Origin of the sequence: Novipirellula galeiformis, assembly GCF_007860095.1 — a bacterium.
Taxonomy (GTDB): domain Bacteria; phylum Planctomycetota; class Planctomycetia; order Pirellulales; family Pirellulaceae; genus Novipirellula; species Novipirellula galeiformis.
The window spans coordinates 373,226-488,568 of the sequence record NZ_SJPT01000001.1; the positions used below are offsets into that span (position 1 = coordinate 373,226).

Here is a 115,343-nt window from a genome sequence, read left to right on the forward strand (position 1 = left end):
TACCGTAGCCATCCAATCGCTTTGGTTCCAGTGACCCTGTTTTGCGCTGTCGTGAATACGATGTTCGTAGGTCGAGCGTGGCTTTTTATCGTTTCACTTGCCGGTTCGTTGCGGGTGGCGTTGTCGAGACGCCCCGTGATGAGCAACGTGGTCGGCATCGAGTAGTCGACCGCTTGATCAGTATCGTTGCGATCAATCGACAACTCCCCTGCCCTGCCCCGCACCAATCATGTGCTTGGTTTGACGTCCTGTAACTGCGTTTCAAGCAGTCGCATGCTACGCGACAGCAGCACGCGGATAGCAACGTCGGTTTTGCCAAGCTTGGCCGCAATTTCTTTGGTTGGTAATCCTTCGACGTAACGCATCCGGATCGACTGTTTTTGCTCGTCCGAAAGTTCCTCGATCGCCTCCTGCATGCGAACCATGCGAATGTCGCGGCTCAGTGCGGCGCTGGGCGATGTCATGCTGGCGACCAACATTTGTTCCAACCCGAAAGCCGCCGTGCCGGCTGGGTTTGCCGCATGAATCGACCGTTGGCGGCCTGCGTCACGACGTTTCGCACCAAAGTGAAAGCGATGCGCGTCGACGACTCGTCGGCGAGCGATTTGTTGCAGCCATTGCATCGGCTCGTACTGGTCGAATGGTGCCGAATCGAGGCTCGATAACGCCGCAGTGGAAACTTCTTGAATTAAATCATCCAGTTCGACTACGGCCAACAAATGTTCTCCGGTGATCGATTTTAGAAAGCCAGCCAATTGGCCGCGGTGGAGGTCGATGTAACTCGCCAGCGCCTCGGCATCGTGCTTTTTGATCCGTAACACGAGTTCGGGTTGATCGAATTTATCCATGTTCAGACCTGTCGGTGAGGTAGCTTGATTCCCCCAATCAACATACAGTAACGGCGTCGTTTTACGAAACCGTTGAGGGGCGTCGAACTCAATTTCGTGGAGAAAGTTTTGCTAGAGATTCTGCAATGAAAACTCAGATCGACTCCCACGATTGCCGTGATGACGATATCGACGCCGTTATCGAAGCATGTCTTGAAAAGCTCGTTCAACGCGCGTCGGTTCAGCAGCCTGCGGAATTGCGGAACTTGTTGCCCAACGTTGATTCTGACCTGCGTCACTTCGTGTTGGTCGAATTGATCAAATTGGACATGGCAATGGCGGCCGACGCAGGGACACTGCATTGCATTGAACACTATGTTGATGCGATGCCCGACCTGCTTTCGATGGAAACGGTTCCACTGGATCTACTGATGGAAGAAATCCAGCTGCGAAAGGATTTCGGCGAAACTCCGTCGCATGACGAGTACCTGCTGAGGTTTCCTCAGTATGAAGCATTGCTGGATCAAATGTTGACTCGGATCGAGGCAACGCGTTCGGTCGCCAAGTGCGGTCTTCCTCCCGAGATTTCGGTCGGCAGGCAAGTTGATGACTTTTTGGTTCTCGCCAAGCTCGGTCAAGGCGCGATCGCCCACGTTTATCTGGCTCGCCAAATTTCGATGCACCGCTTGGTCGCACTCAAGGTTTCGCATGGCAGCGGTGATGAGTCACAGGCCCTCGCTCAATTTGACCATCCCAATATCGTTCGTGTTTTTGACCAACGGACAGTTGCCGAACAAGCATTGCATTTGTTGTACATGCAATATCATCCGGGCGGCACGTTGGCCGATGTCGTGCAAATGGTTCGGCAATGTGACAGTTCGGATCGATGCAGTCGGTTGCTTCTCGATTCAGTCGACCAGAACTTGCTGCGTGCGGCGCAAGTGGTTCCCGATCGTTCGGCCGTGCGACAGTGGATCGAAACGGCTCCCTGGTCGACCGTGGTTGCATGGATGGGAGTGCAATTGGCTAAGGCGCTTGACGAAGCCCATGCTTGCGGTGTGTTGCATCGCGATGTGAAGCCAGCGAACGTGTTGTTATCAGCCGAGTGTATTCCACAGCTCGCCGATTTTAACGTCAGCTTCGCGGGGGCCGCGGGGCGTGCCGGTGCGGCGGCCTCGTTCGGTGGCTCGATCGCCTACATGGCTCCCGAGCATCTGCGCGCGATTAGTTCAAAGCTGCTCGATGAACCTGAAAAAGTTCAAGAGCCTGCCGATCTGTATTCGCTCGCCGTCACGCTGTGGGAACTGTGGCAAGGCGAACGCCCGTTTGCGTGCGACGCCATTGCGGGGTCTTGGAGCGACGCGGTGTCCATTCAGTTAGCCGCTCGGGCACAACCACTCAAAGAACCGCAGCGATCGGAAACCGCATCCGAACGCGTTCTCGAAAAGGTGCTTCGCAAGGCGTTGTCGTTGGATCCCGAGGATCGTTTCGTCGACGGTGCCGAGATGGCCGGTCGGTTGCGTTTGTCGCTTCATCCCGAAACCGCGACGCTGTTTGATCCTCCCGAAAAATCAGTGGCGATGACCCTTTCGAAATGGTCGCCTTGGATCGTCACCTGTGTCATTTTGTTGTTGCCAAATATGATTGGCGGCTGTTTGAATTTTCAATACAACTATCATCATGTGATGACGACGCCCGAGACAAAAGAAGGATTGGGAGTCGTTTCATGGATTGTCAATTTGACGTTCTTTCCCTTTGCCGCAGGGGTTGCGATTTGGTATGCGCGGCGGATTGTTCGCGCCGTCGATTCGGTCCGGCGTGGGGCTCGTGTCGATCCATCGGATCTCAGTGAGACGCTCGAACTCGGGCACCGCGCGGCATTGATCGGAGGCACATTGTGGTTGATTGCCGGCGTGTTGTTTCCGCTCGTTTTGTCAGGCATCTTTCCCGACTTTAGTATGACGCAAGCGGTTCATCTTTTTATGTCGTCACTGATCTGTGGCGGCGTGGCGATGATCTATCCGTACTTTGGCATGGCGCTGATGGCCACGCTTGTGTTCTATCCCCGCTGTTTGAGCGGGACGATGCAGGATCCGCAATTCGATCAGCGAGCGGACCAGATCCTACACCGTAGCGAGTGGTATTTGTTGATCGCCGCCATCATTCCGCTGCTCGGTGCCGCGCTCTTGATCTCGACCGAAGGAGCGTCGCAATTGTTCGCGTTGGCCGCGCTGGCCGCAGGCATTGTTGGGCTGCTTGCTTCATTCTTCGCTTATCGGTTTATCGTCAACACGTGGAAGCAAATGGATGCCGTGTTGTCAAAGCGAACATCGATGGTTCCCGGTGAGCTGACCGCGGCTTCGTGATCTCTCCCATGTTCTAAAACGGCGTGCGGGACGATTGTGTCCTCATTCCCCCAAGGACTTCTAAGGCAATCGTCCGCACGATTTGGACTCGGGCATTCAACTTAAATACCGCTCGCCGCAGCAACGTCGCCCATGGCGTTGCTTGTGTCGAGCATCTTGATGGCCGAGCGGAGTGAGTCGACATCGGGTTGGCTATTGGGCGATTCGTTTTGCCCGTTTGGTAACGAGTCGATTTGTGGCACTTCCGACTGGGGAACCAGGTTCTCTGCGAGGGGCTGCACGTTCTGGACGCTATCGGATTGGATCGTGGAAACCGATTCGGATTCCACCGTCGTGCTCACCGACACGGAAACGACGGGGATCGATGCGGCGTCGAACGCTTTCAAGTTATTCGCTTCGTCGCTCTCCATCAGTTCGTCAAAACTATCGATGGCGACGACGAGCCGTTGAAAGCCAATGACTTGTCCGTTGCGGTTGCCCATTGCCAGCGCTTCGATTGGCAACGTCACCAACACTTCGAGTGATTCGCCCGCTTCGATTTTGTCCGTCTTCACCGTGACGTTGGGCGACGTTGGACAGATGTGTCCAAAGACCGCAACGGCGGAAACATGGAAACCACAAACACGGCGAGTGCTTTGGTTTTGAATCACGATGGCGAACGTCGGCCCACACGCCGAATCGAGAGGTTCGTGTTGGTGGACCTCGACGATTTGTAAATCGCCGATTTCACCGCTGGGGATCAGCACGTGCCCAAACGGCGACGAATGGAATGTCGAGCCACGATGGAACGTGTTGTTGACGCCGTGCTGCGAAATCAAGTCGATGACGTGACCGCAATAGGAATGGTTTCCGAAAAGATGCGAGGCGTTGATTTGCTGTGCATCGGATTTCATCGTCATGCAGACGATGAAACTAGTGGTCATCAAGACCTTGGTCAATGTTTGGCGGTTCATGGGTTTGCTCTGTTAGGAAAAGTGAATTGGGTTTCGATACAAGAAAAGCCCGGCAACCGCGAAACAATCGGGGCGTCGGGCTTAGTGGTGTTTGTTGAATCAGCAGAGTGGACGACTACCAGCAACCCCAGTAGCTGGTGTAACAAGGGGTGTAGAATGAGTAAGTCGGGGTGTAGCTGTAGTGGGATGTGTACACTGGGGTGTAGTAGTTGTGGCTGTGGTGCACAGGACGGTACCAGTTGCTGTAGCTGCGGTAGTGGTGGTGGCGGTGACCGTAACCAATTCGGCGGAAGCAGGCCGCGATGGCCTCTTCGCCACTTTGTTTCTCGCCGTCGTTCAACAGGGACTCCACATCGGCAAGTCCAAGATCGTCGCTGTCATCGACCTGAGCGATCGAGTCGTTTTGGTCTAGGTTGGCGATCGTCGAGAGCATGCTGTCCTCAGCCATAACCGAGCTAGCAACCAAGATCATCGGGGCAACTGCGAAAAAGAATCGGTTTAACATCTTACTGTTCTCCAAATATGGCAGTGAATTGAAGGAAGCGATCGTGAGTCTGCCGTGTCGCGTCGCTGCGTTGTTTGCTTGACTAACATGCCAAGCGATGGCCCCGCCGATGTGTTACGCGAAAATTCAAAAATGTTTTCGAAGAGGTTTTCGCTGGCCGTTTCGACGATCTTTTCGCACACGGGTTTGCGGTAACCCCCAACGCTGTGAAGCATTTTCTGGTAGCTGGCCTTCGCCAGAAGGTGGTGATTCGCATTTGCGCGCCAACAATCCACGCTCTGGCGAGCGTAGCTGCGAAACGCCAATCCTTTAATCTGCCGCCTCTAAATGCTTCACAGCGTTTTGTAACAACGCTCGCATTTTTACGCTGGGATAGAGAGTCACGCGATTGAAATGAGTCATCGCGACGCCTTACCTCTTATGCACCCCCGAGTATTACGATGCGTTACCTATTCTCTTTTGCAGTGCTTGCTGCTTTGTTTTGTGGCAATGCACAGGTCCACGCGGATGACAATTTGTTTTCCGAAGTCGCGATGGAGTCCGTCTTTGAGAAACAGGTTGCGACAGTAAAAGACGTTGCCACGATCACTGACGGAGAAACAACGCAGCGGATTGTGGGCGTTTCCTCGCTGATCCAGGTTTTGAAGGCCGCCGGATTTGAGCCCCGCGAAGAACAGGGATCGGCGACGTTCAAACTCAATCACGCCCAATGGATTTTTCCCGTTTCGATGACGGTGTTTGTCGACGAAGATCGCATCGCTTGCGAAATGTCGCTCGTCAAAATGGAAGACGATGCGTCGTTTGACAAAGAAACACTGCTGAAATTGCTGGTCTCCAACACCGCAACCCAGGGCGGCTATTTCGCGTTTGATCAAGAAAACAAGCGAATCCAGTTGCGAGTCTCGCTCAGCAACCGAGCTGTTACGGCGCGTCAATTGAAGGCGGATCTGACCCAGTTGGCGATTTTGGCAGAGCGAAAGTCCGATATCTGGTCCAAAAGCAATTCCAAACCGTCGACCTCAGTCGCCCCGGCAATACCAACCCACGGCGCGAGTTCAGCCAAGCCCCGCTTGTCGTTAGCAGGAACATGGTCGGCATCGCTGAACAGCGGCGAAGCGTTCGCACTTCGATTAAACAGTGAAGGCACGTTCCAATTGGTCCACATGAAATCGGGAAAATCGACCTCCTCGAAAGGCAAAGTGACCCGCGTCGACGACAAGCTGACTTTGATCGGAGACGACAAAATCACGCTAAATTGCACGGTCAATCAGACCGTGGCTGACAAATTCCAGCTGGCCGTCAACGACGCCAAGGGCAACGTGGCAATCAAGCTCGATTTCACCAACGCCAAGTAAGCACGGCGCGTGTGCTCTTTAGCGGGTTGTCAGGCATGACAATACGGGTTGGCGGTAGTGGATCTTGCCAAAGATCCTTATGCAGCAGGATCTTTAGCAAGATCCACTACTCTAAAAATCATCTGTAACACCCTCGCTCGCTCTCCGCTTGGTAAGTAGAGCCAAGCCGATTTTTCCCCCGCGACTGACGCGGTCGCGACAGCAACCTCGAGGTGATTCAATGACCCTTCTCCGACCCCACGGCGTCCTTTCGCCAATCTGTTACGCCTTGTTCGCATCGTTGACGTTTGTCACATCGATGACGCAAACCGCACGAGCCGACGCGGACAAGTACAGCAAAACCCTGCAATCAACCGTCTGGATTATCACCAGCGACGCGGAAAACGAAACCTCCACCGGAACCGGAGTCTTCGTCGACGTGGACAAGCGACTCGTGCTCACCAACGCTCATGTGGTTGGCGACAGCCGCTCGGCAGTGATCTTTTTTGCCGATGTCCGAAACGGGCTGCCCGAGGTCAAACGAAAGCATTACCTCGACAACGTGCTGAAACTCGCTCAGCCCGGTAAGGTCGTCGCGGTCGACCGCAAACGCGATTTGGCCCTCATTCAACTGCCCAAAGTGCCCGATCGTGCCAAGGTGATCGAGTTGGCGGACGCCAGCACTAAGCCCGGATCGGCGGTTGATGTGATCGGAAACCCCGGCGGCAGCGACGTTTTGTGGGTCAACACCTCGGGAACCGTTCGCTCGGTGTACGATAAAAAATTCAAATCCAACCACGGCGAACATGATTTCAAAGTGGTCGAGATCCAAAGCCCGATCAAACCTGGCGACAGCGGCGGACCCGTCGTCGACAACGAAGGCAAATTGGTCGCAATCGCCCAATCGTTTTCGCCGGAAAGCCCATTGATTAGCTACTGTGTCGATGTGACTGAAATCAAAGCGTTCATGGACGGATCGTGGAAAGAAGCCCCGCTGCCGACCAAAGATCTGTTGGACGCCGCAAACATCACGCACACCAAGCATTCGACCGGTCACTACCAAGTCGAGCAGGAGATTTCCAAAGGCAAGAAACAAGCCGTTTTTGTGGCCAAAGAGACGGAGTACTTCAAACGAGCCGATGTGCGGAAGATCTGGTCACTCGTTTCGGTGTCCAAAGACGCTCCGACCAGCGAGTTGATGATGCGGCTGCTTCGTCAAAGTTCGGCAACAAAAATGGGCTCGTGGGCAGTGGAAAAGAACTCGTCCGGTGAACACATGATCCTCTTTGTTGCCAAGCTCGATGCCACCGCACCGTCGGAAGCCGTTCAAGGAACGATCGAGTATGTCGCCCGCATTGCCGGGGCGATGCACAAGGAACTGAATCCAAGCAAAGACGAGAAAACAGCGAAAGAAACGTTGGCATCGTGGCTCGCCAAATAAGGTCGCTCAGGTTCGCTCAGGACCGTCGGAATAACTACTGACGTAGTGGATCTTGCTAAAGATCCCATGCAGACGGGATCTTTAGCAAGATCCACTACGCAACTTCCGCACTTAATATTTCGAAGATCCCTGCCTACCTGCTACGAAAAAATCGGTAAGAAATCGTGTAACGCTTTTCCAAGACGCTCGCTTGGTTATTTATCAGGCGGATGACAAAAAACCAAGTCATCCACCTGATTCTCACTCACACTCAGTCCACGTCAGCTCAGGAATCGGAAATCATGAAACGCTCATTCAAAACACTCGCCGTCGCCGTTACCACCATCGCTCTGACCACCGCCAACGGTTCGCTCGTGTCAGCTTGTGGAGGACGATCCGGTGGCGGTTCATCCGCTCGTGCTAGTTTCGGAGGCCACTCGAGCTTCGGAGGTCACTCGAGCTATTCAAGTCACCGCAATTATGGCGGTCACTATGTCGGCAGCAGCACGTATGCATCGTCTTGTCCTACGTCGCGATATGCGTCGCCCGTGTACTCGCAACCCGCCCTTTCGCACGCCATTCCTTCGCAGCCTCAGCCTCAGTTCGAACAAGCCCCAGCGCCGACGGGGGCTCCGTCCAACTTGGCCGCGAACGGTTTTAGCCAAGGTCGTCCCGTGCAAACAGCGTCAACCCAGCCTGTGAATGCGGCTGCCCCGGCCCCTGCACCAACGCAATCGACTCCGCCACGCATCCAACCGGTTTCGCAACCCACTTCGCAACCGCAATCGGCCGAAGCCTCGGCTTTGCAGATGTTGGCTTCGATCAACAATGTCGAGCCGTCGCCCGCCGAGGAGACTCAACCGCAACTGCCTGAGTTCACCGCAGCATCCTCGACGACCGCTGGTGCCCATGTCGGAAATTGGAAAGTCAATTTGCCGGGCAATCAATCGGTCGAGTTGAATTTGGCCGACGATGGCAACTTCAGTTGGACAGCGACGAAAGATGGCAAGTCGAACTCGTTCAGCGGCCAGTACCGATTAGAAAACGGCCAACTCACCTTGGTACGATCCAATGACTTGCAACAGATGACGGGCCAATGGACTGGTAACGAAGGGAACTTCACCTTCAAGCTTGAAGGAGCAACCAACGGCGGTTTGAATTTCCAACGCAGCTAAGTGCCTCCACGTGCAGCATGTCACCTTTCCCAACCTCGTTTGGGAAAGGTGAATTCATTGGACTTAACGTAGCTTAGGCTTCCAATCTGGGGTCAAATGAGATCCCCAGGTTGGCAGCCTAAGCTACGTTTTGCAGCTCCGCCGCCTTGAGGTTAACTACGTTTGGGGGAGGTGGCAGAGAGACTTTTCAACCCGCCCTGCCCTGCCCTACTTGAAACGAGAGACTTCATTTTCGCCGGCTCCATCGGCGCATAAAAAAAGCGGCTCCTTTGAAATCGGAGCCGCTATGGAGCGTTCGGCGGCCGTGCATGGCCGCCGTGCTACAACTGAATATTAAGCACCGAATTCGATTCGGCGTGGTCCGAGTTGCTGTTGCAATCGGTTCACAATCGACGTGTGCATCTGGCTAACGCGAGACTCGGAAAGATCGAGGGTTGCACCGATTTCTTTCATCGTGAGTTCTTCGTAGTAATAAAGAATGATGATCAATCGTTCGTTGCGGTTGAGTCCTTTGGTGACCAATCGCATCAAGTCATTCTTTTGCACACGGATCGTTGGGTCTTCGCCCTTCTTGTCTTCAAGAACGTCGATTTCACGGACATCTTTGTAGCTGTCCGTTTCGTACCACTTCTTGTTCAACGAGACGACGCCGACCGCATTGGCGTCGGATTGCATCTTTTCGAGTTCAGCGAGAGGGATCTCCATCTTCTCGGAAAGTTCCAAGTTAGTTGGAGCCCGGCCATGTTTGGTTTCGAGTTCCTTTTTGGCCGTGGCCAGCTTGCTGGCTTTGCTGCGCACCAAGCGGGGGACCCAGTCCATGGTGCGAAGTTCGTCAAGCATGGCACCCCGAATTCGTGGCACACAATACGTTTCGAACTTAACGCCGCGTTCCATGTCGTACGCATCGATGGCGTCCATCAGGCCGAAGATGCCGGCGCTGATCAAGTCATCGAGTTCGACTCCATCAGGAAGTCGTTGCCAAATCCGTTCGCCGTTATAGCGAACCAGTGGCATGAAACGCTCGACCAACCGATTGCGTAAGTCTTCGTAGTCCGCTGCGTCCTTGGTGATTTTCTTGAAGTCTTGCCAGACTTGTAGAATCTCATCGTCGGTTGTGACTGTCGCTGCCATCCAATCCTCCGTGACCAAAAAATGTACTGACGGCATCATGCCATCGGCGTTTTGTAACCATTCACTTGACGTTGCCGCAGTTCGGCTCGGAGCCAAGTGGTAATTACTCGTGTTAAATCCAGGACGGCTTGGCGACGTTTGCATCCATGCTCACGTAAACCAAATCCGCCGTGGCGTCCAAGCTAAGAATCCTGTCGAACATCCGTGTTCAAGATTCGTTGCTGGATTTGTCTTCGCTAAGAGTTGCGTCAATGATCCCTTGGCGATACCACTCGACTCGGTGTCGGAAAGCGGTTTCCATGGAATCACGAACGACGTACTCGGTAATCCACCCTGCGACCCATCCAAACACGCTGAATATCAGCAGGGCAACCATCGCTTCCATCGCGACTTGATCGGCGATCTCGCCGAAGATTGCACCTCGCACGACGACTAAAGCCATTGCAAGAGCACCCAGGCATAATGCGAAGCTTCGTGTCAACGTTGCAGTGTCCGTTTGTGAACAAGGTTTCCTGTGTTGTAATCGGAGCAACCTGATAATTGCAAAATTGGCTCAAGCCACTTTTGCTGTGTCCGGTGTGCTACACCCTCTGTATCGGCTCTGACCCAGGTTCAACCTGAATCAATCTTTTAAAAAATTAGGCTGCGTCTAAATGTTGGCTTTGTAGTGTGTTTGGCATCAGACGCGACAGCAACGTTTCGGCGTTGGCAACTTGAATGTCGTCCGGGACTTGTTGTCCATGCGTGATGTAGCTCATCGGGATGCCCGGAAACTGATCCGATGCTGTGATCGCCGAGAGCACTCCCGCCGTGCTGGTCGCTTCATCAAGCTTGGTCAAGATCGCGGCGGTCGGTCGCGCGGGAGCAAACCCACGCAACACCGAACGGAGTGTGGCGACCGAGCTAGTCGCCGCCATCACTAAGTGCGTTTCATCGGGCTGCGCCATTTGCAACAACTCCACCAATTGGTCGATCCTGGCGTCGCTCGCTGGGCTTCGGCCCGCGGTATCAATCAGTACCAAGTCGACGTCGCCGAGCCGTTCAATGGCGGGTTGCATTTGGGCTGGCTTTTCGACCACCTCCATCGGCAAGTCCATGATCTCGGCGTAGGCCTCAAGTTGCTGGACCGCCGCGATGCGGAATGTATCGATGGTGACTAAGCCAACGCGGCGTCGTTCCTCGATGCGGAATCCCGCTGCTAACTTTGCAATCGTGGTGGTTTTGCCGACGCCCGTCGGGCCAACCAGGGCGACAATGTGTTTGGAACCGGGTTGAGTTCGAATCGGACCGGCTAGGCGAAGTTCGCGAGTGATCGAGCGTTGTAAGTGTTCCATCCACGGTGGGCCGTGAGATTCTCCCAGCCCCGCTGCAAAACTCTCCGTCGCTTGCAGCCAGCGATCCGCGGTGCTCGCCGCGACCCCGGCTTCGATCAATTGCTCACGGTACGCTTGCAGCGGTCCGGCCAACATCGACGACGAGTGCATGAACATGCTGCGCCGTGGTGATTCATGTTCGTCGCCGAGAGTGGATCCCTCGGTGCGGTCTTCGTGAAGGGAATCCGACGTCGACGTGTGAGTGGAATCGCGTAGTCCCGCAGTCACTTCGACGTAAGTACGGCCAAGCCAACCCATCCATCCATCACGGACTTGACGAGTATGCAGCACCGAGGCATCCGTGCCCATTTGCTGGCGGATCTCTTCAAGGGCATCTTGAAGGCTGGCGGCTCGGAAAGTGCGAATATGCATAGTGCGAATCACATCGCGAGGAATTTCATGGGAATCATAAGAGCGGTCGACAAGGACCGCTTTGGATTCACTGCGGATAGGGGGTTAACTTCGGCTTGGGGCTCAGTGGGTTTTAGGTATCACTCACGACTCCGTGCGATTCAATCTTCGTGTCCTGAGTCACTTCGTTGTACGACAGGATTCTTAATCGTGGCATCGACGGCGATGTGATTTGGCGAAGCCCTGGGCGGATGCGAGGACTGACCAACAAAATCGGCGGATAGCCAGCGGTAATCAGTTTCTTAACGGCTTCTTGGATTCTTTCGCAAGTGAGGTCTACCGCTTGCGGACTCATTCTCACAAAAAGTCCTCGTTCGGTATGTTCGATGCCTGCGGCAATCCGATCTTCCATCGCTGGATCGAGGGCAAGCACATGCAATTGATTGTGTTCGTCGCGATAGCGAGTGCTAATCGTCCGGGCCAAGCGGTGCCGAACGTACTCGCACAACAAAACGGGGTCTTTGGTGCGGGATGCAAAATCGCCAAGCGTTTCGAGAATGATACTGAGTTGGCGAATCGGGACATCTTCACGAAGCAGGAGGTGTAGCACCTGCTGGACTTCGCTGATCTTCATCGCCCCTGGGATCAATTCGTCGACGACTGCGGGCGAGACCTCTTTGAGTTCGTCAATTAAATGCTTCGTCGCGTCACGCGAGAGCAATTCATCGGCATGACGGCGGGCAATCTCTTGCAAATGGGTCGCCAAGACGGCGCCGGGTTCCACCGTCGTGTAGCCGTAAATCGCGGCCTGTTCGCGACGCATCGGGTCGATCCAAACCGCCGGTTCGCCGAACGTGGGGTCGCGGGTGGGCTCGCCGGTAATGGTGCCAGTGGTTTGGCCGCTGTCGATTGCCAGCAATTTGTCGGGACGTACGATCGCGCGGGCAATCGTATTGCCAGCAATGCGGATCTCGTATTCGCTTTCGTCTAAACTCATCTCGTCTCGCACGCGAACTTTCGGCAACACGATGCCAATGTCCGAGGCGATCGAGTTGCGGACTCCCGTGATCCGTTGCATTAAGTCGCCGCCACGTCCGGGGTCGGCTAAGCTCAGCAACCCAAGACCGATCGTCATCTCCATCGGGTCGATCGTTAAAAAGTCTTCGACTCGTTTTTCAGGAGGAGCCGCCGCAGCCGCTTTCTCGGCTTGGTCGCGAACTTGTTTCTCGTCCACTTCACGGGTGTTGTTGCGGTTCATCACGATCGCTAACCCGATGCACCCTGCTCCGAGCGTTGCCATTGGAATCGTCGGAAGGCTGGTCACGATCAACAGCAGCAAAAAGCAACCGGCGACCGTCAATGCCTTGGGGTTGCCAAAGAGTTGTTGCAGGAATTGGACCGGTAGGTTGACCTTTTGAGTGCTCCGCGTGACCAGCAAACCGGCCGCCAGCGAGATAAAAAGGGCCGGGACTTGGCTGACCAATCCGTCGCCAATCGTTAACTTGGTAAATAAGGCGCCCGCTTCGGTGATCGTCATACCGGCATGCATCACGCCGATATACAAGCCACCGATGACGTTGACGACCGTGATCACAATCCCCGCGATCGCGTCGCCACGGACGAACTTGCTAGCACCATCCATTGCCCCGTAGAAATCGGCCTGGGAACTCACCTCTTCACGGCGGCGCTGAGCTTCCTTTTCATCGATCAGCCCGGCGTTCAAATCGGCGTCAATCGCCATTTGGCGACCTGGCATCCCATCCAACGCAAACCGTGCCGCAACTTCACTGATCCGGGTCGAACCCTTGGTAATCACGATGAATTGAATCAAGACGATGATCAAAAAGATAATGATCCCGACTTCGATTCGATCCCCCGCGACAAATTCGCCAAAATTCTGGATCACGCCGCCGGCAGCTTCCATCTTCAGCGTGTCCGCCCCGGTTAAAATCAGTCGCGTTGTGGCGACGTTCAATACCAAACGGGCAAGCGTGGTCGCCAGCAGCAGCGAAGGGAAAATACTGAATTCGAGGGGCGTGGAGACATAAATCGTCGTCAATAGGATGATGACCCCGATGGTGATGTTGGCTGCGAGTAGCAGGTCCATCACGATTGCCGGCAGCGGCACGAGGATGACGATCAAGCAGCCGATGATCCCCACTGGCAAAACTAAATCGCGGTAACGAAGTAGAGCTGACAGCACAAGAAAATCCTTCCCATCGATAACGAAGCGACCCATTCGCTTCTCTTGAGGGAAAGTACAAAAAAAGTAGGGATCAGGTCTAGAGAAGAACAGACCACCAATCGCCCCCCTTTTTCTAGCCTTTGAGCCGCAAAGCTCAGCTCTTGGGAGGGGAGGCGTCTCTCAGCTTGGCGGCTCCCTGGTGGGGGGGCTCGATGCCCGGGCCGTCGTCTAGTTTCTGACCGGTGGCATCGGAGGGCCTTCGCGATGCCTTGCGCCCGATTCGCGTTCGCTCGTCGAAGTGCGGCCCAGGGGCTCGAAGGGGCCGCTCATCGCAGCGGTGGTATTGATTACCGCTGATTACTTCTCAAGCGACCAGTGGATTGCGTTGAGGAGCAGTTGCGGCAGCACTTCCGCTGCGAAATCGTCGCGATAGCCCAGAGAGGTGTAGAACGACTTGCCACCGTCTGCCCGCGTGAAGGTCCATGCAATCGGTTCACTCCCCTGCCCCTCTACTTTGCCGTCCATCAAAACCACCGCGCCGTCGGCTAGCGGGGCGACTTTGTAGAGTGAGCCCCTGGAGACAAATGATTCCGTTTTAATGTCGGAGAGCAATGTTGCCGGGATCGAATTGTCGTTGCGAATGGTGACGGTGGTTATGAGCGTATCTTTATAGTGCCCGCTGTAGTTGCCGCCGAACACCTCGCGGTCCCAGGCGAGCCATTGGTCGTGACCCGGGGGCGAGGCTTCATTGCGTAAGGCAAAGGCATGATTGGCGGTACGGATCCCAATCACCGGTTTGCCTTGGGCAACGTGGTCGCGGATTAATTTCAATTGAGATTTGGGTAGGGCGCGTCGCCGGACACTGACCAGCAAGACATCGGCGTCACGGATCGCTTCGCTACCCACAAGCGTGTTTCTGTCTTCCTTGTCGGCAAACACCAGCGAGGTGCGGAAGGCCTTTTGGAGATGTTGTTCGGCAAACTTGGGCAGCGTTTTCTCCGTTTCATATTCTCGTTCTGCGATCAACATCACCAGATGCGGAGGGAGCGGTTCCGCGATCGCGTGGGGAGACAAACAACAAGCAATCAGTAAGCACGCAACGGCTCGCAAGTTCATGAGTTGGGATCCTAGACGGAGGGGAGTTGAAACGTCCCCAGCATAGTCGCTTTTCGCTGGCGAAGTCGCGACAGAAATAGGGCGCCGAGAGCGGCGTGGGGAAGGGAGAAGGTGCCCGTTGGCCCCCGAGCGTTGGGGCGACATTCCCACGGGGCCCGCGTTATCGTGAAGCCTGCTGTGATTGAGGGCCCGCTTTTGCGAGAGCCCGCAGGGTGGAGCGTGCGGATGCTGCAGAGGCGGATGAGTCGCGTAAAAACGAACCGTTCGGACCTGTTAGCCGCGAAATGCCAAGGCACTTCGCGGCAGGGTCAATGGCCATTCATCCAATGGCCATTTATCGGATCGCCGGCAATCGCGGTGAGCTACGACAACCAACTGGGCAGTTCGCCCGCTTTCGGCAGATCGATCATTTTGATCTGCGTGATCGCTTCGATGCTTTCGACTTCTTCGAGTGCTTCGGCCGAGACTTCACCATCGATGTTCAGCACGCCAATTGCGGTTCCGCCGGGTGCGTTGCCTTCGCGGCCAACGGCCATTTGCGCGATGTTGATTCCATGGGTTCCGAACACGGTTCCCACGCGACCGATGATGCCGGGGACGTCTTTGTGTGCGAAGACCATCAACTTGCCATCGAGGAAGGATTCCAAGCGATATTCGTCAAGGGTGATCAAGCGTGGCATGTTTTGTCCGAGCACCGCTCCGCCCACGACAATGCTGCGACCGCTGCCGGAAACGGTCACCGTAATGCTCGAAGAGAACGCGCCCTTGTCGCGATGTTTTTCTTCGGAGAGTTCAATGCCACGTTCACGCAACAACATTTCTGAATTGACGATGTTGGCGTCATCGACGATTCGTTCGAGCAACCCGGCGCAGAACGCGTTATTGACCACGCGAGTGTCTTTGCCGGCAATTTCGCCACGATACGAGATCGACACATGATCGATGCCGCCGCCGTGCCATTGGCATGCGAGCAGGCCAAGCCGATGAGCGACATTCAAAAAGCCGCGAAGTTCGGCGAGCGTCTTGGGGTCCAGCGCGGCGACATTAACGCTGTGGCGGATTTCGCCGGTTTCTAAGTAGTTGATTAACAAGTGAATGCCTTCGACGGCCACTTGGGTTTGGGCCTCTTCGGTGCTGGCACCGAGATGCGGCGTGCAGACTACGTTGGGCATGCCAAACAGCGGGTTGTCGGTGCAAGGTTCGTCTTCGTAGACGTCTAGGGCAACGCCGCCGAGTCGGCCGCTCTTGAGCCCTTCGACCAACGCATCGATGTTGTAAATGCCACCGCGAGCCGCGTTCACGACACGCAAGCCCGGTTTGACTTTGTCGAGCTGAGCATGGCTGATCAATCCCGTGGTTTCGGGGGTCAGCGGGGTGTGGACGGTGAGGTAATCGATTTGCGGAAGCATCTCGTCGACTGTGGCGACGCGTTTGACCCCGATCGAGGCGGCTTGTTCGTCGGTCAGGAAGGGGTCAAAGGCGATCACGTTCATGTCAAACGCGATTGCGCGCGAGGCGACTTCGCGGCCGATTCGCCCCATCCCCACGACGCCGAGCGTTTTGCCGGCCATTTGGGTGCCCATGTATTTTTTACGGTCCCAGCGTCCTTCGACGAGCCCTTGGTTGGCGGCCGGAATGTTGCGGCTGAGGGCCAACATCAGTGCGAACGCGTGCTCTGCCGTGCTGACGGTATTTCCCGCCGGCGTGTTCATCACGACGATGCCGCGACGGGTCGCTGCAGCTTTGTCGATATTATCGGTCCCCACGCCCGCTCGCACCAAGGCACGCATCCGCGTGTTGCCTTCGAGCGATTCGGGAGTGATCTTCACTCCGCTACGAAGGATTGCGCCGTCAAACTCGTTCAGCGCGGTTCGTAAGTCTTCACCGGAAAGCCCCGTACGGACCTCGTACTCGACGTTCGGGTGAGCGTCGAGGAGATCGAGACCTTCTTGGGCAATGTTGTCGAGGACGAGAATACGGTGCATGGCAGAAAACAGTGGTCCGAGAGGGAGTAAAGGAGTGGAGCAGCCTAAGCAGGGGGGCAACGTGAAGCTAGCCGTTCTTTTTGGCAAAATCGGTCATGAATTTTGCCAATGTTTGGGCACCTTCGAGCGGCATCGCATTGTAAACACTGGCTCGGATGCCGCCGACGCTGCGGTGCCCTTTTAAGCTGGCCAGGTTGTGAGCGCTCGCTTCGCTAACAAACTTTTTCAGCAATTCGTCGCTGGGGAGGTTGAACGTGACGTTCATTTTCGATCGGCAGCAATCAACCGCATGCCCTTGGTAGAAATCACCGTGGGCATCGACGACATCGTAAAGCAGTTGCGATTTTTCTTGGTTTAATTTTGCCATCGCGTCGAGGCCGCCAATGTCATCGACGAGCCAGCGAGCGACTTTGCCAAGCGCGTAAATGGCGAAGGTTGGCGGGGTATTCCACTCGGAATCCGCTTCAGCGTGGTTCTTGTAATTCAAATAACCCGGTAAATCGGGTTGCCCGGCGTCGATCAAATCGCGACGCACAATCACGACGGTCACGCCAGCGGGGCCTGCGTTCTTTTGAGCACAAGCGTAAAGCATGCCGTACTTGCGGATGTCCAAGGGACGCGAGAGGAAATCGCTCGAAGCGTCACAGATCAACGGGACGCCAGCGGGGCTCTCAGGTTCTTCTTGGAACTGAACCCCTTGGATCGTTTCGTTGCTGCAGTAGTACAAATACCCGGCGTCATCGCGGACTTGGTAGTCAGCGGCCTTAGGGACATGGTTGTAATTCGACTCTTTGGCGTCGTAGATGACTTCGACATTGCCTTCCTTTTTGGCTTCGCCGACCGCCTTTTTGCCCCACGCTCCGGTGACCAAGTATTGCGCGACCTTGTCGGTACCGCGGATCAGGTTTGCGGGAATCATCGAGAATTGCAGCGTCGCACCGCCTTGCAGAAACAGCACGGCATAGTCGTCATTGATGTTCAACAGCGACCGAATGCTATTCTCGGCATCGTGCAAAATGTCGATAAATGCTTGGTCGCGATGGCTCATCTCCATCAACGAGCATCCCGCGCCCGGCAGGCAAAGCATTTCGTCTTGAAGTTGCTGGAGTACCGAAAGCGGCATCGCAGCAGGTCCAGCGGAAAAGTTGAAGACGCGCTGAGCAGTCGCGGTAGCACTCATCGTTAGCGAATTTCCATCACGTGGGTTGCTTGGCCAGACGAAAGGAAATCATAGCCAAACGCGGAATTACAAAGCGTAGCTGCGAATTCTATGCTGAGCGGATTAAGTACGAAAGGTTGCCTGGATAGATTCGTGACAGGGCAGGATGAGCTCGGTATTTGTGAATGGAAAGTCCAAAACACGCTTAATCGCCAGAATTGTGGTTCCTTGGCCCGTAAAATGCCTATAGCAGAAGCGAATGGAGGGAAACGAAGGACGATTTCCAAATTGGGGGCATCCTGCTTCGACGTTGGAAAATTTCTTCCGACCTTCCAGGGTTGACGAGACTTAGTAGCCAACAATTTAGGAGGCGTGCCAATGTCACGGGGTTCTTCACAAGACGTATCGTCGGATGCAATGCGAGCAATTTCGCTCGCAGCGGAGCTATTGAGCGAGGCGAGCAAGTTACAAACGCCGCAAGAGCGGCGTCAACAAGCCGAGCTCGATCGCATGATCGGGCACGCCGAGGACAAGGCGACACTCGTCGAAATGACCGACCAAGCCTTTCGCACCCATTCGCCCGCTCGGGTGGCGGACCAATTGACTCACCTGTTGGACGTCCAGGGGATCCCGCGGTTTTTCAGCCCCGTCGAACAAGCGATGTTGAAAGGGTTCCAGTCGTTTGGCGAGTACCTGCCCGGCGTCGCGGTGCCGTTGGTCAAAGAAAAAATGCGGCGTGAGACCGCGAATGTGATTTTGCCAGCGGAGTCGAAGCTGTTGGGCGAGCATCTTCGCAATCGCCAAACGCATGGCATGCACATGAACGTCAACTTGCTCGGCGAGGCGATCTTGGGCGAACAGGAAGCTCGTCGGCGAGTCGATCAATGTTATGAAGCGCTGCGGATGAATGATCTGAAATGTTTGTCGGTCAAAATTTCGACGCTGTACAGCCAGATCTCTCCGATCGCCCGGCGACACTCGATCGATAAAGTCGCCGATCGGCTCGAGGCACTCTACCGAATCGCGATGAACAAGGCCGACCCGATGACGAAACAAAGCAAGTTCGTCTACTTGGATATGGAAGAGTACCGTGATCTCTATTTGACCGCGGACATCTTGTGCAATGCACTCGATCGCGAATCGATGCTAAACGTATCAGCGGGAATCGCACTGCAAGCCTACGTGCCGGACTCCTACGACGTGATGATGCGGTTGATCGATTGGTCGCGTCAACGCGTCGCTCAAGGGGGCCAACCGTTGACGATCCGCTTAGTCAAAGGCGCGAATCTGGAAATGGAACGCGTTGACGCTTCGATCCAAGGTTGGCCGCAAGCTCCGTATCGATCCAAAGTGGAAACCGATGCAAATTTCAAGTCGATGCTGCGACAGTTGATCGATGGGGCTGCCGAGGGAGTCATCCGCGTTGGCGTGGCGTCACACAACTTGTTCGATGTTGCTTTGGCGCTGCTTTGGTCAGCCGATTGTAACGCGACGGAGAACATTCAATTTGAAATGCTCGAGGGAATGGCGAACCATCAACGTCGTGCGATCTCCGAGCGTGACAATAAAATGGTGCTCTACGCACCCGCCTGTTTTCAAGACAGCTTCATCAATGCGATCGCCTATTTGATCCGGCGATTGGATGAGAACACGGGGCCGGAAAACTTCTTGCGACATACTTATCGGTTGAAGCCCGATAGCGAAGAGTTTGCGATGCTGGCCCAAGGTTTCAAGGATTCGATGGCCATCATTGACACCGTGTCTCATACGTCGCGTCGGACGCAAGATCGACGTGTGCGACCGGAACAGCCGGCGGTGGCGGAGCACTGGACTCAATTTGTGAACGACCCCGATACCGATTGGTCGTTACCGCATAACGCAGAGTGGATCGAATCGGTATTGAACCAGTGGAAAGATCGCTGCGACACCCTTTCGACCGGCAGTGGTGAGATTCGCGAGTCGACCGATCCGTCACGCCCTGGTGTGGTGGTGTGTCGCTACTCGGTGCCAACATTGGCGGACGTCGAGGCCGCGGTGCAAACCGCCTCGGCGGTTCAGGCCGAATGGGGGCGAACGAGCGTCCAATATCGTCATGACTTGCTGCGTGCGGTAGCTCAGAAGTTGCGGATTCGACGTGGCGATTTGATCGCGACGATGGTCGCCGATGGCGGAAAAACAGTGCTCGAGGCCGACCCCGAAGTCAGCGAAGCAATCGATTTTTGCGAGTTCTATCCGCTGACGGTCGATCATTGGCATCGGCAATCCAGCGTCAAGCTCGAGCCACGTGGCACCGTGGCGGTCGTCACGCCCTGGAATTTCCCCTTGGCGATTCCAGCCGGTGGGATTGCCGCGGCGCTGGCTGCTGGGAATTGTGTGCTGCTGAAACCTGCCTCCGAGACCGTGCTGGTCGCGTGGCATTTATGTCAAGCGTTCTGGGATGCCGGAGTTCCCAAAGACGTGTTGCAATTCGTGCCGTGCGACGGACGAACCGCCGAAGCGGGACTCGTCAAGAATCCGCAAATTGAAACCGTGATTTTGACGGGCGGCACCTCGACCGCGAAACGCATGCTTTCGGTGCGAAACGATTTGCACCTGTTGGCGGAAACCGGTGGCAAGAACGCCACGATCGTTACCTCGATGGCCGACCGTGACTTGGCGGTAAAACATGTCGTCCAGTCTGCGTTTGGACACAGCGGCCAAAAATGCAGTGCGACGTCACTGTTGTTACTCGAAAACGACGTGTTTGAGGACAAAACGTTTCGCGAGATGTTAGCCGATGCTGTCTCGAGCATCCGTGTCGGTTCGAGTTGGGATTTGTCGACAAAGATGGGGCCGCTGATCAAACCACCGCAAGCGGAATTAAATCAGGGGCTGAAATCGCTTGAGGATGACGAGTCATGGTTGGTGATTCCCGAGCACATCGTCGACAACCCGAATTTGTATCGACCGGGAGTCAAATGGAATATTCGGCCGGGAAGTTTCACGCATCTAACCGAACTGTTCGGCCCGGTCCTTGGGGTGATGCGGTTCTCGCGGTTGGAAGAGGCGATTGAGATCGTGCGTTCGACGGGCTATGGCTTGACCAGCGGGCTGGAGAGTTTGGATGACCGCGAGATCACGTTGTGGCGAGATTCGGTTCACGCCGGCAACCTGTACATCAATCGTCCCACGACCGGAGCGATTGTGCTGCGGCAACCGTTTGGTGGCGTCGGTTTGAGTGCCTATGGACCGGGCGTCAAAGCAGGTGGGCCGCACTACGTGCTGCCGCTCATGCAGGTCACCGATGGGAAATCAACGGTTACGCTGGGATCTCGCGAGACGTTCGGATCTGACGAATTGGACCGCTTGAGTTCGTTGTTGGAATGGGCCGAAGGGGAGGCGGTGGTCGATGATGTTGCCGCAACTCGGATTCAAGCGGCGGCAGCGACGCAACGAGTCGCGGTGGAAAATGAGTTTTCCAATGATCACGACACCTTCCGTCTGATCGGGCAAGACAACATTCGCCGGTACCGGCCGACGCAGGCGATGAATCTTCGTTTTGCAGCGAGTGATTCGATTTCGGATATTTGGATTGCGTTGTCGGCCGCGATTGCGGTCAAGACACAAGTGACGTTATCGATCGATCCCGAGGTGTCGGATGCGATCCAAGACTTGCTCGAGATGATTGCCGATGAATTCCCCGGCCTGGTGAATCCGATCGAGGAGTCGTCCTCCGATTTGGTGGAGCGAATTGCGGAAGGCGACGTCGGCCGGCTACGGTTGCTTGGTTCGACGAAGACGAGTGAGATCGACGAGGCGTGTGCCGAGCATTTTGTGACCGTGATTCGCGAGCCGGTGCTCGTCGAAGGGTCGGTGGAATGTTTGCGTTATCTCGACGAACAATCGATCTCGCACGACTACCACCGCTACGGCAATCCCGGTCGCCGCGCCGGAGAAAAACGAGCCGAGGTGCTTTAGGCGGCCTCCTTTTTCAATTGACAATTGAAATTTATAAATTGTTTCAGCGCAGCGACATCCGCACCAAGGTGCCGTCGGCGGGTTTGGTGGAGACGCCTGCGCGGGCTGGATTCGCTGGGTTTTCAGCTTGGAATTGGAACGTTTTGACGAACGCGCCCACGACCAAGCCGACTTCGAGTTCGCCTAGATGTTTTCCAGGACAGACTCGGGGGCCATGACCAAAACCAAAATGCAGGATGTCCTTCGTCGCTCGCCCCGCCCCAGCTAAATGGTCCCAGCGCTGGGGGGCGAATTCGCAGGCGGGATATCCGGCGGCGACAACACCCCAGTGGTCTTCGTGTCGATTCGCGTGCCACACATCTAACAGAATGTGCGTTCCACTTGGAATAAACATTTTACGCCCATCGGCGGTGGTCACCCAGGTGTCACGCGTGGCGCGGCGAGGCAAGAAATACAGCGAGGGTGTCAGCCGGAGAGTCTCATTCAACACGTCGCGTAGGTAGGTCGCACTGGCCAACGACTCGGGCGTGTAGACATCAATGTCTTTGACCTGTTGGAACACTTTCTCTTGTGCTGCCGGGTTGCGGGCGAGGTGCGAGATCGCCCAGGTTGCATACGACGTGGTCGCTTCGAGTGCCCCAGCCAAGAAGACCTTCAGATTGCTGAGCAGCTTCGCGTCAGGTGCATCGGATTTGAACTGCTTCCACAACGCCTTGTTCTCGGCTCGCGGGGCCAGCACGCATTGCGTCAACTCATCAAACGCTGCATCGTCTCGCTTCGCCTGAGCGATTCGTTTGCTCAACCCAGGCAATTTACGCCACGGAATGCCAAGCTTGTTCTTGACGGTGTCGGACACGATATGGTCGATCACTCGTTCTAATGCGGGCACATATCGGTTACTCAGTTCGTCATAGGAAATCTCGGCACCAAAAAAATTGTTGGTCAGCATCTCCAACATCACCACTTTGACTTCGGGTTCCAAGCGGATTTCTACCGTTTCTTGGCCGCTGTTGGATAAGTGTTGCCGCAGTAGCTCGATCCGCTGCTCGACGGTGGTGCGAAATGTCTCGGCGAACTCGCAAAATTGTTCGGGTTGATACAGTGTTGTTTTACCGAATGGGCAGGCCGCAATCTTGCGTTGCTTCTTCCACTCGGCCCCGTTTGCAAACAGCAAGGTGTCCTTGCCGGTCGCTCGCGCAATTCCAACTGATGGGAGTGTGTCGCGGTCGAATTGTCCCTCGCGATCGCCGGTAGCGGTGGCGATGGCCCGAATGATTCCTGGGTCTCGCGTCACCAAGACAGGAGCAAAACCGGGAATATCTAAGTAGCGGTTATGGCGGCCTGGTCCCTGTTCGTCGTCTGCACCATGGAAATAGCTTTCGAGAATCCGGACCGGATCATGGAAATTCCAGCGATGCGGAAACGGCAACGAAGGGCGTCCCGATCCAGGATGAAACAATCGCACCCGCGTCGGCAGGCAATCGCCCTCAAACGGATTGATTGCGAACAACTGCTTTGGCAGTCGGGCCACGCGCCGGTATCCCGGCAGTGAATCGGATAGGAATCGAGTGAAGTTCGACATGATCGGGAATCCAACTGGGGGCGAACTACCCGTGTCTGTATCAGCGTAGCCCGCGGGAAGCTCGCCGTGACTCTATTCTTCGAAGCCAAACTCGCGCATCCAGTGCTCGACTTCCTCGCTTGTTACTTTGCCTTTGGGTTTGCCGGTGCGGTTGATGCTGCCGCCCTGCCCTGCCCCGTCGGAAATCTCGATCGCTAGATGAGGATGATCTTCGAGTAGATCATCCAACCACGGAGCGGCGTCAAATGGTATCGCACCTCGCCGTTTCGCGGCGTCTTGCAAACGATGATCGGACGAGACGACGGCTAATTGCTTGGGCGCCGAGTGCTCGCTGATCAGCCGCTCAATCAAATCGTCGGCTTCTGGATCGTCGACCGCAAAGCGAATGTCGATTCCAGAAACCTCATATTGGCTGACCGCATTGTCTGGCGGACAGCGGGCGTCAAACACGACACAGGTGCGTTTGCGAACGTTTTCGGGAAGATGATCGCAGAGTCGAGAGACTAGCCGGTTGCGTTCGGCTTGAAGCCACCGTGAGTTGCTTGCCGTCGAGTGAGCAGACGTGAGGTTTCCAGGTCTTCCAGGAGCGGCAACGGGCGCTATGACGTTGTATCCGTCGACTAGCAGTAAGAGTGACATGGGGCGGACTTCGGCACGAACTCGCTCTGAATCACAGAGCACGGGCCCATTGGAACAAGGGCAACGTGGTATTGTCGCAGGAACCGATCGAGGTTCAATCCCTTGGGGAATTTTCGCACGAGCGACGGTGGAAGCGGGAGAAATCTCGCGTCAATGTGGCTCCACGCGGCGGTCAAGGAAACAGCCGGTCAAGGAAACGGTCGATAGTCGACTCGTTTGAGAAATAACGCTTGAGGGGGAGCGGTGGGGCCGGCAGCATCGCGATCTTTCGCGGCGATCACCTCGTCGATGTGTTGCGGCGGATACTTGCCCCGCCCCACCTCGATCAAAGTGCCAGCAATGTTGCGGACCATGTTGTACAGGAACCCGTCGGCTTCGATTTCAATCGAAACCAATTCGCCTCGATGGTCCACCGCCGGTTCTCGAATGACTTCGCAAGCGGTGACGTTGCGAACCGTTGACTTACGTGGACTTCCGATCGCTTGGAAACTGGCGAAGTCATGTTTTCCGACAAATCGTTTCGCGGCTTCGCTGACCGCGTCGATGTTGATCGCATGGTGAACGTGCCATCGATAGCGATAGTCAATCACATCTCGCAGGCCCCCAATTTGTAATTGGTAGCGATAGCGTTTCCCGATCGCGTCACGAATGGCGTGAAAGTCATGTGGTGCGTCGACCGCGTCGATGACCACGATCGTGGGCGGTAGATTGACATTCATGGCGTTGACCAGATCCGCAGCGCTGGCCCGCCAATTTGGCGTCCGCAGGCTCGCGACTTGGGCTAATGCGTGCACGCCTGCGTCGGTCCGACCGCTGCCCGTCACATGGACTCGTTGGCGAGTCAGTTTGACGAGCGCACGTTCGAGCATGCCTTGGATGGTCGGTTTGTTCGGTTGGATTTGCCAACCGGAGAAATCGGTGCCATCGTAGGCAAGGGTCAGTTTAAACGCCCGTTCTGTATCGACGGGCACTGCATCGACCGGCGCTGCGTCGACGGACACTAGGACGTTTTCATCGCCGAGCGTTTGATCATCAATTCAGCGATCTGGACCGCATTGGTGGCGGCCCCTTTGCGAAGGTTGTCGCTGACGCACCAGAACGCGATTCCATTGCCGCCGCTGATGTCTTTGCGAATGCGGCCGATAAAGACATCGTCCTTGCCATCGCAATCACGCGGCATGGGGTACTTTCCATTGGAAAGGTCATCGACGATCGTGATTCCTTCGCCTTGGCCGAGCAATTCTTTGGCTTCTTCGATCGAAAGAGGGCGTTCGGTTTCGACCAAGATGGATTCGCTATGTCCGCTGGCAACGGGAACACGCACACAGGTCGGACAGATTTGCATCTCCTCGTCGCCCAGGATCTTGCGGGTCTCGTAGACCATCTTCATCTCTTCGCTCGTATAGCCTTCGTGCTTTTCCGAGCCAATTTGAGGAATCAGGTTGAAGCCGATCGGATGTTGAAACGTTTTCGGAGGATGCGTTTGACCGACCAGGGCGCTACGGATGCTGTCGTTAAGTTCTTCGTTGCCGGCAAGCCCCGCTCCGCTGGTCGCTTGATACGTGCTGACGACGACGCGGCGAACGCGCGCGGCACGGTGGAGCGGTGCAAGCGCGACAACCATCTGAGTGGTGCTGCAATTCGGACTGGCGATGATGCCGTGATGATGATCGACCGCGTCGGGGTTCACCTCGGGGACAACGAGTGGCACCTTGGGGTCCATCCGCCAATAGCCGCTCTCGTCGACTACGACCGATCCGGCATCGACAGCCCACGATGCGAATTCCGCAGAGACTTCGTCCGGGGTGCTGGCGATGACAAGATCGATGTCTTTGAACGCGCCCGGTTCGAGTAGTTCGACCTTAATCGTTTCGCCACGAAAATGGACTTCCTTGCCCACCGAACGCGCCGACGCCAATAGTTTCAGTCGCTTGAACGGAAGTTCACGTTGCGCGAGTTGTTCAAGGACAATGCGACCGACTGCACCGGTGGCGCCAACGAGAGCAAGGGTTTCGTACACGGAAGTGACTTCTCAAATGGTTAAATAAGAATGTGAATTGACTAAAACGACATGAGTTTAAAGCGTGGGTGGATCCGGGGCAGCTCAATGACGCGTCCTTGCCTCGCCCTCGCCTGCCTTTCCCCCCGCTGGCCTCGCCCCCGGTGGTCGCGAGAGGGAACGCGACGCGGGGGGACTGTTAATGACGATCCGGAGGGTTGGACGGCGTCTTTGCGGCGTCGATGGAGCCTGCGGTTCACGTTTCGGTGGAGTCGCAGACTGCATTGTGGTCCATCCGAGCGGATTTGTGTATGCCCACCCGCGGGCACTGTCCCATCGAGCAGCCATCCCCGATCCAGCCATTACCCGGTTCGCGATTACTTCTGGGAGGACTGAATGACGTCGTGAAGTTTTTCGTCGACCAAACCGTAGCCGCCGCGACCTTCCATCACACGTGATTCCACGTCCATAAGGACTTCTTCGGACGTAGGCTCCCAAAACTTTGTAATCGTTTCCTTATCCAGCGGTTTGTACGACCGGAACAAGCGAAAGCCGACTCCGCGAGCAGGATCGTCCGTCAACCACCAAGGGCTTTTGGGGAAGTTAGGGTCAGCGTCCTTCCATTCGATGTCGTCCGATGCCAAGCGTGCTGCGCTGCGAAGTTGGTGCGGGTCCATTTCCCAGCTGCCGCCTCGCACCACACAGGGTGACGACGTGACGGGCCATTTAACAACATCAATGGCATTGATGGGGGCCTTGTCAGCAAAGGATTTGTAGCCATCTTCGGTATGTTGGTTGACGGTCCATTCAGCGACGTTGCCGTGCATGTCGTACAGCCCGAATGCGTTGGGTTTCTTCGTTCCCACCGCCATTTGCCCGTCATCAGCGTTGTCGTAATACCACGCGTAATCATCGATGTCGTCGGCGGAATCACCCCAGCTAAATGCGGTCGCTTTGCCTCCGCGGGCAGCATATTCCCATTCCGCTTCGGTGGGCAATCGATACTGTTGTCCGGAAACACGGCTCAACCATTTGGTGAATTGTTGGGCTGCATATTGGGTCATCGTGACGGCCGGTTGTTCGGGTCGCTCGCCGTATTCGTAAGTAAAGCTTGGTTCGTACAACTGGGTCGGTGCGGTGATGGCATCCGCTTTATTGGAGTCGTCGACCGGGCGAACGCCGTTTCGCTCGAATTCCTTGAACACGTTGTAGAGCTTCATGAACTCTTTGTACTGAGCCCAATTGACCTCCGTCTTTGCCACCCACATCGGATCCACGTTGACTTTGAATTGAGGACCTTCGTCGTCAGCACGCTCCTCTTCCTGTTCGGGGCTGCCCATCATGAACGAGCCGCCAGGAACTGGGATCATTTCAATTTTGAGATCGGTCCCGGGGATCGTCATCGAATAGGGAACCATAAATCCCCCTTCGACTTCGACCGCTGGACCTGTAGCGGGCTTTTCACTGGCAATCCCCAGCACGGTTTGATCTGCTGCTGCTGCCTTCGCGGCGTCAGCCAACGTGGCAACCCAGGTTAAAGAGAGGACAAGCACGAGGCCAAGCGAGCTGGATTGGTGAAGGGACTTCAATGAATATTTCATTCGAGAGTGTATTTAGAGTGTTGAAACGATCTGTTTTTTCGGTTTACCAGTTGGCTAGGTCCATCCTAGCCCGCGGACTTAATTGTGCAATCGTGCAAGTGAAAGAGAAACGACGGTGATTTACGTATCGAGTGGGGGGATTTGCGGTGGGGATCGGCCGTGTTGATGCTCGCGGCTCATGCGGGGGGCGGTGAGGCCCCAGGTTCCACTCTTGGCCTCCGCAAGGCGTTCTTTCACAGCACGGAGTTCGCGCTTAAAAGGGCTGGAAATCGGGGCGGCTTCCCAGTCGCACGGGGATGATCTCTTTGTGGCTGTCGCGATAGATCTCCACCTTCACCACCGTATCGGCAAGCGCATTGCCAATGACTCGCATCAGGTGACCGCGGTCGCTAATCGGTTGATTATCGACACGAAGGATCAGGTCGCCTTTGCGCAAACCCGCATTCGCGGCAGGGGAATTGGTATCCGCCATGCCCGAAATCATGGCCCCACGGACGCGTGCGTCGTCGCCAATGAGTTGGCTATCGTCGACATCGGCCAACCCGACTCCCAGCCATCCTCGTTCAACGCGGCCGGTTGCCTTCAAGCGTTCGTAGATTTGCTGGGCAACATTGCTAGGGATCGAAAAGCTGACGCCCTGGTAAGTCTCCCCCACAATCGCCGTGTTGATGCCGACCAGTCTGCCGCGTGCGTCGACCAGAGGTCCGCCGCTGTTGCCAGGGTTCACCGCCACATCGCTTTGCATGAAATCTTGGTACTGAGTGCTGGCGCGGACCATGCGGTGTTTTCCGCTTAAAATCCCGAACGTAACGGTGCGGTCGAGTCCAAACGGGCTGCCGATCGCCCATACGGGCGAACCGACGCGGCAGCGGTCGCTATCGCCCCATTGGATCGGTAATAATCGGTCGGAGTTGACTTTCAATACCGCCAGATCGGTCAGCGGGTCGGCGCCAACGAGGACCGCTGCGGTGCGTCGTCCATCGCTGAGGGTTACGGTGATGTCTTGGCCATCAGCAATCACGTGACGGTTGGTCACGATGAACCCGGCCTCGTCCACGATCACTCCACTGCCCTGGTCCGAGGTCGTCAGCACTTCGCTGCGGCGGAAATGGGTGGTCGTTGCCAGCGGATCGAGAGGGCGACGTTTGACTTCGATATGCACCACGCTCGGGCCGACTGCGGCGGTGACCATTTGATAGGCATCGCTGAGTGCATCGAGTGAAACGTTCTTTAGCCCCTCGTTGCCCGTGTCGTATTCGGCACGTAATTCGCCACGGTGCCATGCGTAACGGACCTCTTCGACGATCTGGGGAACCGCGAATCGAGCGGCGGCCAACATCAAGGCCATCGTTGCCAACAGCATCAAACTTTGCAGCAATGGGTCGGGATGACGCAGCGTTTTTCGGTTGGCAATTTTGTGGTCACGCGACTCTTCGTTGCCGCGCGAGTCCTCAACGGACTCGGCTTCGCAAAGAACCGATGCCTGCTCGCCCCGTGCTTGCGGTCGCAATGGCATGGGAGGAGGGGTGAGCGTTGGGGGATGCAGCATCCGGCTGGGGTGGCCGGCGTGGCCTGTGGCGGGGGTTGGTTCCAGCGGGGGCGTTATAAGTGGCGTTGAGCAAGGCACTTTTAGTCGTACCAGGGTTACCTCGACCGGAGACGGATCGGAAACCGAGGCGTCGGGCGCGGAGCCATTCGTTTCGGAGACCCGTTTTCCGGGGGGGGATGGTTCTTGGTTCCGCATCAGATGGATTTTGGCCTCATTGTGATGGACGCCATCAAAACGCGTATGGGGCCGCCCCGGTTCGGCAACTTGACGTGAATCGGGTTGACGTGAATCGGGCACATCGCTCGCAGGGGACGATGGTGGAGGATCAGTTGGAAACATGAGTAGACGGACTCCGAACGCACCGAGAACTTGCCTTTCATCACCGTGGTATCGAAACCGTGGTGACAAACTTGCCCTGACATCAGCGATCTCATTGTAGAGTAGAGGTTGTCTGAGCGTGAAATGCTTTTTATCGCGTGAGTCGAGGAATTCGCCGATCAACTGGGGAAACGTTGTTTAAAAACCGCCGGTTTTAGCGAATACAGCGGATCTGCGGGGGCGGTGTTTTTGAGAAGAGGGTGTCGCCGGGAAGGTGGCGTTTGGGATTTTCGGTTTTCCGTCGCCGGGGGGGACGTGAAATTGCGTCCCGCCGCCTCTCGACCGTCGGTAGGTGGTGAGGCCGCGCTCGTATTTTCTCCTGCGACACTCCTTTGCAGAATGCAAAATCGTGTGCGGTGACAAGGATTTGGGCAAGACGACTCGTCCTTGAACAAGTTATGCTAGAGGCCTTCGAGAACCCACCCGTTATTACCTCTTCCCGCCGGCGCCCGAGAGTCATGTCCCATCCAGCCCGAGAGTCCATTTATCAGGCCATTGCATCGATTCGATTGATCGATCCTCACACCCATATCAATCCCCATGCACCGGCGTCGCGGACACTTGCGGATTTGCTCGGCTACCACTACTACACCGAACTAGCGCATTCCTCAGGGATGCCCAAGCGTGAAATTGAAGAGCCAGGGATTTCGCCTCACGAGTTGGTGCGGCGTTTGGTCCACAATCTTGCCCCCCTAGAGAACACGTCTCAGTACCGTTGGCTCGTCGAGATTTGTAAGAAATTTTTTGGCTTCCAAGCGGATCGCATCGACACCTCCAATTGGGAATCGCTCTACGACGCTGCCGAGCGTTCGATGGCATCGGCTCAGTGGTCCCAGTCGGTGTTGGACCAAAGCAACGTCGAAGCGGTTTTCTTGACAAATGACTTTGATGACGATCTGAGTGGATTCGACACCAACACCTACATCCCCTGCCTGCGCACCGATGACTTGGTTTTCAAGTTGCACCAACGCGACGTTCAAGAACGGTTGCAGCGTTCCAGTGGGGTTTCGCTGAACGGTTCGTTGGGCAGTCTTCGCGATGCGATTCGGCAACTGTTTTTGCACTTCACGGCAAACGGTGCGCGAGCCTGTGCGATTTCATTGCCGCCATGGTTCGAGCCCACGATGGTCAACGAAGGCCGCGCGTCCAATGCACTCAACGCGGTGCTCCGCCACGGCGAAGCGGTAGAGTCGTCGCACGTCACGGCGCTTTCACGCGCAGTGTTTTGGATGCTCGCCGAACTTTGTGACGAGTTTGGATTGCCCTTTGATTTGATGATCGGTGTTAATCGTGGCGTCTATGCCGAAGGGGTTTTTCAGGGCCAGGATCTGTACGATTCACGCGTCTCGTTGATCCAATATCGCGAGTTGTTCAATGCGTTTCCGGATGTCAAGTTTCCTGTTTCGGTGTTGGCAAGTGTCACCAATCAAGAGCTCGTCAGTTACGCATGGATCTTTCCCAACGTGATCACCAATGGACATTGGTGGTATAGCAACACGCCATCGTTCATTCATCGTGACGCGGCGGTGCGGTTGGAAGCGGTTCCGCAAACCAAACAGATCGCCTACTACAGCGACGCGTACAAGTTGGAGTTTGTGTGGCCGAAGTTCGACATGTACCGCAACATTTTGGCAAACATTCTGGCCGAACACTTCGTTGGCTTTAATGGCTGGAGCGAGGAGCAAGCGATTGAACTTGGCTACAAGGTGCTCCGAGGCAACGTCGAAGCGATTTTCCCGAGCCGAACGGGCGTCGATGCCACCGAGGCCGCTGTTGATATTGCCGAAGTGGACTCGGCGGATGCCGAAAATCTTGGCTCGATCGGTTTCGCAGATGCCGCACTCGCTGCGTCCTCGGCTGCTTTGACCGGAGAAGCGATCGGCGTGGTCCAAGTCGATTCCGAACCGAGTGTGTTGGACGATGGGGAAGCGGCGTTGGAAACGATCGAGGTCGACGAGAGTGCGGAAGAGCAGGATGAACTCGATCCTCTGCCTAGTGAAGATGAGCTTGGTACGGTCGATGTAGCAGACGTCGAACTAAACGATCTTTCGACAGATCGTCAATCGGTTGATTTCGAAGCGATCGACAATGAAGCCGATTCGGAGCCGCTCGCGGTCGGCGATTTATTCGGTGACGATGACCAGCCCGCGGTACCGGGGGATGCGGAGACATTGCAAGCGGAGGATTCGCATGCCGCGGTCTCAGATGAGTTCTTGTTGGAAGATGCACCCTCGGATGGCGATTCCGACGCCAACGGGCCTGAGATTCGACTGCTGCGAGGCGAAGAATCGTTTGCTCCGGATGAAGACTCGTTGCGAGTTCAACCCGATCCGATGACGGGCGAGTTGACCTTTCCTGCTCCCGCCAGTGAGGCCAATGACGAAGACATGCTCGATCAACTTGGCATCGGCTTTGTCGAACAGGAAAGTGAAGAGCAAATTCAGTTCGAGCCCACGTCGGAAATCGAAGAGCCCGAAGAACCGCAGCGTTAAGCTACGTTATCCCCGCTGGGGTTGCGATCTAAGTCGAAGCATCGCCAGCGATAGGCAAGCGAGTCAGGTGGCCGAGTCGTTCCGCCACCTATCCGTTGGACGGCGTCGAATCGCGAAACCGATCGCGCCCGGGATGCTGCCTGGGATGGTGAACGGATGGCGTTGTGAACGTTTCGTTTGAGAGCGGCTTTTCTGTTAAGCGACGCTCGTTCGTGTGGAATCCGGCAAAAAAAAGGAGGACAAAAAAATGGCAGTGTTTGCTGTTTCTGTCTTTCATTTTTTTGCCTCCCCTCTTTTGTCCAATGGCAACTCTGCAGTTGCGTTAAGGAGTCATGGCAGGGACGCGGTGTGCCCTATTTGTCTTTGGCAACGATGCGGTTGATCGCGTTTAGCATGGCAAGGATGGTGCTCTCGACACTATCGGTGCTGGCTCCGACGCCGCGGTAGCTTTTTCCTTTGTGCTCGACTTCGAGATTCACTTCGCCGATCGCATCGCGTCCAAGGGTGGCGCTGCGAACGCGAAAGTCTTTACAGACCAGTTCGATTCCGGTCATCTTCTCGACCGCCCAAAAGGCGGCGTCGATGGGACCATCTCCCTGTTCAACTTCTTCGGTGAATTCACGGTCGCCCTGCTTTAGGGTCACGCGAACGCGAGGGGTACGCGCGGTGCCGCTGGTGACTTCGTAATCGACCAACGCCCATTCTTGCTCGACGCTGCCGCTGATTTGTTGCTGGATCAACGCGACGATGTCGCCGTCGTAGATGTCTTTCTTTTTGTCGGCGAGCCGTTTGAATTGATCAAATACGGTTTGTAATTGTTCGCTTGACAACGTGTAGCCCAACGTCTTGGCGCGATCAGCAAGCGCGGCACGGCCACTGTGCTTTCCGAGCACCAAGTCGGTCTTCGCGACTCCGACATCATCGGGTGACATGATCTCATAGGTGCTGCGTTCTTTGAGCATCCCGTCTTGGTGGATTCCGGATTCATGAGCAAACGCATTGCGACCCACGATCGCTTTGTTGCGTTGCACTTGGATGCCAGTCATCTTGCTCACCAATCGGCTGACGGGGACCAATCGCCGCGTATCGATTCGGGTGTCGCAATGATAGAAGTCTCGGCGGGTTTTCAGTGCCATCACGACTTCTTCTAACGCCGCGTTGCCGGCGCGTTCCCCAATCCCGTTGATCGTGCATTCAATCTGCCCTGCCCCGGCTTCGACCGCAGCCAAGCTATTGGAAACTGCCATGCCGAGGTCATCGTGGCAATGCGTGCTCAAAACCGCTTTATCGATGTTGGGAACACGCTCTCGCAGCATGCTAAAGACGTTGAAGATTTCTTTGGCTGTGATGTAACCGACCGTGTCGGGCACGTTGATGGTCGTGGCGCCAGCATCGATTGCCGCTTCGACCACGCGACACAGGAAGTCGTGTTCGGTTCGGCAAGCGTCCTCGGGGGAAAACTCGACGTCGTCACAGTAATTGGCGGCGCGGCGAACTCCAGCGATGGCGCGCTCGACAATCTCGTCAGTCGTCATGCGCAGTTTGAATTCACGGTGAATCGCACTGGTGGCAAGGAACACATGGATGCGTGCTTGCGGGGCGTACTTGACCGCTTCCCAGGCCGCATCGATATCCTTGTCGTTACACCGAGCCAAGCCGCAAATCGTGGTGCCACGAACCGTTTGAGCAATCTGTTTGACCGCTTCAAAGTCCCCGGGCGATGCGATCGGGAAGCCCGCTTCGATGATGTCCACTCCCAGATCGGCCAGCGCTTGAGCCACTTCGAGTTTTTCAACGAGATTCATGCTCGCCCCCGGTGATTGCTCGCCATCACGCAACGTCGTATCGAAAATACGGATCATGCGAGCATTCGAGGCATTGCCTGGTTCGCTGGTCTCTGCTGTGCCCGAAGTGGACTGTGGCATCGCTAAGGTTCCTCTTTGGAAGAAGTGATCTAGGAGTCGAAACAATAAAAAAACCCGGGTCGCTTGGCGACTCGGGTCTCATGTGTTTTTGAATTTGCCACCCTAAAAGTGGCCAAACAAAGCATCATCACCCGCCGCCGAAGCGTCGCAGCAGTCGCAGCGATAGGAGATCGAGATGGTTGTTCATGGCATCATCATACTTAGAGGGGCGGTGCCGCGTCAACGGTTCACGGTTTTTAGGAGAATCCATCCAAAAGGTCGCGGGCGACACGTTCTAACGACAGTGGGCCTCGGCCTTTATCGACCTTTTGCCTGGAACACGCCACCCTAAACGTTTAGGCGGCCGTCGCTTGAGGGATTTTCTTGCCCTGCAATTGGTAGACGTAACGGAGCACTTCGGCCACCGCTTGGTATTGTTCAGCAGGGATCGAGTCGCCCACGTCGACCGTCTTGTAGAGCACTTGGGCCAACGGTTTTCGCTCCACGACGGGGATGCTATTTTCCAGCGCCAGCCGACGGATTTTTTGGGCAATCACTCCCGCGCCTTTGGCCAACACAATCGGCGCCGGCATGGTGCTGGGATCGTACTTGATCGCGATCGCGAGCTCGGTGGGGTTGGTGACGACCACGTCGGCCTTGGGGACTTCATTGCCCACTCGCTGCATCATCATTTGCCGTTGCACCTGACGTCGCCGCGCGGCGACCTGCGGATCACCCTCGGTCTCTTTCATCTCGTCACGCATCTCTTGGTCAGTCATCATCAACTCTTGTTCGTTCTTCCATTTCTGGAAAGCGTATTCAAGAATCGCTAAGACGAACAGCGCGCCGCCGACCCAAACACAGGTTCCCATCAGCGCGTTGAACATAGCGCTGGCAATTTGGGGAACTGAAAGCGCCGCGAGTCCGAGGATCGAATCTTGATACTTGCGCATGGCGTAGAACGCGACCACGCTGATGATCGCAACCTTGAAGGTGCCAAACCCAATTTTCGCCACGCCTTGCAACGAGAGAATCCGCTTGGCGCCGGACAGCGGGCTGATATTGCTCAGCTTCGGAGCGATTTTTTCAGGGGCAATCAAGAGGCCCGTTTGCATTACATTGGCAAGCACACCAGCGACCAACATCGCCAACAGCATTGGCACCGATGCAATCGCCAACCGACCGCTGCTGGTCAACAACCAATGCGTGGCATCTTCCGAACCAAACGGGGTGATCCTTGGCGTGGACAAGGCTTCGGTGATCGCCGCAGCAAGGGATTCCGCGGCCGGGCCACCTAACATCCAAAGGGCTCCGAGTGCAGCGAGCAGCAGCGCCGCGGAGGTTAGGTCTTGGCTGCGAACGACTTGCCCTTGTTCGCGCGCTTGCCTACGCCGCTTCTCGGTTGCTGAATGCTTCTTGTCACCACTGCTGTCAGCCATGTTCTTTTGCGATTACCTGCTCAAGAGTTGATGCGAAAATGTGCGTTCGGTTTTGCTTCGTTAGCGGAGCCAGCCGCCCGGTCTAATCCGAACGTTGTACGAATGCGTAAACAAGCGAGGGTTTTGTGGAAAAGGGGGCTTTGATCCAGTGATTCACGCCGCTTTGACTCGGGTGCACTTAAGTGTCGGTGATGATTTCAGGTGAATGATGATATCCAGTTTCTCGTAATCGAAACGGCCTCATGGCTTTGCCTCCTTTTGATTCTTAATCGTAATCTTACTGTTAAGCCTAATCTTCTCCGGTGGGTTATGGTCAACCGCGGCTGCGCAGGCGGTATTAAGAATAAGATGAGGAGTTGCTTGTTTTAGGATCGGCTGGATCGGGACGAGGCTAAGTGTGTTTGACATTCGGATCGTATTACCACAGTTGGCTGATTTTTGCTGCCACCGCCACCAATTCGTTCTCGAAAATCAGCCCCACCGAGCCGATCGTGAGGGTGGTGACCACCAATAACGCCAATGCATTGATGCTCAATCCGATCGCAAGCACGTTGATTTGAGGTAGGGTGCGGCTGATCAATCCGGTCAACACATTGCTAAGCAATAACGCGGCAACCACGGGCGCCGCTACGCGGATGCCCGCCGTCATGCCGGCGGTCATTTGATCCACCACCAAGGTCATCATCGAGTCCGTGAACGTTACCTTGCCGGCCGGCATCGCTTCAAAACTGTCGACCAAAATCTCCAAAATCATGCGATGGCCGCCAAGCCCTAACATCACCGCTGTGACAAGTAGTCCGATCAAACGAGCGAGTGTCGGCATGCTGCTTGACGTGGTCGGGTCGACGGCATCGCCGAGTTGCATCCCGCCGGTCCCAGTAATGGTTTCACCGGCGAGTTGAAGCCCGGTGACAATCAATTGAATCGTCGAACCGATCAACAATCCAACCAACCCTTCGCGTGCCACCGCAATTGTTAATTCAAGCAAATTGTCGATGCGGGGTAACGATTCAAGGCCGACGTTTGCCGAGACCGGTGGCAACAGCAACATGGTCATCACGATCGCCAACAGCGCGCGAACTCGTTTAGGAACGCCCACTCCGATCGCGGGCATCGAGATCAGCAGCGTGCTCAATCGAGTGAGCACCAGGACGCCCAACACGAGATGATCGATCGCCCATTGCACGAGCGACTGAAAATCAGTCGGTTCCATTAGGGCGACCCTGCGTTCTCAAATACGGTTCGTGTGAACTCCACCATCCGGCTCATCAGCCATGGCATACAGGCGATCATCACCGCGGCCATCGCCAACACCTTCGGCACGAAGGCCACCGTTTGGTCTTGGATTTGTGTCAACGCTTGAAGCAAACCGATTAACAAACCGGCGCCCATGCCGACAATCAATAGCGGTGCCGCAATCACCACCGCCGTCATTAGCGTGGTTCGACAAAGGTCTACAGCGGTGGGAGCGTCGATCACAAACGTAAACCTTAAACGAGAGTTCCAAAACTGTCCATCAACATCTGCACCACCAAACGCCATCCGTCGACCAGCACAAATAGTAACAACTTGAAGGGCAACGAGATCACCGCCGGCGGAAGCATTAGCATCCCCATCGAGATCGTCACACTGGCCACCACCAAGTCGACAATCAAAAACGGCAAGTAAATCTGGAAGCCCATCAGAAAGGCGGTCTTCAGCTCACTCAGGATGAATGCAGGTAGCAGCACCCGTAACGGAACTTCCTCGAACGTACTCGGCAACGGTGCATCGGGATCCATGTAGCCATAAAATAAATGCACGTCGTCATGGTTCCCTGCCACATCAATTTGACGGGACATGAATTCACGAATCGGGATCGATCCGGCTTCGTAAGCCTCCTCCATCGACATTTTGACGTCGGGATCGGTGTACGGTTTGACTGCGTCTTCGTAGACACGCGTCCACACCGGTGACATCACAAACAGGGTCATGAACATTGCGATGCTGGTCATCACCTGGCTCGGGGGCAACGATTGCAGCCCAATCGCTTGTCGCAATAGTCCGAGTACGATGATGATGCGGACGTAACAGGTGGTCATCAACAATACGGCCGGCGCTAGACTTAGCACGGTCAACAGCAGCAAGACTTGCAGGCTGCTCGCCAAACCCTCCGGGCTGGTCCATTGTTCCGGCCCGCCGCCCAAGACATTGAGCGATTCGGCCGCAATCTTGACCGGTTCTTGCTGCACAATCGTCGGCTGCTGAGCGACTGCGGTCGGCGCATGCAGCAACGCAGCGATCAGCAAAATCAGTTGTATTGCAAGCAATCGGGTCAATCCAACATCGCTCCATCCACGCGGACGCCTTCGGCAAAGAGACCCTTGGACTTTAGGGAAAGTTGCCAAGAAAGCGAAAGAGCGATTCGCGTCGACTTACTTCACGATCCGCCAACAGCGGTGGATTCGTCGATTGCGGTATTCCTCGGGAACGGTTTGGTTGCTGATTTCGTGGATCGTCGTTGCGGAAACCTCCGCTGGATCAAACTTAAACCCACGGAAATTGTTGGAGAAATAAATCACTCCGCCAGGGCTCACGATTGCTAGCAACTGATTTAGAAACGACACGGCACAGGTCTGCACGTCCCAGTCGTTTTGGGTGCTCTTGCTATTGGAGAAGGTTGGCGGGTCGAAGACGACGAGGTCGTAGAGTTCATCGGGTTTGTGTTCCTTGATGAACTGGACGGCGTCGATCGCAAAGTATTCGTGCTCGGGACCATCGAAGCCGTTTCGCCGCATATTCACTTTAGACCACTCGATATAGCGTTTCGACAAATCGACGCTGGTCGTCTTCGCAGCTCCGCCCGCCGCGGCATAAACGCTGAACGAACCGGTGTAGCAGAACAGATTCAGGAAGTTTTTGCCCGCAGCGACCTCACGGACCATTTGCCGAGTCACGCGGTGATCGAGGAATAACCCGGTGTCGACATAGTCGGCCAAGTTAACCAGGAACTTCAGTCCTCCTTCCTGGACTTCGATCCGCGAATCGGTGTCGGCGACCTTTTCGTGCTGTTTGGTTCCCCGTTGCCGCTCGCGTTTCTTTAGGTAAACGTTTTCCGCAGGGATTTCCAGCGTCTCACCTGCGGTTTTGGCCATCAGATCGAGCCAATCGGAATGCTCCGCCGGTTCACGATCGTGCGGCCGTTCGTACTCGGTGAGATGCAAGTGGTCTTCGTAGCGATCGACAACCAACGGGATTTCGGGGATATCGCGTTCGTAGAGTCGATAGCACGTGATCCCGCGACGCGTGGGGTAACGCCGCAAATGACGAGCTCGTTTACTCAACCGAGTCGCAAACAGGTTGGCTTGTTCGATCGTTTTTTCGGAATAGGAGGAGCTGTTCTTCATAAAGATCGGCTTGAGGTTTCTTCGCTAGAGTTCGTTTTGGATTTGCTGGCATGCGACCAATGACTGGCGATCACGGTGTCGATGACCAATTGGGTGAAGTGGTACATCAGCATTGGGATCACGCTGACTCCGCAATCGATCGCGATCTGCAGTCCAATCGTCAGCGTTTTTTGGCTGCCGGAGATCCCGACCGCGATCTGGCTCTCGCGGTCCGCCCGGACCATCCGCGCGGCGAACACGCCAAACACCAGTGCTGCGACGTGCAGCGTTGTCACCGAGACCAAAAGCTGGCCAATTTGAATGCCAAACCGCGAGGCATTCTCCTGCATCGCTTCTCGCACCACCATGGCGCTGGCGATCGATCCGAAGCCCACCATCGACAGAATACCGAGCTGAGCGAAGAAGGATAAGCGGAGCTTTTGGCGATCCGCCCATTCCGCAAGTCCTGCCATTCGCATCGTTTGCGCCAATACGATGGGAATGACCACGAGCAGCGTCAGATTCCAGACCTGATCGGTTACCGACAGTTCCGTGGTCTTTGCTAGCACCAAAGTGACACCGATTGGCACCACCGCGATGCAGGCCAAATTGGTCACGACGGTCGTCATCAATGCGATCGATTCGTTCCCATCGGCTTTGCGTGTCCACACGGCGGCCGATGCGAGGGTGCACGGGACCAGCGACGCGATGAATAAACCACCAAAGATCGGGGCCGGCAAATAGGCCCTCATCGGCCAACACAGCAGCGGCACGACGACGACATTGATCGCGATTGCTAGCAGAGTGGGTAGCGGCTTGTGAAAGCTCTGCCGCACCGAATGGGCGGGCAACGTGATCCCCATCGACCCCATCACCGCAAACACAATCGCACTGCGTAATGGGGTCATTTCCAACAGCGGAGTGAGCGATTCGCTAGCAAAGAAACCAATCGCAATGATCAGTACGAGCGAGATCAGAAACCAGTGTGATTTTAGCCTTGCCCCCATGTTGTGATTTTCCCAAACGATCTATCGGCAAGCAGGGTAATGAACTTAAGATTCGGACGTGTCTATCGCTGTTCGCTAGCGTTCAGGGTATCAGAAGCACCCGATGCTTCCGAGGCACACTACAAACGGACTCATGAAAGGTCCGGAAAACACGGTTTTTACGTCAACGGTTTCGGTCGCCCCCGCAGGGAAAGGATTCCCAATGCATGAACGGACACAACGAGCCTTTGCTCGCTTGGTGTTCGTTGTCTGCTGCGCGTTGCCGACTTCGCTCGTCTTGATGACGATTCTGGTGACCTGGACGCCGTGGTATCACCACAAGTGCTTGCGTGAGATCACCGCCTCGATTGCCAAAGACACGGGATTGCACGTGACGATCGAGGACTTCGATCGCCCCAGCCCGACTCGTCTCGATCTACAAAACGTTCGTTTGTTTGATCCCGAAACGAACCGCGAGGTGGCCAAGGTGTACCAGGTCTCGTGGACCACCGTTAACGAAGGGGTTTCGATTGTGCTGCAGCAACCGGAGCTGCAATCGTCGGAATTGGAGAACACATGGCGTTTGGTCCATGACCGTTTTCTGTGTCAATCCATTTGTGTTTCGACGCCGGTTCGTTTCGCTGCGAACGACTTAACGATCCATAGTAGTGCGGGGCCGATGACCCTGCGCGATGTCGATGCTTGGATTGAACCGGGCGACCCTTCGGTCGTTGGCAGTTCAACGCGGGCCACCATTGAATGTTTGCCCAGCGGTCAGTCTCACGAACGTGGTTTTCGCATCGAAGTGGTTCGCGATCGCAGCGGAGTGGCACCGGTGACGATGTGGACGCTGGAAACCGGCGACACCGCCCTGCCCTGCTCTGCGCTTGCCCAGTACAGTGACGCGATCGCGATGCTGGGCAACGACGCGACGTTCTCGGGAATGATGCGTTGGTGTATCGAGCCCGATGGATGGTGGGTCGATTTGAGCACGTCGCGATTCGAACAAGTCGATTTGGCTAGGCTGTTTCAGCGATTGCCCCATCAATTGACTGGCAAGGCGAGTTTGCTGTTCCGCCGCGGGATGATTCGGCCTGGCAAGACCGTGGATGTGATTGCCGAGTTGCGAGCCAAAGACGGAATGGTCGGTACGTCACTGTTAGCGTCGATGCAGCGCGATCTCGGCATGACGATTCAGACCGAGATCACCAACGCACGTCCGGTTGCCTACGACCACTTGGCGATGCAGTTTCAGATCTTTGGAGCCAAGATGACGCTCGATGGGATTTGTCGCACCGAGCATGGATTCGAAGGATTGCCAGCCGGAGTGGTGTTCATCGCCGATGGCTATTCGATGGTACAAGCTCGTGAGTTGGAGATGCCCGCGATCGCGTTAGCTAAGGCAGTGGCACCGTCGCACAGTGTCTTAGTGCCAATCTCGGAGCAGACCACGCCGCTGATGCAGTGGCTATTGCCTCCGAGCCGAGCGTTGCCAAACGATCCCAGTCATTCACCGCCGCCGTCGCCGCGGATTCAAACCACTCAAGCGTTCAGCGGTGGCCCCACGATCAGCGAGCCGTAGCCGCGGTTTGAGGGGAATAAGAGGAATCGGTACCAGCTATCCGTTTGTGTACGGCACGCGGTTCCGACGCGCGGAATGCGAGATACACCCATGATTCATGCGTCACGCATTCTCGCTTGCTACCGTCCTTCCTGTTTTTCTGGCAGAAATCCACGTCAGTCACGAAACCTAGCTCCCTCACTGGAGCCGATCGGTCAATGCCTTGTTGGTCAAAGACTGGGGCGTTTTGAGCTATCACTGCGTTCGCAACAGGGCAGGGAATTGCAACTTGATGATGCAACCAAGCAGCGAGTTGCGACGACGATTGGCCAACACAGATATCGCGTTCGAAACCAAGTCGTGACAGCGAAGAGGGTGCCATTCATTGCTGACCCTTTTTGCATTTCCACAATGACCTGCTGTCCGGCCGATTCGAATTCAGACAGGCCACAAAATCAGAATGCTACAAATTCCAGGAGCTTTACTTGCATTCATCCGAACCATGGCGAAAAGTTAAGACAATGTCATTTATGTCTGTGAGGTGTTCCAATGGCTTTGGTGCCGTGTCCCGAGTGTATGAAGACGGTTAGCGAGCATGCCGCAGCGTGCCCCGCGTGTGGAATTGCGATTAGCGCCGAGGCGATGGCGATGGCGAAGCAAGCGTTGAAAGATCGCGACGAAGCGCAAACGAAGAAGATCCTGCTTGCTTTTCTTGTCTTGCCCCCGATGTTTCTCTTTCTACCGATTGCACTTCTTGAAGGTTGCAGAAGTGCCACGCCCTCATTGCGTCAAAACGCTTCGGTCAGCACCGTCGGATCCCATACCGACGACAAAAAACTATCGATACCGTACGCGAAAAATGCAGTCAAAGAACGTCTGAAATCGCCTTCAAGTGCTTCATTCCCCTGGGGAAGTGACAACTATAAAGTTTCGAATCTAGGTGATCGCTGGATGGTGTCGGGATACGTTGATGCTGAGAATGGCTTCGGAGCCAAGATCCGTCGACACTGGATTGTTGAACTGGAAAAAGACCATTCGTTCGGTGATTTTGTAGTGCAAAGCGTGGTGTTCCTCTAAGGGAATCGGTGCCCGCCACTTCGTTCCTGCTATCCCGATAGGGATAAAAGCCACTCGCGGTAGGTAAGCGAAACGCCAGCTACGGAAGTTGTTGCACAAAAGCGATTCCGACCCTGTTCAGGGTCGGGTAGGCGAATGGATTCGTTTTCCGGTGCTGTTCGCTGCGGTTACGCGGATTCGAGGTCGCTTGGTTTGCGTCCAAACGCGACGCCCGCTGCGATGAAGGCCGCTTGAGAGGCGATGTACAGACTCAACCACATCAACACGCCGGAGGTGAAACCGTAGCTATGCAGTCCAATGCCGAGTTCGTTTGTACCGAACCAGCTCCACGCAGTGACGATGTTACCGCCAATCGCCAGCACACAGAAACCACGAGCTTTGACCATCCCGTCCCAGCGTGCATGAAGCATCAACGCGTTCCAGATCACGATCAGTAGGGCGCCGTTTTCTTTCGGATCCCAGCCCCAGAAGCGTCCCCAGCTATCGTCGGCCCAGAGTCCACCGAGGACCGTGCCAACGAAGCTGAACAGGATGCCGAAACAGGCGGCACCGTAACACATCCGGTAGAGATCCTTCATCATCTTGGCGTCTTTGCCCACCCAGCCTGCAATCAAGTAGCCAATCCCGATCGTGCCGGCGACGAGCGTGGCGACGTACCCGAGTGTAACGCTGATCACATGGGTGGCTAACCAGAACTGAGTATCGAGGACCGCTTGCAGTACCGGCATCGTGTCACCGGAGTTCAGCCCGTAGGCCACTAGCAGCGACAGCATGCCCCCGGTTGCCGACAACAGGTTGCCGGTGCCGTATTTGAAGATCCGTTCGACGACCAAGCCAAACAACACGGCGGCCCAGCCGATGAACACGGCCGAGGAGTACAAGTTGATCACCGGGGCACGGCCGGTGATCACGATCCGGCACAAAATCGTGAACGTATGAATGGCCAATGCAATCGCGAGGGTGCCCCAAACCGCTTGGCGCATCCGTGGCAAATGGAACAGAAAGTAGAACAACGCCAAGACGGTCGAGACGAGGTAGAGAAACATCGTCACGCCCGTGGGCCAATTCGATTGCATCCATCGTTCCAGCGAGACCATGCCTTTGTCATAACCGGGGATGGTGTAACCTTGCACTGCGGCGAGATGGTCGTCCACGGCGGTGTTGAATCCGACGGTGTCTTGTTGGTCATAGGTTTTGATCATTTGACCAAACGACTCGATCCCAGGGCGAGGCGGGATGTCGGTTCCGAACGTGTTCTTGGCCATCTCGAAAAACGCAGGCGCGTAAGCTGACCAACGAGGGTCATCGACCGCTTCGGAGGCGGTTTGTTCGGCGGGAGGCACGATCGCCGGCGCCGGCATCTTGGCGAGACTTTCCATTCTCATTTCAAGTTCGCGAAGGGCAAAGAGTTGCTGGGTTTGTTCGTCGGTTCCGTCTGGGAAAAAACTGGCGGGGAACCGTGACGGAGTCGGAATGCGAAACGCAGCGGCGGTCAACGTGTATTGACGGGTGCGGCGATCGAGTTCGATCAACTTCTTTTCTTTGAAGGATTGGTGGAGGGACTCCTTCTTCGACGCGGCTTCGACAAGCTTGGATGCAGCATCCCAATGCTCGCGAATTTCGTTGAGGGAAAACAGTTTGCTCTTACGCCGCTCGAGTCCAAGTTCGCTGCGTACCTCTTCCGCATCGATGCGGAACATCGGCAAATCGTGAAGATGCGTATCGTCGACCGCGACTTCCATCAACCACTGCATCGCCGACAACGATTTGCCGGAGACCCGTGCTTTGATTTCCACGGGAGCGCTGGCGAGCGACAGCGACTCGCGATTGCTGATCGCTTTGAGGGTTTGACGTGCGTACGCGTCTAGCGGCATCACGCGGCCGCCAAATTGAGTCGGGATTTTGCCCGCTGAGTAGAAGTCGAATTGTTTCATCCGTTCGCTCGGACGCATCGAGTTCATCACCGCAGGCCAAGGAATCAACATCATCAGTGCGATTCCCGCAAGTCCGCCGACGGTGGCAAACACAGGCCACTTTGACGGCGGTGATTGGTTGAATTCCGCGAGCGCGGCGAGCTCTTTTCGGTTTTCACGTTCGCGTCGATCCAGGAATCGCGTCAGCGTGCCGAGAAAGTGAACTAGCATGCCGAGGGCCGTGATGCTGCACGCGACGTAGGGAATCAACCAACCCGAGTTGCGAACGACTTGGATTCCGGTCATCTCTTTACCACCGGGAAGTGGCGTGTAGTTCGATTGATAAAACGTTTCACCGCGATAGCGAAGCGGATTGTTCATCCACACACGGTCCTTGCGGTCTTCGCCAGTTTCCGTGTCGATGATGCGAATGAACGATGAGTAATCGCGGGGCGTATCACTGCCGCTGTAGTTCACTCGTCGAACGTCTTCGAGTTGCACCCAATACGGTTTGACTTCGCGATGGAACCGCAGGCCAATGTCGTAGCTCTTGTCGTTCACGGTGACCGAATCAAATTCATCCTTGACCGTTTCGCCAGGGACTAACATTTGTCGATCCGAAATGACTTGACTGACCAAGTGGGTGCTAATCGATTCGCCTGATGTTTTGTCGATCAATTCGACGTAAGCGGATGGAACATTGATCGCGCCATCGGTTCCTCCTGCTTTGGTTAACGAAACGGCTTTGACTTCCAAGCCGATCCCGGCGGTGGCGATGTTGCCGTCCTTGTCGGCTTTCTTCAACGTCGAGTTGGGAAAGAATTCAATGACTTTTACGTTGACCGGGAGTGCCTCGTCTTGGATCACCGCATCCGAATCCGCAGCTTGTTGCAATCGGCTGCCGGGGATGCCGATGACTTGATCAACGCCGTCGAGTCGTTCAATAAAGGTCAACTCGGCGACGTCGAGATTGATCAGCGTGTTGGTTGATTCACCTTCGACAAGACTGAGGCGTTGTTCGAGTTGGCGGTCGCCAAAGGCAAATTGGCCGACCATCAATAGTCCGACGCCGAGGTGCAACAGTACGTTGCCCCCTTGTTTCTTAAAAACGAGCAAGCAGCCGGCGAGCAGTAATCCGCCGACGCCAAGTCCCTTGGTCAATTGCCATACGATCCGCAGACCGGGGTCGCCAATGCGGAACCCATAGATCAGTCCCAGTACAAGGGTCAGCGCGATGAGCCCACCGATTTGGTACATCAGCATGGCGAGCTTGGCATTGCGAACTTGGGTGCCCGCCACGACAAAACCGGCCGCGATGAGTCCCGTGCTCACCAACACACAAACCCAGAGGGCGTCATAGGAAATCGGGGGCGTGCCTTGCAATCCATCGCTGTTATGACCCGCCATCACGACGAATCCCGTGGCGATCAAGCCCGCAATGAAAAATCCAATCCCTAACATCAGCTTCGAGCCGCTGGCGTTAATCTTGAAACGCGTGATTTTCGCGGCGATCAAGTTCACCATCAACAACAGACCGATCAACGCTCCGCCGGGGAACGGAATCACACCGGGTAATGGAGTGCTGTGACGGTAAAACGCTTGCGGGACAAAGTCATCCAGGTGCAGCGGAGCGATCCAGGAGAGGAAGTACCGTTGTTTCACCTCCAACATATTCATTTCGTCTTGGGCGAGCGTGCCGACCAAAACGATGATCAATGACAATGCAAACAGAGTCACGGTGAATTTCAACGATCCCAGCCACCGTAGCGTGACATGGCTGAACTCACCGAACGAATCTTCGGTCTCGTGATCGACGTATTCTGATTGCGAAGGGATTGTGGCCATGGCTTGATGAACGACGAGGAAGGTGGGAGGTGAGGTGGGATTCGAATCTTGTCGAGATTCGGTCTGCAAGCGAGGGACGCGATGCAATTCCTCACTTGGATTGTGGGGGAAGTGCCCCCGCAAGTGACGCCGCTAAAGTTTGATCGATTCGAGGAACGACTTGATTGCCTCGGACTCTGCGGTCACGGTTTTGGCAGGGCCGGTCATTTTGATGAACAAACTGAAACCTTCATCAAGGGGAACGATGGTGGCGTCGATCGCGGTCCCCGACTCGGGGTCTGTACCTAATAATAGGTACCTTTGTGCATCTCGGCCATCAACTTTGATTTTTTCGGCATCTTGCATGGCTTTCTCAACCACTTCGTCTGCAACGCCTTCGGGGCGGATTTGGCCGAGCCAGCGAGCGACGTTGCCGCGCAGGTCCCCGCCAGCGGGGATCACCGTGATTTCGGCTTCCGCATCTTCGGGACCGACATTGAACGCCGCCATCCGCATGCTCGACATTTTGCCATCGCGCCAACCCTCGGGGCGATCGTACTTCAATCGCGCAGCGGGACTTTCCGACGCGGAGCTGTTTTCGGTTTTGGGCGCAGGTGTTTTCGGGGCCGAGGAATCTGACGTCATCGGGCCGCCAGCGACGCCGCTATGGATATCGTCGTTGGGCATCTCGCCACGCGCCATTGGGCCGCCCGCCATGCCACCCATCATCGGCGGTGAACCGCCGGTTGATTTGCCAATAATATCGACCCACACCGCAGTCCCCTCGACGGATTCGAGCTCCAGTGGCTCGCCGTTGGCCCATTTTTCGGTCGATGCAGCCAATCCGACTTGGCCGCGCCAACGATTGACGTTCATTGCGACCTCCGCATCCCAGTCCTCTTGTTTCGGTAGCGACGACACGCTGATGTCGAGTTGCTTGTCAGGCGTGTTGACGTCGATGGAAGCAAAACGCATCGGTTTGGAACCCCCGAGTTGCCATTGATCAGGCAATTCGCCCCACACGGGTTTGCCGTCGGTGAACTCAATCGACTCGACGAACTTGCGAAACTCGGCTGCGATCAATCCCACAGACTGTTCGGGGCCAGTGACTTTAAAAAACCACGTCTGGTCGCTCTGAGGGATCATTGCCGCGAGCATTCGGTCGTTGCCAACACGAAGTTGCTCAGGCACCTCCGTCGGCACCGAATAGGTCACGATCGGATCGGCTTTCTGGCATCCAGAGGTGCCGGTGATGAGCAGCGTTATGCACGCGATCGCAAAGTATGCTTGAACCGAGAATGGGAAAATCCGCGACATGGTTGCCATCAGAGTCCTGGCTGGCTATTGGGGGGGTGGGAGGAATCGGGAGGGTTGCCTTTGGCAAGCTTGCCCCGTTCAGGTACGAACGGGTCAAGGTACGGCGTCCCGTCTTAAATAGAAACCCCGCACGGGATTGTATCGTACCCACAATCCGTTGCGGAGACGCCTCAGCGGAGACGTTCATTCATCGCGAAAGCAAGGCTTAATCCCCGTCGCGGACGAGGTTCCGGACCCCGTTTGACGCCTGGCGCCGCGGGGGTTGCGGGCGCATTGTGTGCCGATCGCATGCGACAGCATGTCACGGGGTTGCGTGCCGCGGGTTTCGCGTCGCAAAGGCAGTCTTCGTTGTCGATTGCCGTGGCAACGCAGTGACCCTACCAATTCATTAGACTGATCAACGAATCGGTCAGTGAGCTGACCGGGGCGGAGGGTTCGCTATAAGTCCACATGTTGCGGAGCAAGTCGGTCATCAACATGCCGCCCAGGCTGAGCACACCGATGATCATGACTAGGGTGATGCACTGCAGCATCGTGAAGGGAACTTCGTAAGTGCTGACGGCCGAAGGCCCCGAAGCGACCTTGGTTCGCTTCGACGTCGCCGCGATGCCGATTCCCTCGACGCCCTCTTCTTCCTCTTCGGCGAAGGCTTCGTCTTCAGCCGGAGCGGCCTCGAAAGCTTCGCCACCAAACGGGTCGGCCTCACCAAAGCCCTCGCCACCAAATTCGACAGGCTCTCCGATCAATTCGGAATCTTCGACTTCGATGACTTGAGAATCGCTGTCAATGTCGGATTCCAGACCAATGCCCGAGGGCGACAATTGGAATTCTTCGTCGGATTGAAAGTCGATCATCGAGCCATCACCGCTGATGCCCGAACCACTACTGCCACTTCCGCTACCGGAGGAGACTTCGCTGCCTAGATCCAGTGCCGAAATACTGCTGCCGGCAAGATCAAGCGGTTCGCTCTCGAGAGATAAGCCGCTGTCCGAAGGGCTCATTAAATTAATGCCGCTGTCACCCGCGACCGACAAGTCATGCTCGGCACCGCCAAGCACAAGATCATCGTCGTCGTCGGCAATGAGCAAATCATCATCGTCGTCCAACGAGAGTGCATCGTCTTTGCCGGGGATCACGGAACCGGAACTCAGTGCACCGAGACCGAGGCTGCTTCCCAGCCCCGACGAGGCAAGCAGATTCTCGCTGTCACCCGAGATCAAACCGCTTCCTCCTTGTTCGCCACCCAACAGGTCTAGCTCGCTCAAGACATCGCCACTTTGCCGCTGAGCGGGAGCTTTGCCACCCAAGGCAGGCGTATCGAGTTCGTCCATCAATTCCAGGCTGCTCATCCCCGAGGCGTGCAGGTGGGAGCCGCCCTTTGAGGACGCAGCGATGTCATCGTCCAGAACATCTAATTCGCTGTCATCGCCCCCAATCATAATGTCGTCGCTGTCTTCTTCGCTAATCGCAACAAAGCTGAGATCGCTTCCGTCGCCCGAGGATAATCCGCTACCGACGATATCGCTGCCCAAATCGATGCCCGATTCGGATGCTAGCACATTAGTCGGTTCGGAATCCAAGAGTTCCTTGAGCTCCGCGTCGGTCACCGGTCCAGTACTTCCCGCGTTGGGTTCAATCGAGAGATCGATTTGCGCCGAGTCGTGAGTGATCGCGGGCTCGGAAAGACTCAGGTCGCTCGAATCGATTTCCAGGATCCCTTTGGCCTCAAGATCGCCATCGTCCTGTTTGCCGATATCCGCGAGGTCTCCCAACAAATCATCGCTGTCGTTGGCAACCAGGGCGACGTCGCTGCCGGTATCGCTACCGCTGGTGATTAAGTTGACATCGCTGCCGCTGCCACTCGACGAAGGTTCGTTGCCGAGTTCGACATCGCTGCCACTGCCGTCGCCGGCTTCGCCGAGATCGCCACCGATAATGTTCGTACCGCTGCTAAGCGAAAGCGGGGACCCCATGCCCATGTCGCTGACCAAATCGCCCGAGCCACCGAGCATGTCGCCGACGTCCAGGTCTTCGAGTTCATCGGCTAGACGAGCAATCTCGTTCTCAGGGAACTTCCAGCTCGCTCCGTCGCGAAATCCTCGGATTTGACCTTGGCTGCGAAGCTCGACCAAGCGGTCAACGGGGATACCTAGCTTTTGTGCAGCGTTTTCGAGGGAGAGGTAATCGGCCATTGTGTTCTGTGGCTCCGGTAAATCGCTTGGCGAAATTCAGGATTGCGAAAAAGAGACAAGCGGCCTGAATCGTGGCAGACCGAGTCGGTATGGATTAATCATAGGTTTCGATTAAACGCTTCTCTTCGACGGCTCGCTACTTTTTCCCCTTGGTTATCTGGCGAATTTCTTCGGGCAAGGGGGACGTCGCATTGAGCTGTAGCGAAAAGTCCGCATCGATCGGACGACTGCTGACCAGCCGAATCGTTCCCGATCTATCAATATGATACACGGCCATCCAGGATTTTCCGGTATCGATTAGCGTAATTGTCTGACTTCCCGAGCCGTCAGAATGGGAAAAACCGATCATGTCGCCCGCGGCACCCACCTGGTAGGGGCGAGCAGCGGCTTGAGCGACCACTCCAACCACCTTGTCCGCTTGTCCGGGAGCCAGGTTTGGTTCGCTAAATTGCCCCGTTTCCGGCGATTCTGGCGGGATTGCGGGCGGTTGACTCGACACGTACGAAGTGACCGCGATGATCATCGTACTGAACAAAATGACCCTTAGTGGCACTCTGGTTCGCAGCGCTGGTAAACGCTCGCGATGGTCATTGATTGAGTCGCTTTTTGGGGAGTGGGGCATCATCCTGGCCTGTGAGGGGAGGGAAAGTGGTTCAAATATTCGGCCTAAACGGGCCTCAGTAGGCTTAATAGGAGCGAGGGGGCCGATTCCATGACGCAAATCCTAGAGCGTTCCCAACAGGGATTGTAGTCCCATCACGCCCCGCAACGCCGCCGGAAGACAATTGCCCCCCGGCGTGAGGTCGCCACGTAGAGGGGGTGCCGGAGCGGCAAAGCAATCCCAGTCCCAAATGATGGCATTGGAAAATGAGGTTGCCCGGATGGCGAAATTTACCGATTGGGTGAAGTGATGCGGTCGAAACGGTCGATCCAGTTGTAATGAGTGCCGCATCGTTGCGCGCCCTGGCATGTCGTCGGGCGGGCATTCGCCGACGCTATTTCGCTAAATCGCCATTGGCAAGTTGAACTCCACCATCGAGGCTCGAGTCGTGAACCGCAAGCAAAACGACCCATCCAAGCTTTCACCCCCATCGGTGTCCTCTCGTGGCATGGCCTGGGGTTCTCTCGGGATCCTCTTTGCTGGGGCACTCTATGCCGTCGTTCTGGTCAGCGGCTGGGCTCCACTGGAACGCTATTTCCTTGGTCATCCGGTCGCGATCGCTGCGACGGTGCTGTTCTGTATCGCCGCCTCGGTGTTGCTAGGGAAATATTGTCAAACCACGGTCCAATGGAACACGCTAGCGGCGATCCGTGATGAGGATCTAAGGCCTGGAGTCGCTGACAGCACGTTGGCCGAGCGATGGCGCAAGAATCATGACGCCGGGCATGTCGCACAAAATTGGTTGACGCAACTTCGCGAGCTGCCCACGCGAACGCGATCGAGTCTCTTGCTGCGACGCTTGGAGGAATTGCTGACGCGGCAAAGCCAGCGTGGCAACGCAAAGAATCTTTCGGATGACCTGCGTGAACTCTCCGGTCGCGATGCCGACGCTGCCTACGATTCCTTTGGGTTGGTGCGCATCATTGTTTGGGCGATCCCCATGTTGGGGTTCCTCGGTACGGTGATCGGGATCACACAAACGCTCGGTGGACTCGATTTCTCCGATGGGACTGCGGCGGTCGATCGATTGAAGAGTGGTTTGTATGTTGCGTTTGATACCACGGCACTCGGTTTGGTGTTGTCCGTGGTGGCGATCTTTTTACAGTTCCCGATTGAACGCAGCGAACAACGATTGTTGTCCGAGATCGATGCTCGCGTTGGACATTTGGTCTCTGAATCGCTTCCGAGCGACGAACCAGCCGACAACCAAGTCGCGATGATTAGCGATCTTTGCGAAGGGATTCGCATCGCCATTGCGACTTCGATTGAATGCCAATCCAATCTGTGGCGGCAAACGATCGATGAGGCAAAAAATCATTGGCAAAGTGTGCATGAAAGCGACTCGAACAAGATCGCCGAAGCGTTTGACCAGACACTTCGGCCGGCGTTAGAAGAGCATGCAGCGGTGCTTGACGGTTCCGCTCGCATGGCAAACGATCGTTGGGAACAACAATGGCAGATGTGGCTCGACGCGACGGCGCATCAAACAAAGTTGATGGCGGTCCATCAGGAATCACTGCAAAACCAGTACGAGTCGCTTGCCCAACTAAACGAACGAGCCGATGCCGTCGTGACGATCCAGAAAGCGATGGACGCGAATCTGAATCAATTGAGCGAAACGAATGCAGCGATCGATCGCAGCATTCAAGCGTCTGCGGGCGAGGGAATGGCTGACGCGATGCGAGTGCTTGCTCGGGCCGTGGATGTTTTGACCACTCGTTTGCCTGCGAGTTCAATCGCGACATCGACCGCACACGCCAACACGCTCGAGCAGCGAGTCGATCAAGCTCACACCCCGATGAAATCGGTTAGCGACTCGAAAAAGGTAAGGCGTGTAGCATGAGTGGGCGTCGTCGCCAACAAATTTCGCCGACCTTGTTTCCCTTCCTCGCGGTGCTTGTTTGTACCCTGGGGACGTTGATCCTGTTCTTGGCTCTCGTGGCTCAGGACTCGACGGAAAAGGTGCAGCGACAAGTCGAGGAAGAGGCACAGACGCAAGCACGCGTGGCCCAAGCCGAGGCGGCCAAGCCAGTCGTCGACGGGCTGACCGCGCAAACGGTCGATTCGATGATCGCGGAAGAACAGTTTCGCGTCTCGCAACTTGTCTCGTTTCGTGATGCCCAGGCTGCCGATGTGGAACAGCGCCGGGATCATTTGACGCATCTCGAGGATCACTTGCGCCGCATCCGTGAGGAGTTGCAAAGTCTAAGCGAAGAAGTGAAGCGAGCGACCGGAGAAGCCAAGCCCGTTGAAATGGAGATTGCGGACATTGAAGCGTTGAAGCAACGGTTGCGGGACGAAGAGAAGTCGCTAGTGGAGTTGAAAGAGCAAGTCCAAGATCAGACGCCGCGCATCGTGATCGTGCCTCATCGCGGCCCGAACGGAACCGATCGACGACCGATCTATCTTGAATGCACCGAGCAAGGTCTGGTCATCTGGCCCGAAGGGGCGACGATTTCAATGAATGGCCTGCGTGATGCCGAGCCCGGAGCGAATCCGCTCGACGAGGCGCTTCGTGTTGCCCGCCATCACATACTGCAGAACTACGGCGATTCAATTCCCCCCTACCCTTTGCTCGTCGTGCGCCCCGATGGGTATGCCTCTTATCATCGGGCACGGATGGCGATGGGGGATTGGGATGATCAGTTTGGCGTTGAGTTGATTCCAGATGAAGTGGAGTTAGCGATTCCAAATGCGGATCCGAATTTGAAAAAGCGAATGGACGTTGCCATTAGCGATGCAATCAAGCGTCAACGTGGGGTGGCAACCCGCGAGCAAGTCGCGCTCGGTGAAAAACGAACGGGGAAGCCGCGGACACTCTCGGCAAAAGATCTTGATGTGCAAGGCCGAGCCAGTGGATTTGAGTCGGCACGCGGGGTGCCAACGAGCGGTTGGGATCTGTCCAATGCGTCGCCGTACGCGGTAGATCGTTCGCGGAGTGCCTCACAACGTGATGCGGCGGGATGGCAGGATCAAGCGAATGGTCCGAGCCCCTCGACCGCCATCAGTGCTCGTGAGATGAAACAACTTGAAGATGAAATGCGAGCCAGTGCTGCGGAGCTGAATCGTGGCTCACAAGGTGCCGGGGGCGATCACGCCAATGCCAGGATGTTGGATAGCGATGCATTGCGTGGCAACGTTTCGAATGGCGACTTGATTGCGGGGGCTCGCAGCTCGTCAACGCCCGATTCAGCAGGTTCGTCTGGGGGTTCAGGAGCTTTGTCGCTTGGCAATCCTGCGACAGGCAGCCCCCAAAACGGCAGCCCACGACAGAACAGCTTGCTAAGCGATCGCTCGCCAACGGGTACCTCCGCGCCGGAGGAAACGCCTCGCTTGCTAAGTCCAGCCAACGGTGCAGCGACGATGGGTGATTTTATGAACCAATCGCACGGAGACCTCCGTGCCGGCAGCCCGACGGGTACCGATGCAAGCGATCCCTCGCAGTCCGGCTCGGGGTTCGCAATGCCCGAATCGAGCGCATCCGAATCAAGCAAGTTTGATCCCGTCGAGGATGCCACCAATGCGAAGGGATCCTCTGGTCCTACGACGGCGGGCACCTTCGCGTCGGGGCAAGCCTCTGCATCGGGGCAAGCCTCTCCATCGGGGGCGCCGTCAAGTGGATCGTCGCAAGGCAGTGCGGGGGCCAGTGGTTCGTCCGAGCCGCCGGCGGAAGGTCAGATGGGTGGCAGTCCTCCTCCGCAAAATCCAAACTTGGTTCGGCCCAACAAACGTGACTGGGCACTTCCTGATCGCGTCGCCCAATCGCGGGGCAACTCGATCGTGAGAACCATTCGGGTTGTATGTAATGACAGCCAATTTGTGATCATTGGTTCTGCGATGGGGGGGGCGACCGAGGTGTTCGGGTTCTCGGACAGGTCGGTCTCTCAGGCCGTGCTCGAGTTGGCAACGGCGGTGCGGGATCGCATCGAAGCTTGGGGCCCAGCGCTCCCCGGCGGACGTTGGTCACCGATGCTTGACGTCGAGGTGCTCCCCGGGGCGGAACGTCGGTTTGAACAACTGCGTGAGTCAATGCAAGGCAGTGGCGTCGAGGTTGTAGGGAGAGTTACCGAATGAGTCGATCGAAACGAAACCGCACGACGTTCGAGCTTGGGCACGATGCGTTTCTTGACATCATCGCAAACTTGGTGGGGGTGTTGATTATCTTGGTCGTGGTGCTCGGCACCCAATCCTCCAAGGTGATTGAGGAGATCAAGACCCAATCGGAGCGTGAGTTGGTCCAGGTCGACGATCCCGATGCCCCGGCGAGTGACCCACAGTTGGAAAAACTGGCCAGCTTTGCCATGCGTGCTGCATCGGCGCAGTCGGATTCCGACCGGCTCGAAGCGACGGTGAAGCGATTTGACAGTGAGATTGAGCTTCGTGAGCGGCAGCGTGCTGCGATGCTTGATTTGCTGACCGAGGCCAAGGCGGCGTGGGAAGCGGAGAAGAGTAAGTTCGACCAGAACGCAACCTTGTTGGCCGAGCGCAACCGCGAGTACGACGCAATCATCAAACAGCTTGCCGAGTTGCAAGGTGAGCGAGAGCGAATCGAAGGCCAGGAGGCGCCCGTGGTTGCGGTTCAGCATCTGCCCACGCCGATGGCCAAAAAGGCGTTCGGAGACGAGGTCTACTTTCGCCTCAAAGGCAACCTGTTGTCCGTGGTTCCACAGATCGCGTTGTTCAAAGCGGTACGCGACGATTGCGTGCCGGATCTAAGAACCTCGCGAACGGGATTGATCAAGTCCGCAGTGGGCCCGATTCGCGGTTATGTGTGCCGTTTTGTCATGAACAAAGAGCAAGAGATGATTCGGATCAATGGGCAAGCCGGGATTCGGGCAACGATCGAACCGGTGCGATTGAGCATCGAGGCACTCGAAGAACCGATAGGTCAACCGATCGAAGAGATGATGCTTGAGGGCAGTGATTTGCATATCGAGTTGGCCGGTCGAGACCCCGCGACGACCACCGTCGTGGTCTATGTCTATCCCGACAGTTTCGCCGACTTCCGCAAGCTAAAGGAATATTTCTACTCGCGTGGGTTTGCCACTGATGGAAAACCGATGCAAATGAATCATGGCATCTCGTTTGCCGAGGGGATGCCCGATACGATCGCACAGTAGATCATTCACATTTCCCAGAATGGATCTCGCTAAAGATCCGTCGTGTTTGTTGTGGAATCGATCGTTGGCAAGCTCCACTACACGCGGGCCATCGAAATGATTCGCTTATGGCCGCTGAGATCTTTGATGAAGCGGAGATCGCCGAAGCTCTCTGTCCCCTCGACAAGTTCTTCGCAAAGCTCTGCGATCATCGGGCTGATTTCAATGATCAATCGGCCTCCGATCTCGAGTCGCTGGGGAGCGGTTTCGAGTAAGCGTTTGATGATGTCCATGCCATCAATGCCCGCGACGAGCGCTTCACGTGGCTCATGATCGCGGACGGTCGGAGCGAGTTGCTCGTACTCGGACTCGCTAATGTACGGTGGGTTGCTGCAGATGATATCGAACGTCGCTGGCTCACCGACCGCTGCAAAGAGATCGCTATGAACGAACGTCACCGCATCGGCGACTTCGAGTTGTTCCGCATTCCAGCTCGCGATTTTTAGAGCCGCTTCGCTTTGGTCGATCGCGGTGAATTCGGCCGGCTTGAGGTGTTTGGCCAACGTGACGGCAATGGCGCCGCTTCCGGTTCCCACATCAGCAATGCGAAGGGGGCGGTCGGTGATCTTCATCGCCTTGGCAACGTCGAGGGCTTCGATCACCAAATGCTCGGTTTCCGGACGTGGGATCAAGACGTTCTCGTCGACGCGAAAGCGGAGCGAGTAGAACTCGCGATAACCGACGAGCTGAGCGACCGGAGTTCCTTCACCGCGACGCCGGATCATTTCACGAAACGCCACTCGCTGCTCTTCGGGAGGGACTTCGCCGAATGCGGTATAGAGCTCAATGCGAGCACAATTTCGGGCGTGGGCAAGCAGGACTTCGGCATCCAGCCGGGGAGATTCGCTACCGCGTGTTTTGAAGAAGTTGGTGGTCCACTCAAGCAACCGTAGCACCGTCCACGGCTCTTCCTTGGTGTCCGACATGAGCGTTCCTTTGTGGAAATCGAGTCAAAGCTGCGATGAAAAAACAAAATAGCAGCCACGCTCTGCCTCGCGACTCCCGCTGCGGATCGAAGACGCCGCGGGAGTGAGCTTGCATGGGATGCTAACGATCAATCGATCATGTCACCGCGAAGTTGGTCGCGGTCGTACTCGATCATCGCTTCGGTGACGGGCGAGAGGTCGCCCCCAATGATTTGATCGAGTTTGTAAAGGGTCAGGTTGATGCGGTGATCGGTTAAACGGTTCTGAGGAAAGTTGTAGGTGCGGATGCGTTGGCTGCGATCTCCCGAGCCAATCAAGCCTTTGCGTTGCTCGGCGAGCTTGGCGTCTTCCTCTTCGCGTTTCTTTTCGTACACACGCGCCTTGAGGACTCGCAGGGCGCGGGCCAAGTTTTTGTGTTGGCTTTTTTCATCTTGGCACTGAACCACGATGCCCGTTTCATGATGCGTTAAGCGAATCGCCGATTCCGTTTTGTTGACGTGCTGGCCACCCGGTCCCGACGCACAAAATTTGTCGATTCGATAGTCATCGGACTTGATGTTGACTTCGACGTCTTCCGGTTCCGGCATCACGGCAACGGTGGCCGCCGAGGTGTGGATGCGACCTTGGGTTTCGGTTTCGGGGACGCGTTGGACGCGGTGCCCGCCGGACTCGTACGCCAAGTCGCGGTACACGCTCTCACCTTCAAGCGTCAGCGTGATGTCTTTGAACCCGCCCATTTCGGTGGCGCTATGGTCCAAGATTTCCGTCTTCCAACCTTTATGTTCGGCGTAGTGCCGGTACATTTCATACAAGTCGCGAGCGAACAAAGCGGCTTCGTCTCCGCCGGTGCCCGCGCGAATTTCCATCACACAGCGAGTTCGGTGCGAATCCTCGCCGCCGATGGTCAACGAAAGCAGGTCTTCCCAAAGCGTTTCGCGTCGCTTGCGAAGCCCGGTGATCTCCGCTTCCGCCATTTCGCGTTCTTCGGCATCGTCGGCGGCCTCGGCCATCTCTTCGCAACCGTGGATCTCGTCGGTCAACTTCTTGAATTCTCGGTACTTCCCGGCAACCTTCGCCAGACCGCCGTGTTCGCGTGCCGCTGCACTCATCCGCGCCCCATCAGCAAGCACATCGGGATCGGACATTTCGGCTTCAAGTTGCTTGAAGCGAGCAAGCTTTTCTTCGAGAGTATCGCGAATCGAACTCATGGGGAGTCATTCAAGAATGAGGCTATCGGTTGAACAGATGAAAAAATGTTGCGTGTAGGACAAAAAACAGCCGCACGCGTCCAAACTTGGACGGTGCGGCTGGATGTCGTGTTCAATTGTGGCGAAGCTATTTTTGAGGTTTCTTCGCGCCCTTCTTCGGAGCAAGGCTTCCGTAGGTTCCCGCAGCAAATTTTTTCTGGAATTTGTCGATGCGGCCCGCGGTGTCAACGAATTTCAGCTTTCCGGTATAGAAAGGATGACAGTCGCTGCAAATGTCGACCTTCAATTCAGGTCGCACACTGCGGGTGGTGAAGGTATTTCCGCAACCACAGGAAACGGTGGTTTCCTGGTAATTTGGGTGAATGCCGTCTTTCATGGCAGTTTTTCTTTCATCGTGTGAGGATCAAGGCACTGGCTTGGTACAGTACCCTAAGCAGAGAATATTACGCTATTAGCCCGACTTTGTTCAAGGGGCGTTTCTTTCATTGGCCCCTCGTCGCCAATCCAGGCAACCCCTTCGAGCTGATCCCAATCGGTCCTGCGTTTCCATCACTCTATGGTCGACATCATCGATCCACGCACACGAGCGAAAATAGCAGGCGAGGGACAAAGCGAAGGATTGAATCGTTGAGGGCTTAGTTCCGGTGGGGGGCGATCCCTCGCCGGGAGTACCGAGCCAAGGCATCCGTTTCGAAGTGACGCTATGGTAGTGTTACCAGCAAATCATAACCCGAAGCGTTAGCGAGGGACCGAGTCAACTGAGATATTTCCTGGCTTACGTTTCGAGGTATAAAAAACTCGCAACTTCAATAGGCGGAAGCATGGCCTAGCGGAAGCGGAAAGATGGCACCATGGCTGCAGAAAAATCGACCTCTCACACGGACCGATCGAGACTCTGAAGACTTGAATTCGCTTCGCTTGTCAGCGGGATTCAGCCTGTTCGCCTTGTGGCTTGCCTCGATCGTTGTCGTGTTGGCGCTCGGCTATTTGAGTTTGCGTTGGCGTCCAGATGCGAAACGCAGGCTCGTGTCGCAAGCCGAAGCCGGGATTGTCGGCGGAGCCGATCTGTACATCACCGCCGATGAACGTCTTTTAAAGCGAGCAAAATCCGCAGGGATCGTTGCCGAGCCGTTTGCGATCGCCGTGCATACGCCGGTGATTGCGGTGGCCGCCCGCCGTGCGCTGGAACTTACTAGCCTGCGCGATGATGGTGGAGCGAGAGGGGCTTCAGTTCGGGATCGCATCGAATCGGGCTGCCATCGGTCATCTTTCACGAAGGATCGCCAATCGCGATGGGTTCCTGGCTGAACTAGAGTCTCGCAAGCGTACCAAGGCGGAAAACGTTATGACGCTTGCCCAGGGCGATTGTTTCGGACGGTCTCGATGCCGCGGTGATTTGTGGGCTTCGCAAAGCGACCGAAGGCAAAATCTTGTTTGGCTCCACCGACGTCACGCCGTTGGCGCCTGCCGCCCACCAAGTTGGCTATGTATCGCAGGACGCTGGGTTGTTCCCCGAGCATGCGAATCGACCACCAAGTCGTATTTAGGCTCGACGTGCGTGGGGTTCGCCGGAGATTGCAAATCGAACGCGTCGGTGAGTTGGCTGAGTTGCTCGCGATCACGCCACTGTTGCGCCGCTATCTGGGCGGCTTGTCTGGTGGTGAATCGCAACGCGTTGCCTTGGCTCGAACGCTCGCTTTTAAACCTGCATTGCTTTGTCTCGATGAGTCGTTGGCGGCGCTGGACGACGAAACTCGCAGGCGGATGATTCAGTTGTTACGCGAGGTTCACAGGCAAGAACGGGGGACCGTGCTGCACATCACTCACAGCGAACATGAATCGCAGCAATTGGGGACACAACGCTTTTGTGTGGATAGAAATCGCGTCGTTTCCCAAACTCAAACTGCGTAAATTTGGTACAGCATTAGATAAACCAGAACTCCGGTCACCGAGACGTACATCCAGATCGGGTAGGCAAATCGGACCAGTTTCTTGTGCGCGATGATCCGCCCTTTCATCGCCAGGTAGACGGCTCGCAATGCGAGGAACGGAACGAAGATCGCCAAAATCAGGTGGGTGCCCAGGATGCTGAAGTAGGTATACCGGGCTGCATCGGCGACGTCCTTCGGGAAACGTTTGTTGGGTTCGCCAGTCGTCTGGTACAGAGCCACTTTGTGCAGTAGATACAGTGCCAGAAACACCCCGCTAACGCACAGCGCCGCCAGCATCATCTTTTTGTGAGCTCGCGGATTGCCTTGGCGGATTCGGATCAATCCGAGGGCCAGCAAAACGGTCGCGGTGGCGTTCAGCGTTGCTGTTGCGTGAGGCAGGTTGTCTGCCAAAAATTGCCACATCGCTCAGGATGCCTTTTTCTCGGAGGATGAAATCATCTCTTGGATCTTCTCTTTCAGCTTGTTGAACTGAGCCTTTTCGGGCCAATTGTAAAAGCCTTCGATTTCACCTTTGGGATCAACGAGCACAAAACGCTCGGTGTGAAATTGCTTGTCCACCGGCATGCGAAACACTTCCGAGCCAACGCGGCGAATGTAGCCGAGATCGCCCGTCATGAATAACCACTGCTCCGAGTCGGCGCCAAAACGCGCGGCGTACTCACGCAGGATTTCGGGAGTGTCGGTTTCGGGGTCGACCGAGATCGCAACAAAGCGAACGCCTTGGCCTGCGAATTCGTCCTGCAGTTCCTTGAGCTTTTGGTTCTGGGTGACACAGATACTGGGGCAGGTGCTGAAAAAGAAGCTGACCACGTACGGTTGGCCTTTTAGGTCTTCACTTGCGACCTTCTTGCCGCTTCGCTCGGTAAGTTCAAATTTGCTCAGCCACTCTTCGTCTTCCGGTGGATGGCTTGGCGCCGCATTTTCGGCGTCGCTCGGATCCACGGCGTCCACATCGACCCCCGCATCGGTAAAGACTTCTTCGCCGGGGCCAGGACCGTTGGCACGTTCGGATTTACGGATTTGGCGTATGCCCAGACCGAGTACAAGTCCAATGACCAGGATCAAGATGATATGGATTGTCGTTCGCATAATGGATTGCTTCGGAGCGAGTCGCGGATTTTTTGGGGAGGTGGGATGTCGCGGTGGTTTGCGATTGCGTTAAACAATCACGTCCACTTTGCGGCTGCCGCGTACGAGTCGCCACGCGATCAGGGTCACCACAATCGTGGCAATGATCGTGACGCTCCAGCACGTCGCACTCGAGGGAGCGAAGCCGGCATTCGCAAAATCGACTTCGGGGTAAATCAGCCGTCGCATTTCCAGCATTGAGTAGCTGAGTGGATTGATTCGCATTATCCCGCCGAGGATCATTTGGCCGACCGTAGAATCGCTCCAGGCAGGGATCGGGAAAAACGATCCGCTAAGCAACCACATCGGCATCAAACCGAGCATCATGATCGCATGGAAACCTTGCGTGCTGTCCATCGGCCAAGCCACGATCATCCCGAGCGAGCACATGCCGATCGCAATCAGTGCGAGCAGCGGCATCAGCAGAAAAATGCTGCTGCTAAGCGATGCCGTGCCAAACAGGTAAACCAGCATCAGGAAGAACATTGCTTGGACCCATGCAATCGCGCTGCCGCCGATCACTTTGCCCATCAACACCGGCCAACGTCCGACTGGAGAGACCAGCACGGATTGCATGAACCCTTCTCGACGATCTTCGATCACCGAGATCGTGGCAAAGATGGCGGTGAACAACACGATCAATCCGACCGTGCCCGGCAGGAAGAACTCCATGAAATTTTGGTCGCCCGCCACGGTGAACGCGCCGCGGAGTCCGGTGCCAAACAGCATCCAGAACAGCAATGGTTGGACGATCGCCGCCGAAACGCGGTTGCGTTGGCGAAAGAATCGCGTCCATTCGCGTCGGGCCAGCATCCAAGCCGCCGACATGCCTGCACGCACCGAAGTCGGATTGGTTTGGCCGACGGAATCGGAACTCGTGGAAGGAGAGGTCGTGATGGCGCTCATAGAGGTCTACGTGATTACTGAAACTGGTGACCGGTTTTGGCGATGAAAACGTCTTCCAAACTAGGGCGACCGATCGAGATCGATTCAGCTAAGTCGCCGAGTTGTTCGGAGATCAACGGGACAAGCGGTGCGGGGGTATCGCTTTGCAACCGCAATTGATTGCCGATCGGTTGCGAATCCAGGTTTAAATTCTTGCTCAGCAGACTCGCTGCGGCCTGCGGTTCGCTCGTTTCGATCGTGATCACGCCGTCGCCAAGATCGCGGCGAAGTTGGTACGGCGCGCCTTCGACAATCTTCTGTCCCTCGTGCATGATCGCAACACGATCTGCCTTGTCCGCTTCCTCTAGCAGGTGCGTCGTCATCAGCACCGAGGTGCCCTCGTCGCTCATCGTGCGGATCGCTTTCCACAGATCTAGACGGGCACCAGGATCAAGACCAGTGCTCGGTTCGTCCAACAACAGCAGTCGTGGTTGGTGCAGCATGCCTTTGACAAGTTCGACGCGTCGCTTGAGCCCACCGGAAAGTTTTTCGCAATAATCGCGGCGACGATCGGTCAGGTTCAATTGCTCGAGCAGTGCATCGCGGCGAACATTCAATTCACGGCCGGTGATTCCGTACAGTGCACCTTGGCAGGCGATGTTTTCATCGACGGTGAGTTTGTTGTCCAAGCTCGGGGACTGAAACACAATGCCGATTTGACGGCGTACCGCCAATGGATTGGTGCGGCTATCGATGCCACCGATTCGGATCGTGCCATGTTGGATCGGCAGCAGCGTACACAGCAACCGGAACAACGTCGTCTTGCCGCTGCCGTTGGGACCCAGCAACGCAAAGATTTCGCCTGCGTGCGTGGTCAGATCGATGCCTTGCAGCGCCCAAGTGGTCTCGCCTGACTTGGTGTCATAAGCATGACGGACTTGCGTCGCAACGCAAATCGGGCTGCGGTTGGGGTCGCTCGACGGCACCGGATTTTCAGTCAGTGATAGAGTGGATTGATTCACGTGATGTCTCACAAAACCGTTCGTACGGTGACGATCGCAAGCACCGCTGGTAAAACCAGCAACGAGGATCGCAACAGCTTGCGAGCCATGATGTCGTCGGGTTGAGCCGAGAATCGAAACGAGGCGAGCAGCATTGGATAGCAGGCGGCAATCGCGCCGATCGAGGCGATCACCGTAACGAGGATCGATCCGTCAGGGATGCCGGGGATCACGCACAAGGCGACGCTACAGCCGAGAATTGCGATCGAACCCGCGATGCTTTGGGCGCCCGCCGATCGACCACTCGGGTCCACGGTGGTCGACATGCAGAATCCCGCTTCGGCGTATTGACGGCGGTACAACCACGCGATCGCCATGAAGTGAGGGTATTGCCACGCCGCGAGCACCGCGACCAACAACCATCCCGTCCAATCGCTTGTGCCACCCCCCGCTGCGGTGTAGCCGATCAAGACCGGCAATGCTCCGGCAATCGCACCGACCGTCGTGTTCCACGAGGTGCGTGTTTTCATCGGCGTGTAAATCAGCACGTAGAGCAACCAGGTTGCCAACCCAGCCGCGGCGGGAGCGATGCCAAACATGGCATATAAAATCGTCGTGCCGATGATTCCCAAGGCGGCGGTATAGACGATCGCTGGAGCCAGTGAGATTCGCTCGGCCGGCAGCGGACGCGTGGCCGTGCGCGTCATGTTGCAATCAATTTTTCGTTCCCAGACTTGGTTGGCCGCCCCGGCGCTACCCGCAACCATCCCGGTTCCAAGCAGCAACCACAGCATATCCAGGGTCGCGATCCATCCGCCAGCGGCGATCATCGCCGATGCGACCGTCGTGACCAGGATCATCGTGACGATACGAGGCTTGGTCAGTTGGATAAGGTCGGTGTGAATGCGAGGCCGATGGGGGGCGACTTCGCTTTTGACGCCCAGCGTATCGGAGGCGAGCGATTCCGCTTCCCCCCTGCCCTGCCCTGCCTCTTTCGCAAGGGCTTGGCGAGGGTCACGATGACTGTCCAGACGTTGATCTTCGTTCACGTAACGAGTCCTCGCCGACGGGGGCGTCAATGGTTCGGCGATGAATATATCTGTCGACACTTTTTTCTCGTTCCTAGTTAAGACGCCGTTTTGCTCGCGGCGGACGCCATGTTCAGGTTTCGGACACGCAGTATACGGACCCAAACGAACGTGGAAACCGCAAGAATCAAAGATCCGGTCGCAACATGCGAGGTGACAAGTAACGCGTTGACGTAATTCTTTGACTCGATGACATAACCCTCCGAACCAGGAAACCATCCCAGAAAGTCCGGCCAGCCATAGTGCACCACCCACGTTCCGATTCCGAGCAAAATCTGAACGCCCACTAATCCTATCAGGGCTTGCCCAGGACGCGACAGTGTCAAATCGCCGCACTTGCGTAAACGTGACCAAGCGATCACCACCAGCAACCAGAGTGCAAAGGCGAGCATGACGTGTAAGGTCGCGGTGTGCAGAAATCCCGTCGCCGATCCCGTGGGTTGTAAATGTCGCAGCCTCGCCCCCAAAATCAACTGCAAATAACAGGTCAGGATTAATAACGTGACGGTCGCCACGGAGCCTTTGGCGAGTTTTGGCAGCTTAATCGCAGGGGCGTCTTCGTGGGGGGTGGTGTTTGGCTCTGTGGAGTCTGGTTCCGATTGCGGTTTCGAATAGCGGAACCACCATCGGCTCGTGACCACCATCCCGATCACGGTCAGGGCAAAGACGATCGGTGCCGTGCTGCCGTGGATCATCGCAAAGGTGCGGTCTCCTAAAACGACGCGAATGCCACCGAGTCCCCCTTGGATGATGACCGCTAGCAGAATAAGTAGGGTTATCCCTTTGACCCATCTCCGGTTTTCGCTTCGCCAAGCGGCAATCACCAATCCAATCGCAGTGAAACCAAGCAAGGCGCCCAGCAGGCGGTGTCCATGCTCCATAAACAGGTCAAATGGGCCCAGCAGCCAGGTTTTGTAGGGGTACAAGAACAAGTTGTAGCCGTACGTGTTGGGCCAATCCGGGACCGCCATGCCTGCATCATAGGTCGTGACCATTCCTCCGACCCAGATCAGAGGCCAAGTCAGGCACACGACCAGGATGGCGAGACGATGAACGGTTCGATTGGCGTACTTAGTCACAGGTAATTGCATTTTGCGGGGGTTTACATTCTCTCGCGTCATGATTTGCTTAGCGGCTCTTGTGACGCCAGCCATGGAATCGTTCGCCCAAAATGCCGCCCAGCACTGCACCGCCCGCGCCAAAGCAGAAGCCGGCGATCAGCCCGGAAAAGCCTAGCAACGCCATGGAAACCACTCCCGTGATCACGCCAGCGATTGCGCCCAACGAGCGATATGTTTCTTGAGACATGTGGAGGTTCGATTTACGAGTAACAGGGGGGGGGCGGAGGCTTGGGAAAGCCTGGGGCAGAAAAAAAGAGCGTGCAAACCTAAGGGGTTCCAAGCGATTCAAGGTAGTGAACTAGGTCCCAGACTTGGTCCGGCGTCAGCCCTTTTTCATTCGCCGTCTGGACGACCTCGAGGCTCGGCATCGGAGTTCCTGCAACCCCTTGAGTGATTCGTCGATAGAGCGTGTCGCTCTCGCCACCACCGCGAAAAACACCCTGTTGCAGGCGACGAGCGACAATCGGGCGAGGTTTGGGAGCTCCCGCTTTGCGGAACGGTTTGATCGCATCGCGGTCGGTCGGCGTCAATCCAAGGCGTGACGAATACTCTTTGGTCCAATCGTCATAGTCAAGCGTGATCGCCGATCCGTTGCCGCTCGGGCCGTGGCATCCCACGCAATTGGCAATCGGCCCGTGAAAAAGATCTCGCCCTCGTTGCACCGATTCTTCGTCGTTGGCAACCGACGGCGCCGGGACTTGGATCACGCGTGACTCGGCGTCCGACCATTCTTGGGTGACGTCCCGAACGATTTTCAGTGTCGCTTCGGCTCCTTCGCTGAGCGTTGCGGTGTCATTGAGCGTGTCAGTGTTGTTCGCTTCGTCTTCGATCCAAGCTGGGGCGACGATTCGCAGGTTGGCTTCAGGAGCCGTCTCTGCGTACCCAAGTTCTACCGCTTCGGCCAGTAATTCACGTTCGACTTCGCCGCGGACGGAAAGGTAGATCACGTAGTCCAGCAGCGCTTCGAGGTCGTCTTCAGCCACGACCGCAAAGGACGGCATCGCGGTCCCGCCCGCACCATGCAGCAGGGTGCGGCGGAGGTCGTCACGGGTTGGTTTGTCGTTGCGTGGTGTCGACTTCCATTTGAAAACGCCGTGCCGAAAATCGCGAGGGTAAGGGTTCATCGCCAGTGACGCGGGGCCGAATCCATTGCCGGTTAATCCGTGGCAATCAACACAAAGTTCGCGATAGAGACCGAGATGGCTGCCGTCTTGCAGACTGGAAATTGGGCCCGCAGCCCGCTGGAGCCTGCCTAAATCAACCAAGGAATCGCTCGGTTGACTAATCAGTTCGACCGGCCAACGCGGTTCATTGGGCGTGCCAAAGAGCGTCTCGATTACCGCCAAGGTGTCCTTTTGAGCCGCGTCCATGGGCGTCGAGCGGGATTCTGCGAGTGTCAACGAATAGAGTTGGTTGGACTCGAATTGTTCTATCTTTGCATCGCACCCAAGGGTCGCTGCGATCAGCGATGCCAGGATGCATGTCGACAGTCGTGAGCGAGCAAGAAGGCGCATATCAAGAAAATGTGAGGTTTTGAGAAAGGTTTCATCCCTATTGAACCCCGTAAGTGTGTGCGTCGTAAACTCCACGGATTGTCGCATGCGCAAAAAAAATGGCAGGCACACCGAAATGTGCCTGCCGAGATTCGATTGAATCCGTGGTGAGATTACTCCGCGGATAACGCCTTTGCGGGAACAACCACGGTTCCAAGGTCGTTCATGCCAGCCTTGATCTTCACATCGAAGCGGCTTCGCGACCACTTTTCTTTCTTGCCATCGATGGTGACTTCATCGATTTTGCCGGCTTCGTGGAAGACGCGGAAAGTCAATTCTTTGCCTTCGGGCAAGTCCTTGATTACGAGTTCGCCATTTTCGTCGGTTTTGGCAACGTAGGGGTGTTCGAGCACCACGACGTAAGCACGCATCCAAGGGTGGATGTTGCACTCCACTGGGATTGGTGCTGGCTCCGCTTCTTCGAGCAAGACCGACTTGTCTTGCTGTGGCGGGATCAAGAAGTTCTGGGCCGCGTTTTTGAAGAACGGCAGATTCGCATTGTGCCCCACCGCGTCGGGGTTGGTTACCTTCAGCGTGTCGCCAACCTGGCAAAGCACGATGTGGGGTTCAAATCGACAGGCATCGTTTGCGAGCACGTGCGTAGCTTTTTTCGCTGGCACGTCGTCGATCTTCGAGCCGCCACGGCCGGTGTAAACGTAGACAAGGACGTTTTGAATGCCTTTGTTCTCTTTGTTGACAAGCAGTCGTTCGTTCTGGATCGGGTGCTTGCCACAAAAGGCAACGTCCTTGTTGACAACCAATTCGGCAGGCTCTGCCGCACTTCCGCCGTATTCAAAGCGGATCTTGAGATCGCCAGCCTGGGAAGCCGATGGGGTGGCGGCGAGCACGGATGCGGCAGCAACGCCGCAAATCATCTGGGTCAAGCGGGTCTTTAGAGCGTGTCGTCGGATCTTCAACGTAAATTCTCCCAAGGAGGCTAGAGGATGTCGGGGCTCATGCATTGAGGTTGGGCATGACACCCCTTCAGCGTTGTTTAGTCTTGAAGCGTAAGAATACTTGATTTTTTCGATTCTGAGGCCATCTCATTCTACAAAAGCACGCAAAGAGAGGGGATCCCTAGCGGCATTGCGGGTTGGTGGTTTTGCATCATACGAATCGAGGCCGCTCATTCACGTTAGGGTCGTGACTGCAGGATTTTGAATCAGGTTTGCCAGCCCGTATCGGTCCACACCGAGTGGTGCAGAGGTCCATATTGGGGGCCGGGGACCAAGAAAACACTGGAAATGAAAAATGCGGCGACTCAGTGACGGTGGACGTCGACTCAGTCGCCGCTTCAGCAAAACAAGTTATTTGCGAAGAAAGTGCGGTCCCGGGGGGTGGGGTTTTGTTGGGATACGCAGAATTCCATTCTTCGGCAGGACACTTCCTATTTTAACTGCTATTGGGAAATTGTCTACCGCTGCAGTCGCATAAGCTGTGTGATTATCACAGTGTTTGGGGGGGACACCTGCGTTATGTTTCTAGAGCACCGGGCCATCGTGTTCGCAGATCACGAAAGCCGGGCGTCGCCAGCCTGCTTTTGCATCGCGTTAAACGCCCTGGTGGCCTGTTTTGGTAACCGCGTGCAGACGGTAAATTACCGCTCGGCATGATCATTGGCCCCCTCGTGACTGACGCTCGTTATCGCTGTGGATCCGATTGGCGTAATCGCGATTGCGACACCGGGTGGAGGACCGCCAGGTTTCCTCGGTCGAGGTTTCTCTTCGCATCCTGCTGCGATCACCGGTTCCTACCGTGGCGGTTTGCCATTGGTTTGCTAATTTACCTATTGGGTTTTGACTCTTTCCTTTCTTGAATCTCAGCGACAGTGTGGTCCCGCGATGAAAATTTTGATTGTTGGCAATGGCGGACGTGAACACGCGCTCGCATGGAAAATCGCTCAAAGCCCTCGTGTGGATACGGTCTACGTCGCTCCCGGCAACGCGGGGACGGCAATCGATGCGATTAACGTTCCCATCGAAGTGACGGAAACGGCGAAGTTGATCAAGTTCGCCAAAGAGCAAGCGATCGATATCACCGTTGTCGGTCCCGAGGTTCCGTTGGTGGCCGGGCTCGTCGATGCGATGCAGGACGAAGGGCTAAAAGTCTTCGGGCCCTCCAAGGCCGCCGCCGAACTCGAAGGGAGCAAGGTGTTTTGCAAAAACTTGCTTCACATGGCCGATATTCCGACAGCAGGCTATCGCACGTTTCGCGACGCAGAAGATGCATCACGCTATATCAAGGATCGCTATTCCGAACCCAATGACCCAGTGCACGTGGTGGTCAAAGCAGACGGCTTGGCCGCGGGCAAAGGGGTGATCGTTTGTAGCACGCGTACCGAAGCCTTGGAGGCAATCGATCGAATTGCACATCAACGTGAATTTGGTGAGGCCGGCAAGGAGTTGATCATCGAAGAAAAGCTGATCGGCCAAGAGGCGAGCGTGCTGGCGATCACCGATGGTGAAACGATCATGACGCTTCCCGCCGCACAGGATCACAAGCCCGCTTACGATGGGGATGCAGGTCCCAACACCGGCGGAATGGGGGCCTATTGTCCCACGCCGATCGTCGACGAAGCGATGATGGAGAAAATCGAAGCGGACGTGTTGGTGCCCATTGTCCATGCCATGAAGCGGGCGCGGCGACCTTTTAAAGGGGTCCTTTATGCCGGTTTGATGCTGACCTCGGCGGGACCCAAGGTGCTCGAATTTAACGTCCGCTTTGGGGATCCCGAATGCCAACCATTGCTGATGCGATTGAAGACCGACCTTGTCGATGTGATCGAAGCGACGATCGAAGGGCGACTCGGCGAATTGGAGCCGTTGGAGTGGGACGAGCGGCCGAGTATCTGCGTCGTGATGGCGAGCGAAGGCTATCCGGGTGACTACGAAACCGGTCGGGTGATCACGGGACTCGATCGGGCCGCCGAGTTGCCCGATGTCAAAGTCTTTCATGCGGGCACCGCAATGAAGGATGGCCAAGTCGTCAACGCGGGTGGTCGGGTGTTGGGCGTGACCGCGATTGGAAATTCCATCAGCGGTGCGAAGCTGCAGGCCTACAAGGCGGTCAAGGAAATTCGTTGGCAAGGGGCTTGGTGTCGCAAGGACATCAGCGACAAGGCGCTCGAACAGTAACCAGTGTCGTTGATCGCTCCGCGATCAAAACGCTCGAGCATTTCTAACTTTGATGTAGCTCGTGTTGCCCTGTGGTGGACCGCGTTCTTGCAAACGCAGCTACGGCTGGGATCCCACGTCAAAATGAAGAATGCGCAAGACTCGCCGTTACGCTGGCTCTCGACGTTGGCGTGATTTCACCTGAGTGTCGACGCCGAAGTGACTCAGCCTTTGCCGGCTTGGTGAAGCGAAAAGTCGCGGACATCGATACAGTCCATCGAGGCTCGAGCGGCAGCTTCGAGTCCCAGTGGCGAGTCTTCGAAAACGAGACAGGTTGCGGGGGTCACCCCCAGCCTTTGAGCGGCTGTTAAAAAGACGTCGGGTTCCGGTTTGTGTTTGTGGGTGTCTTCGGCCGTGACGACCGCAGCAAATAGCGACTCGAGTTGCAGGTGTTTGATTTGGGCCCAGACCCCTTCGCGATCCCCGCCGCTGGCCACCGCCATCGGTATGACGCCAAAGTGCGCTCGCGCGATATCACAGACGCTTTGCAGTTCCGTTAGACGGGGCAACCGCTCGCGGAACGCAGCCTCTTTTTCAGGCCCGGCAAGCGTGGGGTCGACGCTGACCGATTGTTCCTCCGCCAAGACGCGAATGATTTTTTCAGTGGGCATGCCCGCCATGCCGTAGAACTGCGACTCGGTGAATACGATTCCATAGCGAGCCATCGTTTCACGCCATGCTTCGAAGTGCAGCGGCATCGAATCGGTCAGCGTGCCATCGCAATCAAAGATCAGTCCGCCGTATTGGCTGAGGTCATTCACGAGAGGGGGCACCGATTACGCGAGGGGGAGATCGAGTTGGAGGTAAACCTGCTTTGGAGGTAGACCTGCTTGAGGCAAACCGCAGTGGCGTTGGTATCCGCTCTCGCGTCAACCGTCAATGGCTTTGAAAGCTGACGCATGTCGGTGCACAACGCAAGTGGCCAGCCTCGGGCGAGGCTGGCCACGGAAAACGGCAATGATTGCGCCGCAAACGTTAGCGGGTCGACAGGGTTTCGAACAACGAATAGTAGGCGTCTTCACCTAGACGGGCTGCTTGCACTGGAGCCGGCAACGATTGTGGGGTGGTAGCTTCGGGAGCAACGTTTTCCGCCGGAGTGGGAGCGTGTTCGATGACGCTCGGTTCGCTAGGTCGATGCTCGTGATGGTTGCCATCGCATGGTTTTTTCTTTTCGGCCGACCAGGAGTACTCGCACCGAGGGCACTTGTATTCTTTGGTCTTGAGGACACACACGCGTCGTGTTCGCGCGCCGTTGTTGCGGACCACCGCATCGCAGTTTCCTTTTTGCCAAGGAAAGACAACGCGAGGAATGCAAATCACTTTGGATTCGACTTCAAAGCAGGTCTTTTTTTCATCGACCACGTCGACTGAAAATTGACAGGAGTGATCGCACGCCGGGCAGCGAGTGCAGACGCCGGTTTGATCAATCAGTTTGTGACCCAGGCCAGCGGCGGAGGCATTTGCCGCGAACGGGGTGGCAAGGAGTGAAAACAGAGCGATGGCGAGCGTCATACGAAGGGTTTGATGAATCATGCTGGGGTCCCTCCTAGGGACGGATGGTTAATTTGACAATGAAGGTTTAGGTACACGTCGCGATAAGCAAGCCAGACTTAATAATCGGCCATGAAACGAAAGCCAAGTGCGGTGAAGTCGCCATCGACGCCTGCGACCAAGGGAACCGTGGTGCCCGAGGGGCCGCTGTTCTCTTGACCTTGTCCGCCATTGTTAATCGAACCCCAGATCGTGTTGAATTGTACTTTGGAGTACGCGGTCCAGTACCAATTCAATCCAGCCGTCACCGTGTGTCCGTCGCCCCCGCGAATATCCGAGTCGCTGAGGTCGAGGTAGTCATAACGAAGTGCCGCGGCCAACGCTCCCATTCCCGATCCGGTGCCTCCGGTGCATCGGTCAACCAAGAAAAAGTTTTCGAATGGTTTGACACGGTCAATCGTTCCCGTCACACGGTCCAGCGGAATGTGCTCGCCGGTTAGGAAGTACGAAGCGAAGATGTAGCCCCCGTGAAAGAACAAGTCTTCGCCCGAGAATCCGCCTGCGGCTTCACGTCCGACCCAGGTGCCGTAATACTCGCTCGTGACTTGGACCGAGCCGATGTTCAGCATGAACTCGTAGCCAAATTGTTCATAGTTTTCTGCGCCAAGAATGCGATTCGTATTCCACCAACGCGAATCGGATCGTGCTTGGGGGCGGGTGCGAAAGCGAGCTTCGTTGGTGTTTGAATCGGTGTCGGTTTGTCCGTCGGGATCGGTTTGGTTGATCGAACCCGCCAGCGCTAAGTGCAAGTAACCACGTCCTCCGCTGGTTTCGTCGTACCATGGGCTCGCGGCCAAACGGCTGTACAGTCCCGCTTCACTGAAGTCACCGCGATAGCGACCATCGGTGCTGATGTTTTCGAGCAAGAACCCACCGGCTCGCCAGTTGAACATTTCGTCGTCGCTGTAGCCGTAGAAACATGCGCCGAGGCGACGTGCGTCTTCGTTAAACGCTTCGACGACCAAGGGGCGTTCGGCAAACACGTTGTGCCGACTGCTGTTGAGGTGGTCCAAGCCGAGCGGGCGTTTCTGATTACCGAGCAACAGCGTGTGATTGCCAGGCAGATTCTTGAATCCGATGTAGGCGTCCTTCATCTCGGGCGACGATGGATTGTTGAAATCGATCTGCAGCCGATACAGCATGTTCTGGGGAATGTCGCCGGACATTTCGATTCGCAGGCGACGGAAATCCCAGCGGTTTTCTGGGTCTTCGAGTGGGTCGCCGGTTTCGAGGAAGTTGGTCCCCGCGTCGGAGTGAACGAAGTTCCAATTGTCCAAATGGACACGGCCTCCGATCTTCATGGTCGGCTTCTTTTTCTTCGCTGCCGAATCCTCTGCGATCTTGTCTTGGTACTTTTCCCAAGACGTTTCCATTTCCTCGACGCGATCAAACAGCTTTTTGTAATCCGCGGCCGAGACCGAGTCGGTGTCCGCGTCGCCGGTTTCCTCTTCGTCACCCTCTTCGTTACTCGCTTCGTCACTGAGCAAGGCGAAGGGTTCGTTGAAGGTGGTGGTCTGCACTTGCGCGTTGCCAGCCGTGGGGAACGCCTGCGCTCCATCGGCGAAGACTGCTCCAGTGGATTGAGTCGCGAAAGCCAGGCAGACTCCCGCGGCGGCAAGCTTGGCCTGCAGTGCGTTGGCTCGAAACGTGAATCGCATTGTCTTTAAACTTCCCTGTGATAAGTGCCGTTGCGTTGGCTGCACGCGGTGTGCGAGCCAGACACGCAATGCCGTTTGTAGAAAGCCAACATCCTGTTGGCTCGGTGGAAGCTCATTTGCCTTGCAAGAGCCCCGCGAGGAGCTTTGGGGCAGATGAGTCCCAGTACAACAATCATCGGATGAAGGCTTACGCCCCACCTACAGGAACATGGCGGAATGCTCTCAGTCCAATGGATTTCAACTTTACGATCGATGCAGATTTTCTAGAAGGAGCAATGCTGGTCACCGTTAGGAGCATTACAATCGTTGCAGCAATATGAAGTTTCAATGAAGGTAAAGCCTTCACGATGGCGGCGAGCCAGCAAAGGATCACCCACGATGCCGAAATTTGACCAAATGAGTATGGGATTTCGTGCTTGCGTTAAAACGAAGCCGTTTTTGTTAAGAATGGGTGAAGCAATCATCGAAAGAGGAAAGCATCGGATGAGCCGAGAAGTCGGTTCCATTTTGCGTTGTGGGGGAGTGGCCATTGCCATCGTGGCGTCGTCAAACTTTCCGTCACAGGCACAAACGTTACCGACGGCGCCCGAGGTCAAGGAATCGCTTCGCCAGGCGACTCAGTTTATGGCCGAGCGGATTGCCGATCATGGTGGGTACGCTTGGGTTTCCAGCGGTGATGGAGTGCATAGCCATGGCGAAGGGGTCGCCGGTCCCGATCGTGTTTGGGTTCAACCGCCGGGGACGCCTGCGGTCGGGTTGGCGTTCCTGCGTGCCTATCGTGCAACCGGGGATGTGATTCATCTCGATGCCGCAAAGGCAGTCGGGAATGCATTGATCCAAGGGCAACTGCAAAGCGGGGGCTGGGGGTACTCGATTGAATTTGATCCCAAGTTGCGCGCGAAGCTGCCTTATCGCGTGATGGCAACCGCGGCGGAAGGACCGATTGCGGAGACGCCCGAGCCAGGCGGTTGGGAGATTTGGAAGCAGCGAAAATTCAAAACGAACCTGACGCTTTTGGACGATGACACGACGCCTTGTGCCATTCGCTTTCTCTGCGATTTGGATCGGACACTCGATTTCAAAGACAGCGCCGTTCACGAAGCGGCCGAATACGCGCTGCGATCCACGTTGGGGGCTCAGTACCCTGGAGGAGCGTGGGGACATAACTACGATCGATTCCCAACCCAGCCGCCCAGTGCCCGTCATTACCCCGTGCTCGCAGCGACCTACCCTCCGTCTTGGAGTCGCAGGTGGTCGAAGTCGTTCGCAGGGTGCTACATGCTCAATGACCGGATCACGCAAAACATGATCCACACGATGTTGTTTGCCGCACGGGTGTACGAGGACGATCGTTACCGTGCCAGTGCGATTCGGGGAGGAGAGTTTCTACTGCGTGCCCAAATGCCCGAGCCTCAACCCGCTTGGGCTCAGCAATACGATCGCCACATGCATCCCGTTTGGGATCGTAAGTTCGAGCCACCGGCAATTTCGGGGCGCGAGTCTCAGGATACGCTACGGACCTTGCTGGTGCTTTACCAAGAAACCGAAGAGCGTCGCTTCCTCGAACCGCTGCCGCGTGCAATCGAATACTTGCGAACTTGTTTGCGAAGTGACGACAAATTGGCACGCTACTATGAATTGAAAACGAATCGTCCAATCTATTTCACTAAGGACTATCAAATGACCGATGACGACCGTAATGTCCCCGCTCATTATGGCTTCGTGGTGGAATCGCATCTCGATGAAATAGAGCGTGATTATGAATGGCTCGCTGCGGGGAAAACGCTGCCTTTGCCGGCGCCCGTGGGCGGGCAAGAGATCTCGCTGGTGATGCGGTCGCAATCGAGCGCCGGCGGGTGGTTGCAGCCGGGGTTCGTACGCGACGCCCAGGGCGAAAAGGTAACGCCCGCCGAGGGGGTTGTTTCGTCTGAAACCTTTGTAAAACACGTGGGATGGCTAAGCCAGTATCTGGATCAAAATTGATCCGCCATCGGCAACCGCCCGCCTCGCATCCTCGCTACTAGATCCTTGCCACTAGATCCTTGCCACTAGATCCTTGCCACTAGATCCTTGCCACCGAAGAGTTGAATTGTGAAAGCACTTGTTAAACGACATCGCAAAGTGGGGCTATGGATGGAAGACGTTCCGATGCCAACGGTTGGCATCAATGACGTCTTGATCAAGGTCGATCGAACCGGCATCTGTGGCACCGATGTTCATATTTATCAGTGGGACGCTTGGGCTCAGAAAACCATTCCGGTGCCGATGGTCGTCGGTCACGAATTTGTTGGCGAGATCGTCGAGGTCGGAGCCAATGTGTCGGACTTTCACGCGGGTGAGGTTGTCAGTGGTGAAGGGCACGTCGTCTGCGGTCGCTGTCGAAATTGTTTGGCGGGGCGGCGTCATCTCTGTGCACATACGCTTGGTGTCGGAGTCAATCGGGAAGGGGCCTTTGCCGAATACATCTCGCTGCCGATGACCAATGTGTGGCATCACGATCCCCAGGTGGATCGCGACGTTGCATCGGTTTTTGATCCGCTCGGTAATGCGGTCCATACGGCGTTGTCGTTCCCGTTGTTGGGTGAGGATGTCTTGATCACCGGTGCGGGCCCGATCGGGTGCATGGCAACCGCGGTCGCTCAATATGCCGGTGCACGCTATGTCGTGACGACCGATGTGAACCCGTGGCGATTGGAGTTAGCAAAAAAGATGGGCGCGACCCGCGTGGTCGATGTGCGGACTGAATCGCTCAAAGACGTGATGGCCGATTTAGGTATGAAGGAAGGCTTTGATGTGGGACTCGAAATGTCGGGTAACCCTAATGCGTTTCGCTCCATGCTCGAAACCATGTGCCACGGCGGCAAAATCTCGATGCTGGGAATTCCAGCCACCGAGATGGCCATCGATTGGAACCTCGTCGTCTTTAACATGTTGACGATCAAAGGGATCTATGGACGCGAAATGTACGAGACCTGGTACAAGATGACCGTGATGATTCAAGGGGGACTCGATATCAGTGCGGTGATAACGCATCGTTACGATTGCGAGGACTTTGAAGCCGGATTCGAAACCATGATGTCTGGCCAGTCCGGCAAGGTGATTCTAAAGTGGTGATGGATTCGTAACTCGCCTAATCAAGTTCTCGGTTTCACGCGATTCCGGTTTGGCCATTTCTGTTCTCAAGAGATCCCTCTGTAAAGCCAGCTAAGATGTCCCAAAGCAACAAACTCAGCGAAGTCCTACAAGCCTCGCTTGATGAGATACGTCATGAAGGGCTCTACAAGTCCGAGCGAGTGATCTCGACGCCTCAAGACGCGCACATCCGTGTTCAATCTGGCGGCGAAGTGATCAATCTTTGCGCTAACAATTATCTTGGCTTGGCGTCGCACCGGCGCGTCATCGAGGCGGCCCACCAGGGACTCGATGAATGGGGCTACGGACTCGCTTCGGTGCGATTCATTTGTGGCACACAAACGATCCATCAACAGCTAGAGAATCGCTTGTCCGCATTCTTGGGCACCGAAGATACGATTCTGTATTCGTCCTGTTTCGATGCCAACGGGGGGCTGTTCGAAACGATCCTGACCTCCGAAGACGCCGTCATTTCCGATCAACTCAATCATGCTTCGATCATCGATGGCATTCGTTTGAGCAAGGCTCAGCGATTCCGTTATCGCAACAGCGACATGGCAGATCTCGAAACGCAATTGAAAGCGGCTTCGGGATGTCGGTTGCGGTTGATCGCGACCGATGGCGTCTTTTCGATGGATGGTTCGATCGCCAAGCTGCCTGAGATTTGTGAGCTCGCCGATCGCTACGATGCATCGATCATGATGGACGATTGTCATGCCACCGGATTTATGGGCCCCAGCGGACGCGGCACCCATGAGCACCACGATGTGATGGGGCGGATTGACGTGATCACCGGAACGCTCGGTAAGGCCCTCGGGGGAGCGAGTGGGGGTTATACGACGGGGCGACGTGAAATCGTCGAACTGTTGCGTCAACGTTCGCGACCTTATTTGTTTTCCAACTCGATCGCACCTCCGATCGCAGCGGGCTCGATCGCAGCGCTCGATTTATTGAGCGAATCGACCGAGTTGCGAGATCGTGTGATGGACAATGCGAGTTACTTTCGCGATGCCATGAGCGCCGCAGGCTTCGATCTTGTCCCCGGTGAGCATCCGATCATCCCAGTGATGCTGGGCGATGCTCGGGTGGCGACCGAAATGTCAAAGCGGCTGTTGGACAAGGGGGTCTACGTGATTGGTTTCTCGTATCCCGTGGTACCGAAAGGCCAAGCTCGCATTCGAACTCAAATGTCCGCAGCCCACACGCAGGACGATTTGGAATTCGCGGTGGCTCAATTCTCGCAAGTCAAACAAGAAATGGGATTGTAAGCCAGCGGCTCAGCTAAGGATGAGAGGGGGCACTTTGTTGCGGAAGTCGTCAAGACTTTCGTTGTTTTTGCCGAACCTTTTTCCTAGCCTGAAGCGTAACTTTTGAAGTTACGCGTTTTTCCTAACCCGAAGCGTCAGCGAGGGAATATCGATATTGATTCGGTCCCTCGCTTACGCGTCGGGTTATGATTTGCTGGGGAAAACTGGCAATAACCTAAATTCAAAACGGATGCGACGCGGTCTCGCTCGGTTTGCCGAGACACGATTCCGCGTCGACGTTTCTTTCGGATCGCAAGTTCCGCTACCCCAAGGGCAAACGAGGCGTTACATTGGGTTCTATGACTACTAATACAATCAAACTTGCTGTTCACGGTGCTGCGGGACGAATGGGGCGGCGTGTCGTCGCCTTGGCTTCGGAGGATACCGAATTCCAAATCGTTGCAGCAATCGACCATGCGGGCAATCCGCTCCTGGGCCAAGACGCTGGGGCGGTTGCCGGTTTCGCACCCATTGGAGTGCCGCTGGCGACCGATTGGCCCGAAGAGGTCGATGTCGTGATCGATTTTTCGCTCCCCAAGGCGCTCGATCATTGCATCGAGAGCTGTGTCGAATCAAGTACTCCGTTGGTGGTTGCTACGACGGGGCTAAGTGACGAACAAAAAGTCAAGCTGCAAGCCGCCGCCGAGCTCATTCCCATCGTCTGGGCCCCCAGTATGTCGTTGGCGGTGAATTTGACGATGAAGCTCGCCGAGCAAGTGGCAGATACCCTCGGTGACGTTGTCGGCGGATTGGACGTCGAAATTATTGAACGCCACCATCGCTTCAAGGCTGATGCCCCCAGCGGAACGGCGCTGAAGTTTGGCGAACTGATCGCAAAGCAATTGAGCGACGATACGTTGCACGTTCACGGCCGCGAAGGTCACACCGGCGAGCGGACTCGCAATGAGATCGGTTATCACGCCGTTCGCGTTGGCGACAATCCCGGCGAGCATACGATTGTGTTTGGGATGCTCGGCGAAAAGATCGAGTTGAATGTCGCTGCCAGCAACCGTGATTGCTACGCATCGGGAGCCCTTGCCGCCGCGAAATGGTTGCAAGGCCGCCCCAAGGGGCTCTACAACATGTTCGATGTCTTGGGCTTGCAGTCATCGTAAGGTTTCGCGAAGTGGGCTGCGTCGTTCAGGGCGTCTATACCTTAAACTAGCGACTCTTAATCTTAATCCTACTCTTACTCTTAATCCCGTCTGCGCAACCGCGTTGGACCACAACCGAGCGGAGAAGATTAGGATTAAGCGAAAGGTCACGTTTAAGGATCAAAAGGCGGCAACGCCATGCGACCGTTTCGATCACGAGAAACTGGATATCGTCATTCGTCTGATATTGCCATTCGCCTGAAATCGTCAGTTGCATTTAAGTGCACTTGTGTCATAGCGGCCCTGAATCGCTGGCCCAGAACTGCGGGCCCAGATCCTTGTTCTCCAAAATCTTCGCTTGTTGAAGGCTCAGACGCCCTAAATCGTGGGTCGAGCAACAACCAGCGGGCGAAGCTCGCCGCGCGAGAGTCGGCGGCCTTCGTTTCCAACCAAGAGCCCCTGCAATGGCAAAGTGCGACGAAGGTTATTTGTGTGAGGTTTGTGGCCAGGATGTGGCCGCGATCATCGAGAGTGATTTGTATTTGCGGTATGTGATTGGGGAGCTTGATCCCGAGGTCTTGCATACGACGCCCGAGCGACACATTCGCTGTAACCCTGTGCTCGCCCAATTCATCGACGATCCAGACTTTGAGCGCGTGGTGGTCCAGGGCGAGATGGGGCTGGCAAATCTCGATCCTGGCTTTGTTTCCGAGCGAGTGGCATTGGTGACGCGGGGCTATGACCGGTTGCGGGTGATCGCGGCCAGCGAGGGAGATCGGGACGTTACGTCGTACCCGTTGCCCGAAGTGATCGACCGCTATCGCCTCTGAGCAGGTGCCATCGTGTCTTGTGGGTGCATCTCCCCTGCCCTGCCCTGGCCAGACGCTAGTCTTGGCCTCGGTTTTCATCGGCGTCGCGGCGGTAGGGGCGTTTCTGCTAAGATCTCGCGGTCCCCCAAACGTGCCCCTTGATCAAGCGAAAAAACGTGCCAAGCCATCTCTTAAGACGCGGGTTTCTCGGACTCCTCGCCGCGCAGTTTTTTGGAGCGATGAACGACAACGTCCTCAAGGGCGTGTTGACATTCATGGTGATTCAGGGCGGTTTGTGGGCCGGTGATCTTGGCGAAGGAGGCCAGGGCATCGTGGGCATCTGTTTTACGCTTCCCTTCATTTTTCTCTCGGGTTATGCCGGCCAGATCGCGGATCGTTATTCCAAGCGAACGGTCACGATGTGGGTGAAAATCATCGAGATCCCGATCGTGATTCTCGCCGGAATCGGCTTCATGATGGGCAGTTTGTGGGTCACCTTGATGGCACTGCTGGCGTTGACGTGTCAAAGCTCGTTCTTTGGCCCGGCAAAGTATGGCATGATCCCGGAGTTGGTCGATGCTTCGGACCTCAGCCGTGCCAACGGCACGATTAATATGATGACCAACGTCGCCGTGATCGTCGGCACGCTGGTTGCCGGCGTGGTCAGTGATGCCTTTTTTCCGGATCAAATTCGAGGACTGATTTGGTTACCGATGGTCGTGTTGGTCTTGATCGCGATCGCGGGACTTGTGTCCGCCTTCTTTTTGACTCCGTTGCCCGCAGGAGATCGCAATGCCAAATTCGATTTCAATCCGCTCACCACCTACATCACCACCGTGCGTGAAATGTCCAAGACGCGGTTGTTGATGGTGATGATGGCCTGGGGCTATTTTTACCTGCTGGCGGGAATCGCGTTGTTTATCGTTCCTGAATACACCGAGGTCCTCAAAATTTCGAGCACCGAAGCCAGTGTGCTGATGGGGGTTTTGGGAGTCTCGATCGGAGTGGGGTGTGCCGTGGCCGGTCTGTTGTCGGGGCACCACATCGAGCCACGCTTGATCCCTATCGGGGCCGCCGGTTTGGTCGTTTTCTTTGCCCTGTTGTCGTTTGTCCCGCCGTCGCTTCCTGATTTGCAGCCGATGTTGCGAGTGGCGTTTAGTAATGTTGGCTTTTTCATTTTTGGAGCTGGCTTTTTTGCCGGTTTCTATATCGTCCCGCTGCAAGCTTTGTTGCAGTATATGTCGCCGGATAGCGAGCGGGGGCGGTTCTTGGGAACCGCGAACGCCGTCTCGTTTGTGTTTTTGACCGTCGCTGCCCTGCTCTACTGGGCGATTCGTCCCGCGTTTGGCGACACTCCGCAGCACATTTTTCTGCTCAGCAGCATCTTAATGGCTGCCGGGGCTGCGTTCTTTCTATGGCAGCTAAGAGGTACCGGCATCCTGATCGGCAGCGGAACCGATATCGCAGCGAGCGAATAAGCACTGGCTCCACCCGCCCAGCCCCAACGCGGTGAGGGCCACGGTGCGGGATTGTCCGGCGTGGATCCGTGCATCACGGTGCCACGTCCACTTTCCCCAACGGACATAAAAAAGCCCAGAGTGCTCGTCGCAACCCTGGGCTTTCTACGCTGACGGTTTTGGCCGGGAATCCCCGTTGATCAAACTATTCTTTGATCTCGACGAGTTGTCCTTCTTTGGCCATTTTACGAATGTCCTCGGTGATCTTCATCGAGCAATACTTCGGTCCGCACATGCTGCAGAAGTGGGCGCTCTTGAAGGTGTCCTGTGGCAGCGTTTCGTCGTGGTAACGCTGAGCGGTTTCCGGGTCCAATGACAACCGGAACTGCTCGTTCCAATCAAACGCGAAACGTGCTCGGCTGAGTGCGTCGTCACGGTCCTGAGCTCCCTTGCGTCCGCGAGCGACGTCGGCGGCGTGAGCGGAGATCTTGTAAGCGATCACGCCCTGTTTGACGTCTTCTTCGTTAGGCAATCCGAGGTGCTCTTTGGGGGTCACGTAGCACAACATCGCAGCACCGTGCCAGCCCGCCATCGCGGCGCCAATCGCGCTTGTGATGTGGTCGTAGCCCGGTGCGATATCGGTCACCAACGGGCCAAGCACGTAGAACGGAGCACCATTGCAAAGCTCGATTTGCTTTTCAATGTTCATCTGGATTTGGTGCATCGGAATGTGGCCTGGTCCTTCGACCATGACTTGCGTTCCGTTTTCTTGGCCGCGTTTGGTCAATTCACCCAGCACCTCGAGTTCCGCGAATTGAGCGGCATCCGAAGCATCCGCGATCGAACCTGGACGCAGTCCATCGCCCAACGACCAAGTCACATCGTACTCTCGCATGATGGCGCACAGGTCATCAAAGGCGGTGTACAGCGGGTTTTGTTTGTTGTGGGCCATCATCCACTTCGAGATCAACGATCCACCCCGGCTGACGATGCCCGTCACGCGGTTGACGCTCAAATGCAGATGTTCGAGCTTCACGCCACAATGGACGGTCATGTAATCGACGCCCTGCTTGGCTTGGTGCTCGACCATATCCAAGAAGTGTTGGGCCGTCATGTCTTCGATGTTGCCACCGAGTTCTTCGAGCATTTGGTAAATCGGGACCGTACCGATCGGCACCGGGCTCTTGTCGATGATTTGGCGGCGGATGTTGTCGATGTCCTTGCCGGTCGACAGGTCCATGACGGTGTCGGCACCATGGTGGACGGCGGTATGCAGTTTTTGCAGTTCTTCGCCAGCGTTACTGGTCACGGCACTGTTGCCGATGTTGGCGTTGATCTTGCACTTTGCCGCGATCCCGATGCACATCGGTTCAAGTGCGCCGGCCGCGTGGACCTTATTCGCCGGGATGACCATCCGTCCCGCTGCGACTTCATCACGGATCAGTTCGACGGCGAGGTCTTCGCGTTTAGCGCAATACTCCATCTCCGGAGTCACTTCGCCTGCACGCGCCGCCAATATTTGTGTTTTGCTCATGTTTTTGCTCCATCGGACGGACATCATCGCGAGAGTTCGCGATCTGCCGTCTCAGTAACGTCGAGATCGGAGCCCTGTTTATACGCTGCCAGAGCGAAATCGAGTAGGCGTCCGAGCACACACCCGCCCCTTGCCCCCCCAGGGATCCCAATTCTCCGCCAATTTAGCCCATAAAGACGCAAATCAGCGAGAATCATCGAGTGGAGGATTCGCGTGTTCGCGACCTTCTGGCACCGGTTGTGATGGCATTGCCGTGCTCACAATGCAATTTTAAATGGATCGCAGCAGGGAGCGAATTGGTTGGATCCAGCGGCCTCGGGGATTGGGTTGAGAAGCTCAAGCGGGGCTTCGACGCTAGCGGTGACGTGTGATTTAATCCGATCCAATCGAAGCCCCGAATGTCGCCAGCATCTAGAAGTGTCGCCAGCATTTATCCGTGGGCGTGAGTCCGCAGACAAGTTGCCTGGCTGGATTACTTCATCGAAGTGGGGGGCGTCTTCTGCTTGTGCCGTTCGCATGGCCCCGAAAAATGGCCGTTCAGCTTATCGCATGAAATGCTCATCGGATCCCCGTGAAATCCATGTGCTGCAAGTGGAGCAGCAAGCTGCGAGCGGTAGTGCCAATCAAGCGTGCACGACCGCTTGAAAAAAATATTGAAAACGGATCGGTCAGTCGCCACCAAGCAGACTGACCTTTCGTTCAATAAGGAACTCGGAAAACGATAAGCCCGCATGATTCACCAAGAACTTGATGAATTGAGATGCGGAGGCGTATGTGGCTTCGCGGTAGGGCGAAGCTTAGATGACGCTCGACCTATGGCTTCAACTGATGCTTGCCATCGGCGAACTGTTGATGGCAATCGTTGCAGCTTTGAAGCATCAAGCGATAAACTTTCTGCGATTCGGTGTCATCCTTCTTTTTGGCCGCGCGATAGAGCTTGCCGCCGAAATCCCGAACCGTGGTTGCGTGTTTGTTCCAATCCTTCGCGTCCGATTCGGGACCGCGACTCAGCAGCAAATTTCCGCTTTCGGCCAGGATCAAGGAGTCTGACTTAATGCTTTTCCAGGTTCCCTTGTCTTTGTCCGAAGCAGCCATGGATACTTTCAACCGCTTGTAGGTCGGCTCGAAAAAATACTCCATGAACTCGTGCATGTCGTCTTCGACCGGAGTTGCAGCGGTTTCTGGCGTGCTAGCTGGTGATTGGGCAACGGCTATCGGCGCGGAAGCGGGGGGCAGAATGCTCAGCAGTGCCACGGCGGGCACGATCAAGAGGCTGAGTGTCAGAGCGAAACGTTTGGTTTTCATAGGAAATGTTCCTTTTGAGTGGAGTGATTGTGAAAAAAACGGGCGTGGGCATTTTCGCCCGCTTCATTTGGTTGATCGGTTGCGGGCGGGGACGCTCACGCACCTTTAATGTTTGAACGGAGCATTATCATACGCATTCTGTTCCATTTGTTTCGGTTCAAACCAACGATAAATCGTCGGCAAGACTAACAGCGTCAACGCCGTCGAGGTAATCAATCCGCCGATCACGACCGTCGCCAACGGACGTTGCACCTCTGCTCCAGAACTGGCCGAAAGTGCCATCGGGATAAAGCCGAGTGCTCCGCACATTGCCGTCATCAACACCGGGCGCAATCGGTCGATCGCGCCGTGGATGACCGCGTCTTGCTGCGAATCGCCACTGCGACGCAAGTGACGCACATGCTCAATCAAGACCACGCCGTTCATGACCGCGATGCCGAACAACGCGATGAAGCCGACACCTGCGGAAATCGAGAACGGCAAATCTCGCGCCCACAACGCCAACACGCCACCGGTGGCCGCGATCGGAACGTTCAAATAGATCAGCATCGCGAGTTTGACGGAGCTAAACGTGATGTAGAGTAACGCGAAAATCAATAGCAGAGCCACTGGAACGGCAATCGCCAATCGCTGAGTCGCTTGCTGCAGATTCTCGAACTGGCCGCCCCATCGGAGCGTGTAGCCCGCCGGTAATTCAACTTGCTCGTCAACGACCCGTTGAGCCTCGGCGACGAAGCCCGCCAAATCCCGACCACGAACATTGCACTGTACCAGTAAACGTCGGCGCACCGCATCGCGGCTAATCTCGACGGGCCCATCTTCGGTGACGATGTCTGCGACTTGCGAGATGGGGATCGGGCGTCCCCGCGAATCGTCGATCTTGAGCGCGGACAACTGTTCGGTGTTCTGTCGTGATTCAGGACGTAGGCGAATTTGCAACGGAAACCGTCGCTGGCCTTCAAAGACTTGTCCGATCGGCGTCCCACCGACCGTGCTGACCGCGTCCAACACATCACGAGTATTGATTCCGTAGCGGGCCAAATCACCGCGTCGGACCTTCACTCGCAGATAAGAAAGCCCTGCAATCTGTTGAGCCGCAACGTCAGCAGCGCCTTCGACTTGGTTTAACGCACGGACGAGTTCATCGCCTTTGACCTTCAATACGTCGAGGTCGTCGCCGTACAGACTCAGTCCGATGTCCGAACGCACGCCAGCGACCAGTTCTTGCACTCGCAATTCGATCGGCTGTGTGAAACTGTACGCATTGCCGGGAACTTCCTTCAGCAATGCCGTTTGCATCTGTTCGATTAAATCCGCTTTCGTTTCACCTAGCGGGTACTCTGCATTCGGATCAATGCGAATGAATAGATCCGTTTGATAAACACCCATTGGATCGTTTGCGATCTCGGGCCGCCCGGTCTTGGAGACCACCGTCTCGACTTGCGGAAATTTTAACAACGTTCGCTCCATCGCTTTGGTCATTTCAATTGACGTTTCAAGAGACACGCTGGGCAATCGCGTTGCCTGGATGGCAATGTCACCCTCGTCAAGTTTCGGCACAAACTCGACGCCAAAATTACTGGCGAGAAACATGCTGGCGATGAAGACGACGACGGAACTGGAAAACATGACAAAGGGTCGCTTCATCGCGAACATCAACATCGGTTGATACGTCGATTTCAGCTTGCGAACGACAAACGTTTCGCGTTGTTTCACTCGGCGGGCCAGGAATAACGACGCCAACACCGGCATCACCGTTACCGACAACACCAACGCCGCGGTGAGTGCCGACATGAACGTGAACGCCATTGGGCGAAACATCTTTCCTTCCATGCCCTGCAAACTCAGGATCGGAAGGAACACAATGATCACGATCAAGCCCGCGAACAGAATCGGTTTACCGACTTCCTTGGCTGATTCGCGAAAGACACCTTCGGGAACGCGATCGCTGTCGTGTTCCTTCTGGTACTGCATCGCTCGGCGGACACAGTTCTCGACCATCACGACCGCGCCATCGACGATCACGCCAAAGTCGACCGCTCCGAGGCTCATCAGGTTGGCCGACACCCCGGCATAACGCATCGCGATCAGAGCGCACATCGCCGATAGAGGAATGGCTGCGGCGACGATCAGTCCCGCACGCACATCACCGAGCAAAATGAACAGGGTCACGATGACCAGGATCACGCCCAAGCCGATGTTCTCGCCAACCGTATGAATCGTCTTCGCAACCAATTCGGTGCGATCGTAAAACGTGTCGATCACGACGCCCTCAGGCAGCGACTTTTGAATGTCCGAAATTTTGGCTTTCACGTCCGCGACGACTTGACGCGAATTGCCGCCCATCAGCATCATCACCATCCCGATGACTGCCTCACGATCACCGTCGCGTGTGACAGCACCCTGTCGTAACATCGGTGCGAATTCCACTGCGGCAATGTCGGCGATGCGAATCGGAGTGCCTTCGCGACTATCGACCACAATCATCCGGATGTCATCGAGTGAGCTGATCAAACCTTCACCGCGAATCAAGCGTTGTTCGGCATTGTGGGCGATGTACCCGCCACCGGCGTTGCCGTTGTTTTGGTCCAACGCATCAATGATCTGACTCAACGAAACGTCATAGTTTTGCATTTTGTCGGGATCAATTTGCACCTCGTAGGTTTTCAGCGCACCGCCGAACGTGTTGACTTCGATCACTCCCGGGACGCTGCGCAGTTGAAAGGCGATTTGCCAATCCAGGATCGTTCGTAAATCGGTCAGTGAGTGATTCGATCCCGGTTCGCCGCGCACCTCGAACTGATAGATTTCACTCATGCCGGTGGCGATCGGCCCTAGTTCGGGAGTGCCCATGCCGGGAGGGATTTCTTCGCGAGCTTTCAGCAAGCGTTCGTTGATCAGATTGCGTGCCCAGTAGATATCGGTGCCGTCCTCAAAGGCGACCGTCACGGCGGACAGCCCGAACCGGCTGATCGAGCGGATTTCGGCCACTTTCGGGATTCCGCTCATCGCGTTCTCAATCGGGAACGTGATGAATTGCTCGACTTCGACCGGACCGAGCGCAGGCGAATTGGTGAGCACTTGGACCTGCACGTTGGTTAGATCGGGAACGGCGTCGAGCGGAATGGTGGCCGCTGCAAAAACGCCCATCCCGAGGATCGCAAGCGACAGCAGGATGACGATAAAGCGATTGTTGAGCGAAAAATCAATGAGGGCATTAACCATGTTTATTCTTCTCCCATCAGTTCGGCCAGCAATTGCGATTTCAAAATGAAGCCGCCGCCGGTGATAATTCGTTCGCCGTCACGCAGTCCCTGACGAATCACGACAGACTTGTCGTTCGCAGGACCGACTTGGACGTCGCGACGCAGGAATTGATCTTCGCCTTGCAGGACAAACACGAATTTTTTTCCTTCGTGTTCTTGTACCGCCGACGATGGGATGAGGATGGCAGCCTGCTGTTGCGACGTTGGTAATTCAATAGTGACAAACATGCCCGGCTTCAGATGATGATCGGTGTTATCCGCGATCGCGCGCATGGAAATCGTTCGTGTGGCTTCGTCCATGATTTCGCCGGTGTAGAACACTTTCGCAGTGAAAGTCTGGTTGGGCAAAGCGTCGTTGCGAAGCGTGACCGTTTGGTCCTTGAACGAATCGAGTAGCGGCAGGTGTTCTTCGTAGATATTGGCGGTTACCCAAACGGTCGAAAGATCAGCGATGCTCAACAGCATCACGTCGGGACGAACTTGCTCTCGTAAAACGACGTCCTTGCTCAACACCGTTCCGTCAAAAGGGGCCCGGATCGCGTAGTGTGATAGCGTTTCACCTTGTTTGGCGGGATCAATTTCGTTGATTTCCTTGGCATCAACGTTCAGGATTCTCAGGCTTGTCGCGGCGACCAAAGCTGTCGCTTCGGCTTCTCTGACTGCTTGGGAAGTCATCAAGGTGGATGTTTGCAGCTCGTGTTGAATCTGTTCGATTCGAGATTGAAAAGTGGCTTGATCCGCGTTGCGGGTGGAGGTCGCGGCCAGCAAGGTTTTGCCTGAAACGGCACCGGATTGCGAGACGGCTTCGAGTCGCAAAACATCGGCGGCGGACTTCAAATAAGCGGCGTACGAGGAGATCGCCCGTTCTCGGTAGCCACCCATCGGTCGATCGCGGAACTGCTTTTCGATCTCCGTGATATCCATGTTGCTGCTCAACGCTTGAAGTAGCTCGCTGGTGTTTTTTGCGATCTTCGATTGCAATTCGTTTTGCGTGTTGGCGAGTTCCAACTTCAAACGGGCCTGATAGAGTTGCAGCTTCGCCGCACCCACTTCACGGCTGTGGATGATCGCCAGTAGATCGTCGGTTTTGACGGTTTGTCCTAGGCTGATCGAGACATCATCGACGGTCCCCTCGACCATCGAATAAATATGAGCGACGCGATCTTGGTTGAGAGAAATCTTGCCCGTTAGTTGTAGGGTTTTCGTAAAGGGTTGCCGTTGCACCGACTCAATGCGAACGCCTGAAGCTTGCCATTGGTCTCTTGGTAACGTCACAATCTCGTCGGCCGTTTCTCCTCTTGGCAATTGTGCCGATGCGGCTGCTAAGGGGATCAATACTGCGGTGAGCAAAGCTGGAAACAGCCGTGCGTGTAGCAAGCGACGATGGAAACTCGTTTCTTGTTTGGATAAATTCATGGTGGCATACTATTTGTTGAAAATTGCAATGTTGGAATTGGGATTCGTCGTAGCTGATCCCGCCAAGGTTCCGTGAGATTGGAGCCGTGGCTGGTCCAGCCATGACCGTTATTTGCCGCTCGGTGGTACTGCGATGCGGCTGACGGAGGGAGCGCTCGAAGTGATTCCGCGCGTTGACGAACCGGCTTGGCTCAATGCCCATTCGGACAAATGATTTAATTGGCTAACGATCGCTTAACAGCGAATGACGCCCAAGAGTTCGGGCAGAGACTGTCGGCTGTGCAGCAGCGCGACGTGTTGAAAAGAATGCTGGCAATTTGCCGTTAGACTGGGCCGCACCACGAGTTGCTGCTGCGAAACGTATTCGAGGGGCAGTACGCAGGTTGCTTCGAGCCAAGCGATCCGTTGCCTCGGCATGATCTGGTCGGCCTGCGCGACCAGGATTTCCCCGCCCAGCCCGATGCATCCATCCGCAGGAAACACCCAGTGCCAATGCCAATCCGTCGGCCAACTTTCCGAATTTGCAAAGCCACCGTGATGGCACTGCAGATGCCAAGTCAACTGCTGATCCGAGACCTGCGATGTAAGATCGCCATGGTCATGTCCCACCGGAATCGGCGCAGGCCAAAACATCAACACGAGAAGCGTGATCTCGATCAATGTCCGGACGGGCGTTGGCCAAAACTTCGGCAGCATTAGCTATTTCAAGGTGGATTGCAAACCATTTCAATTGACCTTGCAGTTTAGTTCCGCACCGGTTCGTAGTCAATTCATGACGAACACACTACTCGAACGGCGTGATACTGGTTTGATTTAGCCTCATTGTGATCCACGGGGCGGCGCGTCCCTGCACCGCGGTGCGTCGTTGGGCGAAAGTTTGTGATGGTGAATCAAGAGGGATGCATGATTTGCGGTGCTTCGCATCGGAGCCTGCTGTTTCATCCGCTGCATGGTTGTGATCGTAGGGGAATTAACACGAATTGGCTGGAGTGGTTGCTTGGGTTGCCGACGAAGACGCCAATCATGGAAAGACGCCAATCATGGGGCGTGTGGCGATTTGGGTGTCCCGACTTTCTGGCCCGTCCGTTCGCAGTGGGGGACCGTAAACCTTGGCGTGCACCTTGTTTTCAAAATCGCAGTTTTTTGCTTGACCACGACTATTTCTTGTGCTCTGTTGATCGCCTCCCTCTGAAGAGGGTTGCTTATCTAGCGTTGGTGGCTGGTGAGGATGGAATCACACCACTTAGCGTCTTCTCTTGAGCGGGTCATCCTCAAGAAGTGTTGCGAAGACGCGTCCTATTCAGGAGATGGAGGTTTAACTCCGCGAAAGACCGAGGCTCGTTGTATTTTTTCGTAATGTCATTTCACATCGAAGGTTTACACACATGTCTAAGAAGTCTAATCCACAAGCCATCGTTCGACGCGGGTTTACGCTCGTCGAACTGCTGGTGGTCATTGCCATTATTGGGGTTTTGGTGGGCTTGCTACTGCCGGCGGTGCAAGCGGCACGAGAGGCGGCGCGGCGGATGCAGTGCAGCAACAATCTTAAACAGATTGGCCTGGCTTTTCACAATTACGAGAGTAGTTATCAAACGTTCGCACCGGGCTACTTCGCGAAGATTCCTAATAACAAAACTTCCTCCGAACGAAGCTTATGGAGCTGGGGCGCGTTCATACTGCCTTTCGTGGAGCAGTCGGCACTTTACGAGTCGTTGGACCCTGGCCCGCTCTGGCTAGAATCGCATTTGACGACCGCCGCTGGCTTGGCACTGCTGCAGACTCCCATTCCTGCGTATCGGTGCCCCAGTGATGTCGGGCCAGCTTTGAATAATTTCGATGACAGCATCTCCGGCGGCACAAACAACTATTACAACTGGCATGTGACGTCGGATGGATCCGATCGCATTGCGATTTCAACGTCCAATTATGTGATGGTTGCTAATCCATCGAGCAGCACGACCCCAGCGGTGTACCCCGCGGATTACGGTCCTGCACACGGCGTGGGCTTTCAGAACTCCAAGATTCGATTTCGGGATGTTACCGACGGGACGAGCAACACTTTGCTGGTCGGCGAACGGGCATGGAGGTTCCACGATCTGACCGTGGGGGCCGCAACCGCCTTGGGGTTCAGTGCAGCAACATGCAATCCCAGCAGCAGTTACAACATCAAGTCCGGCGGTCTAACAGCGCTCGGGATCGGATACGATGGCATCAACTGGAGTGCAAACAATCGTATCCATCAGAGCCGAGGCTTTAGCAGCGTGCATCCGGGCGGCGCCCAGTTCGTGCTGTGTGATGGATCGGTCCGGTTCGTTAGCGATTCGATCGATTATGCCAAGCTCGATGTGACCATCCCTGACTATGAAGGGTCAACCGTTTTCGCACGTCTGATATCGCGTAACGACGGCCGTCCAGTGGGCGAGTACTAAGCAGGTTCGGAGAAGTGGTTGAGCTCGTTAGCCACGGTTCCTGCATTGAACCGAGGCTAGCGACCAAACGACGAATTGGGTTATGCGAAAGGATAGCCCGAACCTGCTTTCCATGAGAGCATACCTAACTTTTCAGTAATCTAGGAGCGTCGTGTGCAATCGACTACGTTTTCGTTTTTGACGGTCAGCATTGCCTTGTTGAGTCTGATCGGTGGGTGTGGCAGGAGTGACCTGCCGCCGCTCGGAACCGTCTCGGGGACGGTGACCTTGGACGGAGAGCCGCTGTCCGGCGTGATCATCAATTTCAAACCGGACGAGGGACGCGCCGCAACGGCAACCACAGACGAACAAGGCAACTACACGTTGGCCTACACCTACGGTGTCAAAGGAACCAAGGTCGGCCCCTCGACGGTGATGTTCGAGTGGCCCCTTGAGGAGTCGGGCAGAGCGATCCCTGCCAAATACACGGGACTCGATTCCGAATTAAAGGTCGATGTGGGGAAGGGAGGCAACCGACTGGATTTTCCACTCACATCCAAGTGAGGTGAGTGGAAGACGATCGCACACATTCCCCCGTCGCCGAAAAGACTGACACCGAAAAGGCATCGCTTCAGCCAATCGCTAAGCACCTAGGACGGAGTCTCTCGGCAAACGGAGGCGCTAGACAAATGGTCCTTGCTTTGACACTCATCGGGTGGGGTTCGTAGCGACGCGAGCTGCTCGGTGTTTTTCGAATGCTTTACTCGCTGCTACCGGGCGGCTCGCGCCGTACCGCTAATGAAGTAACTGCCATTTGGCTTTCGCCGCGGGGCTCGTAACGACTCGGTTTAACGCCGCATTCTCGCCTGGGTGCATGACACTGCCGAACGCTTATCGAACGACGGCTTTCCGGGCTTCACTTGTTCGCCACCGCCACTGTTTCGACGACGCTACCATTGGCACGTCTTTTCTGTACGACGATCGTGCCGTCGGACGACAGGCCTTCGGCTGAAAGTGACGCGGAATCATCCGTCGGTAACAATGCCACGACTTGACCGTCGGTCAATTCAGCCGTCAACACGTAGCCCCCTTCGATCTTGCGCAGCTGTTGCTCGCTTGGGGGTTGCTGGCCCTGACGAAAAGGTCGATACAGGGCGACAAACTCGACTGACTTGGCCTTGGTCGGCGTCGTCGCCGTTAAGTGCCATTCGCGGAGTTTGATGCGAGGCCGCGGGTTCGGATCGTACTGGTCGGTCTGTGAAAACGTCAGCCCTGAGGGTGCGAGTAACGACACGGCACAACCAACGTCTTCGACCTGCAGATTGATATCGAATTGATCGTTGACCGAAAACTTCTTCGTCGCGTGCAGCCAGTACTCAAACGTCGAATCGTTTGGAGCCTCCAATCGGTCATAAATCAGGATAAGTTCCGGTTTGATGAACACGATGGTACGCGTGTAACGATCCAGCCGTGGTTTGCCTGAGCCGGTCCGGTAGGCCTCGCCCGCTTCGCCGACGACGACATCGATCGCAGGGGACGTCTCAAAAGAAGTGATCTTTCCTTGCGATGACGCGGAGTGTGGCAATTGTCCCGCTCCGTCGACGGTAATGTTGTTAACGCTCCGCGTGCTCCACATCCAGTTTTTATGATGTTCGGTGCCGTAGCTGTCGCGGTAGCCGCTGCGCACCAGCAAGCGTTGGCCATAGGCCCACAACAAGAACGAGTTGTTCGCTTCGTAGCCATGCGACTGCGTCCCAAACGGGCTCGATTTGAACACGACTTGAACGTCGTCTGCCGCGTTTTCAAGCGTCGAATTTAGCACCGCTTGGCCGATCCCCCGAAAGACCCGCGAGGTGGGCAAATCACGCGGCGGTTGGGCGGTAATCGGCGGAATCGCTCCACGGACAAAACCGATGTATCCCGACTTGGGGATCGGCCCGCCCATCTGTTGGACGTACCATAGCCAGTGCGCATTGGAGGCTTGCTGGGCCAGTTGGCTGACCAATGAGACCGCGCTGGCCGCCGTTTGCGACGCGTTCCTGTCGCCGAAGCCGCCACCCACTTTCCCCGGCGGCAACAAGTACATCGGGTAGTAACCGATCTGTGAGAAATAAGGTTTGTCGAAGGCGTTGATCTCCATGGCGCCACGCATCACGTCCGCCCACCAAGTGAAGCGATCGAGATAGCTTTTCCAGTAAACGAAACCTTCGTGCCAACCGCCCTGATCGTCCGACCATACGGGATAGACGTTATGAAAGACGTTCATCGCGAACCACACCCAATCGTCGGCGCCTTCGACTTCGCCGAGCATTGCGATACCCACCTCGCCGAGAAAATGCCAAGCGCGGTTGCTATGGCTCGAATAGGGTTGCCAAAGATGTCGAGGGTGGAGGTGGCGGTACATCTCGTCGCCACGAATCTTCATCACTTGGCGGCAAAGCTCTCGCTCTTCTTCGCTGAGCAAGTCATGGATGAACGTGTAAGTGCGAGCGAAGTAATAAGCATACGGCATTCCCGCCTCGTCGTTGTAGCGATAACCGGTCGCACCGAGCGGATCCCACTGGGCACACTCTAGCAGGATCTTTTTGGCGAGTTGTCCGTACTCTTCCTTGCCGCCCAACTGATGCGTGAACCCGAGCGTCGCCGCGCCATCGAGCGCTTTGATCGTATAGGTCCGGTTGCCCCACCAGATTTTGCGCCACGGATCGCTGTTGCGGACCACCTCGGGACCATACTTCGGAGGCTCGGTGGTGGCGGGCGGGCGGGCCAGCAACGCGTCGCACTGGGCGACCAATTTCTCGTATTGCGGTTGCATCGAGCCACGCGCTAAATCACGTAATTGTGGGATTTGTTCAGGGCGGACGAACAATCGCGGGTGTGATTGGGGAATTCGAGCGAGTAACTCTTGACGCGACGGCAGCGGCATCGCCACGGCGTCGCTTTGGATCGTGAAGGTTCTTGAACGACTCCAGTTTGTGGGGGCGCCGGATTTCAGGATCCCGCGATAACGCCACGAGTAGTCGCCCGGCGGAAGGACACGTGGCGGACAATGCACATTCATCGTGATGTCGTCGGCGCTGTATTGGATCGTCGTAAATTTGGGGTCGCGGGCACACTCGATTTCCCAAGACACGACACCGGTTTGCGGACGCCAACTGAAGCTCGGCGGATTCACAACCGAGACCGTGCCCTGCTCCGGCCGATATCCCCACTCTTTGCTTGTCGCCGGACGTTCATCCAACGTTTCCACCGACAACGCGACACTGCAGCTCAAGAAACAGCTCAATGGAACAAGGCACGCTAGGATACTTCGCATCATCACTTCCGAGGTCGGTGGGACCGGTTGAAGACCGGCGTTGTGGGGGCAACCATCCTAACACATCACCGTCAAGCTTCGCTAGCGATTGGAAACGTGGGAGCCTCTCAGTATCCCGAGGGACGTGCTGAGATGATCCCACGCTGCAAAACAGCTGCGAACGGAAATTTGTTGGCGGCCGAGTGAACCTTTGTGATTCGCGGTAGGTATGCTATTGGTGCTGTGGCTACAGACGCCGCGACCCCGCAGGAGTCGGTCCCTTGACCGCAACCGGTTCCGGTGTTCTGAGGCCATTAGGAATCAGGAGCCACTAGGAATTGCTCGGCCCCGTTGCTGTCCCCTGCCCTCCCCTACCCCATCCTCTTACCACGGTGAAGTTCATGCTGCGATGTTTGAATGACGTTATTAACGTCCGCTACGCGTTGAGTGGCGTTGTTTTGTGTTTTGCAGCGTTTGCAAACGCTCAGGAAACCAAGCCATCGGAGTCTGCGGAATCGGCTCCGGCGGTTCGTCCCTTTATCGACGACAGTGCGCCGGGTTGGCGATCGTTGGTCGAAGCCGATTTCACGAAGGTGAACAGCGCCGACGACACCTGGACTTGGGTCGATGGCGTTTTGCACTGCACCGGCAAACCGGTTAGCGTGATGCGTACCAAGGAGCCGATGAAAAACTTTGAGCTGGTCGTCGAATGGATGCATGAAAAGCCCGCAGGCAACTCAGGTGTGTTCGTTTGGACTACCCCCGAGTCCATCGAAAAGTTGACCGAGGCTGGCAAGCCTGGCTTGCCAGCGGGAGTCGAAGTTCAAATTCTCGATCACGGCTTTACCGAAATGATGAAAGCGCGAGGCCAGAAAACCGATTGGTTCGGAACCAACGGAGATGTGTTCGCCGTCAGGGTCAAGATGACTCCGTTTCCACCTCTTTCACCCAATGGTAGTCGCAGTTTTCCTCGCAAACATCTTGCCAACGGGCATGGCCAGTGGAATCAATACTACATTCGGGCGATCAACGGCGAAGTCCGGTTGTGGGTCAATGGCGAAGAGGTCTCCGGAGGCACCGCGATTGAGCCTTCCGAAGGATACCTGTGTTTGGAAAGCGAAGGATCGCCGATTCAATTTCGTAAACTCCGCATCCGCCAATTGCCGTAACCGCAACGACGATTTTTGAGCGAAGATTTGAAACCACTTCACCGAGCGAATTTTAAGTATGAGCATCATGGTCCTGCGTCCGTTTCGATTGGTTGTGACTGCGTTTGTAGCAATCTTATTTGCGACGACGTTGCCTGTCCTTGCCCAACCAGTCGCAAGTGAAGCGGTTTCGGTTGCCGACGACTTGGCGACCGATCTTCGATCCCAAGGCATTTCGTTTCAAACGGGAACCTTCCAAGGTTTCACACAAATTGCCTTCCAACTGGAGGGTGTCGATTGCAAAATGGTCTGTCCGAAAACGGTGGCTGCCGGAAAGCCGTGGGTTTGGCGGGCGCGATTCTGGGGACATGAACCACAGTTCGATCGTGCGATGCTCGAGCGAGGCTGGCACGTGTGCTATTGCGACGTCGGAGGGCTGTTTGGTGCCGATCCCGCAATCGAGCGTTGGGATGCTTTTTATTCGCTAACTCAAAAGCTAGGACTGCATGCGAAACCGTTTCTCGAAGGGATGAGTCGCGGAGGGTTGATCGTGTTGCGTTGGGCCAGCGAACATCCCAACCAAGTCAGCGGCATTTACGTCGATAATGCGGTGATGGATATTCGCTCGTGGCCTGGTGGCAAGGGAGCCGGAAAAGGTTCTGCTCGCGATTGGGCCCAGTGTTTGAAGGTCTACGGGATGACCGATGCCCAATCGGTTGAGTTTGCCGATGGGCCGCTCGATCGGGTACAACCGCTGGTCGATGCGGGCGTTCCCATTTTTGTGTTGATCAACGAAGCCGACGATGTCGTGCCGCCCGCCGAGAACGGAGATCGGCTGATTGCCGAATACAAAAAACGAGGGGGCCCGATCGTCGAGATGCGGCGTGCAGGACTCGGCCATCATCCGCACAGCTTGAAGGATCCGTCGGCGATCGTCGACTTTGCGGTCGCCGCCGTTAACCGCCCGTAATGCAGTGACCTGCTTTTTTGGGGGGGCATTTGCGGAGTGCCATTGGATTTCGGTCCGTCACCGCTTCGTCGTCGGCGGGTGCCAGCATGCCGCTTGAGATTCGTTTGCTCGTGTCATGCGGCCTAGACTAGACTGTGACAGTGTGACGCCCGAGAATGTAGACTCCCCCTTCGCAGACGCCTGATCCCTTTAACAACCACGAGCTGATTGATGAACCGAATCGCATCCTTTTTGTTTCTTACTCTTGCTTGTAACTTCCTGATGGCTGAAGAACCCTACGAAGAATTGAGTATCCAGTACAGCGGTGGCGATTATCAGGATGAGACGTTCCGATACCGATTGATGAAACCAGAGACAATCGAACAAGGCAAGTCGTATCCGCTCGTGCTGTTTCTACACGGTGCCGGAGAACGCGGTGACGATAACGCAGCTCAATTGGCTTACTTGCCCCGCGAAATGGCGAGTGAAACGAATCGCAAAGCGTTCCCCTGCTTTGTCTTGGCCCCCCAATGTCGCAAAGGGAAAAAGTGGGTCGATGTCGATTGGAGCGACGCATCGGCCGCCGCGATGCCTGAGTCGCCTTCGCACATGATGAATACGGCAATCAAAATGATGAAGCGGACCATCGATGAGAACCCCGTCGATACGTCACGGGTTTACGTCACGGGATTGTCCATGGGCGGGTACGGTTCTTGGGATCTCGCCGCACGCCACCCCGAGTGGTTTGCTGCCGCGATCATTGTGTGCGGTGGCGGTGACGACAAGCAAGCCGCGAAGTTGGCCGAGTTGCCGATTTGGGTGTTTCATGGCGATGCCGATAAAGGGGTGCCCGTAGAACGCTCGCGGAACATGGTTGCAGCCATCAAGGACGCCGGAGGGAAAAAAATCAAGTACAGCGAGTTGCCAGGCGTGGGGCATAATAGTTGGAATCACGCCTACTCGGAGGAATCCGGTGCGATCCCTTGGATGTTCGATCAGAAACGAGCGAAATAGTTTCTTTTAAAGAATGTCGCCATGTTTACTCGCCGCATGCAGAGCGGTGTGAGCGTGGCGTGATAGGCTAATGCGGTGGGCTCGCTCGCCGTTATTCTCGCTCGCCGTTATTCCTGGGTTGCGGGGGCCTCCGCCTTTATCAGCTTTTGTATCAATGGCATGATGATTTGGCGGTACATGCCTTCGGCCATCGGATACTGTTTGATCTTTTCGAAGGTGTCAAACATCGTGGCCCCTTCGGATGAGGTCATCGGAACGCTTGATGTGCGTCCTTGGCTGTCGAGCAAAATTGCTTCGTATTCCCATTCGCCTAGCTCATTTTTCGTTCGCGAGACGTCTTGGATTTGGGCCGAGTCCAAATCGATCTCGCCTGGGGCGGTTGCCGTTTTCGCACCGTATTGATCGCGATCGAGTCCCAGCGATTGAGCAATTTTGCTTGTCATCTCTTCGACCGATTCTTCGCTGGCAATGCGTTCGATCCGGGATAGGTTTTGTTCTAGTTCGTCCAACTTCTGAGCATCGTCGAGCGTTTCGCTGCGCGCGATTTGTTGGTCGATCGACTGTTGGATCTGCTCCGAAACGGCGCGTGAAGCCCGAGAGGGTTCGCGGGGCGATGGAGCTTCGGAAGCCATTTGCGGTGATCGAGGATCCGCCCCGGGGTGAGTGGTGCTGGAGCCGTTCGGGATTGGCAGGTACCAAAACAGAAGGCCTGCTGCGACGACGACGTGAAACACAACGCTCACCGTGATCGCACGCGAGAAGCGACTGCGCGGACGCGTTCTAGTTTTGTGTGCGGTCGCAGGGGGCTTTTCGTGTTGCATGTCGGTGGGCTGGGTCAACGAGTCAATTCCTGGGCGATGCCATTGTTATTGGGATGCGGACAAATTGAGATAAAGATTGACGTCGTGGGTGGTCCGTCCGCCGGCCAAAATATCAATCTTTCCATCGCCGTTGAAATCGTCGCACCACAAATCTTCGCAAGCCATCATCGGATCGAGCGTGGTGCGAGTCCACTCGGTGCCGCTTGCATCGTTAGCGCGATAGATGAAGATGCCGGGACCTGGGACCGGGCCGTTCCCAGGGGTGCGGTACGCTGCGATCACTTCATCGCGGCCATCGCCATCTAAATCGGCACACCAAACTGCATGGCCTTGGGAGAAGGTGTCGTCCAAGACGATGCGTTTCGGCTTGGGATCGGTCGCATGCGCACCGAGGTAAACGACCACTTGATTGCCGTGCATCGGTTCGATCGTGGCGATCATCGATAGGGATGCCGACAGGCGTCCTGTTTTGATTTCGCCGCTACCTTGTTGTGCGGGGGAATCGCCTTCGGCGCCGGAGGCAATTCGCGTCACTTGGAACCCCGCAGACTCTGATTTGCGAATCCAAGTGATGCCTTCGGCGCTCGCCGTTAACGTTTGCTCGGCCTCGCCGTCTCGGGAGGGCAAATGCCAATGGTTATGAGCACGATTCAGCGTGCCGTCGATGACGACCGGTTTCCATTGCCCCGATTTCGGATCGCGCGGGATGGGAAAGGCGAGCAGGCGAATGCCATTGCCATCGACCGCGTTTAACGGAGTGACGACCAATTGTGGGCTTCCTTGTCCGAGTACATCTGCCCAACGCATGCGGTGCGTCCATGGTTCGGAGGAGATGTTGAATACGTGCCAAGGATCTTTGAGCGTGTCGCCGCGACGGATCCAATGAATCGTACCGCCGTTTTTCGGCCAACCCGCCCCGAGGGCAAAATCGACGAGACCATCGCCGTCAATGTCATGCGCGGCAATGCAGACATTGTCTTTCGGGACGGCATCTTTGATCATCGAGTGCCGCGTCCACGTCGGATTCTCGTACCACACCACCTCGTTTTCGCTGATCGCGACAGCATCCATTTTTCCATCGTGGTTCACATCGGCTGCGGTGACGGCGTAACACACATTACCAATCTTGGCATCGAGTACCACTTTCTCGAATGCAGGCACCTCGGCGTGACTGAGCCTCGAAAACAACGTGACCATCGTGACTGCGAACAGGAGCCGAAGGATCATGGTTCACTCAGAGATTGCAGGAAAGAAGATGGCAGAGCGTTTGAAGTTGAACGCTTATCATAACCCGTATCCTAAGCCGCCGCGTAAGCAAGAGAAAATCACGCTTGGCTCGGGCCCGCGCCGGCACTGCGGGGCATGATTTCCACGGAAATCGAAAATCGGGCAACATCAAAAAGTAGAGCCGAGGAAGGAGGCAGGCCGCGAAGGTTCCTTTGCTCGTGCTCGGGGACTCTGGCATGATGACTTGCCCGAGTCCGCCTCGACTCGTTTGCTTCGCTGAGTTTCTACCGGGGTTGCTACCGGGGTTGCTACTCGGCGGTGTCGTCATAGATCGGGAGGTGGCGGTAGTAAACCTCTAGATTCAACAGATTCATTGTCGTGACATAAAGGCGTCCGCCGTGAGGACTCCAGCGATCCTCGACGGGCAGCATCGGGTGCCAACTGCCCGCCTTGGGCCCCTCTTTGACTTGGCTTTCGAGCAACAGGGGGTTGAGATGTTTGTTCCATTGCTCCCAATGCTCGCCGCCCATATGAAACATCACTTGGGTGGCGTAATACCAATAGTAACCGTCGCGTGATGGCTTGTTTCGCGTGCCCATTTCCGGCGGGGCTTCGAGCAGGTAGTCGGCTGCCGATTGCATCGCTTCGTTGTCGCGTTGCCACCCCGAGTACATCCGCATCAGCATGCCCACCGCGGTCATCGTGTGGGTTGGATTGCGTCCGTGACGCTGCGTCGGAGTGTTCGAGGCAAAGGGGTTGTAACGATAACGATCGGGACGCGATTCGCTCTGTTGAGCAAAGTCCAACCAGCGGTCGATACCTTTGTAGACATCTTTTGGTATTTCCAATCCTGCGAGTTCGCCGCTCTTGAGCGCCATCATCATCCATCCTGATACGCTCGTATCGCTGCTGACCTGGGCGGCGTAGCGCCATCCGCCATATTTCGTATGTTGCGTATTGGCGATGTAGTTGAGCGAGGACTGGGCGGCCGCTTTTAACTCTTCGTCTTGGGTCATGCCGTACGCTTCACACATCGCCAAGGCCGCGATGCCATGGCTATAGAAGGCCACATTGCGATCGCTGATCGGGTTCTCGCTGCGGTACAGGTCGCCGTTGGTTTTTTGATGCTGGATTAGAAACTCGATGCCCCGCTGGACGGTATCTGCATATTGATGTCGCTTGTGCGTGTAGCCTGCGCCTTGGAAGGAGAGTAGGCATAAACCGGTTGCGGCGGTGTCGCTTTGCAACAGTACATTTTCGCCATGTCCGGCAAGGGACCAACTGCCATCGTCTTTCTGAGTGCTCGCCAAGTAGGCGAGACCAAGTTCGATGGCTTCTTCGGTCGCCGGACCCACGAAGCCTGCGGGCGTCGGCGCCGCACCTCCCTGAGTTCGCATGACTCGTCGGTTAAAGGATTCAACGGCGGCAATCTTGCTGCCCACCGGTGTTGCGGGGCCACCGACTTCGAGTCGTTTTCGTGGTTGATCCACAATGTCAAGCTCGCCAACCTCCGGCAGATCGTGGGTGGGGACAATCCCAGCGTACGAGTCGGGGCGATCGGCGAGCCCCGCAATCGATTCCTTCATCATCACGTCCAAGCTGGGACCAAGTTCAGTTTCCATCGCGGAAATCGGCGTCGGAATGCTCGAGGAGGCTTCGCTTCGTTGGCTGCGGACTTCGCCGATCTCCGCACGCTCGCTGACCGCATCATTAGGGGTGGCGTCCGTGGCGGCGGCCATCGTTGCCATCGCGCCCGGCGTCGTGGGAGCCCCCGCAGGAGTGAACGCGCTGCGCTGGCCACGACTCGACCGCTCGGGACGCGCTTGCGGAGCACCGTCGGATTGGACATCCGGCGCCCCCATTAGCGAGGACAACTCGCGTCGCAACACGTTGCTCGAGCTCGCCGAAGTGGGAGTGGACGACGGGGTGCTCATCGCATCGGAGGGGGTGGACTGCGAAAGCTGAGCTCCGGCGGTCGTTCCGCTACGTTGATGCGAAACCTCCGCTGGGGATAACATCTGGTCGGCCGTTTGGCTGATCGATGCAACGGACACCGATTGCGGGGCCGGACTCGCCCCGGCCGGTGTGACGGAGGCTTGGCTTGTCGTGCGCGGGCGACTTTGACTCGTTAATCCCAACTCGCCGACCGTGGGCAGCGTTTGCGAGCGATTTCGTGTCGCCGCCGCCACCGCTTGGGATGGCGGAGTGAGGGGCATTTTCATTGGGTCGGGGGCGACACTTGGTTGGGGAACCGTCGAATGGCTGCTTCTTCGCGGGGTCGGTTTTGCCAAGGGCCGCTCGCTCGGATTCGCCTGAGAATCGCTCATCGATTCGCGATTAAGTTTAGGAACCTCCGGTTGAGAGCTTTTGGGGGAGCTTAATTTTTCACTCGCTTGCTCGCGGCGAGCAAGCTTTGCGGGCGAATCCGCAGGCTTCGGTTGAGCATGGGACGGTACCTGACGCTCCATCAAAAACGTTTGCGTCGGACGTGGTTTCGGCTCCTTCGGTTTGGGCATCTCCAACTGCGGAGCCGAATGTTCCACGGGTGGCAATTGCCGCATCTCTTCGGGAATCACTCGTGACGTGGTTTCCGTTTCCACCGGTTCCGACCAATCGGGGGTGACCGCCTCTTCCTTGGGAGTTTGAAACAAATACTCGGGAACCGTTTTGCGAATTGGTGAACGCTCGGGTTTAACTCCCGCAACCGATTCAGGGAAAAACTGGCTGAAGATGACGACGTGGACGGCCAAGATCAGCAGCATCAAGTGCAGGAAGACGCTGAACAGAAAACCGATTTGAATCGATTTTTGCACGTAATGGGAAACCAAACCTCGTAGCGCCAGCGACATCCCCAACGCGATCAAGGGGACGGCGATCGCGTACGTCGAGGCATTGAAAAGCCAGCGTGGATCATCAAAGCGAAGCCGCGTCACGATCAAGTACAGCACCACCGATGACAGCGCCACTAACCAAACGTCCAACGGCCACATTGCATCCGTGGAACCGGCAGCGCGGTTCGGCGGAGGCACGAAGGTGTGCTTCGGTGGCGGTGAGGGACGGTTCACGTTGATTCAAGAGTCCGAGAGGGGAATGATTTCAAAACCTAAGCACGCCGGTTTGTGATCGGCGTGCTGGATCGGGTGTCGAGGCGATCCTGTTTGCGATGATTTCGTAAGTTGTTTGCGGTTCTGTGAGCCCACGGCTCTGGATTTTGCTACTGCTCAGGATTTTGCTTTTGCTCGGGCCCATCCGTCGTGGTGACGGAATAATCGCTGATCCCGGTTCGATTGCAAGCGTCCATGACGCTGACGACCGGTTGAAACGCGGTCGCGCGATCGGCGCGGATGATGACGGATTGGCTGATAGGATTATTAGCCACCGCGTTCCGAAGTAGCTCGAGTAACGCATCGATCGTGGATTCTTTTCCTCCGACGTAAACCGTGCCCGCGGCATTGATGTCGATCACGATTTCACGCGGTTTACTCGTCATCGGCACCGCACTGGTCGCGGTCGGCAACGCGATGTCGATGCGACGTTCCTGTTCTTCAAACTCGCTGGTCACGAGAAAGAAAATCAGCAGCAGAAAAACCACGTCAATCAATGGCGTTAGGCTGAGCGTTCCCGCGACAGTCGATTTTTTGATTTCAACAGCCATGGTTAACCCGGCTTCGCCTCACTACGCATTTTTTGAGGAACCGGTGGTGCCGGAGGGCGTGCCGGTTCATGATTCGATTTCACGCGATCCATGCTGTGCATCGTTCCCTGGTTGTCGAGTCTGCGGCGACCCACCAAGGGCGCCATCCGAGGAGCCAATTCGAAGGCGAGCTCTTCGATTTGATTGAACAGTTTGGCTAAGCGGTTTTCCAAGTATTGAGCAAACATCGCTGCGGGAATCGCCACGATTAACCCCGCAAGGGTCGTTACCAATGCCGTGTAAATGCCTTCGGAAAGTTGTTCGCTACGGCTGCGGTCCGCCGTCAATGTGGTCGATTCATGAAACGCGACAATCATGCCCCACACCGTTCCGAGCAATCCCATCAAGGGAGTTGCCGCGGCCGCTAAGTTCAACCAACGAATCGGAGCGGCGTGTCCATCGGCTTCGCGTTGGATCGTTTCTTTCGCGGCATTTTCGATCTCGCCAATGGGTTGCCCGGTGCGCAACAACATCGCGCGGATGGCGGTCGCCGCGGGCGAGGGGAAATCGTTGCAGGTATGAAAGGCGATGTTGGGATTGAAGTTCTCCGCCGGCTCGGAGATCGCCCGCAATTCCATCACCAAGGTACGCGGAATGATTTTGTTTTCTCGCAAGGTCAAAATGCGTTCGGCCGCGAGCGCCACGACCAACAAACTCATCAATCCAATCGGGATCATGAAGCGCCCGCCACGGCTGATCAACGACAACAGATCGATCGGCGAAGGCTCATCCACGCTCGCTTCCGCCGCGGCGGGGGAATCGTTCAGCACCGATTGAATCTCGGACGTGTCAATGCGAATGTCGCTCGGGTCCTGGCTGCGCACGACCAACGCGTCGAGCGTGAGCGTCACGAACATCACCACAACCACGGCCAACGCCATGCGGTGTAAACGATTCGGATTGTGATTCAGTGCATTCACTATTTTTTCAAAGCCTCTAATTGCGTCTTTGCTTTTTCAGCCAATTCGTGCTGCGGATGCTTGGCGATGACGTATTGGAAAAAACGGACAGCGAAATCAAACGATTTTTGCTTTGCCGCGGGGGTTTGAGCTTGCTGGATCAGTAACTCGCTACAACGGCCAGCCTCGAATCCGCTTTTTGCTTGCCAATTCTTAATCGGCTCGGGGGCTTGTTCGGCACCGAATCCGTACATCACTTTTTGGAATTCGGGGATCGCCAGATCGAGGCGTCGATTGGCAAAATGGATCTCTCCGATCATGAACCGCGCCCGGGCCGCCACTTCATTGCGATAGTTGTCGGCGACCTCCCCAAACATTTGCAGTGCCTTGTCGTTATTGCCGGTTTGCTGGTAAGCGAAGCCGGTTTCGTAAAAGACCTGTGCTAAATAGTGCGTCGCTGGGAACCGCTCACGAAGTTCGTCGTACCACGCGATCGCGTCATCCCATTTCTTCAGCTGTGCCGCACTTTGGCCGCCGTGCAGCAGCACAATTTCTCGAGCTTGGCGATCGGCTGGATCTCGCAACGATTTGGCGGTCTCCTCTTTGTCTTGGATTTGTTTTCGTGCGGCGGCGTAGCCTGCCAATGCGGCTTCGTGTTTGCCTTCGTTGAAACGACATTCGCCGACCATCATCAAGGCGTCGAAGGCGAGCGTCCCATCGGGGTGCTTTTCCGCCTGTTGCTGAAACGCTTTCTCAGCTTCATCAAATCTCGCTTCTTTGAATCGCGACCACCCAAGGCGATAGAATGCCTTTTCGGCAAGCTTGGGATCGGTGGTCTGCTCGGCCGAGGTAAGGAAGTACTTGGCCGCCTCGTCCCAGTTTTTGTTCTCGTAGGCATGTTGGCCGACGAAATAAGCCGCTTCACCGCTCAAGGGGGACGTCGGCGATCTTGCGATCAACTTGGTGAATGTCTCGACCGCGGCGTCCTGCTTTTCCGATTCGCGATACGACCAACCCAGTTCGTACAAGACCTTGTCAAAATCAGGGTAGTTGGGAACTTCCGCGACCAGTCGTTCCAGATGAGTGGCCGCCTTGGCGGGATGTTTTTCCTTTTGGTCGATCAACGCAAGTTCGTAAAGCACGTGGCCCAGATTCAAGCCGCTCGGTTTCAATTCGAGGAATGCCTCAAGGTCCTTTCGCGCCGCTTCGAGCTCACCTAGGTTTCGCTCGGAGATCCCGCGGGCGAGTAACGCTTCGGAGCGGATCGCGTGGGTGGCGTAATCCTTCAAAAGCGTATCGAGTGAAGTCATGGCTTCTTTGTGCTTGCCATGCTCCATCAACAAGCGAGCGCGACCGTAATACGCGTACGGCATCAAACCGGGGTCGGCCCCGGAGGCCACGATCTCGTCGTAGAGTCGGCTGGCTTCGGCGACGTCCTTTTGCGTGCTCGCCAATTGAGCCAGTTTGAATCTCGCTTGATCCGCCATCCGGCTCTTCGAGTCCTGGTCGATGATCGTGGTCCATGCGGTTTGAGCCGCCTTGGTATCGCCCGCTGCAAATAACGCTTGCCCGGCCATCAACAACGCTTCGGAGGCTCGCGGCCAACTCGGATCGGCGTCGTGGCTGGCTTGAAATGCTTTGGCTGAGTCGGAGGGGTTTTCGGTCATCAAGTACGCTTGGCCCAGCAACAGTTGAGCTTCGGCTTGTTGAGCTTTTTCGGGTAAAGGTGCGGATTGCTCCTTGAACAGCGAGAGGGTTTCCTGAGCCCGGTTCGCTGCGTTGAGCGCCGTCGCAGCACGCAAAATCCAAAGCGGACGTTGTGAGGTATCCCCGGCGTCGGACTTTTTAACCAACGCTTTGAACTTGTCCGCCGCAGTGCCAGTGTCGCCCAAAATGAAGTGGCTTTCCGCTTCCACGAACAACACGTCCAGAGTCAGCGTGTCGTCGGGGAATTTTTTTAGAAATTCGCTTGCCAGTTCAATCGCACGCTTGGGCTCATTGATCTGTAGCGCCGAGAAGGCTGCGTTGTAAAGGGCTCGCGGAGCCAATTCGTCGTCGGGTGCGTCGCGATAAGCTTGCTCAAACGCGGCGAGCGACTCCTTCATGGTGTCCGGGGTCATGGATAACGCTTCGCCCAAATCGAGCTTCAACGTCGCAACAAATTTTCCTTCGGCACCCCGTTCGAGTTGGCCACGGATGACTTCGAGTGCTTTTGCCGAATCCCCTTTGCCCAGATGAATTCGAGCCAGCCAATGGGCGGCTTCGGTGGACGCGGTAGGATTTTTTTGCTCCAACACACGCTGGAACCGTTTCGCCGCTTCCTCGATGTCGCCACTGCGGTACGTGCTTTGTGCCGAAGCCAGGGTTGCCGATGCGGTGTAAGAAGAATCTGGATAATCCTTCAGCAGTTGTTCGTATTTCTTTGCCGCTTCGCCCGGTTGGTTCGCCTGCACGAGTGCAAACGCTTGCCGGAATAGTGCATAAGAGAGATCGTCTTTGTTTTCGGTCGACTTCATCGCTGCGTCGAACGACTCGATCGCTTGCTTGTACTCTTTCTTTAGAATGGCGGTATCGCCGATGCGGAGGTGGACATCGGTAACTAAATCGCTTTTCTCGCAACTGCTTAGCAGTTGGCGAAACGATGCGACGGCGTTGTCGTATTGGTCGAGCTCTTCGTAGGCAATGCCTCTCGCGTACAGTGCGTCACATCGCAGCGGAGATTCTTTGGCCGTCGGCAACGCGAGAAGTTGGTCGTAATTGGCAATCGCTTTCTTCGCGTCGCCGAGTCCGTAGGCTGCCTCGCCGCTGTAAAACAACGCTCGATCAAGAAAGGAGCTTTGCGGGAATTCTTTACGCAACGTTTCAAACGTGGCGATCGATTCGCGTAGCCGATCTTGATCGCGGTTCGGGGCGTCCCCGGCGGAGGAGTAGAGACACCATCCCTGATTGACAAGACTCTCCTCTCGCAACTCGTAATCCGAGTCCTGCAACGCTTGGGCAAAGGATTTCGAAGCGGCCGCGTAATCAGGGGCCTCCTGTTGCATATAGCAAACCCCCAAGAAGTGAGCAGCCTTGGATGCCATCGGGTCATCCGGGTACTCCTTCAAAAAGGCGTTCCAGCTCTCAATCGCCAGCCCGATCGCACCATTGGTTTGAAAGTTTGCCGCATCCGCGTAAGCCGCGATCGACTCTTCCGAGGATTCTTTGGCAGCGGCAATGAGGTCAAAGCATGGGGAGCTCAGAAAGGCGATGCCAGCAAGCAAACCAAGCATCGGTTGCCGGAAAAAATGCACGAAATCAATCGCGAGACGATTGATTCGGAACAGGTTGAAGACGACCTGTGTATGGAACACGTAGATGACCCCCGAAGCGCGTGATATTTCAGGTATGGGTGATTTGCGACCGACATGCCATTAATAACGAGAACTCTGTAAGCTCGTAAACGACTAATTCTAGCGAGACGGCGACACAGGCGATAGTTTCACGCTTGGCACCGCTACAGGTCAAAAAGAGCCCCAAATCGGCAAGGTTGAGCCAATTCGCCGATTTTCCCTTGTCCTTAGCGTTGACCAAAGGCCAAGTTCGTTCGTTGGTAGCCAGACGAAGCCGTTCGTTGCCGATCGCGAATCGCAGCTGAGATTCCATTATCGCCAAGCGGCCCAGAAATCCAATTGGTTCGCTGGGGGCCCGCGTCCCCATATTCAAACGACCCGTCTTCAAACTACCCGTATTTAGGTTTTCCGGATACGAGGTTGCCCGGGATACGAGGTTGCCAAGGTTCGGATACACTAAACGCCTTTCCTCTTTTTAGATCATTCTCTTCTTTTAACGATCGGATCAATGGTGGGCGAAACGACATCGGTAATCACGGGTGGTGCGGGATTCATTGGGTCACATTTGACTGAATCTTTGCTCCAGCAAGGGCATCGCGTCATCGTCGTCGATGACCTCTCGACGGGACGTAAAAACAATATTGAAGGATTGCTCGAAAATCCCAAGGTCCAGTACATCGAGGGCTCGGTGACCGAAGAAGCTTTGGTCAATGAGGTCGTCGATCAAGCCGATCGGGTTTATCACCTCGCCGCGGCCGTGGGCGTGGCCTTGATCGCCAAGCAGCCGATCCAGACAATCGAACGCAACGTTTATCCGACGCAATTGATTTTGAATCGCTTGGGCCAACGGGCCAGCAAGGGAGACCTGGTCCCCTGTTTCATCGCCAGCACGAGCGAAGTCTACGGAAAGAATCCAAAGGAAGTGTGGTCCGAGGAAGACGACCTTGTCTTCGGCGCAACGACAAAACCAAGGTGGAGTTACGGCGTTTCCAAGGCGATTGACGAATTTCTTGGTTTGGCGTTTTACAAAGAAAAACAACTACCCGTGGTCATCGGGCGGTTCTTTAACGTCGTCGGACCGCGGCAAACGGGGGCCTATGGAATGGTGCTGCCACGGTTTGTCGAGGCGGCACTGCGCGGCGGTCCTTTGGTGGTTCACGACGATGGTCACCAAGTGCGATGTTTTGCCCATGTCGATGATGTCGTGCATGCGGTGACCTGCTTGGTTGATAAGCCTGAGGCCGCCGGTCGTGTCTACAACATCGGTAGCGATAGGCCCGTCTCGATTCTGCAGTTGGCACAGCGCGTGGTCGAGCGAGTCAATCCAAAGGCGACGATCGAGTTCCAAACCTATGCGGACGCTTACGACGAATCGTTCGAAGACATTCGCCGCCGCGTCCCCGATCTGACGCGAATCCGCGAAGCCATCGGCTTCGCGCCGGCGAAGGACCTCGACGCCATCATTGATGCGGTCGCCAAGTATCAAGTGTCGCTCTAAACGCTCTCGTTTCGTGAGCCGACGTCACCACGCCGGTGCAACCGAAACGCCACTCATCACGCCCGGAGACTTCAAATCGGAGGATGAACCACGCTTGCAAACGGTCACTGGCATGCCCCTCCCTCGGGCCGTGTTATGCCTCGGCATCGGTTGCATGCGTTTCTCAGCCTTGCGTTTCCGCAGCCTGGCGTTTCTGCAGATCCACGCACGCACGGGGGGGATCCTAGCTATACTCGGCGGCAGCCGTGAGGGGAGAAGTCTTCGCGATTCGTTACCGGTTTAGAGAGAGGGTGGGAATGTTAGCGATACGCTATCAAGTGTTGGTCGCAGTGATGTCAGCCGCAGTGATGTCAGCCGCAGTGATGTCAGCCGCCGAAATACCAGCCGCTGAGACGCCCGCCACCGGGACGCCCGCCGCCAAGTCGCCGATGGCCAAGTCGCCGATGGTCAGTGAAGACACCGTGATCCGCTGGAAGACTCAGCGGCTTTCGAGTGATTTCTTCAGTGAGGGGGCGACCGCGGGTGACTTTAATCGCGATGGCGTGACCGATGTGGCGTCGGGACCGTTTTGGTACGCAGGCCCCGACTTCAAAACCGAGCATCGCTTTTACGCCCAAGACGTCTTCGATCCGCACGGCTATTCCAACCACTTCTTCTCGTATACCGACGACTTCAATCAAGACGGTTGGGATGACATTTTAGTGTTCGGCTTCCCCGGCAACGATGCCTCGTGGTTTGAGAACCCCAAAACCGCTGATCGTTTCTGGCCACGACATCAAGTGCTCGACCAGGTCGATAATGAATCGCCCACGTATGTCGATATCAACGGCGATGGCAAACGAGACATCGTTTGCAGCCAAGAAGGCTATTTCGGGTTCGCCGAAGTCAATCCAAATGCTCCTGAAGCACCCTGGGCGTTTCGTCGTATTTCCACCCAGAGCACCGGCGGCAAGTTCACTCATGGCCTTGGGGTGGGCGACATTGACGGGGACGGTCGGATGGACCTGATCGAAAAAAATGGATGGTGGCAACAACCCGAATCATGGGTGGGAGACCCGATTTGGAAGCAGCATCTCTATCCGTTTTCCCCTGGCACCGGCGGAGCACAGATGTTTGCGTGGGATGTCGATGGCGATGGCGATAACGACGTCATCACATCGCTCAACGCGCATGGATTTGGCTTGCGGTGGTACGAACAAACAAAGATCGATGGTGCGATTGCATTCAAGCCTCACACGATTATGGGACAAACGCCAGCCGAAAATGCTTACGGTGTCTGTTTCTCGCAAGTCCACGCCATCGAACGGGTGGATATGAACGGCGACGGCTTGGATGACATTTTGACGGGCAAGCGTTATTGGGCGCATGGGCCGCGCGGGGACGTGAACGCCGCCGATCCGGCAGTCGTCTATTGGTTCGAATTGTCACGCACTCAAGAGGATGCCAATGAAACCTCCGCATCCAAGGTGCGTTGGATTCCTCATTTGATCGACGATGATTCGGGCGTGGGAACGGAGGTCAATTTCGCGGACCTCGATGGTGATGGAAACGTCGATGTCTTTGTTGGTAACAAGAAAGGGACGTTCGTTCATTTGCAACATCGATTGGCCGCGGAGAAACCGGATGCGTCCAAGCATGTGCCGCGGTCGCGTGATGTCGGCGCTCGCCCTAGCACCGGTGGGTTGCCTGAGAACGAAGGACTCTCTCCTCAGCAGGCTGCCGATGCGATCACGGTCCCCGAAGGCTTTCGAGTTCAATTGGCCGCCGGCGAGCCGATGGTTCATCAGCCGATTGCGATGTCCTTGGATGATCGGGGCCGATTGTGGATCGCCGAAGCTCACACCTATCCCACGCGTGCACCGCAAGGCCAAGGGCAAGACAAAATCATCATTCTCGAAGATCAGAATCATGATGGCGTGTTCGATTCACGCAAGGTGTTCATCGAAGGACTCAACTTGGTGAGTGGGATGGAGGTCGGGTTCGGAGGGGTTTGGATTGGTGCGGCGCCGTACTTGATGTTTATCCCCGACCGGGATGGGGATGATGTCCCCGATGGCGAACCCGAAATCTTGTTGGATGGATTCGGTTTCCAGGACACTCACGAAACGCTCAACTCCTTTATCTGGGGGCCCGATGGATGGTTGTATGGTTGCCACGGGGTGTTCACGCATTCCAACGTTGGGCCGCCGGGAACTGCCGACGAAGACCGCACGCCAATCAATGCGGGCGTGTGGCGTTACCATCCGATCAAGCACCGCTTTGAAGTCTTTGCTCATGGAACCAGCAATCCGTGGGGGCTCGATTTCAACCAATACGGCCAATCGTTCATCACCGCGTGCGTGATTCCCCATATGTATCACATCATCCAAGGCGGTCGGTACCAACGCCAAGCGGGACAGCATTTTGATCCCTATGTTTACGACGACCTTAAAACGATCGCCGATCACGCTCACTACGTTGGCAACCTTGGCGACCATGCTTGGTGGAAAGGCCGTAACGAGGCCGCTGCTCACCAGGATACAAACGCTGCCGGCGGAGGCCATGCGCATTGTGGAGGGATGATTTATTTGGGCGACAATTGGCCCACGCAGTATCACGGTTCCATGTTCATGGCAAATATCCACGGCAACCGGATCAACAACGACTTGTTTCGGCGTAGAGGAAGTGGGTATGTCGCATCGCATGGGGACGATTTTCTGTTTGCAAACGACCGCTGGTTTCGTGCCATCAATATGAAGTACGGCCCCGACGGCAGTGTCTATCTGATCGATTGGTATGACAAAAATGCTTGCCATCGCACCGATCGTGAAGTTTGGGATCGCACGAATGGACGTGTCTTTCGGATCCGCTTTGGCAGCACCGAGTCCAAGGCCGTTGATTTGTCGAGCGAGAGCAATGAGCGTCTGGTGGCGTACCACGAACATGAAAACGAGTGGTATCCACGAACGGCCAGACGCATTTTGCAGTCGCGTTGTTTGAGTTCGGATTCGCAAACGCCACTTGCTTCGAACGAAAAACAGGCGATCGCGGCTCAGCTTGAACAATTGGCCTTTGGCTCTCATCGAGTGTCGGTTCGGTTGCGGGCGATTTGGACGATGCACGCTTGTGGTTTATTGACGACTTCGCATCGCGAACGGTTGCTCGAGGATCACGGCCACAAGTCCGAGTACTTGCGGGCGTGGGCGATTCAGCTTGAGATGGAAGATTCGACTCCAGAGGAGCGGGCGACCTCGTTGCTGCCGAAGTTCATCGAGATGGCGGCGACCGAGACTTCTCCCCACGTGCGACTCGCGTTGGCAAGTGGATTGCAGCGGATGCCGCTCCGAGACCGCTGGGAAATCCTTGCTCGCTTGGTTCGCCATAGCAGCGATGCGGACGATGCCAACTTGCCGTTGCTGATTTGGTACGCGGCTCAGCCGTTAGTCGTTGTTGACACTCCGCGAGCGCTGACGCTTGCCCAAGAATCTCGTCTACCGCGAGTGCGACAATACATTTATCGCCGCGCCGCGGCAGACCCCGAGTCGATTGATCACCTGCTCGTTACGCTGGGCAGCGTCGATGACGCCGAGTCGCAGAAGGTCATGCTGGCCGAGATTGTCGCCGCGATCGCCAATCAAACTCGTTTGAAAATGCCGCCGCAATGGATCGCGGTCTACGAAAAATTGGCGGCCAGTGACGATCCCCTGGTCCGCGCCAACGCTCAGCTGATTACGGTCAAATTCGGCGACGCTTCGATCTTTCCAAAATTGCGTGAGCTCGTCGCCGATGATCGAGTCGATGCGACATTGCGGCGGGGGGCGCTTACGGCGCTGGTGGGCGGAAAAGACAAGCAGCTTTTTCCTGTTTTGATTGAATTGCTAACCGATGAGGTGCTGCGGCGTGATGCGATTCAGGCGTTAGCAAACTTCAGCGACCCGGCGGGCGCCGACACGCTGATTCGTCACTACGATCAATTCTCTGCTGGCGAAAAATCCGATGCGCTGGCGACGCTCGCGTCGCGGGCACCCTTTGCCAAAAAATTGCTGGCCGCGGTCTCCGGCAACAAGCTTCCGCGTCGCGACCTGTCTGCGTTCACGATTCGTCAGATTCAATCGCTCGGCGACCCGGCGTTGACCCAGCGGGTGAACGAGGTTTGGGGCAGCGTGCGAACGACCTCTGCAGAAAAGCAAGAGCGAATCGCTTCGCTCAAAGCCCAATTCACCGCCGACGTGCTCGCCAAAGCGGATCTTGCTCACGGACGCGCTCTGTACGATGGGACCTGTGGCAAATGCCATCGATTGTTTGGTAGCGGCGGTGATATCGGTCCCGATATCACGGGATCGAATCGAGGAGACATTGAGTACTCGTTGCAAAACATCATCGATCCCAATGCGTTGATCGGACGTGACTATCAACCGACTCAGGTGTTAACCGACGATGGTCGTGTTTTGATCGGATTGTTAAAAGAGGAAACGCAAACGGCTTTGGTCATTCAAACCGTCAACGAAAAAGTGGTGATCGACAAGCAAGCGATCGGCGTGCGAAGCTTGGTCGCCACGTCAATGATGCCCGAGGGCCAATTGGACTCCATGACGCCCGACCAAGTGCGGGATTTGATTGCCTATTTGGCAAGTCCAATACAGGTGCCGTTGCCGGGCGAGGTGCCGCGGATCCATCCCGAAACGAACTCGGTTTCGGGGGCCATTGAAGCGGAGTCGGTCTCCTCGTTCTCAGCGACCCGCGGGCAGGTGCGGCCGCAAAACATGCGGAACTTTCCCGACGGTCAGTGGAGCGGGGATGCTCATTTATGGTGGACCGATGCCAAGCCTGGGGACAAGTTGTCTCTTTCGATCTCGGTCGCAACACCGGGCACCCGCGAAGTGTTTGTGGCAATGACCAAAGCTCACGATTACGGCACGTTCGAGTATTCGATTAACGGCGTGAAAGTTTTGGCGCCGATCGACTTGTTTAACAAGGGGGGCGTAATCGCAACGGGCCCGGTATCGCTCGGGACACACGAACTCAAGCAAGGAGTCAACGTGATCGAGGTGGAGGTGACGGGAGCTCATCCCGCCGCCACCAAGCGATTTATGTTCGGGCTCGATTACATCTACCTAAAGTAGGATGCCGCTTGTATCGCCGGAAGCAAAAGTCCCGTCATCGCGCCGGTGAAGGTATTCATTCCCCACCGTTTTAAGATGGGGAAAGCCGTCCGCTGCGTTAGCCGCGGGGTATCCTTCATGGCGGGGCGAGAAGGCTCGGGCGAGCCCATTCCGCTCGTTGAGCAGCATTCAGGTTTGCCCGAGTTTACTTTAGTAGCCTAGAGCACCTCGGCAGAAGTCTTTCCGCATAACTCCTCAAAGCGGCGAAGCTGCAAAACGTAGCCTAGGCTACGTTACCCGATGAGTTGTGCGGAGGTGCTTAGCGCTGTTCTCAGTCCACGGCTAAGGGCACTACTTGGTGTTGACGTACATCATTCGTAGGGCGTGCAGCGCCTCGGAGAGCATTTTAGATTCCTCTTCGCTGAGGTTGCCCTTGGTCTTTCCGCCAAGCATCTCGATCGTGTCGATGTAGTGCTTTGCAAAGGGTTTGTTGACTTTAGCTTCGCCGCTGGAGGGATCGGGGATCTGTCCAAGCGTTGCCATCGCTTGAGTGAACAGCATCGAGATCAGCACCTCGAACGAGGCGGGAGGCGGCTGTTGTAGCGATGCGTTTTCGTCGCTCGAGGGAGCTGGCGTCTCCGCCGTTACAGCTTGCTCGACCGGTTCGCTTTCGGCCGCTGCCTTGTCCGAAGCTTTATCGGCAGCGGCGTTGGCGCTCGCCGCTTCTTTTTCTTTGGCGACCTGTTCTTTCCAGTCGCTGTCGACGACGATTTTTGGCTCGTCGGAGCTGGAGTCGCCGTTGGTTGGGTTGGAATCACTCATGAAATTGCCTTTGAAATCGATGACGTAATGGGGCGTTGATTCAAGGGAGTTGGGCTCTTCGCGATCAGTACCTCCAGCGAAGCAGGCGAATGCGACAGCATCGCCTTGCTTGGATCGGCACCGCGTGAGCGTCCAGCAGGAATTTTACGCGGATTCAGCGTGAAATGTGCGATGAAAAAAAATCGCCCTGTTGAATTTCGCTCGCCCACCGGAGGTTGACTACTCTTTGTCCTCGCGACGAAGGCGTCGCTCGACCGCGGCTTCGACAAATCCGGCGAACAACGGGTGTGCCTTCAACGGTTTGCTCTTGAATTCAGGGTGGTATTGGACCGCCAAGAACCAAGGGTGATTGGGCAGTTCGATGGTTTCGACCAGCCCGCCATCGGGACTCGTGCCGGCAAAACGCATCCCTTGGGCTTCGAATTGCTGGCGGTAATGGTTGTTGAACTCATAGCGATGGCGATGGCGTTCATCGACATGGTCGCTTTGGTAGGCTTTGCCCGCGATGCTGGTGGGGTCAAGTTTGGTCGGTTGGCTGCCCAATCGCATCGTGCCGCCCATTTGAGTGACGTTTTGTTGCTCGTCGAGCAAGCAGATGACCGGGTGCGGAGTGTCTTTGTCGAATTCGCTTGAGTGGGCTGCCTCGAGCTCGAGCACATTGCGACCATACTCAATGACGGCACACTGCATGCCGAGGCAGATGCCAAAGAACGGGATGCCGCGTTCGCGAGCGAAGCGAATCGCTTGGACTTTGCCCTCGACTCCCCGCTCGCCGAATCCACCTGGGACCAAGATGCCGTGGTATCCGCTTAGCAAGCGTTCGGCGCCTTCACGCTCAATGTCCGCGCTTTGGATACGTCCCACGCGAATTTGAGTCTGGTGTTGGATGCCGGCGTGGTCGATCGCTTCGTAGATCGATTTATAGGCATCTTTGTGTTCGGCGTACTTGCCTACCACGGCGATCGAAACTTCGTGTCGCGGATTTCGCAGACGATGCAGTAGATCGGTCCACGGGGTGATGTCGAGATTCGAGGCGGGCAGCCCCAGCTTTTTGACCACCAGCTCGTCGAGTTTGTTGTCGACGAGCGACAGGGGGACTTCGTAGATCGAGAAATC

General features: G+C 56.0%; 86 protein-coding genes (1 of these 86 cut by a window edge). 28 read left to right on the plus strand and 58 right to left on the minus strand.

The features are described 5' to 3' along the window. Positions 1-227: 227 nt before the first annotated feature. Positions 228-848: an RNA polymerase sigma factor gene (locus Pla52o_RS01275; RefSeq protein WP_146592777.1), complete on the minus strand. Its 621-nt coding sequence runs from the start codon at positions 846-848 to the stop codon at positions 228-230. Between the two features lie 125 nt (positions 849-973). On the opposite strand from Pla52o_RS01275, the gene Pla52o_RS01280 reads away from it, so the two are divergent. Next, positions 974-3,193, plus strand: a complete 2,220-nt coding sequence (locus tag Pla52o_RS01280; protein WP_146592778.1) for a serine/threonine protein kinase — start codon at positions 974-976, stop codon at positions 3,191-3,193. Between the two features lie 101 nt (positions 3,194-3,294). Here the strand turns inward: Pla52o_RS01280 and Pla52o_RS01285 are convergent, their stop codons facing one another. Both Pla52o_RS01285 and Pla52o_RS01290 read right to left on the minus strand, forming a co-directional pair. Next, positions 3,295-4,146, minus strand: coding sequence for a hypothetical protein (locus Pla52o_RS01285; RefSeq protein ID WP_146592779.1), 852 nt, complete (start codon positions 4,144-4,146; stop codon positions 3,295-3,297). Between the two features lie 115 nt (positions 4,147-4,261). Next, the gene (locus tag Pla52o_RS01290) at positions 4,262-4,651 is read right to left on the minus strand and encodes a hypothetical protein (protein ID WP_146592780.1); all 390 of its coding nucleotides are present in this window, start codon (positions 4,649-4,651) and stop codon (positions 4,262-4,264) included. Positions 4,652-5,091: 440 nt separating this feature from the next. On the opposite strand from Pla52o_RS01290, the gene Pla52o_RS01295 reads away from it, so the two are divergent. The 3 genes from Pla52o_RS01295 to Pla52o_RS01305 all read left to right on the plus strand — a co-directional run bounded on the left by Pla52o_RS01295 (position 5,092) and on the right by Pla52o_RS01305 (position 8,580). Next, entirely contained in the window at positions 5,092-6,006 is a 915-nt protein-coding gene (locus Pla52o_RS01295) for a type III secretion system chaperone (RefSeq protein WP_146592781.1), read from the plus strand. A gap of 220 nt (positions 6,007-6,226) precedes the next feature. Then, the gene (locus Pla52o_RS01300; RefSeq protein WP_146592782.1) at positions 6,227-7,426 is read left to right on the plus strand and encodes a S1 family peptidase; all 1,200 of its coding nucleotides are present in this window, start codon (positions 6,227-6,229) and stop codon (positions 7,424-7,426) included. A 281-nt stretch (positions 7,427-7,707) separates the two neighbouring features. Next, on the plus strand, positions 7,708-8,580 hold the full coding sequence (locus Pla52o_RS01305; protein ID WP_146592783.1) for a hypothetical protein: 873 nt from the start codon (positions 7,708-7,710) through the stop codon (positions 8,578-8,580). Between the two features lie 333 nt (positions 8,581-8,913). Here Pla52o_RS01305 and Pla52o_RS01310 read toward each other — a convergent pair whose 3' ends face one another. From Pla52o_RS01310 to serC, 7 genes are all read right to left on the minus strand, one after another. Beyond that, a complete protein-coding gene (locus Pla52o_RS01310; protein ID WP_146592784.1) occupies positions 8,914-9,711 on the minus strand; it encodes a FliA/WhiG family RNA polymerase sigma factor in 798 nt (265 codons plus the stop codon). Between the two features lie 208 nt (positions 9,712-9,919). Continuing rightward, the gene (locus Pla52o_RS01315) at positions 9,920-10,153 is read right to left on the minus strand and encodes a hypothetical protein (RefSeq protein ID WP_146592785.1); all 234 of its coding nucleotides are present in this window, start codon (positions 10,151-10,153) and stop codon (positions 9,920-9,922) included. A 196-nt stretch (positions 10,154-10,349) separates the two neighbouring features. Next, positions 10,350-11,456 (minus strand): flagellar biosynthesis protein FlhF, encoded by a 1,107-nt coding sequence (locus Pla52o_RS01320; RefSeq protein ID WP_146592786.1) that lies wholly within the window; start codon positions 11,454-11,456, stop codon positions 10,350-10,352. Positions 11,457-11,568: 112 nt separating this feature from the next. Further along, the gene (flhA, locus tag Pla52o_RS01325) at positions 11,569-13,638 is read right to left on the minus strand and encodes a flagellar biosynthesis protein FlhA (protein ID WP_390620825.1); all 2,070 of its coding nucleotides are present in this window, start codon (positions 13,636-13,638) and stop codon (positions 11,569-11,571) included. Between the two features lie 339 nt (positions 13,639-13,977). Further along, positions 13,978-14,736, minus strand: coding sequence for a ThuA domain-containing protein (locus Pla52o_RS01330; protein ID WP_197168933.1), 759 nt, complete (start codon positions 14,734-14,736; stop codon positions 13,978-13,980). A 362-nt stretch (positions 14,737-15,098) separates the two neighbouring features. Then, the gene (gene serA, locus Pla52o_RS01335; protein ID WP_146592789.1) at positions 15,099-16,721 is read right to left on the minus strand and encodes a phosphoglycerate dehydrogenase; all 1,623 of its coding nucleotides are present in this window, start codon (positions 16,719-16,721) and stop codon (positions 15,099-15,101) included. 67 nt (positions 16,722-16,788) lie between these two features. Then, on the minus strand, positions 16,789-17,901 hold the full coding sequence (gene serC / locus Pla52o_RS01340) for a 3-phosphoserine/phosphohydroxythreonine transaminase (protein ID WP_146592790.1): 1,113 nt from the start codon (positions 17,899-17,901) through the stop codon (positions 16,789-16,791). Between the two features lie 357 nt (positions 17,902-18,258). Between serC and Pla52o_RS01345 the strand changes: the two genes are divergently transcribed. Next, positions 18,259-21,837, plus strand: coding sequence for a bifunctional proline dehydrogenase/L-glutamate gamma-semialdehyde dehydrogenase (locus tag Pla52o_RS01345; RefSeq protein ID WP_146592791.1), 3,579 nt, complete (start codon positions 18,259-18,261; stop codon positions 21,835-21,837). Positions 21,838-21,880: 43 nt separating this feature from the next. Here the strand turns inward: Pla52o_RS01345 and Pla52o_RS01350 are convergent, their stop codons facing one another. The 6 genes from Pla52o_RS01350 to Pla52o_RS01375 all read right to left on the minus strand — a co-directional run bounded on the left by Pla52o_RS01350 (position 21,881) and on the right by Pla52o_RS01375 (position 29,546). Then, on the minus strand, positions 21,881-23,419 hold the full coding sequence (locus tag Pla52o_RS01350; protein ID WP_146592792.1) for a cytochrome P450: 1,539 nt from the start codon (positions 23,417-23,419) through the stop codon (positions 21,881-21,883). Between the two features lie 72 nt (positions 23,420-23,491). Continuing rightward, positions 23,492-24,058: an NYN domain-containing protein gene (locus Pla52o_RS01355; protein ID WP_146592793.1), complete on the minus strand. Its 567-nt coding sequence runs from the start codon at positions 24,056-24,058 to the stop codon at positions 23,492-23,494. 188 nt (positions 24,059-24,246) lie between these two features. After that, entirely contained in the window at positions 24,247-25,059 is an 813-nt protein-coding gene (gene truA, locus Pla52o_RS01360; protein WP_231612004.1) for a tRNA pseudouridine(38-40) synthase TruA, read from the minus strand. Further along, positions 25,059-26,078, minus strand: coding sequence for an aspartate-semialdehyde dehydrogenase (locus Pla52o_RS01365; protein ID WP_146592794.1), 1,020 nt, complete (start codon positions 26,076-26,078; stop codon positions 25,059-25,061). The genes truA and Pla52o_RS01365 overlap by 1 nt, the downstream gene beginning before the upstream one ends. A gap of 356 nt (positions 26,079-26,434) precedes the next feature. Next, on the minus strand, positions 26,435-27,658 hold the full coding sequence (locus Pla52o_RS01370; protein WP_146592795.1) for a formylglycine-generating enzyme family protein: 1,224 nt from the start codon (positions 27,656-27,658) through the stop codon (positions 26,435-26,437). A 253-nt stretch (positions 27,659-27,911) separates the two neighbouring features. Further along, positions 27,912-29,546 carry a S1C family serine protease gene (locus Pla52o_RS01375; RefSeq protein WP_231612005.1) on the minus strand — a complete coding sequence of 545 codons (1,635 nt, stop codon included), beginning with the start codon at positions 29,544-29,546 and terminating at the stop codon, positions 27,912-27,914. Positions 29,547-30,043: 497 nt separating this feature from the next. Here Pla52o_RS01375 and Pla52o_RS01380 point away from each other — a divergent pair, with 497 nt between their 5' ends. Beyond that, positions 30,044-32,077, plus strand: a complete 2,034-nt coding sequence (locus Pla52o_RS01380) for a glucuronate isomerase (RefSeq protein ID WP_146592797.1) — start codon at positions 30,044-30,046, stop codon at positions 32,075-32,077. Between the two features lie 353 nt (positions 32,078-32,430). Here the strand turns inward: Pla52o_RS01380 and Pla52o_RS01385 are convergent, their stop codons facing one another. The 8 genes from Pla52o_RS01385 to Pla52o_RS01415 form a co-directional block, all read right to left on the minus strand. Next, a complete protein-coding gene (locus Pla52o_RS01385) occupies positions 32,431-34,002 on the minus strand; it encodes a 2-isopropylmalate synthase (RefSeq protein ID WP_146592798.1) in 1,572 nt (523 codons plus the stop codon). Between the two features lie 127 nt (positions 34,003-34,129). Further along, positions 34,130-34,252, minus strand: a complete 123-nt coding sequence (locus tag Pla52o_RS27630) for a hypothetical protein (protein WP_261343330.1) — start codon at positions 34,250-34,252, stop codon at positions 34,130-34,132. Positions 34,253-34,337: 85 nt separating this feature from the next. Beyond that, the gene (gene flhB / locus Pla52o_RS01390) at positions 34,338-35,420 is read right to left on the minus strand and encodes a flagellar biosynthesis protein FlhB (protein WP_146592799.1); all 1,083 of its coding nucleotides are present in this window, start codon (positions 35,418-35,420) and stop codon (positions 34,338-34,340) included. 418 nt (positions 35,421-35,838) lie between these two features. Beyond that, on the minus strand, positions 35,839-36,633 hold the full coding sequence (locus tag Pla52o_RS01395; RefSeq protein WP_146592800.1) for a flagellar biosynthetic protein FliR: 795 nt from the start codon (positions 36,631-36,633) through the stop codon (positions 35,839-35,841). After that, a complete protein-coding gene (locus tag Pla52o_RS01400) occupies positions 36,633-36,896 on the minus strand; it encodes a flagellar biosynthetic protein FliQ (RefSeq protein ID WP_390620834.1) in 264 nt (87 codons plus the stop codon). Before Pla52o_RS01400 ends, Pla52o_RS01395 begins: the two co-directional genes overlap by 1 nt. A gap of 14 nt (positions 36,897-36,910) precedes the next feature. Continuing rightward, the gene (gene fliP, locus Pla52o_RS01405) at positions 36,911-37,654 is read right to left on the minus strand and encodes a flagellar type III secretion system pore protein FliP (RefSeq protein WP_231612094.1); all 744 of its coding nucleotides are present in this window, start codon (positions 37,652-37,654) and stop codon (positions 36,911-36,913) included. 180 nt (positions 37,655-37,834) lie between these two features. Then, positions 37,835-38,806: a class I SAM-dependent methyltransferase gene (locus Pla52o_RS01410; RefSeq protein WP_146592802.1), complete on the minus strand. Its 972-nt coding sequence runs from the start codon at positions 38,804-38,806 to the stop codon at positions 37,835-37,837. Then, entirely contained in the window at positions 38,803-39,792 is a 990-nt protein-coding gene (locus Pla52o_RS01415; RefSeq protein ID WP_146592803.1) for a bile acid:sodium symporter family protein, read from the minus strand. The genes Pla52o_RS01410 and Pla52o_RS01415 overlap by 4 nt, the downstream gene beginning before the upstream one ends. A gap of 202 nt (positions 39,793-39,994) precedes the next feature. Here Pla52o_RS01415 and Pla52o_RS01420 point away from each other — a divergent pair, with 202 nt between their 5' ends. Continuing rightward, on the plus strand, positions 39,995-41,353 hold the full coding sequence (locus Pla52o_RS01420) for a hypothetical protein (RefSeq protein WP_146592804.1): 1,359 nt from the start codon (positions 39,995-39,997) through the stop codon (positions 41,351-41,353). A gap of 528 nt (positions 41,354-41,881) precedes the next feature. After that, positions 41,882-42,409 (plus strand): hypothetical protein, encoded by a 528-nt coding sequence (locus tag Pla52o_RS01425; RefSeq protein ID WP_146592805.1) that lies wholly within the window; start codon positions 41,882-41,884, stop codon positions 42,407-42,409. A gap of 167 nt (positions 42,410-42,576) precedes the next feature. On the opposite strand, the gene ccsA is transcribed toward Pla52o_RS01425, so the two are convergent. The 4 genes from ccsA to Pla52o_RS01445 form a co-directional block, all read right to left on the minus strand. Next, positions 42,577-46,167, minus strand: a complete 3,591-nt coding sequence (gene ccsA, locus Pla52o_RS01430) for a cytochrome c biogenesis protein (protein ID WP_146592806.1) — start codon at positions 46,165-46,167, stop codon at positions 42,577-42,579. A 132-nt stretch (positions 46,168-46,299) separates the two neighbouring features. Beyond that, positions 46,300-47,463 carry a hypothetical protein gene (locus tag Pla52o_RS01435; protein WP_146592807.1) on the minus strand — a complete coding sequence of 388 codons (1,164 nt, stop codon included), beginning with the start codon at positions 47,461-47,463 and terminating at the stop codon, positions 46,300-46,302. 377 nt (positions 47,464-47,840) lie between these two features. Then, positions 47,841-49,655: a helix-turn-helix domain-containing protein gene (locus tag Pla52o_RS01440; RefSeq protein WP_146592808.1), complete on the minus strand. Its 1,815-nt coding sequence runs from the start codon at positions 49,653-49,655 to the stop codon at positions 47,841-47,843. A gap of 136 nt (positions 49,656-49,791) precedes the next feature. Continuing rightward, positions 49,792-50,208, minus strand: a complete 417-nt coding sequence (locus tag Pla52o_RS01445; RefSeq protein WP_146592809.1) for a hypothetical protein — start codon at positions 50,206-50,208, stop codon at positions 49,792-49,794. Positions 50,209-50,704: 496 nt separating this feature from the next. Between Pla52o_RS01445 and Pla52o_RS01450 the strand changes: the two genes are divergently transcribed. The 3 genes from Pla52o_RS01450 to Pla52o_RS01460 are packed head-to-tail and all read left to right on the plus strand — an operon-like array spanning position 50,705 to position 55,436. Further along, positions 50,705-52,159: a MotA/TolQ/ExbB proton channel family protein gene (locus Pla52o_RS01450; RefSeq protein WP_146592810.1), complete on the plus strand. Its 1,455-nt coding sequence runs from the start codon at positions 50,705-50,707 to the stop codon at positions 52,157-52,159. Beyond that, entirely contained in the window at positions 52,156-54,390 is a 2,235-nt protein-coding gene (locus Pla52o_RS01455; RefSeq protein WP_146592811.1) for a hypothetical protein, read from the plus strand. The genes Pla52o_RS01450 and Pla52o_RS01455 overlap by 4 nt, the downstream gene beginning before the upstream one ends. After that, positions 54,387-55,436, plus strand: a complete 1,050-nt coding sequence (locus Pla52o_RS01460; protein ID WP_146592812.1) for a hypothetical protein — start codon at positions 54,387-54,389, stop codon at positions 55,434-55,436. Before Pla52o_RS01455 ends, Pla52o_RS01460 begins: the two co-directional genes overlap by 4 nt. 77 nt (positions 55,437-55,513) lie before the next feature. Here the strand turns inward: Pla52o_RS01460 and prmC are convergent, their stop codons facing one another. From prmC to rpmE, 3 genes are all read right to left on the minus strand, one after another. After that, entirely contained in the window at positions 55,514-56,401 is an 888-nt protein-coding gene (gene prmC, locus Pla52o_RS01465) for a peptide chain release factor N(5)-glutamine methyltransferase (RefSeq protein WP_146592813.1), read from the minus strand. A 128-nt stretch (positions 56,402-56,529) separates the two neighbouring features. After that, complete coding sequence (gene prfA / locus Pla52o_RS01470; protein ID WP_146592814.1) at positions 56,530-57,609, minus strand: peptide chain release factor 1; 1,080 nt, start codon at positions 57,607-57,609, stop codon at positions 56,530-56,532. Between the two features lie 127 nt (positions 57,610-57,736). Beyond that, entirely contained in the window at positions 57,737-57,985 is a 249-nt protein-coding gene (rpmE, locus tag Pla52o_RS01475; protein ID WP_146592815.1) for a 50S ribosomal protein L31, read from the minus strand. A 467-nt stretch (positions 57,986-58,452) separates the two neighbouring features. Between rpmE and Pla52o_RS01480 the strand changes: the two genes are divergently transcribed. The 3 genes from Pla52o_RS01480 to Pla52o_RS01485 are packed head-to-tail and all read left to right on the plus strand — an operon-like array spanning position 58,453 to position 59,520. Further along, positions 58,453-58,917, plus strand: coding sequence for a hypothetical protein (locus tag Pla52o_RS01480; RefSeq protein WP_146592816.1), 465 nt, complete (start codon positions 58,453-58,455; stop codon positions 58,915-58,917). A gap of 44 nt (positions 58,918-58,961) precedes the next feature. Then, the gene (locus Pla52o_RS26570; protein ID WP_197168934.1) at positions 58,962-59,156 is read left to right on the plus strand and encodes a hypothetical protein; all 195 of its coding nucleotides are present in this window, start codon (positions 58,962-58,964) and stop codon (positions 59,154-59,156) included. Next, positions 59,095-59,520, plus strand: a complete 426-nt coding sequence (locus Pla52o_RS01485) for an ATP-binding cassette domain-containing protein (protein WP_146592817.1) — start codon at positions 59,095-59,097, stop codon at positions 59,518-59,520. Before Pla52o_RS26570 ends, Pla52o_RS01485 begins: the two co-directional genes overlap by 62 nt. Here the strand turns inward: Pla52o_RS01485 and Pla52o_RS01490 are convergent. From Pla52o_RS01490 to Pla52o_RS01530, 9 genes are all read right to left on the minus strand, one after another. Further along, positions 59,508-59,963 carry a DUF420 domain-containing protein gene (locus Pla52o_RS01490; protein WP_146592818.1) on the minus strand — a complete coding sequence of 152 codons (456 nt, stop codon included), beginning with the start codon at positions 59,961-59,963 and terminating at the stop codon, positions 59,508-59,510. The two genes, Pla52o_RS01485 and Pla52o_RS01490, sit on opposite strands and share 13 nt — an antisense overlap. A 3-nt stretch (positions 59,964-59,966) precedes the next feature. Next, entirely contained in the window at positions 59,967-60,650 is a 684-nt protein-coding gene (locus Pla52o_RS01495) for an SCO family protein (RefSeq protein ID WP_146592819.1), read from the minus strand. 69 nt (positions 60,651-60,719) lie between these two features. Then, positions 60,720-61,595, minus strand: a complete 876-nt coding sequence (locus Pla52o_RS01500) for an ABC transporter permease (RefSeq protein WP_231612006.1) — start codon at positions 61,593-61,595, stop codon at positions 60,720-60,722. A 14-nt stretch (positions 61,596-61,609) separates the two neighbouring features. Continuing rightward, on the minus strand, positions 61,610-62,596 hold the full coding sequence (locus Pla52o_RS01505) for an ABC transporter ATP-binding protein (RefSeq protein ID WP_146592820.1): 987 nt from the start codon (positions 62,594-62,596) through the stop codon (positions 61,610-61,612). 8 nt (positions 62,597-62,604) lie between these two features. Further along, complete coding sequence (cyoE, locus tag Pla52o_RS01510) at positions 62,605-63,684, minus strand: heme o synthase (protein ID WP_231612007.1); 1,080 nt, start codon at positions 63,682-63,684, stop codon at positions 62,605-62,607. Positions 63,685-63,701: 17 nt separating this feature from the next. Further along, positions 63,702-64,754, minus strand: coding sequence for a COX15/CtaA family protein (locus Pla52o_RS01515; protein ID WP_146592821.1), 1,053 nt, complete (start codon positions 64,752-64,754; stop codon positions 63,702-63,704). A 37-nt stretch (positions 64,755-64,791) separates the two neighbouring features. After that, positions 64,792-64,971, minus strand: a complete 180-nt coding sequence (locus Pla52o_RS01520) for a hypothetical protein (RefSeq protein ID WP_146592822.1) — start codon at positions 64,969-64,971, stop codon at positions 64,792-64,794. 79 nt (positions 64,972-65,050) lie between these two features. Further along, complete coding sequence (locus Pla52o_RS01525) at positions 65,051-66,298, minus strand: c-type cytochrome (protein WP_146592823.1); 1,248 nt, start codon at positions 66,296-66,298, stop codon at positions 65,051-65,053. A 152-nt stretch (positions 66,299-66,450) separates the two neighbouring features. After that, positions 66,451-67,212 carry a methylamine utilization protein gene (locus Pla52o_RS01530; RefSeq protein ID WP_146593489.1) on the minus strand — a complete coding sequence of 254 codons (762 nt, stop codon included), beginning with the start codon at positions 67,210-67,212 and terminating at the stop codon, positions 66,451-66,453. Between the two features lie 966 nt (positions 67,213-68,178). Here Pla52o_RS01530 and purD point away from each other — a divergent pair. Next, positions 68,179-69,471 carry a phosphoribosylamine--glycine ligase gene (gene purD, locus Pla52o_RS01535; RefSeq protein ID WP_146592824.1) on the plus strand — a complete coding sequence of 431 codons (1,293 nt, stop codon included), beginning with the start codon at positions 68,179-68,181 and terminating at the stop codon, positions 69,469-69,471. Between the two features lie 203 nt (positions 69,472-69,674). On the opposite strand, the gene Pla52o_RS01540 is transcribed toward purD, so the two are convergent. From Pla52o_RS01540 to Pla52o_RS01550, 3 genes are all read right to left on the minus strand, one after another. Further along, positions 69,675-70,271 (minus strand): HAD family hydrolase, encoded by a 597-nt coding sequence (locus tag Pla52o_RS01540; RefSeq protein WP_231612009.1) that lies wholly within the window; start codon positions 70,269-70,271, stop codon positions 69,675-69,677. Positions 70,272-70,485: 214 nt separating this feature from the next. Next, positions 70,486-71,043, minus strand: coding sequence for a hypothetical protein (locus tag Pla52o_RS01545; RefSeq protein WP_146592826.1), 558 nt, complete (start codon positions 71,041-71,043; stop codon positions 70,486-70,488). Positions 71,044-71,120: 77 nt separating this feature from the next. Continuing rightward, the gene (locus Pla52o_RS01550) at positions 71,121-72,719 is read right to left on the minus strand and encodes an OprO/OprP family phosphate-selective porin (protein WP_146592827.1); all 1,599 of its coding nucleotides are present in this window, start codon (positions 72,717-72,719) and stop codon (positions 71,121-71,123) included. 483 nt (positions 72,720-73,202) lie between these two features. Here Pla52o_RS01550 and Pla52o_RS01555 point away from each other — a divergent pair, with 483 nt between their 5' ends. From Pla52o_RS01555 to Pla52o_RS01580, 6 genes are all read left to right on the plus strand, one after another. Next, on the plus strand, positions 73,203-74,702 hold the full coding sequence (locus tag Pla52o_RS01555; protein ID WP_231612010.1) for a pectate lyase: 1,500 nt from the start codon (positions 73,203-73,205) through the stop codon (positions 74,700-74,702). 108 nt (positions 74,703-74,810) lie between these two features. Beyond that, positions 74,811-75,833 (plus strand): L-threonine 3-dehydrogenase, encoded by a 1,023-nt coding sequence (gene tdh, locus Pla52o_RS01560; RefSeq protein ID WP_146592828.1) that lies wholly within the window; start codon positions 74,811-74,813, stop codon positions 75,831-75,833. Positions 75,834-75,928: 95 nt separating this feature from the next. Further along, complete coding sequence (locus Pla52o_RS01565) at positions 75,929-77,119, plus strand: glycine C-acetyltransferase (protein WP_146592829.1); 1,191 nt, start codon at positions 75,929-75,931, stop codon at positions 77,117-77,119. A gap of 338 nt (positions 77,120-77,457) precedes the next feature. Further along, positions 77,458-78,273: a 4-hydroxy-tetrahydrodipicolinate reductase gene (dapB, locus tag Pla52o_RS01570; RefSeq protein ID WP_146592830.1), complete on the plus strand. Its 816-nt coding sequence runs from the start codon at positions 77,458-77,460 to the stop codon at positions 78,271-78,273. A 443-nt stretch (positions 78,274-78,716) separates the two neighbouring features. Further along, positions 78,717-79,082 carry a hypothetical protein gene (locus Pla52o_RS01575; protein ID WP_146592831.1) on the plus strand — a complete coding sequence of 122 codons (366 nt, stop codon included), beginning with the start codon at positions 78,717-78,719 and terminating at the stop codon, positions 79,080-79,082. Between the two features lie 155 nt (positions 79,083-79,237). After that, positions 79,238-80,539: an MFS transporter gene (locus Pla52o_RS01580; protein WP_261343331.1), complete on the plus strand. Its 1,302-nt coding sequence runs from the start codon at positions 79,238-79,240 to the stop codon at positions 80,537-80,539. A 184-nt stretch (positions 80,540-80,723) separates the two neighbouring features. Here the strand turns inward: Pla52o_RS01580 and thiC are convergent, their stop codons facing one another. The 5 genes from thiC to Pla52o_RS01605 all read right to left on the minus strand — a co-directional run bounded on the left by thiC (position 80,724) and on the right by Pla52o_RS01605 (position 88,735). Next, positions 80,724-82,076, minus strand: coding sequence for a phosphomethylpyrimidine synthase ThiC (thiC, locus tag Pla52o_RS01585; protein WP_146593491.1), 1,353 nt, complete (start codon positions 82,074-82,076; stop codon positions 80,724-80,726). 789 nt (positions 82,077-82,865) lie between these two features. Beyond that, positions 82,866-83,357, minus strand: a complete 492-nt coding sequence (locus tag Pla52o_RS01590) for a hypothetical protein (RefSeq protein WP_146592833.1) — start codon at positions 83,355-83,357, stop codon at positions 82,866-82,868. A 105-nt stretch (positions 83,358-83,462) separates the two neighbouring features. Then, the gene (locus tag Pla52o_RS01595) at positions 83,463-86,582 is read right to left on the minus strand and encodes an efflux RND transporter permease subunit (RefSeq protein WP_146592834.1); all 3,120 of its coding nucleotides are present in this window, start codon (positions 86,580-86,582) and stop codon (positions 83,463-83,465) included. Between the two features lie 2 nt (positions 86,583-86,584). Continuing rightward, the gene (locus tag Pla52o_RS01600; RefSeq protein ID WP_146592835.1) at positions 86,585-88,039 is read right to left on the minus strand and encodes an efflux RND transporter periplasmic adaptor subunit; all 1,455 of its coding nucleotides are present in this window, start codon (positions 88,037-88,039) and stop codon (positions 86,585-86,587) included. A gap of 234 nt (positions 88,040-88,273) precedes the next feature. Further along, on the minus strand, positions 88,274-88,735 hold the full coding sequence (locus Pla52o_RS01605; protein WP_146592836.1) for a hypothetical protein: 462 nt from the start codon (positions 88,733-88,735) through the stop codon (positions 88,274-88,276). 689 nt (positions 88,736-89,424) lie between these two features. Here Pla52o_RS01605 and Pla52o_RS01610 point away from each other — a divergent pair. Then, positions 89,425-90,468 carry a DUF1559 domain-containing protein gene (locus Pla52o_RS01610; protein ID WP_146592837.1) on the plus strand — a complete coding sequence of 348 codons (1,044 nt, stop codon included), beginning with the start codon at positions 89,425-89,427 and terminating at the stop codon, positions 90,466-90,468. 153 nt (positions 90,469-90,621) lie between these two features. Then, positions 90,622-91,011 (plus strand): carboxypeptidase-like regulatory domain-containing protein, encoded by a 390-nt coding sequence (locus Pla52o_RS01615; RefSeq protein WP_146592838.1) that lies wholly within the window; start codon positions 90,622-90,624, stop codon positions 91,009-91,011. A gap of 352 nt (positions 91,012-91,363) precedes the next feature. Here Pla52o_RS01615 and Pla52o_RS01620 read toward each other — a convergent pair whose 3' ends face one another. Beyond that, complete coding sequence (locus Pla52o_RS01620) at positions 91,364-93,763, minus strand: DUF4962 domain-containing protein (RefSeq protein ID WP_197168936.1); 2,400 nt, start codon at positions 93,761-93,763, stop codon at positions 91,364-91,366. A 380-nt stretch (positions 93,764-94,143) separates the two neighbouring features. Between Pla52o_RS01620 and Pla52o_RS01625 the strand changes: the two genes are divergently transcribed. The 3 genes from Pla52o_RS01625 to Pla52o_RS01635 all read left to right on the plus strand — a co-directional run bounded on the left by Pla52o_RS01625 (position 94,144) and on the right by Pla52o_RS01635 (position 96,853). Continuing rightward, entirely contained in the window at positions 94,144-94,911 is a 768-nt protein-coding gene (locus Pla52o_RS01625; protein ID WP_146593492.1) for a 3-keto-disaccharide hydrolase, read from the plus strand. Between the two features lie 58 nt (positions 94,912-94,969). Further along, the gene (locus tag Pla52o_RS01630) at positions 94,970-95,860 is read left to right on the plus strand and encodes an alpha/beta hydrolase family protein (protein ID WP_231612011.1); all 891 of its coding nucleotides are present in this window, start codon (positions 94,970-94,972) and stop codon (positions 95,858-95,860) included. Positions 95,861-96,121: 261 nt separating this feature from the next. Then, positions 96,122-96,853: a carboxylesterase family protein gene (locus Pla52o_RS01635; RefSeq protein WP_146592840.1), complete on the plus strand. Its 732-nt coding sequence runs from the start codon at positions 96,122-96,124 to the stop codon at positions 96,851-96,853. Positions 96,854-96,960: 107 nt separating this feature from the next. On the opposite strand, the gene Pla52o_RS01640 is transcribed toward Pla52o_RS01635, so the two are convergent. From Pla52o_RS01640 to Pla52o_RS01670, 7 genes are all read right to left on the minus strand, one after another. Then, positions 96,961-97,485, minus strand: coding sequence for a hypothetical protein (locus Pla52o_RS01640; RefSeq protein WP_146592841.1), 525 nt, complete (start codon positions 97,483-97,485; stop codon positions 96,961-96,963). Between the two features lie 234 nt (positions 97,486-97,719). After that, entirely contained in the window at positions 97,720-98,901 is a 1,182-nt protein-coding gene (locus Pla52o_RS01645) for an FG-GAP repeat domain-containing protein (protein WP_146592842.1), read from the minus strand. Positions 98,902-99,209: 308 nt separating this feature from the next. After that, the gene (locus Pla52o_RS01650; RefSeq protein ID WP_146593494.1) at positions 99,210-101,891 is read right to left on the minus strand and encodes a hypothetical protein; all 2,682 of its coding nucleotides are present in this window, start codon (positions 101,889-101,891) and stop codon (positions 99,210-99,212) included. A 224-nt stretch (positions 101,892-102,115) separates the two neighbouring features. Next, a complete protein-coding gene (locus Pla52o_RS01655) occupies positions 102,116-102,556 on the minus strand; it encodes an ExbD/TolR family protein (RefSeq protein ID WP_146592843.1) in 441 nt (146 codons plus the stop codon). A gap of 2 nt (positions 102,557-102,558) precedes the next feature. Continuing rightward, the gene (locus Pla52o_RS01660) at positions 102,559-103,515 is read right to left on the minus strand and encodes a MotA/TolQ/ExbB proton channel family protein (RefSeq protein ID WP_231612013.1); all 957 of its coding nucleotides are present in this window, start codon (positions 103,513-103,515) and stop codon (positions 102,559-102,561) included. Continuing rightward, positions 103,515-106,847 (minus strand): tetratricopeptide repeat protein, encoded by a 3,333-nt coding sequence (locus Pla52o_RS01665; RefSeq protein ID WP_231612014.1) that lies wholly within the window; start codon positions 106,845-106,847, stop codon positions 103,515-103,517. Before Pla52o_RS01665 ends, Pla52o_RS01660 begins: the two co-directional genes overlap by 1 nt. 28 nt (positions 106,848-106,875) lie before the next feature. Further along, the gene (locus Pla52o_RS01670) at positions 106,876-107,283 is read right to left on the minus strand and encodes a hypothetical protein (protein ID WP_231612015.1); all 408 of its coding nucleotides are present in this window, start codon (positions 107,281-107,283) and stop codon (positions 106,876-106,878) included. A 51-nt stretch (positions 107,284-107,334) separates the two neighbouring features. Between Pla52o_RS01670 and Pla52o_RS01675 the strand changes: the two genes are divergently transcribed. Both Pla52o_RS01675 and Pla52o_RS01680 read left to right on the plus strand, forming a co-directional pair. After that, on the plus strand, positions 107,335-108,324 hold the full coding sequence (locus Pla52o_RS01675; RefSeq protein WP_146592846.1) for an NAD-dependent epimerase/dehydratase family protein: 990 nt from the start codon (positions 107,335-107,337) through the stop codon (positions 108,322-108,324). Positions 108,325-108,620: 296 nt separating this feature from the next. Further along, positions 108,621-113,426 carry a PVC-type heme-binding CxxCH protein gene (locus Pla52o_RS01680; protein ID WP_146592847.1) on the plus strand — a complete coding sequence of 1,602 codons (4,806 nt, stop codon included), beginning with the start codon at positions 108,621-108,623 and terminating at the stop codon, positions 113,424-113,426. Between the two features lie 330 nt (positions 113,427-113,756). On the opposite strand, the gene Pla52o_RS01685 is transcribed toward Pla52o_RS01680, so the two are convergent. After that, a complete protein-coding gene (locus tag Pla52o_RS01685) occupies positions 113,757-114,227 on the minus strand; it encodes a DUF1844 domain-containing protein (RefSeq protein WP_146592848.1) in 471 nt (156 codons plus the stop codon). A gap of 219 nt (positions 114,228-114,446) precedes the next feature. Continuing rightward, positions 114,447-115,343, minus strand: the 3' portion of a protein-coding gene (locus tag Pla52o_RS01690) for a CTP synthase (protein ID WP_146592849.1). The gene runs 723 nt beyond the window's last position; 897 of the gene's 1,620 nt are visible here — the last part of the coding sequence; its start codon lies off the right edge, out of view — the gene reads right to left on this strand; the stop codon is at positions 114,447-114,449.

Excerpts from the sequence above, each read along its gene's own strand:
- Pla52o_RS01675 (WP_146592846.1), top strand. The coding sequence starts at position 107,335 with ATGGTGGGCGAAACGACATCGGTAATCACGGGTGGTGCGGGATTCATT.
- Pla52o_RS01595 (WP_146592834.1), bottom strand. The coding sequence starts at position 86,582 with ATGGTTAATGCCCTCATTGATTTTTCGCTCAACAATCGCTTTATCGTC.
- Pla52o_RS01685 (WP_146592848.1), bottom strand. The coding sequence starts at position 114,227 with ATGAGTGATTCCAACCCAACCAACGGCGACTCCAGCTCCGACGAGCCA.
- prfA (WP_146592814.1), bottom strand. The coding sequence starts at position 57,609 with ATGAGTTCGATTCGCGATACTCTCGAAGAAAAGCTTGCTCGCTTCAAG.
- Pla52o_RS01380 (WP_146592797.1), top strand. The coding sequence starts at position 30,044 with ATGTCCCATCCAGCCCGAGAGTCCATTTATCAGGCCATTGCATCGATT.
- Pla52o_RS01425 (WP_146592805.1), top strand. The coding sequence starts at position 41,882 with ATGGCTTTGGTGCCGTGTCCCGAGTGTATGAAGACGGTTAGCGAGCAT.
- Pla52o_RS01565 (WP_146592829.1), top strand. The coding sequence starts at position 75,929 with ATGTCCCAAAGCAACAAACTCAGCGAAGTCCTACAAGCCTCGCTTGAT.
- Pla52o_RS01590 (WP_146592833.1), bottom strand. The coding sequence starts at position 83,357 with ATGAAAACCAAACGTTTCGCTCTGACACTCAGCCTCTTGATCGTGCCC.
- Pla52o_RS01545 (WP_146592826.1), bottom strand. The coding sequence starts at position 71,043 with ATGATTCATCAAACCCTTCGTATGACGCTCGCCATCGCTCTGTTTTCA.
- Pla52o_RS01525 (WP_146592823.1), bottom strand. The coding sequence starts at position 66,298 with ATGCGCCTTCTTGCTCGCTCACGACTGTCGACATGCATCCTGGCATCG.
- purD (WP_146592824.1), top strand. The coding sequence starts at position 68,179 with ATGAAAATTTTGATTGTTGGCAATGGCGGACGTGAACACGCGCTCGCA.
- Pla52o_RS01485 (WP_146592817.1), top strand. The coding sequence starts at position 59,095 with ATGTATCGCAGGACGCTGGGTTGTTCCCCGAGCATGCGAATCGACCAC.
- Pla52o_RS01315 (WP_146592785.1), bottom strand. The coding sequence starts at position 10,153 with ATGGCTTTAGTCGTCGTGCGAGGTGCAATCTTCGGCGAGATCGCCGAT.
- serC (WP_146592790.1), bottom strand. The coding sequence starts at position 17,901 with ATGAGTGCTACCGCGACTGCTCAGCGCGTCTTCAACTTTTCCGCTGGA.
- Pla52o_RS01575 (WP_146592831.1), top strand. The coding sequence starts at position 78,717 with ATGGCAAAGTGCGACGAAGGTTATTTGTGTGAGGTTTGTGGCCAGGAT.
- Pla52o_RS01280 (WP_146592778.1), top strand. The coding sequence starts at position 974 with ATGAAAACTCAGATCGACTCCCACGATTGCCGTGATGACGATATCGAC.
- Pla52o_RS01420 (WP_146592804.1), top strand. The coding sequence starts at position 39,995 with ATGCATGAACGGACACAACGAGCCTTTGCTCGCTTGGTGTTCGTTGTC.
- Pla52o_RS01625 (WP_146593492.1), top strand. The coding sequence starts at position 94,144 with ATGCTGCGATGTTTGAATGACGTTATTAACGTCCGCTACGCGTTGAGT.
- Pla52o_RS01550 (WP_146592827.1), bottom strand. The coding sequence starts at position 72,719 with ATGCGATTCACGTTTCGAGCCAACGCACTGCAGGCCAAGCTTGCCGCC.
- Pla52o_RS01680 (WP_146592847.1), top strand. The coding sequence starts at position 108,621 with ATGTTAGCGATACGCTATCAAGTGTTGGTCGCAGTGATGTCAGCCGCA.
- Pla52o_RS01650 (WP_146593494.1), bottom strand. The coding sequence starts at position 101,891 with ATGTGGCCGTTGGACGTTTGGTTAGTGGCGCTGTCATCGGTGGTGCTG.
- Pla52o_RS01630 (WP_231612011.1), top strand. The coding sequence starts at position 94,970 with ATGAGCATCATGGTCCTGCGTCCGTTTCGATTGGTTGTGACTGCGTTT.
- Pla52o_RS01480 (WP_146592816.1), top strand. The coding sequence starts at position 58,453 with ATGGCACCATGGCTGCAGAAAAATCGACCTCTCACACGGACCGATCGA.
- Pla52o_RS01410 (WP_146592802.1), bottom strand. The coding sequence starts at position 38,806 with ATGAAGAACAGCTCCTCCTATTCCGAAAAAACGATCGAACAAGCCAAC.
- Pla52o_RS01345 (WP_146592791.1), top strand. The coding sequence starts at position 18,259 with ATGTCACGGGGTTCTTCACAAGACGTATCGTCGGATGCAATGCGAGCA.
- Pla52o_RS01620 (WP_197168936.1), bottom strand. The coding sequence starts at position 93,763 with ATGCGAAGTATCCTAGCGTGCCTTGTTCCATTGAGCTGTTTCTTGAGC.
- Pla52o_RS01610 (WP_146592837.1), top strand. The coding sequence starts at position 89,425 with ATGTCTAAGAAGTCTAATCCACAAGCCATCGTTCGACGCGGGTTTACG.
- Pla52o_RS01440 (WP_146592808.1), bottom strand. The coding sequence starts at position 49,655 with ATGGCCGATTACCTCTCCCTCGAAAACGCTGCACAAAAGCTAGGTATC.
- Pla52o_RS01555 (WP_231612010.1), top strand. The coding sequence starts at position 73,203 with ATGAGCCGAGAAGTCGGTTCCATTTTGCGTTGTGGGGGAGTGGCCATT.
- Pla52o_RS01605 (WP_146592836.1), bottom strand. The coding sequence starts at position 88,735 with ATGCTGCCGAAGTTTTGGCCAACGCCCGTCCGGACATTGATCGAGATC.
- Pla52o_RS01295 (WP_146592781.1), top strand. The coding sequence starts at position 5,092 with ATGCGTTACCTATTCTCTTTTGCAGTGCTTGCTGCTTTGTTTTGTGGC.
- Pla52o_RS01385 (WP_146592798.1), bottom strand. The coding sequence starts at position 34,002 with ATGCCACAGTCCACTTCGGGCACAGCAGAGACCAGCGAACCAGGCAAT.
- Pla52o_RS01320 (WP_146592786.1), bottom strand. The coding sequence starts at position 11,456 with ATGCATATTCGCACTTTCCGAGCCGCCAGCCTTCAAGATGCCCTTGAA.
- ccsA (WP_146592806.1), bottom strand. The coding sequence starts at position 46,167 with ATGGCCACAATCCCTTCGCAATCAGAATACGTCGATCACGAGACCGAA.
- Pla52o_RS01645 (WP_146592842.1), bottom strand. The coding sequence starts at position 98,901 with ATGATCCTTCGGCTCCTGTTCGCAGTCACGATGGTCACGTTGTTTTCG.
- Pla52o_RS01530 (WP_146593489.1), bottom strand. The coding sequence starts at position 67,212 with ATGATTTGCGGCGTTGCTGCCGCATCCGTGCTCGCCGCCACCCCATCG.
- Pla52o_RS01275 (WP_146592777.1), bottom strand. The coding sequence starts at position 848 with ATGGATAAATTCGATCAACCCGAACTCGTGTTACGGATCAAAAAGCAC.
- Pla52o_RS01290 (WP_146592780.1), bottom strand. The coding sequence starts at position 4,651 with ATGTTAAACCGATTCTTTTTCGCAGTTGCCCCGATGATCTTGGTTGCT.
- Pla52o_RS01490 (WP_146592818.1), bottom strand. The coding sequence starts at position 59,963 with ATGTGGCAATTTTTGGCAGACAACCTGCCTCACGCAACAGCAACGCTG.
- Pla52o_RS01495 (WP_146592819.1), bottom strand. The coding sequence starts at position 60,650 with ATGCGAACGACAATCCATATCATCTTGATCCTGGTCATTGGACTTGTA.
- dapB (WP_146592830.1), top strand. The coding sequence starts at position 77,458 with ATGACTACTAATACAATCAAACTTGCTGTTCACGGTGCTGCGGGACGA.
- Pla52o_RS01500 (WP_231612006.1), bottom strand. The coding sequence starts at position 61,595 with ATGAGCGCCATCACGACCTCTCCTTCCACGAGTTCCGATTCCGTCGGC.
- rpmE (WP_146592815.1), bottom strand. The coding sequence starts at position 57,985 with ATGAAAGACGGCATTCACCCAAATTACCAGGAAACCACCGTTTCCTGT.
- thiC (WP_146593491.1), bottom strand. The coding sequence starts at position 82,076 with ATGTCCGTCCGATGGAGCAAAAACATGAGCAAAACACAAATATTGGCG.
- Pla52o_RS01455 (WP_146592811.1), top strand. The coding sequence starts at position 52,156 with ATGAGTGGGCGTCGTCGCCAACAAATTTCGCCGACCTTGTTTCCCTTC.
- Pla52o_RS01640 (WP_146592841.1), bottom strand. The coding sequence starts at position 97,485 with ATGGCTTCCGAAGCTCCATCGCCCCGCGAACCCTCTCGGGCTTCACGC.
- Pla52o_RS01355 (WP_146592793.1), bottom strand. The coding sequence starts at position 24,058 with ATGTCACTCTTACTGCTAGTCGACGGATACAACGTCATAGCGCCCGTT.
- Pla52o_RS01515 (WP_146592821.1), bottom strand. The coding sequence starts at position 64,754 with ATGCAATTACCTGTGACTAAGTACGCCAATCGAACCGTTCATCGTCTC.
- flhB (WP_146592799.1), bottom strand. The coding sequence starts at position 35,420 with ATGGCTGACAGCAGTGGTGACAAGAAGCATTCAGCAACCGAGAAGCGG.
- serA (WP_146592789.1), bottom strand. The coding sequence starts at position 16,721 with ATGCACCGTATTCTCGTCCTCGACAACATTGCCCAAGAAGGTCTCGAT.
- Pla52o_RS01370 (WP_146592795.1), bottom strand. The coding sequence starts at position 27,658 with ATGAAATATTCATTGAAGTCCCTTCACCAATCCAGCTCGCTTGGCCTC.
- Pla52o_RS01350 (WP_146592792.1), bottom strand. The coding sequence starts at position 23,419 with ATGTCGAACTTCACTCGATTCCTATCCGATTCACTGCCGGGATACCGG.
- Pla52o_RS01435 (WP_146592807.1), bottom strand. The coding sequence starts at position 47,463 with ATGTCGCGGATTTTCCCATTCTCGGTTCAAGCATACTTTGCGATCGCG.
- Pla52o_RS01600 (WP_146592835.1), bottom strand. The coding sequence starts at position 88,039 with ATGAATTTATCCAAACAAGAAACGAGTTTCCATCGTCGCTTGCTACAC.
- Pla52o_RS01395 (WP_146592800.1), bottom strand. The coding sequence starts at position 36,633 with ATGGAACCGACTGATTTTCAGTCGCTCGTGCAATGGGCGATCGATCAT.
- Pla52o_RS01330 (WP_197168933.1), bottom strand. The coding sequence starts at position 14,736 with ATGAACTTGCGAGCCGTTGCGTGCTTACTGATTGCTTGTTGTTTGTCT.
- Pla52o_RS01310 (WP_146592784.1), bottom strand. The coding sequence starts at position 9,711 with ATGGCAGCGACAGTCACAACCGACGATGAGATTCTACAAGTCTGGCAA.
- Pla52o_RS01520 (WP_146592822.1), bottom strand. The coding sequence starts at position 64,971 with ATGTCTCAAGAAACATATCGCTCGTTGGGCGCAATCGCTGGCGTGATC.
- Pla52o_RS01285 (WP_146592779.1), bottom strand. The coding sequence starts at position 4,146 with ATGAACCGCCAAACATTGACCAAGGTCTTGATGACCACTAGTTTCATC.
- Pla52o_RS01300 (WP_146592782.1), top strand. The coding sequence starts at position 6,227 with ATGACCCTTCTCCGACCCCACGGCGTCCTTTCGCCAATCTGTTACGCC.
- prmC (WP_146592813.1), bottom strand. The coding sequence starts at position 56,401 with ATGTCGGACACCAAGGAAGAGCCGTGGACGGTGCTACGGTTGCTTGAG.
- Pla52o_RS01635 (WP_146592840.1), top strand. The coding sequence starts at position 96,122 with ATGGCTGAAGAACCCTACGAAGAATTGAGTATCCAGTACAGCGGTGGC.
- Pla52o_RS01655 (WP_146592843.1), bottom strand. The coding sequence starts at position 102,556 with ATGGCTGTTGAAATCAAAAAATCGACTGTCGCGGGAACGCTCAGCCTA.
- Pla52o_RS01415 (WP_146592803.1), bottom strand. The coding sequence starts at position 39,792 with ATGGGGGCAAGGCTAAAATCACACTGGTTTCTGATCTCGCTCGTACTG.
- Pla52o_RS01460 (WP_146592812.1), top strand. The coding sequence starts at position 54,387 with ATGAGTCGATCGAAACGAAACCGCACGACGTTCGAGCTTGGGCACGAT.
- Pla52o_RS01375 (WP_231612005.1), bottom strand. The coding sequence starts at position 29,546 with ATGTTTCCAACTGATCCTCCACCATCGTCCCCTGCGAGCGATGTGCCC.
- Pla52o_RS27630 (WP_261343330.1), bottom strand. The coding sequence starts at position 34,252 with ATGGATTCTCCTAAAAACCGTGAACCGTTGACGCGGCACCGCCCCTCT.
- Pla52o_RS01305 (WP_146592783.1), top strand. The coding sequence starts at position 7,708 with ATGAAACGCTCATTCAAAACACTCGCCGTCGCCGTTACCACCATCGCT.